Origin of the sequence: Streptococcus chenjunshii (assembly GCF_003086355.1) — a bacterium.
Classification (GTDB): domain Bacteria; phylum Bacillota; class Bacilli; order Lactobacillales; family Streptococcaceae; genus Streptococcus; species Streptococcus chenjunshii.
On sequence record NZ_CP031733.1, the window covers coordinates 573,726 to 689,068 of the forward strand.

Sequence of the window (115,343 nt, forward strand, 5' to 3'; positions counted from 1 at the left end):
ATACGAAGTTTAAAAACTACAGTAACTTTCAAAGCGGTTATTATAATCTGCAGAAAAGTATGGATTTAGATGAGATTTCACAAATTTTGCAGGAGAGCGGAACTGCTGAGCCGCAGGAACCGGCACTTGGTAAAATTTTAGTGACAGAGGGCTATACTATTGATCAGATTGCAACGGCTATAACCAAAAATACCATTGGTGACAAAAAGGCCACACCTTTTAAAAAATCTGATTTTCTAGCTCTTGTTAAAGACGAGAAATTTATCGCACGGATGACTGAAAAATATCCTGAGCTCCTTGCTGGTTTACCAAGTGCAGATAAGGCTGTTTATCGGCTGGAAGGCTACCTGTTCCCAGCGACTTATAATTACTACGACAATACGACATTAGAAGAGCTGGTCGAAGAGATGATTGCTACAAGTCATGCCTATATGTCTGAGTATTATTCGACTATCGAAGAAAAAGGAATGACTGTCAATGAAGTGCTTACCTTAGCTTCTCTTGTTGAAAAAGAGGGGGCTACAGATGAAGACCGCCGAAATATTGCCAGTGTGTTCTATAACCGTTTGGATGCAGATATGCCTTTACAGAGTAATATTGCCGTTCAGTATGCCTTGGGGACTCTGGGAGAGAAAACTTCTCTTAAAGATGATGCTACTATTGACACAAGCGTTGATTCTCCGTATAATGATTATACCAATACTGGTTTGATGCCTGGTCCGGTAGACAGCCCAAGTCTTTCAGCAATTGAAGCGACCATCAGTCCGTCTGATACAAAGTATTTATACTTTGTGGCAGATGTTACCACTGGCGAAGTTTACTTTGCTGAAACTTTAGAAGAGCATGAAGCCAATGTTGAAAAATATATTAACAGTAAATTGGATGATTCATCATCTTCATCAGATAGTTAAAAGCAAACATGGTGTGGAAACGCATCATGTTTGACTTTGGTAAAAACAAAAAATAGAAAAGAGAACAAAAAATGACAGAAAAAACTTATCCTATGACGCTCGCTGAAAAAGAACAGCTTGAACAAGAACTTGAAGAATTAAAATTAGTCCGCCGCCCAGAAGTGGTTGAACGGATTAAAATTGCCCGTTCTTATGGAGACCTTTCGGAAAACAGTGAATATGATGCTGCTAAAGATGAGCAGGCCTTTGTTGAAGGTCAGATTTCAACACTGGAGACAAAAATTCGTTATGCAGAAATTATTGACAGTGACGCCGTTGCTAAAGATGAGGTAGCTATTGGAAAAACTGTTGTTGTGCAGGAAATCGGAACGAATGATAAGGATACCTATGCAATTGTCGGTGCAACTGGTGCTGATGTGTTTTCAGGAAAAATTTCAAATGAGAGCCCGATTGCCCAAGCACTTATTGGAAGAAAGAAAGGCGATCAGGTTACGATTGAAACACCTGCCGGCAGCTATGATGTTGAGATCGTCAGTGTTGAGAAAACCGCTTAACACCAAGATACAAAGGCCATATAAAAAGGGGGAAGTCCGAAATCATCGATTTCGCAGACGCACCCCTGTCAGGATGGCTAGGTGTCTGCAGTTCAAAACTTGGTCATATCTTTTTTTAAGAGGAGGACCTCTAAAACAAATAAAGGCAGAGAAAACAGATGCTTGTCATATTTTCTCTGCCTTTTATTTATAGAATGATAGAGTGGACCCTAAAAAGGACAGTCCTAAAAAAACAGCTGAGCTGTTCTCTATAGGAGAGAGAATCTACTCAGCTGTTTTACTGTCTGAAATTGAATTAATTTCTTCTTTTTTGTTTGCCAGCATTGCGTTTGGGTCTATTGGCAGAGATAGCAGCCTGTTTTTTGCTGCCTGCTGCTGGAGTAACATCTTTGGGACGCTTTGCTGACTTAGCGGCTTTAGGTGGATTCTCTTTGAACTCTTTTTCAACCTGCTGCCGGAGTTTAGGACGAATCAAGTGGGTTGTAATCAGCTGCTGAGCAATACTGAAAATACCGCCGACAAACCAATACAGGGCCACACTTGCCGGGAGGGAAATAGACATCATTACCATCATCAGCGGCATCATGTACATAGTTGTGCGCATTTGAGCTTTTTGCTCTTCAGCAACAGCCTGGAGGGACAGCCAAGACTGCAAAAAGTAAAGTACGGCAATGATAGCAGTCAGCACCAGACTGCGCTCAGCTAAATTAATACCGAGAAAATTGCTATTTGGAACTTCACGCGCAGCAAAATACAGAGCAGAAATGAAAGGCATTTGGATGAGCAGCGGCAGACAGCCGATACCACCCAGCATACTGACGCCGTTTTCGCGCTGAGCAGCCATCAATTCCGATTGAGCGGCTAATTTTTCTTCCTGAGTTTTAGCCTCTTTGATGCGTTCATTAATCGGTTCAAAGATTGGCTTAAGGTAGGCCATTTTTTCTGACTGATAGCTGGCTTTTTTGGATTGGTGAAGATTAAGCGGCAGAATAATTGTCCGGACAATTATCGTAACAAGTATGATGCCTAAACCATAGCCCAGTCCCATATTATTGGCAAAATAATCGATAGCTGCGGTCATGGGGCGACCTAAAAAATCCCAAATAATCCCACTAGGATTGCCGCTGGCATCCCGTCCGACACAGCCTGAAAGCAGCAGAAGCATCGCAGCTCCTGTTCCTGATAGTAAGAGACGTTTTAAATTCTTTTTCACCTTTTTATTCCTTTAAAATTTAATATACCTATCTATTTTACTTTTTTTTCTTTAAATTCTCAATAGTTCTAAAGACGGATTTTTAATTGGCCATTCGAAAATCTGTATAATCCGGAAAATTTCCTACTGACACATCAACGTAACTTACCTTGGCCCATTGGGACGGGCCCTTACGTATTTCCTGAATGAATTTAGCCATTTTTCCTGAATCATCCGACTGAGCTAGAATTTCAACTGTTCCGTCATCATTATTCCAGACACGGCCGTAAATATCTCCTATTTCAAGTGCTAAAGCATAGGTTGAATAGCGAAACCCAACTCCTTGGACACGTCCGGAAACAAGCAAACGTACTTTTTTCATATCAAACCTCCTTATATTAAGATACAAAGGCCGTTAAGAACGCAAAGAGAAAATAGGCGGTAAGTCCGAAATCTTTGATTTCGCAGACGCACCCCTGCCAGGACGACTAGAAGGATGCGGTCGGCTGTTAAGACGACAAAGCCTTCAGACGTCTACGGCTGGCAAGAAGTTGAGCAGAACTTAGTTCATAAGGTTCTCTCACTCTCTAATTTTCAAGTTTGGGCTACCTGTGTACTCTCACAGCGTTTAGACCGTGTTCAATTCACAAGATACAAAGGCCGTGAAAAAATCTGTATCTTAGCCATTTTTTGATATAATATCTATATGACTATTATAACCTCAAAAACGAATAATCTCATCAAAAAAACCAAAAAATTGCTGCAAAAAAAGCATCGCAGCCATTCTTACTTGATTGAAGGCTGGCATTTATTTACAGAGGCAGAGCAAGCAGGAGCTGTCTTTAACAATATTTTTGTGACTAGCGAACTGGCAGATAGGGTCAGAGGTTTTGAGCAGGTCAGGCTGGTGACAGAAGATGTTTTAAAGACTTTAACAGAGTCCCCTTCTCCGCAGGGAATTGTAGCAGAAGTCGCTATGCCGGAGTCTGCTTTTCCTGATTGGACCGCCGGGCGTTTCTTACTTCTGGATGATATTCAGGATCCCGGCAATCTTGGGACTATGGTCCGAACTGCAGCTGCAGCAGGGCTTACAGGCGTTTTTATTTCTGAAAAATCAGCTGATATTTACAATCAAAAAACATTGCGGGCTATGCAGGGCAGCCATTTTTATATCCCTATTTACCGAACAAATCTTCTGGAGGTTTGTTCTCAGCTGCAGCAGCATGCTGTTCCTGTTTTTGCGACATCTCTGGCAAAGTCTGCTCTTGATTACCGCAAACTGCCTAAAACAGATAATTTTGCCTTTATAATGGGCAATGAAGGTCAAGGAATTTCTGAACTGCTGCTGCAAAAGGCTGACCGGCTGGTTCATATCCCGATGCCGGGAGAAACAGAAAGTCTAAATGTCGCTGTTGCTGCCGGGATTATTATTTTCAGCTTAATTTAAGAGAGTATGGTATAATAAAGCCAGAGGTGATTGAATATGAGGAATTATGAGCGAGACCAGGATTTTATGAATCATGTTGGTCATTTGATCAGACATCCGCGTTTTCAAAAACTTGATGGGATTGTCCAGCATCAGCATTCGACCCGACTGGAGCATTCTATCAATGTCAGCTATACCAGTTTTCGGATTGCCAGAAAGTTGGGCTGGGATAAGAAAAGTACAGCCAGAGGAGCTCTGCTGCATGATTTTTTTTATTACGACTGGAGGGTCACCAAATTTAACAAAAGCCATGCATGGGTTCACCCGCGTATCGCTGTGAAAAACGCCCGTAAACTGACCCAGCTGAATAAAAAAGAAGAAGATATTATTCTTAAACATATGTGGGGAGCAACGGTAGCTCCGCCTCGTTACAAAGAAGGCTATATAGTCACGATGGTTGACAAGTATTGGGCCATAAAAGAGGCGACAGTGCCTTTGCGAAAAGTTTGGCAGAAGCGCCGCCGCTTCAGTCGGAAATTCCTAGGCAGTCACAATCATTAGAAATGGAGATTTTAATATGAATGACAGTATCATATATACACAAACAGACACAGGTTTAAACCGTTTTTTTGCTAAAATTTACAGTCTGGTTGGTATGGGAATCGGTTTATCTGCTCTAGTTTCAGCCTTGATGCTCTACATTTTTACAGATAATATGATTACCTTGATGATCAACTATCCTTGGGTTTATTACGGTGCTATTTTTGCAGAATTGATTTTGGTTTTGGTTGCCAGCAGCGCTGCCCAAAAAAATACACCGGCCGCCCTTCCGCTTTTTTTAACTTACTCGGCTTTAAATGGCTTTACACTAAGCTTTATCATTGTAGCTTATACGCAAACAACGGTTTTGCAGGCTTTCTTGTCATCGGCAGCTGTTTTCTTTGTAATGGCTTTGATTGGGGTAACAACTAAAAAAGATTTATCTGGAATGGCTAAAGCTTTATTAGCTGGTCTGATTGGTATTATTGTTGCCAGCTTGATTAATCTTTTCATTGGCAGCGGTACGATGAGTTATATCATCAGTGTTGTGTCGGTTCTGATTTTCTCGGGTCTGATTGCCTATGATAACCAAAGAATCAAGCATGTCTACCAAGCAACAGGCGGCAATGCCGGTGATGGCTGGGCTGTATCTATGGCGCTCAGTCTTTACCTTGATTTTATCAACCTGTTTCTCAATCTGCTGCGTCTGTTTGGCAATCGGAGGTAATAGCCTGCCTTAACAGGAGGGATACAAGACTTTATCCAAATAGCTGGAGCTTTTGCTTCGGTTATTTTTTTGCAGAAAACGTTGCGTGTATTCTATAAACAGTTTATACATGGAAAAAGATGGAAGATCATCTGATACTGTAGTCAAACAGTCAATTATTGTAACGGTCTGGTTGAGTCTGACAATCTATATTAAACATGAGATGTTAAAAATTTTCATCATTCCTTTAATCATTTATGATATAATAGGGCTAATATTTTGTAATGGAGTCAAAAATGAAAACACCTTTTATCAGTAAAGAACATTTAGATAAGATTGTCGCTGAATTTCCTACACCTTTTCATCTTTATGACGAGAAAGGCATCCGTGAAAAAGCGCGTGCCCTAAATAAGGCTTTTTCCTGGAATAAGGGATTCAAAGAGTATTTTGCTGTCAAAGCAACTCCAAACCCAACGATTTTAAAGATTTTGCAGGAGGAAAACTGCGGTGTTGACTGTGCAACTGAAGTCGAGTTGCTGATGAGCCATAAGCTCGGCTTTACAGATATTATGTTTTCTTCAAATAATACACCGGCAGATGAATACCGCTATGCTCGAAAAATTGGCGCGATTATTAATCTGGATGCTTATGAGGATATCGCTTTTCTTAAAGAAAGCGCCGGTCTTCCTGAAACAATTTCCCTGCGCTACAACCCGGGCGGTGTCTTTGCTTTAGGCACTGATATTATGGATCATCCTGAGGAATCAAAATTTGGTATGACTAAGGCACAATTACTGCAAGGTTTTAAAGAATTAAAGGCTGCAGGGGTCAAAGAGTTTGGTCTGCATTCGTTTTTAGCTTCCAATACAGTGACCAACGACTATTACTCAACATTAGCAAGTGAGCTGTTTGAATTAGCTGTCGAAATAAAAAACAAAGTAGGTATTGAGCTGAGTTTTATTAACCTTTCAGGCGGTGTGGGGGTCAATTATTTGCCGGAGCAAAAAGCCAATGATATTGCCTTGATTGGTCAAAAAGTGCATCAGGTTTTTGATACTGTTTTACAGCCAGCCGGTTTGGGGCATCTTAAAATTTTTACAGAGCTTGGTCGCTTTATGCTGGCACCTCACGGGCTTTTGGTGACCAGAGTGCACCATCGTAAAAAGACTTATCGTGATTATGTGGGAGTAGATGCTTCAGCTGTTAATCTGCTGCGTCCGGCTATGTATGGTTCTTATCATCATATTACCAATATGACGAATCCTCAAGGGGAACCGGAAGTTGTGGATGTTGTCGGTTCGCTTTGTGAAAATAATGATAAATTTGCTGTAGGGCGTGAACTTCCGCAGGTTCGAATAGGGGACTTGCTTGTGATTCACGATACTGGAGCTCATGGTTTTTCGATGGGCTACCAGTATAACGGCCGTCTGCGTTCGGCAGAAATTCTTTATCAGGAAGATGGTCAGGCAAAAATGATTCGCCGGGCTGAAAAACCTGAAGATTACTTTGCCACCCTTTACGGCTTTAATTTTGAAGAATAACTGCCTGCATTATAACTTTAAGCTATTTTGCTTTGATTTTGTTACGTTTTTTCTATATTGAAGAGTAGACCTTGGCTTTGAATTTTAAAGAGCATAAGAGGACAATTATTTGTAAAGCACTTTCATTTCTGCTATAATAAGTGGTGTAAAAAATGTAGGAGAGAAAACTGTATGACGACTTTTGTTTGGATTTTATTGATTATTATTGCTTTAGGGGCCGGCTTAGTTGGCGGCGTTTTTATTGCACGAAAGCAAATTGAAAAGGAAATCGGGGAACATCCGCGCCTGACTCCAGATGCTATTCGTGAGATGATGAGCCAAATGGGGCAAAAACCAAATGAAGCTAAGATTCAGCAAACGTATCGAAATATCATCAAACAGTCAAAGGCAGCTCAGGCTAAAGGTAAAAAATAATTTTTTACGGCTGATTTGAAAGGATTATCTTAAATATAAAATTGGGAACAGGCAAGCTGGTTTTATTTTAGAGTAAAGGTTTTGCTGTTTTTATGGCCTCCTCTGTTGACCAATTGTTTAGAGCAATTATATTGTGGGCAGAATTGATTTTACGAAAATAACAGGACCGTTATTTTTAGCCTTTGGTTACAGAGCCCTGTTTATTTATCAAAACTAAGGGAAAAGGTCCGTTGGGCCTTTTTGGTTTTTATGGCGGAAAAGCAGCGGCCTTTGTATCTTGATGAATTGAACACGGCCTAAAATCCTAATGAAAAAGAGACGTGCCATCAGGTGCAGACTTCATAGTTAGCTAGCCGTAGCTGACTGAAGGCTTTGTCGTCTTAACAGCCGACCGCACCCTTCTAGTCATCTTGGCAGAGGGGCGTCTGCGAAATCACAGATTTCCGGACTTACCGTCTTTTCATACGGATTTCTTCACGGCCTTTGTATCTTGTTAGGAATAGTTATGGATAATAGACCGATTGGTTTTTTAGATTCAGGTGTGGGTGGGCTGACAGTAGTTCGGGAGCTGATGCGTCAACTTCCTCATGAAGAAATTGTCTATATCGGCGATTCAGCCCGTACGCCTTACGGCCCGCGTCCTGCTGAACAGATTCGGCAGTATACATGGGAGCTGGTGCAGTTTCTTTTAACGAAAAATGTAAAAATGATTGTTTTTGCCTGTAATACAGCAACGGCAGTTGCTTGGGAAGAGGTTAAAGAGAAACTTGATATTCCGGTATTAGGAGTTATACTGCCGGGATCGAGCGCCGCGATTAAGTCAACTGTTAAGGGGAAAATAGGGGTTATCGGCACTCCGATGACCGTCCAGTCTGACATTTATAAGCATAAAATTAACTTACTGGCACCGCAGATGGAGGTCATCAGTTTAGCCTGCCCTAAGTTTGTTCCGATAGTAGAGTCAAATGAAATTTTTTCCAGTGTTGCTAAAAAAATTGTTTATGAAACGTTGGCTCCTCTGTCCGGTCGAGTGGATACTTTGGTTTTAGGCTGTACTCACTATCCCCTGCTGCGTCCCTTGATTCAAAATGCGATGGGACAGGACGTTAAATTGATTGACAGCGGTGCAGAGTGTGTCCGCGATATCTCGGTTCTTTTGAATTATTTTCAAATTAACCGCAGACGTGAATTAGCAGATGAAAGGCCGGTTCACCGTTTTTTCACAACGGCCGGCCGCGAAAACTTTAAAGACATTGCTGACAACTGGCTGGGGCAAAAAATAGAGGTGGAGCATGTAAAGCTATGAGTGACAGAATTTATGAATATAAAGACGATAAAGACTGGTTTATTGGCCGATGGACAGGAAGTTTTTCCTTTGGCGGTTTCATCCCTTTAAGTGAGGAAATTCTGAGGATTCAGTATAATCTGTCAGGATTTCTTCCGGTCAGGGGAAACAAAGCTTCAGCTGCTGACAATATTCAGCTACTGCGTTTCAGCTCCCCTTTTCGTCTGCTGGCTTTCATTGCCGAGATGATTAATCAGGAATTAGACCGCCACTTGGAAGTTAAGCAGCATCAAGGAGCTGTTTTGCTTATAGAAGAAGGACAGCTTTTAATGGTTCACCTGCCCCAATCCGGTTTAGCTGTGTCTGCCTTTTTTACTGCAGACTCTTTTGGAGATACTGTCCTTATTGCGACACATAATGAAGGTAAAACCAAGGAATTTTCAGATATGTTTGCTAAAATGGGACTTAAGGTAGAAAATCTGAACAATTACCCCGATTTACCGGAGGTTGCTGAAACAGGAACTACTTTTGAAGAGAACGCCCGCTTAAAAGCAGAAACGATTTCCGAACTTACCGGAAAAACGGTTTTGGCAGATGATTCAGGTTTGAAAGTAGATGTTTTAGGAGGACTTCCTGGGGTGTGGTCAGCTCGTTTTTCCGGTTCCGATGCTGATGATGAGTCAAATAATCGTAAGCTTTTGCACGAGCTGGCTATGGTTTTTGAAGAAAAAGACCGCTCCGCACAGTTTCATACGACTTTAGCTGTGGCGGCGCCGGGGAAGGACAGTCTGATAGTAGAAGCTGACTGGCCAGGGTATATTGCCCTGCAGCCTAAAGGAAAAAATGGTTTTGGCTATGATCCTTTATTTTTAGTTGGAGAAACAGGGCGGACGGCCGCAGAGCTGTCAAGTGCAGAGAAAAATCAGGTATCACACAGGGCTTTAGCCGTTAAAAAGCTGATGGAGGTGTTTCCAGAATGGCAAGCAAAACATTCATTGTAATGAGCGACTCTCACGGTGACCGTGAAATTGTTAGAGATATTAAGGAACGCTACTTGGGAAAAGCAGATGCCATTTTCCATAATGGTGATTCTGAACTGCCAAGTTCAGACAGCATTTGGGACGGTATTTATGTCGTAGCCGGAAATTGTGATTATGACAGCGGTTATCCCAATAATCTGGTCCTCCCTTTCTCTAATTTTACAGTTGCTCAGACTCACGGCCATCTCTATCATATTAATTTTACCTGGGATAACTTGATTTATTTCGCACAGGAAGCGGCAGCAGATATCTGTTTGTATGGGCATCTTCATCGGCCTGCTGCCTGGCAGGAAGAAGGTATCGTTTTTATCAATCCCGGCAGTGTTCTACAGCCGCGCGGGGAAATCAATGAAAAGCTGTATGCCAAACTGGTTATTGATGATGATACCATTAAAGTCACTTATTATACGCGTGAGCATCAGCTCTACCCAGCACTTTCAAAGGAATTTATACGATGATTGCTAAAGAATTTGAAGACTTTTTGTTGAATCAGCTGGACAGTTACTTGATACCTGCGGATGAACTGGCTATCTTTATTGATACCCATAATGCAGACCATGTTATGCTTCTGCTGGTTAATAATGGCTATGCCCGCGTACCTGTGATTACCAAAGATAAAAACTATGTTGGGACAATCAGTATAGCTGACATTATGGCTTATCAGGCGGAGCAGCAGCTGACAGAAGCAGAATTAGCTCAGACTGACATTGCTTACATGGTTAATACTCGGATTGATACTATTAGCGACCATTCTGATTTAACAGAAATTATGCATAAATTAGTTGATAATCCGTTTTTGCCTGTTGTTGACAATTCAGATGTTTTTGCCGGCATTATCACGCGCAAATCCATTTTGAAAGCTGTCAACAGTCTTTTACATAACTTTACGGACTTTTATACAATAACGCCTCATGAATGATTTAATCGCAGCTTTTGTAGCCAGCAAATCTCTCTCTTTAAATTCGCAAAAATCTTATTATTACGATTTGCAGCAGTTCAGCCAGACTGTCGGCAGCCGTATTAATAAAGAACGGCTGGCCTTGTATGAACAGTCTTTGTCCGGTCTGAAAGTTTCAGCAAAAAAACGAAAAATTTCTGCGGTCAACCAATTTTTATATTTCCTCTATACTAATCAAAAACTTGAGCATTTTTACAGGCTGCAGGTCAAGGATAAGCTGCCGCCTCGAACGGCAGTGCCCGCCCTGCTGGATTTTGCCTGTTTTTATCAGAGGAGTCAGAATGCCTGCGGACAGCTAATTGCTCTGCTGATTATTGAGACCGGTCTGTCCCCTGCTGAAATTCAAAGGCTGACAGTCAAAAATATCGATACTGCCCTAAAGGTTTTGCGTGTTGATAAAGCCGGTTTTGTTCGGATTATTGAATTTTCTGACAAGCTGCTGCCTTTTTTAGTGGCATTTTCTACCGGTGATAAAACCTATCTCTTTGAACATCAGGGCTCCGTTTATTCCCGCCAGTGGTTTTTTAACCAGCTGAAAGCCTATTTGTCCGAGATTGGCCAGTCGGAATTAACAGCCCAGGCTTTGCGGGAACAGTTTATTCTTGCGCAGAAAGCTAAGGGTAAAACACCGGCTCAGCTCAGCCGCAGTATGGGACTCAAAAGCCCATTGACTTTGGAGAAATATTATAAAGACTGATGGATATAAAACTAAAAGATTTTGAAGGCCCTTTGGATTTACTTTTGCATTTGGTTTCAAAATATGAGATGGATATTTACGATGTACCGATTGTTGAAGTGATTGAGCAGTATTTAGATTATATTGAAACTCTGCAGGCAATGAAGCTGGAGATCGCTGGAGATTATATGGTCATGGCCAGCCAGCTTATGCTGATAAAAAGCCGCAAGCTCCTGCCAAAAGTTGCTGAACCGGCAGTTGAGGAAGAGGATCCGGAGCTGGAGCTGCTGAGCCAGATTGAGGAGTATCGGCGCTTTAAAGCTTTAAGTGATGAATTGGCTCTTCAGCATGAAAAACGGGCTGTCTTTTACAGCAAACCCAAAGAAGAGCTGATTTTTGAGGATGCTGTCCTGAGGCAGGATAAATCTGCAATGGATCTTTTTCTGGCCTTTTCACAAGTCATTTCAGCCAAACAAGAAGAATTAAAAAACAGTCATACCGTAATTGAAAAGGATGACTATCGGATTGAGGATATGATGGCTTTGCTGAACAGCCGTTTAGATAAAGAACCTGCCCTAGCCCTGACTGCTGTCTTTGCTGACTGCGGCAGCCTGCAGGAGGCGATTACACTTTTTTTAGCTGCACTTGAATTAATTAAGCTTCAGCATATTAATGTGGAACAGGAAGCTAATTTTGGCCGGATTATTTTACGAAAAGGAGCCTAGAAAAGGATGACTTATTTATCTCAAATTGAGGCTTTGCTGTTTGTCGCCGGCGAAGATGGGCTGAGCTTGAGAGATTTAGCTGTTCTGCTTGATCTGTCGCCGACTGCGCTGCAGCAGCAGTTAGAAAAATTAGAGCAGAGATACCAAAAAGATGAAAACAGCAGTCTCTGCCTGAAAGAAACGGCAAAGACATATAAACTGGTCACTAAGCCTGCATTTGCAGATGTATTGAGGAAATATGCCAGAGCTCCGATTAATCAAAGTTTGTCCCGTGCAAGCTTAGAAGTTCTGTCTATTATCGCTTATAAGCAGCCTCTGACCCGTATTGAAATTGACGATATCCGCGGGGTGAATTCCAGCGGTGCGCTGAGCAAGCTTCAGGCTTTTGGTTTAATTCAGGAAGTTGGGAAGAAAGAAGTTCTAGGCCGCCCCAACCTTTATGCTACGACAGATTATTTCTTAGATTATATGGGAATCAATCATTTAGAAGAGCTTCCGGATATTTCCGGTATTGAAATTAAAGATGAAGAAACTGCACTTTTTACTCAGGCTTGACTCAGTAACAGAAACAGAAGGACAAGATCATGAGAATTAATAAATATATCGCCCATGCCGGTCTGGCAAGCCGAAGGAAGGCCGAAGAGCTGATTAAAGAGGGGGTAGTGACCCTTAACGGACAGGTTGTAACAGAATTGGCAACCCTTGTTAAATCCGGTGATCAGGTTGCTGTCAAAGGGCAGCCAATCTATAATGAAGAAAAGGTCTATTATCTCCTTAATAAACCGCGGGGGACAATTTCCAGTGTTTCTGATGAAAAAGGCCGCAAAACGGTTGTTGAGCTCTTACCTGAGGTCAAGGAACGCATATACCCCGTCGGCCGCTTGGACTGGGATACGTCCGGTCTGCTGCTGCTGACAAATGATGGTGATTTTACCGATAAAATGATTCATCCGCGCAATAAAATTAATAAAGTCTATTCGGCGCGCTTACAAGGCATTGCTACTAAAGAAAAACTGCGTCCCCTTACGAAGGGACTTGAAATTGACGGACAAAAAACAGCACCTGCACGTTACCGCATTGTGAAAACGGATGCTGAGAAGAAGCGTTCAGTGGTTGAGCTGACCATTCATGAAGGCCGTAACCATCAGGTAAAAAAAATGTTTGAAGCTGTCGGGCTTCCGGTTGAAAAACTTTCAAGAGTGCAGTTTGGCAGTCTTGATTTAAAGGGGGTAAAACCGGGAGAATTCCGCCGTCTCAGCAAAAAAGAGGTCAGCCGACTCTATAATCTGGCTGTTAACAGCAGCCAATGATTAAAACAGCGCTTATTAGCTTAGTCCGTCTGTATCAAACCTATATTTCCCCGCTTTTCCCCGCTTCCTGCCGCTACCGGCCGACCTGCTCAAACTATATGATTGAAGCGATTGAAAAACATGGTTTTAAAGGGGTTCTCATGGGTCTGGCCCGTATTTTACGCTGCCATCCCTTTGTTCAAGGCGGGAAAGACCCGGTTCCGGATCATTTCAGTTTCAGAAGAAACCGCAAGGAGTCATCAAAAGAATAAGCAAATCCCCACAGGACAGCGTCCTGTGGGGATTTTTAAAGCATTTTTAGCGAGGGACACCCCCGGTATAATCTGTCAGTATTTGTTGATAGCAGCTTTATCAAAGAGCTTTTAAATTTTCGACCAGGTTTTTGGAATGAAGAACAGCAGCATAGGGTAAATTTCTAAGCGTCCAGCAATCATGGCAAAGGACAGCAGGACTTTGGAGAAGGGGCTGAAGATGGCAAAGTTATCAGTTGTCCCCAGCATGGGTCCAATATTGTTCATACATGAAGCGGCGGCACTGAAAACGGTCATAAAATTATTATTATCCAGTGATAAAAAGAAGACCAGCCCCAGCAGAAAAATCACATAGAGTGTCAGATATTTTAAGACACCGTGCTGGGTCTCCTTATCAATCGTTTCATGATTGATATGCAGCGACATCATGCGATTAGGATAAAGGGTTGACAGCACTTGGTTTTTGGTAATCTTAGTCAGGATTAAGGATCTCATCACCTTGAAACCGCCGGCTGTAGAGCCTGCCGATCCCCCGACAAACATGAGCAGCAGCAGGATGATTTGAGAAAAAAGCGGCCAGCCGCTGATATCTGTAATACCATAACCTGTAGTAGTAATCGTTGCTGAAACTTGGAAAAAGACATACTCCAGTCCCTGTCTGACATTATCATAAAGCCCTAAGACATTGAAGGCAATCAGTCCTGCAGCAACTAAGACAATTTTGATATAGGTATGCAGTTCCTCATCTTTGAAAAAAACTTTAAACTTTCTTAGCAAAAGAAAATAATAAAGGTTAAAATTGACGCCGAAAGCCAGCATTCCTAAAGAAACCAGATTGGTTATTAAAGAGCTGTCATAGTGGGCAATACTGTCATTATAGACAGCAAAACCACCGGTTCCTGCAGTCCCCATCGCTGTAATCAGGCTGTCGTAGAAAGGGAGACCGGCCAGCCAAAGAATAAGGGTGAAGACGGCAAACATGGCTAAATAGATAATATAAAGAATCTGGGCGGTATCTTTTAATTTGGAAACCATCTTACCAAAGACAGGTCCCGGAACTTCTGCCCTCATGACCTCTAAATGGCTGTTTTTACTGTTCTCCATAATCGCCAGAGCAAAAACCAGTACCCCCATCCCTCCGATTAGGTGGGCAAAACTGCGCCAAAACATAAGAGCGGGCGAGAGGACAGCCGTATCAGCCAGAATGGTTGCTCCGGTTGTGGTGAAACCTGAGCTCGTTTCAAAGAAAGCATCTATAAGATTGGGAATCTGTCCTGTAAAGACAAAAGGGAGAGCTCCGAAAAAGGACCAGAGAACCCAGCACAAGGCAACAATCAGCAGGGCTTCTTTAGTGTATATACGATAGTTTTTCGGCTTGATAAGGACACCCAAGCCGCCCAGCAGGAAAAGCAGTCCCATGGTTGCCAGAATACTGAGAAAAACAGCGCTTTCTTCCCGATAAAGAGCCGCCACAATCAGCGGAACAATCAGCAGAGCAGCTTCGATCAAGAGTAATTTTGAGAGGAGATAGCGAACCATACTTTTATTCATAATCTACCTCGCTAATAAATCATAGATGTGGGTGACATTTTTTAAAAGGGTAACAACAACAATTTTGTCGCCCACCTCAAAAACATCGTCCCCTGTTGGGAAAATCGGCTTGCCCTTGCGGATAATGGCAGCGATTAGCACATCCTTTTTCAGTTTGAGGGAAGCCAATGTTTTACCAGCCATTTTGTTTTTAGCCCGAATTTCAAACTGCAGTGTTTCGATTTGCCCGTTGGCAACATGGTGCATAGCATCAAGATTAGAATCTTGAGCATTGACTCGGCCGCGGATAAAATGCATCATACTGTCGACAGCGATGCTTTTAGGTGTGACGATACTGGAAAACTGGTCTGTATCAATAATTTCTAAAAGACTGGTGCGGTTAACCTTGGTAATATTTTTTTGAATGCCCAATGTTTCTAAAAACATTGAGGCGATAATATTTTCTTCATCAACGCCTGTCAGGGTAGCGACAGCATCAAAGCTGGACACACTTTCTTCCAGCAAAAAACTCTTAACCGTTCCATCTCCCTGCACAACATGCACATTGGGGAATTCCTGACTGAAAAATTCTGCCCGTTCAGAATTGATTTCAATTAACTTAAGATGGAGTTTTGCATGTTTCAGAATATTGAGCAGGTAATAGGTAATCCGCCCCGCACCGATAATCATCATATTTTTAATCGTTTTTGCTTTAACAAAATTATGAAAGAGAACCATTTCGACCCGGTTACCGGTAACAAAAATTCTGTCACCTGTTGTAATCGTAGCTTCGCCGTCAGGGATAATAATTTGTCCCTGACGCTCGATAGCACAGATAACAACATTGCTGAATTTCTGACGAAACTGGCTGAGCGTCATTTTGCAGAGCTTGCTGCCGTCAGTCACTTTGAATTCCATCAGCATGACCCGGCCATTGACAAAATGTTCGACAGACAGGGCGTTGGGAAAATCGATGGAATTAGCGATATAACGCGCTGTCAGCAGCTCAGGATTGACGACCAGAGAAAAACCGAGAAAGTTCTTTTCTTTGAAATAAGGATTGGAGTATTCGGGATTGCGGACTCGGACAATCGTTTCCTTGGCCCCCATCTTTTTAGCGAGAACCGCAGCAATCATATTGACTTCGTCTTTGTCAGTAATAGCAATAAAAATATCACAGTCTTTCACATCAGCCTGCTCCAAAATTTTGAAATTAGCGCCGTTGCCGACAATGCCCATGATGTCATAGTGCTTGGTGATAGTCTTTAAGACTGCCTCTTTTTCTTCAATCAGGATAACGTCGTGTCCTTCTTCAACAAGCGAACGGCAGAGAGCCGTTCCGACCTTTCCTCCGCCAACAACAATTATTCTCATGACAACCTCCAGTTTATATCATCTATCATACTCCTTTTTTCCTTAAAATACTACTGATTTCCTCTAAAATCAGCCTGAGTGCAGTATCTTTTGCTGCCAATCCTGTAAGTAGGGCGATTCAGGGGTTTTCAAGCCGTTTTTTACTATTTTCAAAAAAATGCTAAATTTCAAGTTGAAGTTAGCCACTGAATACAATTTCTCTAGGTGTCTTGTAGTTTAATATTCGTTTGGGGTAATTGTTTATCCACCATTCAATCTGAGTGGCCAGTTTTCTGGTCGCTTTTGTTTTTCCCTTGGGTAGGAAACGTCGAATAAGACGGTTGTGATTCTCATTAGAGCCTCTTTCCCAAGAGCAATAAGGGTGAGCATAGTAGATCTTCTCTTCACTAAAAATCTCGCTTAATCTAGCAAATTCTGCCCCATTATCAGCTGTGATTGACGTGATCTGATATTCCTGTAAAATGCTCGACAAGGCTTCGTTAACGGCTTGTGCTGTCTTACTGGGCAAGTAACGAATGATTTCATACCTGGTTTTTCGATCTGTTAATGTCAGAAAGCAAGGCGCTTTAGCCCGTGTCTGAACGACCGTATCAATCTCATAATGCCCAGCCTCCAGTCGTTGAGTGATCGCTTCAGGCCGCTCCTCAATCGACTTTCCAACAGGCATGAAATTAGGACTGGCTGTTTTCTTAGGGGCTTTGCCTTTTCTTGGATACAGCCTATCTGCCTTAGTCAGCCCCAGGTACCCCTTGTCCATCCAGTAGTAGATGGTGGATTGTGGGACGTTGACTTTACGTTTTGACATCATCTCAGGTGACCACTTCAGCTTGATGTAGTGGACAATGGTTTCCTTGACTTTCTTCGTGAGACTAACAGCTTTACGGCTATTTTTTCGATTAATCTCATACACTTCCTGAGCTCTATCCGCCCTATAAAGCTTCTCAAACTTCCCCTTACGCACCTGTTGGAGGACCAGTCCACATTTCATCTCGTTGTTAATCGTTTGAGGAGCTTTGCCTAAGAGACCTGCAATCTCACGATTAGATTTCCCCTCTTGCTTCCAGCGTTCAATCAAGCGGCGATCAGCTATTGTCAAGTGCTTGCCTGTTGGTGTATAATGGTCTTGCATCTCTATGTCCTTTACTTGTGTTTTCGTCAACTACAAGTGTAACATAGAGGTGTTTTTTTGCATCTAAGTGGCTAACTTCATTTTAGAACTTTTTCAAAAAAATGATGAAAAAAGAACATTTTTGCGTCAAATACGTTGACTTTAAATGTCAAAGTGTTATAATATCATTATAAGTATTCGTTGGTTTAAATCAAACCTGTTATGATTTAAGAAAACGAATCACCACAACCACATTGTTTGCTGAGCTTGACTCCGGGCAGTGTGGTTATTTTTATGTTTAGAAGAAAGCGTGATGGAATAATGAATATAGAAGAACTGAGCCGGCATCATCATCATTCTGACAGTCGGAGGAACCATGCTGTCCTTTTTGAGCCCCAGATTCCGGCTAATACAGGCAATATCGCCCGGACCTGTGCTGCTACAAATACCCCTCTTCACATCATTCGTCCGATGGGCTTTCCGGTTGATGATAAAAAAATGAAACGGGCTGGCTTAGATTATTGGGATAAACTGGATATCACTTTTTATGACAGTTTAGAGGAATTTATGGATAAATGCCAAGGGGCTGTCCATCTCATCAGTAAGTTTGCAGAAAAAAATTATGCCGAAGAAAATTATGATGACCGTCAGCCGCATTATTTTATCTTCGGCCGTGAGGATAAGGGGCTGCCTGAACCTTTTATGAGAGCATATGCTGAACAGGCTCTGCGGATTCCCATGAATGATGAGCATGTCAGGAGCCTCAATCTGTCTAATGCGGTCTGTATGGTCATCTATGAAGCTCTCAGGCAGCAAGGTTTTCCTGATTTAGAGCTCTCCCATACTTACGAGCAAGATAAGCTGAAATAAGCCTTTCCCTTTAGCCGGCAGAGAATACCCTGCCAATATTGCAGAAGCAGAAATGAGAAGGAACAGTACTGCAATCACAGCAAAGCCTATACGATTTTTAGGAAAAGATAAATATTCAAAGAGTATGTCTTCCATTAGCCGCAGAAATCATAATCTGTGGCTGTTTTTTTATTTGAAATATTCATTTAATATAATGTAAAAATTAAGCAGCTGTCAGTTCCCTATTTGAGCTCGAATTTGGCTGTTTTTTAAGCCTTCTGATTGTCATTATCTTTTTTGGATAAGCTGTTTTTTGACTAAATAAGCCTGTTTTGGGGAAGAAACAGCAGGAATATCAAAAAAATGAAACGTTAATGACCTATAACAAAAATGAGAACTGCTGTTAATGAATATAAGTTAGAATATGGAAACAGTCTCAAAATGCTGCACAGCTTAAAAGCAAAAAAAGGTAAAGGCGACTGTGAGCCGCAGCTGGTATTTATAACTCCAAATTTTGCTTCCTTAACAAGGATAGGCTCTGCATCTTAATGAAACTGAACACGACCTGAGCTCTTTGCAAAAAAAGAATGACCAAGCTGGATACTGATTTGACCATGGTCCGGATGGAGACGATTGGGAGCTGATTTAAAATTGTCCCTTAATTTTGTCAGTGTTATATACGAGACGCAGCAGCCTAGCGTCATTTTAGTTGCTTTTTTAAAGCTTTAAAATATCTGCTAAGCTTTGCGGGGGCGAGATGTCGAACGGTATGGTATGGGGTTATGCCCCGCTCCTAGCCGTCCTGATAGAGGTGCGCCGACGAAATCGAAGATTTCTGGCTTACCGTCATTTTTGCTGTGAGTTTTTAACGGTTGTGGTATCTTAGTTAAGGAGGAGACTTTATGAAGAATAGTGCTAGATACTTTTTTAATCTGCTGATCTTGCTGCTTTTCTCGGTTTGTCTGAGTTCGGGTCCGCCTCTGGTCAGTGCATCTGAAGCAACAGAACAGCAGGATTCAGCTGTTTCACTGGGTGTATCAGATACTGTCACTTCGGCAGAAGAAGCGGCGGAACAGCCTGCGTATGAAACCATTCAGGGCGGAACAGCTGAAGCTGCTATGCTGACTTCCCAAGCAGAAGCATTGTCCGGGCAATCTGAAGCAGTTTCAGATGCGATGTCAGGAGGTTTGACGGCCGGTCAGCCTGCCGTTTTACCAACAGTTGCAGCGGCGGAAAATGGATCGCTGGATGCTCCGGAACCTGTCCCATCCCAAATCAGTCAATCGGTGATGATGCCGGCTTACCGCTATGCTAACCAAGGGGATGAGTACTGGTCACGAATAGCAGCTTTGGGCGGCGGACAAATTCCGTATGTCATCATCAATCCCAACAGCGGTCCGGGGACGGAAGCGAACCCTGATTTCAGCCGGCAAATAGCTGAAAATATCAATGCTGGTATTCAAAATATTGCTTATGTTAAGACCGATTATTTCAATCGCAGTCTAGCTGATATCACTGCTGATGTTGATCGCTATGCTGCCTTTTACGGGGCAGAAAATATTGCCGGTATTTTCTTTGATGAAGCGGGTTCCGGAACAAATCCAAACGATTTACAGGTAATGGCAGACTTATATGCCTATGTCAAAAATACTTATCCCAATATGACTGTTATTGCGAACCCCGGCCGCACAATTACTGATGACATCTCTGCTTATGCTGATATCTGGCTGACCAGTGAACTGAGTGCTGCGGATTATATCAACAATTACCCTCAGCCTCAGTCAGATTTTGAAAGGGATCCAGCCAATGCTAATCGGATTTTCCATGTGATTTATGAAGCGGATCCGAGTCAGTATGACCAGCTGATTGAACTGTCGCGGACACGCAATACAGGCTGGCTGATGATCACTGATGACAGACAAGCCAACCCTTACGATGCACTCCCAACTGATTTTGAAAGTCTGATTAGCAGGATTAATACCGCTAACAGGCAGGCTGCCAATCCTGCTGATATCCAGCCGCTGTCCGCTGTAAATGCAGCAACAGTTGCTTCTCTGCCAAATGTTTTGGCTTCTACAGCTGCTTCTGCCTTGCTGCCTGCGGGGGGAGAACCTATTGGAATCAGCCCTCAAAGCAGTTCTGATCCCAAGGCAGATACTGTAGGTACTGCCGTCTCTCAAAAGGCTGGTACTGCAGCGGCTGGCTTCTCAGCATCAGCAGGCCGTTCTGATTCAGTTTTGCCAAAAACCGGTGAAACTGGTGGTTTTTACCTGATTTTATCGGGGGTGGTATCCTTGATTATACAAGGCTTTATTGCCTACCGATTTAGACGTTTTTATCATTAACAGCTTTTTGCTGTCTGCAGAGGCCTTCCTGCCTGTCAGACAGCAAAGGCTTTTTTCTTTGTTTTAACTGGTATCTTAAATGGAGTGTCTGGTTTTTGCAGCTTAGTCTGTATTTTGGCAACTTACCGGTCAGGCTATTATCATTCTGCAGTGAATTTGCTATACTGATGACTGAAAGGAGGTTCCTTTTCTAATGAAAGTCAGTTTAGAAAACATTCCACACGGCGAAACTGAAGTGATTATCCGTTATACACAGATGACAGATAAATTGCGGTCGCTCATCAATCTTATAGCCAGCCAGGACGAAAAGCTTTTAGGCCAAACGGAAGAAGGGCAGCGTTTTGTCTTGGTTTCAGAGATTCTTTATTTTGAAAGTGTGGACGGCAGGGTTTATGCTTATACAGCAGGAGAGGTGCTGCAGGTGGCACAGAATTTGAAGGAACTGGCTAATCTTTATCCAGACAGTTTCTTTCGCTGTTCAAAGTCAATGCTGATTAACATTTTACGGATCGCTCATTTTAAAAGTCAGGCTTACGGCCGAATTGAGGCAGGATTGGATAATGGCGAAAATATTATTATTTCACGGAAATATGCCGGTGCTTTGAGGCAGATTTTAGCAGAAGGAGTTCAGGATGAAGACGAGGTGGCAGAGAATTTTTAGCAAAGAGGTTGCTATCGAATACAAAACAGGCACTTACAGCATGTGCGCTTTAGTTTTTATGGCGTTTTACCAATGTTTTCAAAAGTCTTACAGTGTCAGTGTGTTTTATTTATTGGAATTGGTCTTTGTTGCTTATTTTTTAGCTTATCTTCAGGTTTATCTTTTTCATAATTTTGATGAAGCGGAAAAACTGTCCGGATGGGAATTAAGCGGTATATTTATCTCCAGCTGTCTGTACGGACTTTGCGGACAGTTTCTGGGGTGGTTTGACCGCCATTGGGGAATAAGCATATTTTTTGCACTATTTATGGCTGTTTGCTATTTATCGGTTTTTGTGGCCAATAAGAAAAAGCGCTATATTGACAGCCAGCACCTCAATCAGCTGTTAGAGACTTACAAAGAAAGGAAGAGAGAATGACAGGAAGATATGCCATGGAAATCGACGGGCTGTATAAATATTATGGTAAATATAAGGGAGTCAGCGATGTCTCGTTCAAGGTTAAAAAAGGAGAAATTTTTGGTTTTTTGGGCGCAAATGGCTCCGGGAAATCAACAACCATCAGATGTCTTTTGGGATTAATCCACCCCGGCAAAGGAAAGATTCGGCTTTTGGACGGGCGCTACCCTAAGCTGAAAGATGCTTTGCAGCACATTGGCTATATGCCGTCAGAAAGCATGTTTTATCCTCAGATGCGGGTAAAAGAGACGATTGCCTTTGCTGCTAAATCCTACAGGAAGGACTGCAGTGCTGAGAGCAGCAGGCTTTGCCGTATTTTAGATCTGCCGTTGGATAAAAAAATTGCGGAACTGTCACTGGGAAACCGTAAAAAGGTTGGCATCGTTTGTGCTTTGCAGCACCAGCCGGAGCTCTTGATTTTAGATGAGCCGACATCAGGATTGGATCCGCTGATGCAGGAGCGTTTCTGGATGCTGATTAAAGAAGCCTGTCATGCTGGGGCCAGCTGTTTTTTATCTTCTCATATTTTGGAGGATATTAGGACCTATTGTGACCGTATGGCTATTATCAAGGACGGCGATATCTTAAAAGTCGGGACGCTGTCAGATCTTATAGGCAGTCAGCCTAAGAAAATCACTTTTTGGAAGGACGGTCAGCTAGAATTCCGTTCCTATGCTGGTTCTGGAGGCGATTTATTAGCCTATTTGCAGGACCTTCAGGCTGATGATTTCCTTGTGGAAGAACCGTCTTTAGCTGACTTATTTAGACATTATTATCAGGAGGAGAAAAATGGTTTTACTGATGCATGAGTGGAAAGCGGCCCGCACTGCAATGCTGATATGGGCTTTGAGCATCGGGCTGCTCTGTTTTATCACGATTAGTTTATTTCCAAGTATGGAAAACAGTGCGGCCTCAATGGCTGAATCTTTAGGCAATATGGGAAATCTTTCGGCCAGCATGGGGATGGACAAATTAAATATTGCCAACTTTAACGGCTATTATGCTGTTGAAAATGCTTTGATTTTTTCAGTTGGGAGTACGATGTTTGCAGCCTATTTAGGGATTATTTCCCTAGCTAAGGAAGAAGAAGGACACACTGCTGAATTTCTGTATACACTTCCCTATCATAGGGGAACTGTCTGGCTGACTAAATATCTTAGTATTATTTGCCTCCTGCTTGTTTTCAACGGTCTTGTTATTTTCTTTGAAATAGCAGGAGTCAAGCTGGCTGACCTTGATTTAGACTTTAGCTCTTACTGGCTGTATCATTTTCGTACTTTTCTGATGCAGAATGAAGTAGCCGCTTTTTGTTTTTTCCTGTCGGCTGTTTGCCGTAAAAAACAAGTCGGACTGGCTTTGGGGCTTGCTCTTTTGCTGTATGCTATGGATATGATCTGCCGTATTGTAGAGGATACTGCCTTTCTCAAATATGTGACACCTTATTATTATGCGAATGCAGTCACCGTTTTCAGTCAGGAAAAAATGAACAGCCTTTATCTTTTAATCGCCTGCGGTATTCTTATCTGCAGTCTTTTGCTTAGCTATACTGTTTTGAATAAACGTGATTTATCATGAGGGCAGTGAACTAAGGTGCGGGACAGTACTGATTTTTGTCCCGCTCTTATTTTTTAGGCTTTTACTGTTGCCAACTGCTCTTAAATTTGGTATGCTATAAGTGTCTTCAGGGCAGGGTGCAATTCCCGACCGGCGGTGACTTTTTGTCTGCTGCTCCTGTTTGAAGGCTGCAGATGATATTCTGCGGCGTTCACGGTTGAGCGCAGAGTACAGACGAAGAGAAGTCCGCGAGCGCAAGCTGATGTGGTGTGATTCCACAACCGACAGTAAAGTCTGGATGGGAGAAGACGAAGGGCTTTTTGTTTTGCCTGCGGCAAAAGAATACTCTTTGGGACTTCTTTCAATTGTTTAATTGGAGGAATTTTTTTATGACAAAAACACGGCAAATGGCTTATATCGCCATTCTTTCAGCTCTTTCATTTTTATTGATGTATATCCAGTTTCCCTTAATTCCGGCAGCTGGTTTTCTGCAGGTTGATTTTTCGATTCTGCCCGTTTTGCTCGGTTTGGTTATTTTCGATTTAGGCAGTGCCTATGCTGTTTTAACTATTCGGACACTTCTAAAGCTCCTGCTGAATAATGGCGGGGTCTCAACGTTAATCGGACTGCCTATGAATTTTGTGGCGCTGGGAATTTTCGTTTTAGCTCTCGCCTTAATCTGGAATAAGGAGAGGACCCGCCGCAATTATATTGCAGCCTCAATTGCGGGCACACTAGGTCTAACCGCAGCAATGCTTATCCTTAATTATGTTTATGCGGTTCCGCTCTATGCTCAGTTTGCTCATTTCGATATAAAAGCCCTTTTAGGTTTGGGAAATTATCTGTTTGCTATGGTTGTTCCTTTTAATTTGCTTGAAGGCTTGATTTTTGCAGCTGCTTTCTTACTTCTGTTTACCTGCTTGGAACCTGTCTTAAAGAAATTATAAAACTTTGTGGTATAATAAAGGCTATGAAAAACAAACAGACCTATTTTGCCCTTGCTTCTTCCGCCTTGCTCATGTTTATGATACTGGGTTATCTGGTCAAATTTTACCCTGGGACTTTGGCAGGTTTTGATTCCAGTATTCAGTCGGGGCTGAGGGGGGAACTGCCAGATTTTATGACAGCCTGTTTCAGAACGGTGACTGTTCTCGGCAATGCGCCTGTTCTTATTTCCGGTGTTTTCTTATGTGTCCTCTTTTTTGCTCTTATAAAAAAATGGCGGGCTGAGGCGTATTTTTTGGCAGGCAATCTGTTGCTGATCATCCTCTTTTCAACAGCCTTTAAATACTTATATCAGCGCCCTAGGCCTGATTTAGTTTATCTGATTGAGAGGCCATTAGGACCGTCCTTTCCCAGCTGGCATGCGGCATCAACCTTTATCATTTTTACAGCTCTGATGATTATTGCTGCACAAAGGCTGAGGAACCCTTGGCTGAAGTACGGTGCAGAACTGCTTTTAATGTTTCTGCTGGTCAGTGTGGGTTTATCCCGCATTTATCTGGGCGTTCATTACCCTTCCGATATCATAGGCGGCTGGCTGCTTGGGGCTGCCCTGATTGCCTTTCTTTACCCGTTTTATGAACGGAAACGCTTTATCTGGCGTTTTCAAAGCAAACAAAACTAACAGAGTCTAAGTTCTGCAGTTTGAAAGAGCCGTGAAAAAACCGGCTCTTTTTTTAATAGAAATGGTATAATAAATTTATGAATAAACGTTATTATACTTTAAATGCCTATTATCGGCAGCTGTTTGGCGAAAAAATATTTAAAGTTCCAATCGATGCCGGTTTTGACTGCCCCAACCGTGATGGAACAGTAGCCCATGGCGGCTGCACCTTTTGCACTGTTTCAGGATCAGGCGATGCCATTGTGGCGCCGGATGCTCCTATTCGTGAACAGTTTTACCGCGAAATTGACTTTATGCATGGCAAGTGGCCGGAAGTCAGGAAATATCTGGTCTATTTTCAAAATTTCACAAACACTCATGAGAGGGTAGAAATTATTCGTCAGCGTTATGAACAGGCTATTAATGAGCCGGGAGTGATTGGCGTCAATATCGGAACCAGACCGGATTGTCTGCCGGATGAAACAATTGATTACTTAGCAGAACTGTCCGAACGGATGCATGTGACTGTTGAGCTTGGTCTGCAGACGACCTATGAGAAAACCTCCCAGCTTATCAACCGAGCCCATTCTTATGAACTGTATGTCGAGACGGTCAAACGGCTGCGGCAGTATCCCAAAATTGAAATTGTGTCGCATTTGATTAATGGCCTGCCCGGCGAAACAGCAGAAATGATGGTCGAAAATGTCAGGCGCTGCGTAACAGACAATGATATTCAGGGAATTAAACTCCATCTGCTCCATTTGATGACCAATACACGTATGCAGCGGGATTATCACGAAGGACGTCTAAAACTTCTCAGTCAGGAAGAATATGTTGATATTATCTGCGATCAGCTGGAAATTATTCCTGAACACATTGTGATTCACCGTCTCACTGGAGATGCTCCGCGGCATATGCTGATCGGTCCGATGTGGAGTTTGAATAAATGGGAAGTTCTCAACAGCATTGATAGAGAAATGGAAGCCAGAGATTCCTATCAGGGCTGCCGTTTAAAAAAACAGGCCCTCGCCTGATTTTCTTAGAAAATTATCCTGAACTGGTACTAAGAGGAAGGAGAATGATGGTAAAAAGACCGCTTGATTTATCCCACGATTTTTTGGCAGAAGTGCTGGATAGCAGCAGTACTGCACTTGATGCCACTATGGGCAACGGCTATGATACAGTCTTTTTAGCTCGTTTAGCTAAACAGGTCTATGCTTTTGATATTCAAGAACAGGCGGCTTTGCAGACACAGAACCGCCTGCAGGAATTAGGTCTGACCAATGTTCAGATCATTTTAGACGGACATGAGCATGTTGACCGCTACGTTGGAGAAATTAAGGCTGCTGTTTTTAATCTGGGTTATCTGCCAAAAGCTGATAAATCCGTCATTACCAAACCGGAAACCACACTGCAGGCTCTGCAGAAAGTTTTGGACTGCCTGCTTATCGGCGGCCGAGTTGCCATCATGGTTTACCATGGACATACTGGCGGCAAGGAAGAAAAAGATGCCGTTCTGGCTTTTGCAGAAAACTTACCGCAAACCCAATTTTCCGTCATGCTTTATCAGCCCCTAAATCAAAAGAATACTCCCCCTTTTTTAATCATGATAGAAAAGCTAAAACAAGATACAAAGGCCGTATAAAAATCCGTATGAAAATGACGGTAAGTCCGAAATCTGTGATTTCGCAGACGCACCTCTGTCAGGACGGCTAGAAAGGTGCGGTCGGCTGTGAAGACGACAAAGCTTTCAGACGTCTACGGCTGACGGTAAGTCCGAAATCTGTGATTTCGCAGACAGCACCCCAGTCCGTCCAAGCATTTGCGCTTCCAAGACTGTTTCTGAAAAAGGTCAGGATATTAACCTCAAAACAGATTAAAGACAGAGAAAAGCATAACCCAAAAGTTTGTTTTCTCTGTCTTTCTATTATTTTAAAATTCCTTGATTTCCGGTTTAATAAAGAAACGCTGCTTGTCGATAGGAAGAATCGTTACAGGGTTTTCATAAAAGGTTTCGAGAGTCTGAGGAGTAATGATTTCTTCTTTTTTTCCTTGAGCAACGATTTCTCCTCTGCGCAGTAAGAGAATATGATCCATGCTTTGGGTGATTTCTTCTGCATGGTGGGTTACGTAGATCAGTGTTGGAGCCTGTGGCAGATCTGCAATCCGCTCAATCTGTGCCAGAAGTTTTTCGCGGGCAAAAAGATCAAGTCCGCTGGTGGCTTCGTCTAAAATGATAATTTCCGGTTCTTCCATAAGGCTGCGGGCAATGAGGAGAAGCTGTTTTTCTCCTTGCGATAGACTGGCATAGCTCCTCCCCAGCAAGTGGCCGCCGCCAATTGCCGCCAGCATTTCTCTGGCTTCGTTCAGTTCTTTCTCCCCATAAGCTTTATAAAGGATACTGGATTTATATTTACCAGTCAGTACGATTTTTTCTGCCAGCATCTGTTTGGGAAGGCGTTCAGCGATAAAAGAGCCGACCGTCCCAATTTTTTGACGGATTTCTGCGATATCTCCCTGACCGAAGGGCACTCCCAGAATTTCTGCCTCGCCTTCTGACGGAAAATATTCTGCCATAATAAGTTTGAGCAGTGTTGTCTTTCCAGAGCCGTTCAGTCCCAAAACAGCCCAAGTCTGCCCTTTTTCCACTGTCCAGCTGAGATTTTTTAAAAGCCTCTTATTTTGTCTGCTAAGACTGACATTTGTCAGCGAAATAACCGCCATCCCTGCCTCCTTCAATAAGATACAAAGGCCGTGAAGAACGCAATGGGAAAATAGGAAAACTGACGAAGAAACTTTAGTTTCTAGTAAGTTTTGTACTCACAGAGCAGCCACATTCGTAAGTCAGCATGCGCTTCCTACGACTGCGTCTCTTTTTTCCGAGCTTTCAGGCCGTGTTCAGTTTAAGCCTCTCCATTATAGCATATCCCCAAAATGATGAGCAAGCAGCAAAAAGCGTATCAGTTTAGCGTCATATCAAGCGGAGAAAATGAGACTGCTGCTAAGTTTGCAGAATACAGACCTAATTGTACGGCGGGAAAAGGAGCAGAATGAGCTGGGCCAGCTTTTTATGCCTGAGCTTAAAAATCGGCTCCTTATCGTCAATCTTTAGGAAATGTGCTATAATGGGAATACTATCATTTTTAGGAGAATAACTCATGGAAGACCCTGGCAGTCAGCCTTTACTTTTTCAATTTATTTTATTACTGATTCTAACCCTTTTAAATGCTTTTTTCTCAGCCAGTGAGATGGCTTTAGTTTCCTTGAACCGTTCGCGCGTGGAACAAAAGGCAGAGGAGGGAGATAAAAATTACAGCCGTCTGCTGTCTGTGCTTGATAAACCTAATAACTTTTTATCAACCATTCAGGTAGGCATTACTTTTATCGGTTTACTTTCCGGAGCCAGCCTAGCTGATTCCTTGGGAACGCAGGTGGCCGTTTGGTTTGGCAATTCTGCGACAGCTAAAACAGCAGGAAGTCTCATTGCCCTTGTCTTTTTAACTTATGTTTCTATCGTTTTGGGAGAGCTTTACCCTAAACGTATTGCCATGAATCTTAAAGATAAGCTGGCTGTTTTTTCAGCTCCTGTCATTATTGTACTTGGTAAAATTGTCAGTCCTTTTGTCTGGCTCTTATCTGCTTCGACGAATATCCTAAGTCGGATAACGCCTATGACTTTCGATGATGCTGATGAGAAAATGACACGGGATGAAATCGAATATATGCTGTCAAACAGTGAAGAAACACTTGATGCGGAAGAAATTGAAATGCTGCAGGGGGTCTTTTCGCTTGATGAAATGATGGCTCGTGAAATTATGGTCCCGCGGACAGACGCCTTCATGATCGATATTAATAACGATACTAGAGAAAATATCGAAGAGATTCTGAAGAAAAATTTTTCCCGCATTCCCGTCTATGACGATGATCGCGATAAAATTATCGGAGTGCTCCATACCAAAAGAATATTGGATGTAGGCTTCCGAGATGGTTTTGATAAAATTGTTCTGCGCAAACTCCTGCAGGAACCGCTTTTTGTTCCGGAAACCATTTTTATCGATGATTTACTGAGACAGCTCCGCAATACACAAAACCAAATGGCCGTTTTACTGGATGAATACGGCGGTGTTGCTGGTTTAGTCACACTCGAAGATCTGTTGGAGGAAATTGTCGGTGAAATCGACGATGAGACAGATAAAGTGGAACAGTTCGTCCATGCTATCGGCGATAATACTTATATTGTCCAAGGCACAATGACCTTAAACGACTTTAACGAACACTTTGATGTTGAACTGGAAAGTGACGATGTTGATACCATAGCCGGCTACTATCTGACCGGTGTCGGAACGATTCCCAGTCAGGAAGAAAAAGAAAGCTTTGAAGTGGACAGTAAGGAGAAACATCTGCAGATTATCAATGATAAGGTGAAAGACGGCCGCATTACAAAGCTGAAGGTGCTCATCTCTGATATAGAACAGTATCTTGACGAAGACTAAGCAAATCTTAGTCTTTTTTATATCAAAAATGATATAATAAATTTAGGTAAAACGGTTGCAAAGGAGGGACAGCATGACAGAGATTGATTATGGCCAAGTTATAGGAATGGTTCATTCAACTGAAAGTTTTGGATCTGTAGACGGTCCCGGAATTCGTTTTGTGATTTTCATGCAAGGCTGCAAACTGCGCTGCCAGTACTGCCATAATCCTGATACATGGGCTATGGAGACAAACATGTCTCAAGAAAGAACGGTAGACGATGTTTTGGAGGAAGCACTGCGCTACCGCCATTTTTGGGGAAAGAACGGCGGTATTACTGTTTCAGGCGGTGAAGCGATGCTGCAGATTGACTTTATTACAGCTCTGTTTACTAAAGCTAAAGCGCTGGGCATTCACTGTACTTTGGATACCTGCGGTTTTGCCTACCGTCCGACTCCTGAATATCATAAAATAGTGGATAAACTCTTAGCGGTGACAGATTTAGTGCTTTTGGATATTAAAGAAATTGACCCTGAGCAGCATCTTTTTGTAACCCGCCAGCCTAATAAAAACATTCTGCTTTTTGCTCAATATCTCTCAGATAAAGGAATTCCTGTCTGGATCCGCCATGTTTTAGTGCCGGGTCTGACGGATATTGATGAGCATCTAATTAAGCTGGGAGAATTTGTAGCGACGCTGAAAAATGTCGATAAATTTGAAATTCTGCCTTACCACACTTTGGGAGAATTCAAATGGCATGAACTGGGGATTCCTTATACCCTTGAAGGTGTGAAACCGCCGACTAAAGAGCGGGTGCAAAATGCCAAAAAATTGATGCATACCGAGAGTTACACCGAATACTTAAACCGGGTACACGGCTGAGAGAGGCGTGACAGTTATATTCTGCCCCTATTGGTTAGATGGACTAACCAGTAAGGGCAGCTTTTTTATGTCCAAATGGATTGGTCTGTTTAACTGGTTATAAAGTAAGATTAATATGGCATGGCTAAACATAAGCCGCTTAAAACTGACACTATAAACTGTCAAATCAGAATAATGTCATACTATTCAAGGTACAGCCGTGGCTCCTGTGATTGATGGTAAGACAGACTACAGTCAAACAGCTATCGTGGCGGCCGGTATTCAAAAAGATGGCAAATGTCACTTGTTTTTTTCAGTGTTACTATGCTATACTGATGAAAATTAAAACGAATCACCGAAGTTATTTATAGGGAACAAGGAGCAGGGTATGGCTAAAAAGAAAGGTTTAAGCAGACCGGCTAAGGTGTTTTGGGGACTGCTGGCTGCGGTTCTCATCGCCATCACAGGGATTTGGGGGTACAATCGTTATATGGAAAAGAAAAAAGTTGAACAGCTTTACCAGCACGGTTTTCAGCTGCTGGAAGAACAAACGGCGCTATACATAAAAGAAAATTATTCTGGGATTAGTAAAATTGAATTTTCTCCTATTTTCATTGATGGAGATGGAAAATTTACGATGTTAACTGCGAATGTTGTCCCTGTTGTATATGATGAAGAGGGAAATAGTGTCTTACTTGGTATACCGACAGAGAAAGAGGATCAAGAAAGTTATGGTCTGCTAGAAGGAATCTATGCCTTGGAGTTTGATTTATGGAAAAATGAAGTTGTTTACTTATCTGATTCTGCCACAGGGAAAGAAATTGATGTTTCAAAATATGATCACTTACCTGACCAAGCTAAGCTTGCTGAAAGCAGGAAAATTGATGAAAATATTACTGCATTAATAGAGGATGGTCAACTGCAAGGGGTGGAAAAATCATTAGATGGTAGTCCTCAAGCGAAAATAAACTATAATGTGGAGATTAAGAAAGGAGAGTATTGGAAGTGGCAACCTTAACTGATCAGAATATACAGGCTATCCAAAATAAAGTTAAAAAAACGTTAAGTGATTCATCTATTTTGGACGGTGAAAAACCACTTAAAGCTGGTGGTCTGAAATATGAGGTCATAGATAGTATTGATGGAACAACTCAGGCTATCGCTGTGGCTCCTGTGATTGATGGCAAGACAGACTACAGTCAAACTGCTATCGTAGTGGCCGGCACCCAGCTGATTGGGAAAGAAGGTTTTGGAGAGGAAGCCTGGAATTCCACTAAAAATGTGGTCGAAGCTAGAAGCGGGATAACCCCGCAGGTAGATGATATCTCCGATTTTTATGACAGTACGGCTGCCAAACTGGAAAAAGACCATGGCGGCGGGACCATTTCCAACATGTCCGGCTTCAGCCAGTCCGGCCCAGCGGTTGCCAAAGTGGCCGCAGCGCATCAGGTGCCTAAAATCACCAACTTCATGGACTGGGGTGCCAGCAATTCCCTCTACTCCAAGGATAATCCTAAAGGCATTACCGCTGAGGAGAAGACTTGGCTGGATAAACATGCGACCATCTATATGGACTCGACCAGAGATGTGACCTATCTGGACGGGAAAAGCCACGGGGATATTCCTTATGGCAAGAAATATATTGTTGAAAGAAGGCAATTTTTTATCAGTTAAACAGTTTGCCATTTTATTTATCCTATGCTATACTAACAACAATTAAAACGAATTGATAAACTTGTCTACAGAAAACAAGGAGCAGGCTATGGCTAAAAATAAAGGTTTAAGCAGACCGGCTAAGGTGTTCTGGGGACTGCTGGCTGCAGTCTTCATCGCCATCATAGGAATTTGGGGGTACAATCGTTATATGGAAAAAGAAAAAGTGAATCAGCTTTATAAACATGGTTTCAGACTTTATGAAGAACAAATCGCCACATATATTAAAGAAAATTATTCTGGTATCAGTAAAATCGAGTTTTCTCCTATCTTTGTAGACGGCGACGGGCGTTTTACGATGCGAACAGTGAATGTTGTGCCTGTGGTTTATGATGAGGAAGGAAACAAAGCATATTTAGGGAGAAAAGTTGAAAGTATACACCATGTACCTTATGGGATTGGAGCAGACCTAACTTTACAGTTTGACAGTTTTGGAAATGAAATTATAGAGTTAGTCGGTCAAGAAGGTGTTATTGATGTTTCTAATTATGATGAGCTACCAGATAAAGCCAGAAGAAAAGAAGATGAAGGATTAGATAATAATATGAATACATTAATTAAGTATGAAAAGCTAAAAAATGTAAAAAAATCTTCTCAAGGCAGTCCTAAGGTTTATATAGCCTACAATTTAGAAGTCAAGCAAGGAGAATATTGGAAATGGCATTAACTCATCAAGATATACAGGCAATTCAAAATGTAACAAAAAATCTTTGCAGTGATGAAACGGTGATAAAAGGTGATAACATTCCTGTAGAAACACTTAATTCAAATGGAAAAATAGTTGAAAGTAACGAGTATGAAGTTATAGATAAAATAAATGGAACAACTCAGGCTATCGCTGTGGCTCCTGTGATTGATGGCAAGACAGACTACAGCCAAACAGCAATCGTAGTGGCCGGTACCCAGCTGATTGGCAAAGAAGGTTTTGGAGAGGAAGCCTGGAATTCCACTAAAAATGTGATCGAAGCTAGAAGCGGGCTAACCCCGCAGGTGGATGACATCTCCGATTTTTATGACAGCACGGCTGCCAAACTGGAAAAAGACCATGGCGGCGGGTCCATTTCCAACATGTCCGGCTTCAGCCAGTCCGGCCCCGCGGTCGCCAAGGTAGCTGCCCAACATCAGGTGCCTAAAATCACCAACTTCATGGACTGGGGTGCCAGCAGTTCCCTCTACTCCAAGGATAATCCTAAAGGCATTACTGCTGAGGAGAAGACTTGGCTGGATAAACATGCGACCATCTATATGGACTCGACCAGAGATGTAACCTATCTGGACGGGAAAAGCCACGGGGATATTCCTTATGGCAAGAAATATATTGTTGAAGGCACCGGCGATTGGATTTCCGACCACGATACCGCTTTTCCGCGTATCAAAGGAAATGGTCTTGACATAGACTGGTATGTTAAGCACGGCCAGTTTGTCTCCGGCATGACCAGAGAACAGGTGATTAAGGTGGCCAGAATGAAAGCCAAGCAAGCTAAGGGGCTGGATATCAAAGATCCTGATACTTGGTTTGACAGTACGGATTATCGCACTTATCTGCTGGAATATGTTAAGACATACGGTGACTTTGCGGTTGAACCGACCAAGGCCGAGCTTCTGAGCTCCTACAAGAAGACGGTTAAGGAGTTGAGAAGCCAGCTGAAAACAGCGACAGGGTCGAAGAGAATCAGTCTGCGTGAGGAGCTCCTGCGGGCGGTTGCTCAGAAGGCGAGACTGCATGCAGAAGTTAAGACAGAGGCTGTCCTGCAAAAGCTGGAGGAGAAAAAAGCCAGCTTTCAGGCCGATATCGAGGCGACCCGTCAGGCTATGTATGCCGTGGCAGAAGAGCTGTCGGAGAGTGAAGTGACCGACCTGCTGAGCCCTTACACTATGGAGAACTTATGGGACAGTCAGGCAGAGGAACAGAACAGAGCCGAGCTTGACGCCTATAAGAACAGGATGATGGCTTTTGCGGACAAGCTGGATGCGGCGGCAGATAACTTAATAGCGGCCGATCAGGAAGGGGCCGCTTTGTTTTCGGCTGACAAGTAGGCAAACAGGCGGTCGAGCCGGTGTGTATAAAAACCTTTGTATCTTGTTGGAATTGAACACGCCCTAAGAGCTGTGCCAAAGAGACATAGCTGAGTTTAGAATGGATTTCAAGTTAACTAGCCGTAGCCGTCTTGGCAGAGGTGCGCCAACGCAATCAGAGATTTCTGGCTTACCGTCATTTTTGCTTTGCTCTTTTAACGGGCTTTGTATCTTGTGAATTGAACACGGCCTAAACGCTGTGAGAAAAAGACCGCCCTCCCTTGAATCATTGGTGACTCAGCGGTCGGACGCCTATTTTCTCTTTGCGTTCTTAACGGCCTTTGTATCTTGTTTGAACTGAACACGGGCTAAAATCCTAGTGAAAAAGAGACGCAATCGTAGGAAGCCACAGGCTGACATACGAGTGTGGCTGCTCTGTGAGTATGCCTGCCAGCGTGATGCAAGGATCACTTGTCAGTCCCTATTTTCATACGGATTTTTACACGCCCTTTGTATCTTATAGAGGGGGATTTATGGGAGTAACGGCTGATTTAGACACGCTTGTCCAAGCGGCTAAGGAGACAAGAAAAGCTCAGGAGCGCTTGGTCATTCAGGGAGCGTTAGCGGCAAAAAGCAGGGCTTGGTCGGGAGAACAAGAGGAGCTGCAGACTTGGTTAGAAGGTCAGGCTGAGGAGCTTCAGTCGTTTGCGCAGGGATCGCTAGCCGGAGAGCTGGCGGATTGTTTTACGGGTCAGGCAGCTGACAGTGCGGCGGCTTATTTGGCCGAATGGCCGCAGGCAGACTTTAGCAGTCCGATATGGGCTTAGAAGGAAAGAACAGATAAATCAGTACTGGTTCATACAGGAAACCGGCCACTATCAGAACCTTTCTGATTTATTAAATCTCTTATAAAGCAGCCAGTCTTGGGCTTACCGAAAGACTGGCTCTATTTTTATTAAGTTATAAAAAAGCACACACTGCTTCGGATAAAAATAGGATACAGATGGAGGAGCATTGCCTGATATTAGAAATGAGTCCTTTCAGACAATGTTTCTGTTTTTTACTTATTGTCTTTATTATGAGGAAAAACGCGTGAAAATATCAGATTTTGTACATGAATTAAAACAAAAAACAGCCATCTGTTATCATAACAGATGGCTGTCTGTTTCGTTAGGCTTTTGTTTTCTTTGCGACAGACATATAAACTAAATTGAGGACCAAACCTACAAGTGCAAGAGCGATAGCAACGTAGAAAGCATTGCTGTAGTTCCCTTGATTAGCCGCTGCCATCTGAACAGCAACACGGGGAGCAAAGAAGGCTGCTAAAGAATAGCCGGTAAAGACAATGCCATAGTTAACCCCTTGGTTAGCAGGACCATAATTTTCCATGACAATAGATGGGAAAACCCCCATAACACCGCCGAAACAAATCCCCAATCCGATAATGCCGACAGCAAAACCGCCCTGTCCTGAAAGCACAGTCAAAGCGAAGAGTGAGAGAGCAACGACGGTAAAGATAATCAGAAGAGTTTTGGCCCGGCCAATCTTATCAGAAACCGTTCCCCAGATGAACCGTCCGCTGGAATTGCTGATAGAATAAAGGCTGACATAAAGAGCGGCAGTAGCAGCAGATAAACCAAACATAGACTGACCAATACCAGACGCTTGTGAAGCAATCATCAGACCTGAAAAAGCGCCGACAAAGAACATGCTGATAATGATATAGAAGAGCGGTGTTTTCAGCATCTGCTGCCAAGTTTTGTTAACAGCTGCAGCCGCTGACTGGGCAGGAGGATTCCAGCCTTCCGGCTTATAGCCGGCTGGTGCCGGTTTGATAAAGAAGCTGGCTGTAACAACAACGAGAATATAAACCAAGCCGATAGCTTTAAAAGCAAATTTGGCATCGTGGCTTTGGATCAGGCTGTTAGCAATGGGAGAGACAATGACAGCCGCAAAGCCCATACCGCCGGTAATAATGCCTGAGGCGAGCCCCCGCCTGTCAGGAAAGAGGCGCAGGGTATTGCTGAGGCAGCCCGAATAAGCGAAGCCCTGACCGAGTCCGGCTAACAGTCCATAGGTGAGATAGAGCATGGCCGGACTTGTGACAAAACCTGTGAGAAAGAAGCCTAAGGCAAAGCAGCAGGCTCCGAGTGCAATTGTCCATTTAACGTAGCCCTTGTCTGTTAGATAGCCTCCCAAAATCATAGGAATAGGGCCGATAGCAGAATTAATCGTAAAGGCCAGCATAATCTGTGACATTGACCAACCAGTTTGAGCACTCAAAGGTCCGGCAAAAACACTGAAAGCGTAGACTGCTCCTGTACAAAGCAGGATTGCGGTAGATGCTGAGATAACCAGCCAGCGGTTAAGCGATGGTTTCATAATCTGGTGTCCTTTCTTTAGAATGGTTGAGTGTACCGTATTTCAGCTGCTATTTTAACAATATTTCCGAATGATGTCAACGCTTACAAAAATCTTTCTGTTCTTTATGTTTTCGCTTACAAAATAGACTGAAATATGTTATAGTTAAGGCGAGAAAATGCTATTTTTTAGAAAAGAGGTCCTTTATGAAACTAGTTGGAATTGTCGGGACAAATTCAGCCCGTTCGACTAATCGAAAACTGCTGCAGTTTATGGCCAAACATTTCGCTGAACAGGCAGAAATTGAGGTGCTTGAGATCAAACAGCTGCCTGCCTTTAATGAACCTAAAGATAAACAGGCGCCTGAGGTAGTAGCTGCTTTCAGCCAAAAAATTGCGGATGCTGATGGTGTGATTATTGCGACACCTGAGTACGACCATACGATACCTGCTCCTCTGGCCAGCGCTTTAGAATGGATTGCCTATACCAGCCGGGTGCTGATTAACAAGCCTGTTATGATTGTCGGAGCCTCCTTGGGCTCTTTGGGTTCATCCAGAGCTCAGGCACATTTGCGTCAGATTTTAGACGCTCCGGAACTAAAAGCCCGCATTATGCCCGGTCTGGAATTTCTGCTGGGACATTCAGAACAGGTGTTAGACGGTGACTGCAATCTGACGGATTCAGAAAAAACAGCAGAATTAGAAGAACATTTCGCCGAATTTCAAGAGTTTGTGACCTTAACCAAGCAGCTGGTAAAACCAGCGGATACAGAACGTAAAAGAACGTTTGCTTGGGAAGCTGTAGAATAGAAAGGAAAAAACGATGAAATTAGTTGGAATTGTCGGGACAAACGCTGAAGAGTCTTATAACCGCCGTTTGCTGCAGTTCATGGCTAGGCACTTTGCACATAAAGCGGAAATTGAGGTTCTGGATATTACGGATGTCCCTTTGTTTAATGAAACGGAAGATCAGACCGATTCGGCTGTTATCCAGCATTTTAACAGCAAAATCAGCCAGGCTGATGGGGTCATAATTGCGACACCTGAACACAATCACACCATTCCTTCCAGCTTGAACAGTTTGCTGGAGTGGCTGTCTTTTAACATCCATCCGCTTGATGGTAAGCCGGTCATGATTGTCGGAGCCTCTTACGATATTCAGGGGTCTTCACGGGCTCAGCTCCATTTGCGCCAAGTCCTCGATGCTCCGGGTGTCAATGCAACCGTTATGCCAGGCAGTGAGTTCCTGCTGGGACGGGCTCACCACGCATTTACTGAAGAGGGCGATCTTAAAGATGAAGGGACGATTGATTTTCTTGATTCATGTTTTTTCCGCTTCTTACGCTTTGTTGATGTAGCCAACCAGCTTAATCTGCCTGAGGAAGTCCGCTTTGAGCCGGGAACTTATCAAGTTACTACCGAAGGTCACAATGGGAAACTGCCGATGTCTGTAACCTTGTCGGAAGAAAAAATTGAAGATATTAATATTGACTCTTCAGGAGAATCGTCCGGAATTGCAGATATTGTTTTTACACGGATCCCTAATGAAATTCTTGAAGGACAGACCCTGAATGTTGATGCTGTATCAGGTGCCTCGGTCACTTCCAATGGTGTTTTGGACGGTGTTGCCCGTGCTATTAAATTAGCAGGGGCTAATCCAGATGTTTTGCGCAAGCGTCCTAAAGCACCGTCTGCTCTTGACACGGAAGACCGCGAGTACACCACTGATATCGTTGTTGTCGGCGGAGGCGGTGCCGGTCTTGCAGCAACGGCGACTGTGCTGCAGCAGGGAAAAGATGTTATTTTGCTTGAAAAATTCCCAGCACTGGGCGGCAATACTGTACGCGCTGGCGGACCAGTCAATGCTCCTTGGCCTGAATGGCAAAATACTTTTTCCGCTAATCCGGGTGAGGCCCATAATTTACAGGAACTGCATGATATAGATGAAGCTGAGATTGATCCTGAATTCTTGGATGATTTCCGCGCTTTGAAAGCTGAACTGGAAGCTTATCTTCAAAAGCCTGACTATTTATTTGACTCTAAACTCCTTTACCGCATTCAGACCTATATCGGCGGGAAACGCACAGATCTCAACGGCAATGAAATTCATGGAAATTATGACTTAATTAAAATTCTGACTGAACGGGCTTTGGAGTCTGTTCAGTGGCTGGAAGATGTCGGCGTTGAGTTTGACCGTGACGAGGTGACTATGCCTGTCGGAGCCCTGTGGCGCCGAGGTCACAAGCCTAAGGTTCCTATGGGCTATGCCTTTATTTCTGTCCTTGGTGAATATGTTAAAGAAAAGGGAGCCACTGTCTTGACTGACAGTCCAGTTAAAGAATTAATTATTGAAGACGGTCAGGTCAAAGGTGTCATTGCTTCCGGCCGCAACGGACAAAAGATTACTGTCCGCGCTAAGGCTGTCATCCTTGCTTCCGGCGGTTTTGGTGCCAATACCAAGATGCTGCAGAAATACAATACTTATTGGACTAAGATTGACGATGATATTAAAACATCCAATTCACCTGCCATTACAGGCGACGGAATTGTTCTGGGACAAAGTGCCGGAGCAGATCTTGTCGGCATGGGCTTCACGCAAATGATGCCAGTATCAGACCCTGAAACAGGGGCTCTCTTTTCAGGACTCCAAGTGCCTCCGGCTAACTTTATCATGGTCAACCAGGAAGGTCGGCGTTTTGTGGATGAATACGGCAGCCGTGATAAGCTGTCGCAGGCAGCTATTGACAACGGCGGTCTCTTTTATCTGATTGCTGACGAAAATATAAAAGGAACGGCCTATAACACCAGCGATGAAAAAATAGAAGCGCAGGTCGCAGCAGGGACTCTTTACCGGGCTGACAGCTTAGAGGAGCTGGCAGAGCAGATTGGAGTTGATCCAGCAACCTTTGTTGAGACAATTACTAACTATAATTCTTATGTCGATGCAGGCTACGATCCAGAATTTAATAAGGGCGGGTTTGATTTCAAGGTTGAGCGGGCACCTTTCTATGCGACACCGCGTAAACCGGCAGTGCACCACACAATGGGCGGCTTGAAGATTGACACCCAAACACATGTTATTAATGAAAATAACCAAGCCATTTCTGGTCTTTATGCTGCCGGAGAAGTTGCCGGCGGTCTGCATGCCGGCAACCGCCTTGGCGGCAACTCGCTGACAGATATCTTCACCTTTGGCCGCATCGCCGGTCAGACAGCTATCGCGGAGCACTGCAGCTAAAAGTGGCACCTAATTTGCTGTTCAGAAGCAGAATCTTAAAACCTCTGTAGCTGTTTAGGCCACTCTTGCTGTTCACAGGCAGCTTGACTGCTGCATTAACTGCTGATTTATCCCTGCGATAAAAAACTGGAAAATGATTTTTTGAAAGTGCTAGAATCGAAGCTTCGGTTCTAGCACTTTTTATAAACAAGATACAAAGCCCGCTAAAAGAGCAAAGCAAAAATAGGGGCTGGATGAAGAACTGCAAGGTCCAAGGTCAGGCTGAATCCACAGAGCAGCCACACTCGTCATTCGTTTGCGCTTCATACGCTAACGTCTCTTTTTGAACAATTCATTAGGCAGTTAATACTGGTTACAGAGGCTTTTTTAAGAGGGTTAAATGCAGAGAGATTAAAACCGAAATCTCTGGAGCTTTGAATCAAGACTTAGTTAATATAATAATGATTTCTTGAATAATACAGTATGAATTTATTTGACAAGCCAGAAATAATATAATAAACTATAAGTGGTTATAACCAGAAAGGAGGATGAGATGAAAGGGCCAAAAAATGACCAGCCACTCTACCTGCAGTTAGTTGATATCTTAGAACTTCAAATTAGAGACACGATGTCTCCAAATGACAAACTTCTTTCTGAGCGAGAACTCAGTATAGCTCACGGCGTCAGCCGTATTACTGTTAGACAGGCTCTTAAAGAATTAGAGACAAGAGGCCTTGTTTATAAAAAACAAGGCAAGGGGACTTATGTTTCCGGTATAAGAACTCCGCCTACAGATTTGGCAGCAGCCTACAGTTTTACCGAACATATGAAACAGCTGGGGAAAAAACCTGAGACAGATTTGCTGTCTTTTGAGAAAATGCAGGTAACACCATATTTATCCAATTATTTGAACTTGGAGGAAGGAACTGATGTTTTTGAATTTGAACGATTGAGAAAAGCTGATGGCCAGCCCTTAATGTTCGAACGTACCTATGTTCCCTACAGCGAATTCTCATTCTTAACGGAAAAATTATTGCTGCAAAAGCCGCTTTATGATATTTTTTCTGAAGATTACGGCCAGACTATTCGGCAGGCTGAGGAGGAATTCTATGCCAGTGTTGCCTTAGATTACGAAGCAGAGCTTTTAGGAATCAAAAAAGGAGACCCTGTTTTGCATATGATTCGCAAAACGTTTAATGATAAAAATAGGATTATTGAATTCACCTTCAGCATAGCGCGTTCAGACCAGTTTCGCTATCATATTACCCACTACCCGTCATCTTAACTTCGGAGAAAGCTGAAGCCATAGGTGATAAGCCTGCTCCTTCAGCCGAAACATTTTTTGCTATCTCTTGATTGTACGTTTTCTATCTAAAAATGACATCATGGAGGAAGAACAATGTTTCACTTATCAGCAGAAGAACTCGAAAAACTTGGTGCAGAAATGACAGCCAGAGAAATTAAACAGCAGCCGGAAATATGGAAGGAGGCTTTTGACAATTATCTTTCTAGTAAGGAGAGTATTACAGCATTTTTAAACAGAGTGACTGCATCAGCCGGCGGAAAACAGGTGAAAGTTATCTTTACTGGGGCTGGCAGTTCAGAATATGTAGGAAATAGTATCTTTGCTTATTTACAGACTTATGGGGACAGGAGTGCCTTTCTTTTTTCAAGTATCGCTACGACAGATTTAGTTTCTGCGCCGCATTATTACCTTTTTGAAGAAGATACAGTGCTGCTGGTTTCCTTTGCACGCAGCGGCAACAGTCCAGAAAGTACAGCAGCTGTGGATTTGGCTAACAGGCTTGCAGGGAATTGCTTCCATTTAATCATTACTTGTGCGCCGGAAGGTGCTTTAGCTAGGGAAGCTCAAACAGCAGATAATAGTCTTCTTCTTCTGATGCCGGACCGTTCTAATGATGGCGGTTTTGCAATGACAGGCAGTTTTTCCTGTATGATGCTGACGGCCCTTCTTATCTTTGACAAAGAAACAGCAGATGATGATAAAAGGCACTATGTCAGTGTTATGGCCGCACTAGCAGCAGATGTTATTTCGAGGGAAGAAGAACTGCAGGCTGTTGTGGATCTTGATTTTAACCGCATTAGCTATATCGGTTCAGGCTGTTTAGCTGGTTTGACAAAAGAGGCACGTCTGAAAATTTTGGAATTAACTGCTGGCAAAATTGCTACTGTCTTTGATTCATCAATGGGTTTCAGGCATGGTCCTAAATCATTCGTTGATGAAAAGACTTTGCTTATCGGCTTTGTTAATAATAATCCTTATGTGCGCCAATATGATTTAGATGTTTTAGAAGAAGTTTATTCAGACCAGATCGCAGTTAAAACGTTAGCTGTCGCACAAAAAGGTGAAAGGAACTTCTCGGGAGCTACCTTTACTTTTGCCCCTGCAGAACTCTTGCCGGATGCTTATTTAGCATTCCCGATGATTGTTGTAGCCCAGGTAATCGCTCTCCTGTCCTCGGTCAAAGTGAAAAATTTGCCAGATAGGCCGTCAGCAACTGGCCAGGTTAACCGTGTTGTAAAGGGTGTCACCATTCATGAATTGATCAAATAACTGAACACGGCCTAAAATCCTAGTGAAAAAGATGAAGTCCGTCGCGATGCAGGCTATCGCTTGTCCTTCCCTATTTTCCTACGGATTTCTTAACGGCCTTTGTATCTTACTAGAATTGAACACGGCCTAAACGCTGCGGGAAAAAGAGACGCAATCGTTGGAAGCGTCAGCGACTTACGAGTGTGGCTGCTCTGTGAGTACAAAACTTCCTAGAAACTAAAGTTTCTTCGTCAGTTTTCCTATTTTCCCATTGCGTTTTTCACGGCCTTTGTATCTTATTGAAGGAGACGAGCTATGCCTAAATTAACATCAGGCAAACGCGCCTATCTTGAGAAACTTAGCAGCGGGGGGATAATCTCAGCCTTAGCATTTGATCAGCGGGGCGCTCTTAAACGTATGATGGCTCAATTTCAAACAAAAGAACCTGCAGCCGAACAAATTGAAGAACTAAAAGTATTGGTTTCAGAGGAACTAACACCATATGCATCGTCCATCCTGCTGGATCCGGAATACGGCTTGCCGGCGAGTAAAGTTCGCAAGGCAAATGCTGGTTTGCTTTTAGCTTATGAAAAAACAGGCTATGATACGGCAACTGCTTCCCGCTTACCGGATTGTTTAGCAGAGTGGTCCGTGAAAGGTTTGAAGGCACAAGGTGCAGACGCTGTAAAATTTTTACTTTATTATGATGCTGACGGCGATGAGTATGTCAACCTTCAAAAACAAGCTTATATTGAACGGATAGGCTCAGAATGTCAAGCAGAAGAAATCCCTTTTTTCCTTGAAATTTTGTCTTATGATGAAACCATTGCCGACAGCGAAAGCCCAGCATTTGCTAAACTCAAACCTCATAAAGTGAACGAAGCTATGAACGTTTTTTCTGATAAACGTTTTGGTGTTGATGTGCTCAAAGTAGAAGTTCCGGTTAACATGAAGTATGTTGAAGGGTTTACAAAAGGCGACATTGTTTACACTAAAGAAGAGGCCGCACAAGCTTTCCGGGATCAGGAAGCGGCAAGCAGTTTGCCTTATATTTACTTAAGTGCCGGTGTATCAGCTGAGCTTTTCCAGCAGACACTTGTCTTTGCGGCAGCAGCGGGTGCAAAATTTAGCGGTGTTCTCTGCGGACGTGCTACATGGGCGGGAGCCGTAAAAATTTATATTGAAGAAGGCGAAGAAGCGGCGCGTGAGTGGCTTCGGACAGAAGGTTTTAAAAATATTAACGAACTTAACAAAGTATTAGAAAAAACTGCCAGCCCATGGACTGAAAAAGTTTAGCTAAATCGAGGCAGCAATCCTTAAGTTCATTTTCAATGTACTCATAGTAAAAAAGGGTGGAACAGCAATTGGGAAATTGTCATAACATGACGCTTTCGATTTTGTCCACCGCCTCCACACCGCCGATTAAGGAGGCCGCTGTCACTTGTGCAGCAAGGAATAAGAACTTCCAATCAACCACTGTGCCAAACTCATCTGTTAAAAAAAGTAAAACGAGGCAGGACTTTTGTCACTGCCTCTCTTATTTTTTAATCTGAAGAGGATATTTCAAACTTATAATACTGCCAATGCTTGTATGTTTCAGTGTACTCTAAGACCCGTTCGTTTTCTTTGCTCAGTGTTCTTTTGATTTGCAGGACAGCCGGCTCAGAAGAGGTCAGCTTTAAATATTTTGCTGGCTCGTCAGGCGAGGGGAAGATAATCTCATTTGTTTCTGTGAAATTTTCTTCTGATAGGTGTATGCCGAAATCATGACGAAAGCGGCGATAGATTGAATCATATTTTTCGAGAGGACTGTCCGGATTTAAAATGTAATCGTGGGGCAGATAGGATTGGTGGTATACATAGGGCGTAGAATTATTATACCGGACGCGAATAATCTTGTAGTAAAATTCACTTTTATGCAGCTGTAACTTGTCAAGATAATAAGGCTTATTTCCTTTTTCCATAGACAGCACAGTAACAGAATCGTTGGAAGTAGGGAAGAATTCAATATCAGAGAATTTAACAAGTTTTTCTTTTCGAGAACGTGATACAAAGGTCCCAACACCTTGCTGCCGGTCCAAAAACCCTTCGTTTTCCAGCTCTTTTAAGGCACGGATTACAGTAATAGAGCTCACATTATAACTGTCAACGAGTTCTGCTTCAGTGTAAAATTTATCACCGTATTTAAATTTTCCCGCAATAATTTGCTGGCGCAAGTCATTTTGGATATATTTGTATTTAGGTTCTTTTTTCTTAGCCATATTCTTTTAAATCCTTATCTATCAATGTTTTTTATTTTACTAAACCTGTTTGGAAAACACAAATAGAAATTTTAATTTTTTTGAAAAAATAACTTGATATAACCACTAAATAATGTTATTATACAGATAGATAGAAAACGATTATAACAAGAGGTGGGGAGATGACAGGCTTTGAGATAAAAGAAGAGTTTTGTCTTGATGGAAAACCATTTAAAATCCTGTCAGGAGCGATTCATTATTTTAGAATACACCCTGACGGCTGGTATCATTCTTTGTATAATTTAAAAGCGTTAGGCTTTAACACTGTTGAAACCTACATACCCTGGAATTTACACGAATCAAGTGAAGGTCAGTTTGATTTTGAAGGCATTCTGGATATTGAACGGTTTCTGCAGATCGCACAAAACTTAGGTTTGTATGCTATTATCCGGCCATCGCCTTATATTTGTGCAGAGTGGGAGTTTGGCGGTTTACCAGCTTGGCTGCTGGAAAAAAATCTCAGACTGCGTTCTTATGACTCTGAATTTTTAAATTTGGTCAGCCGTTACTATGATGTGCTTTTGCCAAAGCTGGCCAAGCATCAGCTTGAGCAAGGCGGTAATATTCTGATGTTCCAAATTGAAAATGAGTATGGCTCTTACGGTGAAGATAAAGCCTATCTTCGTGCTTTGAAGCGTTTGATGGAAGCCAAAGGACTGACAGCGCCTTATTTTACTTCGGACGGTCCATGGCAGGCAACACTAAGAGCCGGAAGCCTCATTGAGGATGATATTCTTGTCACTGGGAATTTCGGCTCAAAAGCAAGAGAAAATTTTGCCAATATGCAAGCTTTTTTTGACCAGTATCATAAAAACTGGCCGCTTATGTGTATGGAATTTTGGGACGGGTGGTTCGGCCGCTGGAAAGAACCGCTTATCAAACGTGATCCGGAGGAGACGGTGAATGCTGTTATGGAAGTGATCAAAAGCGGCAGCATTAACCTTTACATGTTTCACGGCGGAACAAATTTTGCTTTTATGAATGGCTGTTCAGTCCGAGGGCAAACGGATTTGCCTCAGATAACGTCTTATGATTATGATGCCATACTTGATGAGGCAGGCAATCCGACCCGGAAATTTTATCTGCTTCAAGAACGTCTGAAACAGGATTTTCCAGAACTTCATTATGCGGAGCCTCTGGTAAAAACAAGTATGGCAGCCCAAAATATTCCTTTAAACGCCAAAGTCAACCTTTTTAATACACTGGACAGTATAAGCGAGTACCGAGAAGCCTTTTATCCTAAAAATATGGAGGCTCTGGGACAGGGAACAGGTTTTATCCTCTATCAGACCTATCTAAAAAAGGATAAAAAGGACTCTGAAAGGATTCGTATGATAGATGCGAGAGACCGTGCTCAAGTTTTCCTTAATGGGAAAGCTATAGCAACACAGTATCAGGATGAAATTGGCGGAGATATTTTCCTGCCGCTCGAAGAGGACAACAATCAGCTATGCATTCTCGTGGAAAACATGGGACGGGTCAATTATGGATCAAAATTGGCGGCACCAACACAAAAAAAAGGAATCGGCAGAGGTGTAATTGCTGATTTACATTTTATAGGTCATTGGAAGATGTATCCCTTAGCATTCAGCGATATTTCCAGTATTGATTACAGTGCTGGGTGGCAAGAGCAGCAGCCAAGCTTTTACCGCTTTAACTTTGACTGCCAAAAACTTGAAGATACTTATCTTGATATGTCAGGGTTTGGCAAAGGTACTGCTTTTATTAACGGGTACTGTCTCGGACGATTTTGGAATGTCGGTCCGTCCTTATCGCTCTATCTGCCTAAAGGCTTTTTGAAGCAAGGGACTAATACCGTAACGGTTTTTGAAACGGAAGGAATCTATCAAGACAGTCTGAACTTGACTAATAAACCCATTTTTAAAGAAATAGAACACGGCCCAAAATCCTAATGAAAAAGATGGAATTCGTCGCAATGTAGGGATATACAGACCCCCTAGCCGTAGCCGTCTGAAGGCTTTGTCGTCTTCACAGCCGACCGCACCCTTCTAGTCGTCTTGGCAGAGGTGCGCAGACGAAATCAGAGATTTCTGGCTTACCGTCAGCCGTAGCCGTCTGAAGGCTTTGTCGTCTTCACAGCCGACCGCACCCTTCTAGTCGTCTTGGCAGAGGTGCGCAGACGAAATCAGAGATTTCTGGCTTACCGTCAGCCGTAGCCGTCTGAAGGCTTTGCCGTCTTCACAGCCGACCGCACCCTTCTAGTCGTCTTGGCAGAGGTGCGCAGACGAAATCAGAGATTTCTGGCTTACCGTCATTTTCATACGGATTTCTTAACGGCCTTTGTATCTTGGTGGAATTGAACACGGCCTAAACGCTGTGAGAAAAAGATCGCCTCCCTTGAGTCTTTAGTGACTCAGCGGTCGGACGCCTATTTTCTCTTTGCGTTCTTAACGGCCTTTGTATCTTATGATAGGAGGAAAAAAATGACAATTGTTGCTGCACGTATTGATGGACGTTTGATTCATGGGCAGGTTGCCAATCTTTGGACAACAAAATTAAATATCAGCCGTATCATGGTAGTTGATGATGAAGTGGTTAACAGTGATTTAGAAAAAACAGCACTAAAATTGGCAACACCGGCAGGAGTGAAGCTATCTGTATTAACAGTTGAAAAAGCTGCCAATAATATTTTAGCTGGCCGGTATGGCTCTCAGCGTCTGATGATTGTTGCGCGTAAACCAAACTATTTCCTGCAGTTAATTGAAAAAGGTGTTTCCATTCCGGAGCTGAATGTCGGAAATATGTCACAGACGCCGGAAACGCGCTCAGTTACACGTTCGATTAATGTTATAGATGCAGATATTGCAGACTTCGATGCTATTAAGTCTAAAGGAACGAAGCTCATCGCTCAGATGGTTCCGGGAGATTCACCAGCAGATTTTATGTCTTTGCTGGATAAAGCAAGATAATTTTCATCAATATATATTTCAAACTGTTAGGAGGGAAACATCATGATTCAATGGTGGCAAATTCTATTACTGACTCTGTATTCAGCTTATCAAATTTGTGATGAGCTGACGATTAATACATCTGCAGGTTCCCCTGTCTTTGCCGGCTTTATCGCCGGTATTATCATGGGTGATATTGAAACCGGCCTTTGGATTGGAGGCAGTTTACAGCTTATGGTGCTTGGTGTCGGTACTTTCGGCGGTGCTTCCCGTATCGATGCGACATCCGGTGCAGTGCTTGCGACAGCTTTCTCCGTTGCTCAAGGCATTAAACCGGAGCTTGCCATTTCCACAATTGCGGTGCCTGTAGCAGCTTTAATGGTTTATACCGATATTCTTGGTCGCTTTTCTACAACTTATTTTGCTCATCGTATCGATAAACATGTTGAAAATTTCAACTATGCGGCTATTGAGCGCAACTATCTTTATGGTGCTGTTCCTTGGTCTTTGTCTCGGGCCCTGCCGGTATTTCTTGCCTTGACTCTTGGCGGCAGTGCGGTTGACGCGATTGTACAAGGTATTTCCAACGTTCAGTGGTTAGCTGATGGTTTGACCCTTGCGGGTAAAATGCTTCCCGGGCTTGGTTTTGCTATCTTACTTCATTACTTGCCTGTTAAACGCAATATCCACTATCTGGCGCTCGGATTTGCTATTACAGCAATGATGACAACTGTTTTTAGCGGGCTGTCTTCACTTGGCAGTGCAGTTTCAGGCGTTGTAAAAGATTTTGATGCCAGCTCATTTAGCAATGGTCTTCCAATGATAGGGATCGCCATCATAGGTGCAGCTTTGGCAACTATTCATTACAAGAATGGTCAAAATGTAACTGTCGTTGAAACAAAAACAGAAGTTTCAGAAAGCGGGGAAATTGAAGATGACGAAATCTAATTACAAATTAACTAAAGCAGATTTTAAACAAATCAATAAACGCAGTTTGTTTACTTTTCAATTAGGCTGGAACTATGAACGTATGCAGGGATCAAGCTACCTCTATATCATTCTGCCCCAGCTTCGTAAAATGTATGGGGACGGTACAGCTGAATTGAAAGAAATGATGAAAACACATACACAGTTTTTCAATACCTCGAACTTCTTTCATACGATCATTACGGGGATCGACCTTGCACTTGAAGAGAATGAAGGTGTAGCAGCCAAAGATGCCGTTAATGGGGTCAAAGCTGGTTTGATGGGACCGTTTGCACCGATTGGAGATTCTGTCTTTGCTTCGCTCGTTCCAGCGATTATGGGCTCTATTGCCGCTTCTCTTGCAATGAACGGCAATCCTTTAGGGGTCTTTCTTTGGGTAGGTGTAACGTGTCTAATCAATGTTTTCCGCTGGAAACAGTTGGAGATTGCTTACCGCGAGGGGACAAAGCTCGTTACAACCATGCGTGATAAATTGACTGCCCTCGTTGAAGCCGCTTCGGTTATGGGAGTTTTTATGGTCGGGGCACTTATTGCGACAATGATTAATTTCCAGTTTACTGCAGCACCTTCTATTGGTGACAAAACTATTGATATTCAAGGGCTCTTTGATCAAATTTTCCCGCGACTTGTTCCGGCACTTTTTACAGGCACAGTCTTTTGGCTGCTCGGCCGTAAAGGCATGACATCAACAAAAGCTATCTTAATCATCATTGTTTTTGCTCTTGCGATGGCATACTTTGGCATTCTTGGTGTTTAGTAGGTAAATGTTTATGGCAAAAGAATTAATTTTAGTTAGTCATGGTTCTTTTTGTGAAGAATTAAAAAAAAGCGTTGAAATGATTATGGGGCCCCAAGAGACTATCCACGCTGTGGGACTGTATGAGTGGGAAGGAACAGAAGCATTTAGGGAAAAATTCCTAAATATCATTAAGGATTTAGACGATTATATTGTTTTGGCCGATTTGATGGGAGGTACACCTTGCAATGCAGTGTCCCGTCTATTGATGGAAGGTTACCAGTTTGAGCTCTATGCGGGTATGAATATGCCGATGGTTATTGGATTTTTGAATGGCCAGCTGATTGGCGAATCCGTAGATCTTGTCAATTTTGCCAAAGAAAATATTCTGCATGTCAATGATCTGCTCTTATCTTTTGAAAAGGAAGAAGACTGAATCTTTCTAATCCTTTGCTCAAAAAAGTAACCCAAACGGTTGCTTTTTTGGTATGTCATTTATAAAATGGTAATAGTATGTGGTAACAAAACAGGAGGACTTTATTGTGGCAAAATATATTAAGGCAGACGTATTTTATTATCCCGATGAAACAAAAGACGGCGGCTATTTAGAGATTAATAACGGCCGTTTTGGACAGTGGCAAAGCAGTCTGCCTAAAGATGGAGAGGTGATCGATTATTCAGGATATCAGGTTGCTCCGGGGCTTGTTGATACTCATATCCATGGATATGCCGGACACGATGTCATGGATAACTCGGCTGAAGGCATCAAAGTGATGAGTCAGGGACTCTTATCAACAGGGGTAACATCATTTCTGCCAACAACTCTGACATCCACATTCGAACGGCTGAAAGATGTTTCTGAAACAATAGCTTCTGTAGCGGATGAAACAACCGGTGCCAAGATCCGCGGTATCTATTTTGAGGGCCCTTATTTTACAGAAAAATACAAGGGGGCTCAAAACCCATCTTATATGAAAGACCCCAGTCTCGAAGAATTTACGGCATGGCAGAAAGCAGCCGGCGGGCTTATTAAGAAAATCGCTATAGCCCCGGAACGCAAAGGTGCTGCGGAGTTTGCCTCAAACTTGACTGCTCAGGGTGTGACAGTAGCTCTCGGCCATTCCAATGCAACTTATAAAGAAGCCAAAACAGCCGTGGATGCCGGTGCTTCAGTCTGGGTGCATGCCTATAATGGAATGCGAGGGCTTAATCATCGTGAACCTGGTATGGTAGGTGCCGTTTATAACATTCCAAATACTTATGCGGAGTTAATTTGTGATGGACATCATGTGTCACCTGTGGCCTGCCATATTTTGATGCAGCAAAAGAATTATGACCATGTCGCTTTGATTACAGACTGCATGAGCGCTGGCGGCTGTGCAGACGGTGACTATATGCTTGGTGAATTTCCTGTGACTGTAGCTAAAGGGACAGCGCGCCTGAAGGACAGCGGCAGTCTGGCCGGTTCGATTCTAAAACTGAAAGATGGCTTGAAAAATGTCGTCGACTGGGGACTTGCCACAGCAGAAGAAGCTGTAAAGATGGCCAGTTTTGTTCCTGCTGTATCAGTAGGGATTGATGATGTTTGCGGTCAGATTAAGGAAGGCCGTGCAGCTGACTTTATTGTTTTAGATCAGGAACTGAACCTAGAGGCGACTTATTTGGATGGTGAAAAAGTTTATCAAGCTTAGGTTTATTGTCTCCGCAAAATATGTGACAGTACAGCCAACTGAGCTTGGCAAAGCAGACAGCGAACTCAGGCAGTACATGCTGTATCAAATTTGAGAGCAGGAGCTTTTAGCAAAGCGTAAAACGTATCTGCTTTCCAGTATAGTATATAAAAAGCTCAAAACCAACGGTTCAAACTAATTGGTTTTGAGCTTTTTAAACAGGTCAAGGCCTTGGACAGTGAGCTGCTCATTTTAAAAAGAACAGTTTTTTATTCAATGCGTACTGATTTTCTCAGGTTTGACTCGCCTGTAAAGAGAGTAAGCACCATCTAAATTGTGGACCCTGAAGCCGTTTTGTTTCAGGATGCGTTCTGCAATATAAGAACGCTGCCCGCTGTGGCAGCTGACAATATAGTCCTTGCTTTTATCCAGAGAAGCCATCTGGGACCGCAAATCATTGAGCGGAAGATTACAGCTGCCTGTGATGTGGCCTTGCTTGAATTCCTCCTTAGTGCGGACATCCAGCAGAATTTCACCTCCAGCTAAGGCTTTATCTAAATCATACCACTGAATAGGAGTACTTTGCCCTTCAATGATATTGCTGGCTGCATAGCCGGCTATATGGACAGGGTCTTTGGCTGATCCGAAAGGGGGAGCGTAGCTGAACTCCAGTTCAGGTAAATCGAAGACAGTCAGTTTAGCTTTGATTGCGGTAGCCAAAACATCGATTCGTTTATCAACTCCCTTCTCTCCCACAGCCTGCGCTCCGTAAATAGCTCCTGTCCGGCTGTCAAAAATTAATTTTAAGTTTAAATCAGCAGCATCAGGATAGTAGCCCGCATGGTCTTTTCCGGCGATATGCAGAACAGCCGTATGGGGGAAGTACCGGCGAGCCAATCCTTCATTTAAACCAGTCGAAGTAGCGGTTTTATCAAAGATACGGACAATAGCAGTGCCGAGACTTCCCTTATTTTTACGGGGCAAACCCGCAATAATATCTGCCACCTGCCGCCCCTGCCGGTTGGCGGGGCCAGCTAGTGAAATCAGACTGTCTTTCTTGGTGAGTTCCTGTTTGACCAGAATAGCATCGCCTACAGCATAAATATCGGGGTTGCTGGTTTGATAATTCTCATTAACGATGATACCAGACCGTTCTCCCAGCTGGAGTCCAGCTGCCTGAGCCAATTCTGATTCCGGCTGAACTCCAACAGCCAGAATGGTTAAGTCAGATTTCAGCTGTCTGCCGTCTTCAAGAATAAGCGTTTTACCCTTGTCTTTAAAGAGCTGCACCGCCTGGTTAGTGTAAACAGTGATGCCCTGCCTGTGCAGTTCTTCCTCTGCTAAAGCAGCCATTTCTTCATCAAAAGGCGGCAGGATATGATTTGCTTTTTCAATAAGCGTCACGTCCATTCCTTTTTTAGTCAGATTTTCGGCCATTTCCAGTCCAATAAAGCCAGCGCCGACTACGGCTGCTTTACCCCCAGCTGTATGCTGCAGTTTTTCCATAATGCGGTCTAAATCTGGGATACTGCGGAGAGTAAAAACATTTTCTGCCTCAGCCAAGCCCGGTATTTTAGGGATAAAAGGTTTAGCACCTGGTGATAAAATAAGTTTATCATAGCTTTCCTTATAAATTTTGCCCTGATTAACGGCAGTTACTTCTTTTTTGGACGGGTCAATGGCCAGTACTTCAGTCTCTGTCCGGATATCTAAAGCGAATCGCTTGTTTAGCGTTTCAGGAGTCTGAACCAATAAATCGGATCGCTCGGCAATTTCACCGGATACATGAAAAGGCAGGCCGCAGTTAGCGAAAGAAACATAGGGACCCTTGTCAAAAACAATAATCTGAGCCTCTTCCATCAGTCTTCTGAGGCGGGCTGCAGCCGACATTCCGCCGGAAACCCCGCCAATAATGATAATTTTAGTCATCTTATTTTCCTCCTGTTATCCGCCCCTGCCAAGATGCCATACCGCCGCGGATATTAACGGCCTTGTAGCCTTTTTTACTTAAAATTCCTGCAGCTCTCTGGCTGCGGCCGCCGGACTGACAGATAAGATAGATAGGCTGATCTTTGCTGCCCTGATAATCGGCAATCCTTTCCAGCGGCCAGTTTCGGGCTTTTACGATATGCCCGCTCTGGTATTCTTGGGGAGATCGGACATCTAAAAGTGTTATTTTTTGCGATTTCAGCAATTTTTCCAAGTCAGCAGCAGTGATGCTGGCTGAAGACGTTTTTTTGAAGAGATGCATGAGATTGCTCCTTTCCTAAAATACCCCTATAGGTATATAACATGTTAACATACAGGCAAAAGGCTGTCAAACAACAAACTTTAAAATAGTTTTAATTTGCTCTCTATACCCCATCGGTGTATAATAATTTTGGTAGAATTGAACACGGCCTAAAATCCTAGTGAAAAAGATGAAGTTTACACGATGGATATAGGGATATTGCAGAACAACCCTAGCCGTAGACGTCTGAAAGCTTTGTCGCCTTAACAGTCGACCGCAGCTTTCTAGTCGTCTTGGCAGAGGTGCGTCAGCGAAATCACAGATTTCGGACTTACCATCATTTTTGCTTTGCTCTTTTCACGGCCTTTGTATCTTATTAAAGGAGAAGACTATGCAGACTGAAAAAAAAGATATTATGAACCGCTTAAAGCGGGCCGAAGGACAGCTTCGGGGCATTCAGAAAATGATTGAGCAAGATCAGGAGTGCATTGATATTGTAACCCAGCTGACAGCAGTCCGATCGAGTATCAACCGAACAATGGGCTTAGTCATTGCCAATAAAATGACTGACATTATGAAACATCCTGCCGCAGATACCAAAATTCAAGAAAAAAATATTCAGCAGGCCATTGATTTGATAGTCAAAAAATAAGCGTCAGCACTGGTAAGATACTGTTAGCCAATGTCATATGGAACTGGTAATTGTCATCTGCTTCGAATTAAGGCATAATATCTCAGGAAAGAGTAATTGAGTCAAAAAGAATTATAAAAAACAGAATGTTGACAAAACTTATTTAGGCTGGTGAAGTGACTAAAATTAAACTTAAAGCATAAACGTTAGAAGCTTTAGAAACTCTGAGCAGTATTGCTGCGGCAAACTTCCTAAGAGTTTTTTTATTTTTCTTAAAATTGAAAAAGATTGAAGAAATCGCCCAACGTGAACTTTTTCTTCAATCTGAAGTCTGAAAATGCTGAAGCATCATCCTTTAAGTTTGTTTTGAGGGAAAGCTAGAGGCATTGTTTTTTATCGTTTTTGTAATTAAAAAAACAATATGGTTATTTACCATGTGCTTAGCTTAGTCTCTTAGTAGTAAGGACAAGAAAGGTGCTGATGATATTTCTTTCTTGAGAACAACTTTATCAGTACAGCGACTGTTATGAAAAGGTGAGGGACATAAAGTAGTTATCATAAAAAGCTTTATTTCTACAAATATTGTGGTATAATATAAACAAAACATGAGTTTAAAATTATAATTTTTCAATTAATTAACTAAAAACTCATAATCGTAGCTTTTGCTAACTGCTTGTGAATTGAAAGCTGTATCTAGGAGGTTTATTGAAAAGAATGGTTAAAACATCAAAGCATCGTCTGTATTTCCTCATCCCATTTGTATGGTTTGTGGCACTGTTTTCCTTAAGTAGTCCTGTTCAGGCATCAGATGTCAGTGCTAATGTCACATCCTTAACGGTATCACCTGCTGAGATTGCTGATGGAGGAAAAACGACAGTAAGGTTTACGTTTGATGAGCATGTTCAAAAGATTAAATCAGGAGACACTATTAAAGTGACTTGGCAGAATTCAGGCACAGTTTACGGCTCTGGTTTCAGTCAGACAGTCAGGTTAACAATTCAAGGGACTTACATAGGAGACTTAGTTATTAGTGATGGTCAAGCGCTTGTCACTTTTACTGATGGCGTTAATGACTTGCAAAATATCACTGGCTGGGGAGAATTTGAGATTCAAGGACGCAATTTGACACAAACCAGTGGTGAACACACAGGTTCTTTTGTAATTAATAGCGGTGGGCAGTCAACAAGCCTTACAGTTAAGAAAGGTGCTGCAGGGACAAGTAGCGTTTTCTACTATAAAACAGGCGATATGCAGACCGACGATACAGAACATGTGCGCTGGTTTTTGAATATAAATAATGATCGGGTCTATGTTGATGGTGATGTACGGATAGAAGATGAGATTCAGTCAGGCCAAACCTTAGATATAGATAGCTTTTATATCACAGTCACTGGTTTTCGAAATGAGGTCTATGCTGGTTCGGATGCTTTAGCGAGATTTGCCGCTGACTTTGCCGGCTCGGTTATTTCAGCAGATGCAAAGACTGGTAAAATAACGGTTCTAATACCAGGCGGCTGGGTATCTTTAAACAGTATCAGCATCATGTATTTGACAAAAATAGATAATCCTGATCAAAAAGCATTTGAAAATTATAGTAAAGCATGGTATCAAGAAAATGGGAAAGAAGCTGTTAATGGTCAGGAGTTTAACTACACAGTGGCTAATGTTGCTGCTGATGGCGGAGCCGATGGCGATAAAACGACAACGACTACTGTGACAGAAAGTTCTACAACTAGCCAGCCTACTAGTACAACAGTGACAGAGAGCCCTACGACCAGTCAGAGTACTACAACAGTGACAGAAAGTTCTACAACTAGTCAGCCTACTAGTACAACAGTGACGGAGAGCTCTACAACCAGTCAGAGTACTACAACAGTGACAGAGAGCCCTACAACCAGTCAGAGTACTACAACAGTGACAGAAAGTTCTTCGGCTAGTCAACCAAACACGCCACAAAAGTCAGTCGATTCTAAAGGTAAGAAAGCAGCCAATAAGCTTCCAACTACAGGCGATAAGAGTGACAAATTAATGACAGCTGTTGGTTTAGTTACTGTTTGGATTGCTATTTTGGGAGTCGTACTTTACCCTAAGTTAAGGAACGCAGTACGCTAAGACAGTATGAGGTTAGAAGTGCCCTACTGACCTTAGTTTATTGTTTTTGCAAAATGATCTGATTTTATGTATATAGGCCAATAAATGAAGCTGGGACAAAAGTGCTCAGCTTCATTTATTTATGTTGTTATAAATGAAGTGGTTGAGTAACTGATAAGTCAGCTTGACAAGCTTTCTGACGTTAAGCTACACTTGACTGATCTCCAAGCTCCTAAGCTATGTGGAGCTGAAAGTAAATTAAGACTTGGTGAAAAATCGAGAACAGTGACATGACCGATTGCTGTCTCACTCTCATGTTACTAATAAGACCTGCTGTCATTGGGAATACTGGAGGAGTAGCTACTGTAAAAGTAGAAAGTTGATAGATGAGGCTTTCATCCTTTTAATTTAATGGCTTTTATTATAAAAGCTGACAAAAAAGAAAAAGCCTTTTCTACCAAGGCTTTTAATACGTCTGTTTTTGCCACCACCGAGAATCGAACTCGGAACGGAGCATTACCATTGCTCTATTATACCATTTAACTATAGCGGCTACTTTTCTATAGTATCATGAAAGAAAATTTATAGCAAGAAAAATGTTATATTTTTAGCTATTTTCTATCTCTTTTTTCAGAAAATTAGTTGGAAACTTTCTGATTGTGCAGACCGACCGCCCAGAGAATAGCAGTTTGTCTGTAACTTTTTACTCAGCTGCCTAGAGAAATACACAGAAAGATGTTATAATTATCGAAAAGGTTTTCAGCAGTGCCGTGGTTTTCATTTCGTCAGAAATGAAAACGGCCTAAAATCCTAGTGAAAAAGAGACGCAATCGTAGGAAGCCGCAGGCTGACGTACGAGTGTGGCTGCTTCTGTGAGTATGCCTGCCAGTGTGATGCAGGCAGAGCTAAACAGCCCTAGCCCTAGCCGTCTTGGCAGAGGTGCGCCAACGAAATCAGAGATTTCTGGCTTACCGTCAGCCGTAGCCGTCTGAAGGCTTTGTCGTCTTAGCAGTCGACCGCACCCTTCTAGCCGTCCTGGCAGAGGTGCGCCAACGAAATCAGAGATTTCTGGCTTACCGTCATTTTCATACGGATTTTTATACGGCCTTTGTATCTTGGTGGAATTGAACACGGCCTAAAATCCTAGTGAAAAAGATGAAGTCCGTCGCAATGCAGGTCATCGCTCGTCCTTCCCTATTTTCATACGGATTTTTATACGGCCTTTGTATCTTGGTGGAATTGAACGCGGCCTAAGCTCTTTGCAAAAAAGACAACCCTCCCTTGAGTCTTTAGTGACTCGACGGTCAGGTTCCTATTTTTGCTGTGAGCTTTTAACGGCCTTTGTATCTTGGTGGAGGTGTTTTATGTCAGAACATGAAGAAGTTAAAGGACAAAAGGATCCTTTTCAGGAGGCTATTCGGATCAGCATGGAGCTGAACAATACTTACCACAGTCCGGAAGAGGTAAGGGCGATCATGAGTCGGCTTTTGGGAATAGAGATAGATGACAGCTTCCGTCTTTTCCCGCCTTTTTATACGGATTACGGTAAAAATATCAGTCTGGGCAAAGATATTTTTATTAATTCAGGCTGCCATTTTCAGGATCAAGGTGGCATAGAAATCGGTGATGGCTGTTTTATCGGCCATAATGTTGTGCTGGCAACTATTGATCACGATCTTAGGCCTTCAATGAAGCGTAAAAACCATTATGCGCCAATCAAGCTGGGGAAGCATGTCTGGATTGGCTCTAATGCGACAGTTCTCAGCGGTGTTACTATAGGTGACTGGGCAGTTGTCGCTGCAGGTGCAGTCGTTAGTAAAGATGTACCGGCTTATACTGTTGTCGGCGGTGTTCCTGCCAAGGTGATTAAGCAGATTGACCCCGACAGCTGAGGTTAAGAAAGCTATTTTGCTGTTGAAATGATATAATATATGCCATCAATGATGTAAAGGGGTTATAACAGTGACTTACGAACAGGAATTTTTACAGGATTTTGAAGCTTGGATTGATTCACAGATTGCGGTGAACGAGATGGCTATGGCCGCCAGCCGAAAGCTTGTCGAAGAAGATCAGGATGAACGGGCGGCTGATGCTTATATTCGTTATGAAAGCAAAAGGGATGCTTATCAGTTTATCCGCGGTAAGTTTGATAATTACCGTTCCGGTAAGGGCTTTCACGAAGCGCCGGAGGGTTTAGTTAAAAAGAACACCTACTGAAGGCGTGTGTCAGCGCTCTGAGGAGACGAGGACTGATTTTACGGAATGCCCTATGTTAAAGAAACATGGGCTGAGCCGGACTAGATTGCTTTCTGCGGGAAATTCTGTTACAATAAAAAGCATTCAGAGGTATTTTGAGTTTGTCTGTTTACAGAAAGCGGTGGGGCTGAGAAATCCGCACAGATGTCAGAAGAGTTGCTGATGGTTAAAATGAGAGAGATAAAAGCAGCGGGTTTGAAGCCCGAATGTGGGTGGTACCGCGGAAATCACAATGAGATTCGTCCCTGTCAATACAGACAGGGACTGTTTTTTGTTTTGATACAGAAGAGGTTCTCTGCTGGGCGGCAGCTGCTGACAGGCATTAAGACAGCAAAAACTTAGGATAGGTTTTAGCTGAGAAAAAGAACATTCCCAGTTTTGCGGCTGTTTGCGAGCCCCTCTTGCAGATGTGGCAGCGGTTCTGTATTAAAAAATCATAATTAGCAGGAAAAGGGGCATAAGCGTGAAACAAGTGTTAGAAACAGAAAAGTTTTATTATGGCTTTCCAATCTTTATTATCGGTTATAAAGATGAGCGATTCGGTTATAATATCACAACAGCCAGCTCTTCCTACAGCTTGGGAGATATGGTTGTTGTCGGTTTGTTTAAAGGAAATAATGCTGCCCATCAGATTCGCAAGTATCGTTCTTTTACTGTCAATATTCCGGAAAAAGAAGAAGCCTCGGTCATGGAGCAAGCTGGATTTATGACAACTCAGGATAAGCTGTCGCTTTTGTCAGTCAAATACAGCCAAGCTGCAACAATAGACGCTCCTTTGCTGGCTGCCTGCCGGGTTAATATAGAATGTCAGGTTGAAGATATTCAGGACTGGAAACACTATGTTAATTTTACTGCACGGATTACAAAACGCTGGGCTGACGAAAGCTTGCTGAATGAAGATGCCCATTTTAAAAGCGCAGGCTTCCATCCTATGATTTATATGGGGGATGGTGAAAAACGGATATACCGTTATTTAGATGAAAAGTGTTAGGACGGATTAGGGTATGGTTATGAAATAGCAGAAGAAGGAGCATAATGAAGATTATAGGGACATTTGAGAACAACCAATTGCCGGTTATAGAAACTGACCGACTCTGCCTGCGGCAGCGGACAGCTGCTGATGCTGGCGATATTTTTGCCTATGCCAGCCTGCCGGAAGTCACATGGCCGGCTGGCTTTCCGCCGGTACAAACGGTGGAAGAAGAAGTTTTCTACCTTGAGGAAATTTATCCGCAAAATCTCCAAAAAGAAGACCTCCCTTCAGGCTACGGCATTACTATCAAAGGCCAAAATAAAGTAATAGGTTCACTAGATTTCAACCACCGCCATGCAGATGATGTGCTGGAGATAGGCTACACCCTTCATTCCGATTACTGGGGACGGGGTTATATGCCCGAAGCTGTGCGTGCACTGTTGGAAGTAGGTTTCACCCTGCTTAAACTTCACAAGATTGAACTAGTCTGCTATGATTACAACAAGCAGAGCCGCCGTATCGCCGAAAAACTAGGCTTCACCTTAGAAGCCAGAATCCGCGGCCGCAAGGACGCCCAAGGCAGACGCTGCGCCAGCCTCACCTACGGATTGCTGAAAAGTGAGTGGGAGGAGAGAAAATGAGCTTATTCAAACTAACTAATGGAAAACTTGGAAGTTTAATAGAAAAAACTTTTAAGTTAGAAAAGGAACTGCAACAATTGTTTGAAAGTAATTTGGAAGAATTATCAGGATTGGAATTTGTAACTACTGAATTTTCTATTCAAAATCAACGTTTAGACACTCTAGCTTTTGATGAGGAAAGCAATTCTTTCGTTATTATAGAATACAAGAGGTCGACGAATTATAGTGTTCTTGACCAAGGGGTTTCCTATCTTAACACCTTATTGAAATATAAGGCTGATTTTATTTTAGAATATCAGGAAAAGACGGGTAAATTACTAAGGAAGAATGCAGTTGATTGGTCACAAAGTAAAGTCGTTTTTGTTTCACCAAACTTCACTTCATTTCAAAAACAAGCTGTTGACTTTAAGGATTTAAATATTGAACTTTGGGAAGTCAAACGCTTTGAAAATAATTTGTTGCTAATCAATGGAATCAATAAATCAAAAAATGCACCCAGTATCAAAACATCAGTTTCTGAAGATAACTCAGAGTTAGCACTAGTAACTAAAGAATTAAAAACTTATTCTGAGGAAGACTTATTAGCAAATAAATCTGATGATATGGTTGAATTGTATGAAGCTTATAAACAAGCTATATTTCAACTGATTCCAGATGGTAATTTAGTTGCAACTAAGTTATATATGGCTTTTAAACAAAATAAACGGAATATTGTTGATATTGAGATACAAAATAAACAGTTAAAACTATTCCTTAATGCAAAATTTGGAGAAATTGAAGATCCCAAACAGCTTGCCCGTAATGTTTCAACAATTGGGCACTATGGCAACGGTGATTATGAGATAAAGATCACTGATACCCAACACCTTGAATATATTATGAGTTTATTGAAGCAGGTGTTATAAGAAGCAAGTGTTTTTTCATATTGTATTTGAAGTGATTTATTCTAATGGATACTGTGGTTAGATAGAAATTCAGCACTATGTCTTGTTGATTGGATAAAAAAGAGATGGAGAATTTTAGTTACCATATGTACCGAAAGGTAGTGATTGTATGAATAATAAAGCAAAAATATTAGATGCTTGGATAACAGTGGAGCAACTAAGTGAAGGAGATATCAACAGGAAAAAGAAAGAATATCGGCAATTTTTAGGTAATCAGTATTTGCAAGAATTACAAGAATTTGCAGTACAATATCAAGAAAAATTAAAACCAAAGGAACGAAAATATTCTGGTTTGGTTCTTTATTTTGGTATTTTTCCATTTCAAGAAACACTTGAACAATTGAGGCATCAATACCGACTGAAGCCTACTGATGAAGAATTAACAGTATCAGATAAATTTACATTTGCTTTGTACTTTGATCATCAATTTAATTTTATTCAAGAACGTTTTTTTTATACGATGAGTGGCCACATTCGTCAGAAAGGTATATTACCAGATGACTTTCGACGAATAGAAGTTGATCTTGCAGATTTAATTGAGAAACAAATTCAGGATAAAGGCTTTAATATAGCTTTTACAATGTTGCTGCAAAAATACGGTTTTTCATCACAAGACTGTCGGTTTTCTTTTATTAAAAATTTAGCAAATGCGGATAAGCTTATGCACTCACACTTTTTTAAAGATTTGAAATATGCTAAGCAGGTAACAACACCAAATTTGGAGCGTTACCTACAAGGATTTTCAGGCTCGACCGTTGAGCTGGATAGTAATAAAAAGTCGAGTCATCAAGTATTTTCAGATATACTAGCTCCGCAAAATTATCCGATGGGACGCTTTCCAGGCAACAAAAAGCATCCACTTTCTATGATGCAACAAATAGCTGTCAATCTTTCTTTAAATGATAAAAATGATATTCAAAGTGTTAATGGACCCCCAGGAACTGGGAAAACCACTTTATTGAAAGATATTTTTGCAGATTTGATTGTTCAGCAAGCAAACACGATATGTCATTTAGGCGAACAAACTTTAAAGGCAAGCGTGCTTTATAGTAGTGATAAGAATAAAGTGGCGCCTCTGCCATTATCTATTGCAAGTAAAGGAATTGTTGTTGCTAGTTCAAATAACGGAGCAGTACAAAATATTGTTAAGGAATTACCTCAGTATAAACTCGATGAGAAGAGCGATTTTTTAGAGGATTTAATAGCGGTCGACTATTTCAATGGTGTTGCAAATGACACTAAAGATTCTATGGTGAACTGGGGGATGTTGTCAGCTGAAGGAGGAAATTCGAAAAATCTTGAGCAATTAGAATTTACTTTACATAAAATGCTTGAAGAATTAAATTCTGAAGAGTTTATACCTAATCCTAAGGTATATCAAGAATTTAAACATCAATATAGTCAGTTGAATCAAAAACGACAAAATGTTCAGGCAATTGCAAATGAAGTTGCTTCTTTGCCAAATTTGGTGAAGAAGCAACAGGCGTTAAAAAAGGAACTAGAAGAAAGAAGTTTGTCTTATCAAGAACAGCTAGACAGATATCAAAATGAACTCCAAATATTAACTTTAGAAAAAGAACGACTTGAGACACAATTAGTGATACGATATGAGGAGCAACAAAAACTGTTTCAAGAACAGCTATTAGCCCAACAGGCAGTATCTTTACTGAAGTTACAAAGTCCACCATTATTTTGGTTGAAAAAATTATTTTTTCCAACTCAAGTGGCGGATTATTTAAACGAATTACAGGATATTAGTGAGCATTTACAGCAATTGGTGCGAGAGTCTTCGAGTGTAAAACATACAATTGCTATTTTAAAAGAAAAGCAAGTAGCTAATGAGAAACAAATAATTTTGTTAGAAAAGCAATATGCCCAGTCAGAAGCAAGCTATCAAGAATGGTTAAAGCAGATAAATAAAAAATATCATGAATGTAGTGAAGAAATAGTTGCTGTACAAAGAAAAGTTAAGTTGAGTGGTATTAAGGTACCTGATTTTTCATTATCACATGAGGAATTGCAGAAGTCACAATTCTGGTTTGATGATTCTTATCGCTACGAACAAAGCCAATTGTTTATTAAAGCCTTAGCAGTTCGGAAACAATTTTTATATGATAATAAGGAGAATGTTAAAGCAGGAATTTCGATTTGGACAGAGCAATGGAAGTATTTGACAAAAGAAAATGCTCAAGAGTTGTTCCAAATTGCTTGGGATTGGGTTAACTTTACGATTCCAATCATCAGTACTACATTCGCCAGCTTTGGTCGGATGTTTAAAAATTTATCAGTAAATAGTATTGGACATTTATTCATAGATGAAGCCGGTCAGGCTCTTCCTCAAGCCAGTGTTGGAGCCATTATGAGAAGCAAGCGTATCTTTGTAGTAGGCGATCCTTCTCAAATTCAACCTGTCCTTACTTTGGACTCTCAGGTTCTAGGTCTGATTGCCCGTCATTACAGCCTTACTGAGCGTTACATATCTCCTCAAGCTTCTACGCAATCTTTAGTTGATGCAACCAGCCAATATGGTTTTACTAAACTAAATGGGACCTGGATAGGTATTCCACTTTGGGTACACAGGCGTTCAAAAGATCCTATGTTCAAGATTTCGAACACTATATCTTATGATGGCTTAATGGTACAAGGAAAGACTGAAGAAGAATCTAAAGGAAAGGGAGGATGGAAAGATGTTTCAGGCTCAGCTATTGATAAATATGTTGTAGAGCAAGCAAAAGTCTTAAAAACAGAATTAGTAAAGAGACAAAAAATATCTCCTACTATTTTTGATGATATCTTTGTTATTACACCTTTCAAAAATGTCGCTCAACAATTAGCTAAAGAGTTACGTCGTATAGGGTTTACTAAATACAATGATAATAAGCCAACCAATGTTGGTACTGTTCATACATTCCAAGGGAAAGAGGCTAAAATTGTTTATTTTGTTTTAGGAGCCGATAATCAAAGCCGTGGTGCTGCAAATTGGTTTGCTTCACAAGCGAATATTATGAATGTAGCGGCAACTCGTGCTAAAGAAGAGTTTTATATTATCGGTAACAAAACTCTTTATAAAAGTTTAAATAGCTCGATTATTACAGATACTATTAATATTTTGGATAATTATGAGAATAAAGACTTTAATAATTAAGAAAGGATTCTTTATGTCAACACAACTTTCACCTAAATACAATCCGGCCGAGGTTGAGGCTGGGCGTTATCAAACTTGGTTGGACCAAGATGTTTTTAAGCCGTCGCGCGATAAGAAGGCCAAGCCTTATTCTATCGTGATTCCTCCGCCCAATGTGACGGGTAAACTCCACTTGGGGCACGCTTGGGACACGGCGCTTCAGGATATTATCATCCGTCAGAAGCGCATGCAGGGCTTTGACACGCTTTGGCTGCCGGGGATGGACCATGCAGGGATTGCCACTCAGGCCAAGGTTGAGGAGCGTCTGCGCGGGCAAGGGATCTCCCGCTACGATCTGGGCCGTGAGAAATTTTTGGATAAAGTCTGGGAATGGAAGGACGAGTATGCGGCCACCATCAAGGAGCAGTGGGGGAAACTGGGTCTTTCTCTTGATTATGCGCGTGAGCGCTTCACCCTTGATGAAGGGCTGTCAAAAGCTGTCCGCAAGGTCTTCGTTGAGCTTTATAAAAAAGGCTGGATTTACCGCGGTGAATTTATCATTAACTGGGACCCGGCTGCCAGAACAGCCCTGTCAGATATTGAGGTTATCCATAAGGACGTAGAAGGTGCCTTCTACCATATGAACTACATGCTTGAAGACGGTTCGCGCGCTTTAGAAGTTGCGACCACTCGTCCTGAAACCATGTTTGGCGATGTGGCTGTCGCTGTTAATCCGGAGGATCCGCGTTATAAGGATTTAATCGGCAGAAATGTCATCTTGCCGATTGTCGATAAAGCAATCCCTATCGTGGCAGATGAGCACGCTGATCCTGAGTTTGGCACGGGTGTAGTAAAAATCACACCGGCTCATGACCCCAATGACTTTGAAGTCGGCCAGCGCCATAACCTGCCACAGGTCAATGTTATGAATGACGATGGCACCATGAATGAGTTGGCTGGTGAATTTGCCGGTATGGATCGTTTTGAGGCCCGCAAGGCAACGGTGGCTAAACTGGAAGAAATCGGTGCCCTTGTCAAGATTGAAAAACATGTCCATTCTGTCGGCCATTCAGAGCGTACAGGTGTTCCGGTCGAGCCGCGTCTGTCTGCCCAATGGTTTGTTAAGATGGATCAGCTGGCCAAGCATGCTATTGCCAATCAGGAAACCGATGACAGAGTTGATTTTTACCCAAAACGTTTCAATGACACCTTCCTGCAATGGATGGAAAATGTTCATGACTGGGTGATTTCCCGCCAGCTCTGGTGGGGACATCAAATTCCTGCTTGGTACAATGCCGATGGAGATATTTATGTCGGCGAGGAAGCTCCTCAGGGAGATGGCTGGACACAGGACGAAGATGTTCTTGATACCTGGTTTTCGTCTGCCCTTTGGCCGTTTTCAACCATGGGCTGGCCTGATACAGAGTCAGAAGATTTCAAGCGTTACTTCCCAACGTCAACCCTTGTCACAGGCTATGATATCATCTTTTTCTGGGTATCGCGTATGATTTTTCAATCTTTGGAATTTACCGGCCGCAGACCTTTCAAAAATGTCTTGCTTCACGGTCTTATCCGCGATGAACAGGGCCGCAAAATGTCCAAATCGCTTGGCAACGGAATTGATCCCATGGATGTTATCGATCAGTACGGTGCAGATGCCCTGCGCTGGTTCCTCTCTAACGGTTCTGCTCCGGGGCAGGATGTCCGCTTCTCCTATGAAAAAATGGATGCTAGCTGGAACTTCATTAACAAGATTTGGAATATCTCCCGTTACATTCTCATGAATAATGACGGGCTGACTCTCAGCGAAGCTGCTGCCAATGCGGAGAAAGCCGCTGCCGGCACAGCCGGTAATGTGACAGACCGCTGGATTCTCCACAGCCTAAATAAGACAATTGAAAAAGTGACTGAAAACTTTGACAAATTTGAATTTGGCGTCGCAGGCCATATCCTCTATAATTTTATCTGGGATGAGTTTGCCGATTGGTATGTGGAACTGACTAAAGAAGTGCTTTACAGTGACAATGAAGATGAAAAAGTCATCACACGCTCTGTTCTGCTTTATACTTTGGATAAGATCCTGCGCCTGCTTCACCCTATCATGCCTTTTGTGACCGAAGAAATTTTTGGCCAATACGCTGAAGGCTCAATCGTAACAGCCGCTTATCCAACTGTTGATCCAGCTTTTGACAATGATGCTGCGCATTCTGGAGTCGAAAGCCTGAAAGCCCTCATTCGTGCGGTGCGAAATAGCAGGGCAGAGGTCAATGCTGCCCCAAGCAAACCTATTACCATCCTTATCAAAACAAGCGACAGTAAACTGGAACGTTTCTTCAAAGAGAACATCAGCTATATCAAGCGCTTCACCAATCCGGAACATCTGGAAATCTCCAGCCGTATCGAGGCACCGGAACTGGCAATGTCCAGTGTTATTACGGGTGCTGAAATCTTCCTGCCGCTGGCTGACCTCCTCAATGTTGATGAGGAACTGTCCCGACTCAGGAAAGAATTAAGCAAATGGCAGAAAGAGCTGGATATTGTCGGCAAAAAACTGGGCAACGAAAAATTTGTTGCCAAGGCCAAACCGGAAGTTGTCGAGAAAGAACGGCAAAAACAAGCCGACTACCAAGCCAAATACGACGCGACCCAAGAACGCATTGAAGAGATGGAAAAGCTGGTGGGGTAAATTATGTTTTTGAAAGAAAACTTTCAGCTTCACTTAAGGAAAGCTCTGTATACTATAAATATCCTAGCGATAGGAATCCAAAAACTTCCTAGTGCTTTTGTCTTTCAGGGCACTAGGCTCCGAAGGTTCTCCGGACCTTTGGAGTTTTCATCAATCTCCTAACCAAGTCCGGCTCACAGCTGGGCTTGGTTTTTGTATAAACAGAAAAATATTGCAGCTTATTTTCATATATGAGAATAGAACTGAAAGGCTGCATCTTTTGGTATAATAAATACAATTAATTTTTTGCCGCATCATTAAAAGATAGCTTGCAGCTTATTTCACAATAAAATGTATCCGCTTACAAAATAATAGGAATGTATGGTATAATCAAGCTATTAGTACTGCCAAACATAAATAACAGGTATAAAACATGAAAAATATAATATTAGCGCACTATGACCGTGAGTCAGGAGAAAAACAGTCTTTAGAAGAGCACTCCTTCAATGTGGCTCAAAAAGCAAAGAAAGAAGCACAAGTTAGTGGATTGAAACCTATCCGCTTTAACCAGAAACTCTCCACCCTCTCGTCGCACCCTTCGCGGGTGCGTGGATTGAAATTAATGAGATTAAATCTGGTTTAACAATTTCATGACAAAAGAGATGAATAGGGTTCATTTATTTCGTTTTTGGATTAGAAAGGAACCGCAGCAATGAGCAAGAACTTAGAGGCTATGAGTCTGGAAGAGCTTTGGAAGCTTTTTCCTATCTTTTTGGTGGCGCATAAGGAAGACTGGAAGCTATGGTACGAAGAGGAAAAAGATGCTATTTTATCTTTGTTGCCAAGCGATTTAGCTGTTAGAATCAACCATATTGGCAGTACGGCTGTTCCTAGGATTTGGGCTAAGGATATCGTGGATATCATGCTGGAAGTGAAAGACTGCTGTGCTCTTAAGCGGGTAAAAGAACTTCTGCTAGCTAATGGCTGGCGCTGTATGAATGAGAGTGAAGGGCGCATAGTACTTAATAAAGGCTACACAGAAGCTGGTTTTGCAGAACGTGTTTTTCATCTGCATTTACGCCTGTACGGTGACTGTGATGAACTGTATTTTCGTGACTATTTATGCAGGCACCCAGAGATTGCCAAAGATTATGAGCGTTTAAAACTGTCGCTTTGGAAAAACTTTGAACATAACCGTGATGGTTACACAGAGGCAAAAACTGACTTTATCAGACAGTATACTGAGTTAGGGAAAAGTGAATCTGCCAGGATAAATTGATGCCTGAGGAATCTTTGATTTTACTGATTTCAGCAGATTTGCGTTTGAATAGAGGTGCATATGATGGTTATTCATCAATATCATTCTTACTGGAATCACAATACTGCCTATTTTTCTTGGATTAGCAGGCACCTGTCTGATACAAAGCAGCGGGTCTTAGATGTGGGCTGCGGTGATGGGAGTTTAGCCTTGTATCTAGCAAAGCAAGGGCATACGGTAGTTGGCCTTGATTCTTTTGCGCCTTGTATTCTGCGAGCGGAAGAAAGCGCCAAGGAGCAGAAAAATCTGCGCTTTTACCACAGTTATTTTGAAAATTTTGTAGCTGACGAAAGATTTGATGCTGTGGTATTTGTTGCTTCTCTGCATCATATGGATATGTCGGCAGCTATTCAAAAGGCGATTAGTTTGCTCAAGCCGAACGGTCAGCTTTTAATTGTTGGGCTGGCCAAACCAGCAACTATTATGGATTGGCTGATCGAAGCAGGCAGAGTTATTCCCGTCAAACTGAGCCGTTTCAAACATCATATGCTTAGCAGCGAAGCTATAGGCCTTCCAGTTCTCTATGACTACCCGAGTATGAAGGCGGTTCGGCAGCTGCTAAAGGCGGAACTGAAAGGAGCCAAATTAAAACAAGGCCTCTATTGCCGTTATCTGCTTAGCTGGCGAAAAAACAGAGACTGATGTAACTGTGAATATAAAAAGCTTGTGAAAAAGGTAATTGTGGTTATGAGACGGGGTAAACAGTCCGAAAGCCAGAATTTAGGAAGTAAGGAGCTTTATAATTTGGAGTTCTGTCCGCTCCTAGTCGTCTTGGCAGGGGCGCGTCTGCGAAATCACAGATTTCGGACTTACCGCCAGCCGTGGACGTCTGAAGGCTTTGCCGTCTTAGCAGCCGACCGCACCCTTCTAGTCGTCTTGGCAGGGGTGCGTCTGCGAAATCACAGATTTCGGACTTACCGCCATTTTCCTACGGATTTTTACACGGCCTTTGTATCTTGTTGGAATTGAACACGGCCTAAAATCCTAGTGAAAAAGATGGCTGTCATCGTGATGCTTAGGCATCACTTGCCATCCCCTATTTTCCTACGGATTTTTACACGGCCTTTGTATCTTGTGAATTGAACACGACTTAAATGCTGAGGGGAAAAGAGACACAATCGTTGGAAGCGTTGGCGACTTACGAGTGTGGCTGCTCTGTGAGTATAAAACTTCCTAGAAACTAAAGTTTCTTCGTCAGTCTCCCTATTTTCCCATTGCGTTCTTAACGGCCTTTGTATTTTGATAAAAGGAGGGGAGGCTGTATGTCATTTATGATTCGCCCCATGCTCCCAGAAGAGTATCCGCTTTTAGAGGAGTTTCTTTATCAGGCTATTTTTGTGCCGGAAGGTTTTCCGGCACCCGACAGGAAGATTATTCGACTGCCGGAGCTGCAGCTCTATATCAAAGATTTTGGCAAAGCACCGCATGATCAGGCAATGGTAGCAGAAGCAGAGGGGCAGGTTGTAGGTGCTGCTTGGGTACGGATAATGGCCGATTATGGTCATATTGATGATGAGACACCGTCACTGTCGGTTTCGCTGCTGCCTGCTTATCGCGGTAAGGGCATAGGAAAGGTCTTACTGGAGACTTTTCTGGCCAGTCTCAAAAAAGGAGGCTGCTGCAAAGTGTCCTTGTCTGTTCAAAAAGCTAATCCAGCCGTTCATCTTTACCGTCAGCTGGGGTTTCATGTTTTTAAGCAAAATCAGGAGGATTTTGTCATGGTTTGCCGGCTGTAACGGCTGTTTTCAGAGTCTGCCTGCAATTTAGTCTGTATAGGAGAGACAGCAGATGAATCTGCCGCTTCGGTTAAATAAGACATAGGAGGAATAGGAATGACCTTATCTTTATTGGCCTTTCTTAATATTGTACTTTTTATGCTTCATGAATTTGAAGAGATTATCAGAGTTTGTCCTTGGATTGACAAGAAAGGTGATGACCCCAAATTTGCTAAGGAAATGTTTATTGCGGGAAAGGCACATTACCTTTCTTCGGAAACTTTAGCAGCTTTAATTTTAGAAGAGTTTTTTCTGGCTAGTCTGCTTTTATTTGCGGGGATTGTTCTTCGTCTGCCGGAATTAGTTTTGGCAATCACATTAGATCATACTTTGCATTTATTTGCACATATCGCTCAGGCTGTTGCTTTTCGTACTTGGGTGCCTGGCAGTATCACGGCTGTTTTAACCATGCCTGTAATTCTAATGACTATTGCTGTCTTTATTTTTTCTCAATCCCTTAATTGGACTCTTTTGTTTCTTTTGACAATCAGTATTTTTGCAGCTCTGCTGCTTAATTTGCGTTTCCTCCACAGCCAAGCTGCAAATGTTGAACAGTGGCTGCGTTCCGGATGAAGTTCAAAAGTGCGCTGCTTTTTGGCCGCATTCACCTAAAAGGAGCTGCCTTTCTAGTAACGGAACGATTTTTCTGCTGGAGGAGTTTATGACCTTTGCTTATCGAAACGCGAATTTAACTGTTTTTGCTCTTTATTTTTTCTGCTTTTTCTGCCGCTTATTAGATTACTTTATTCTGCGGACAGATCAGACTTTTTGGAATGAGGCCTTTATTCATAAACTGGCTGGCATTGCTGTCCTTGCACTTGCCCTTAAGTATTGCCAGTTAAGCTGGCAGGGCATAGGATTTGCTAAGACAGGCATTCTCAGGAATAGTTGCTGTGGTCTGTGTTTTGCTGCCTTGGTCTTTATTTTTGCCTACAGTATAGAGATTTGGCTTTTACTTAGTCAGGGGAGATTTTCAGGTCTTGACATTTATGTCAGCGGTTTCGGTTTTGATAAAAACCTAGGTAAAGAAAGCGGCATTCTCTTTTTTCTTATCTGTATGATTGGCAATATCACAATGTTATCATGGAAGAAGGCATTTTTCGCGGTCTCTTTCAAAAACTGTTTGAAAGACGGTACAGTTTTATCACTGCTGCTGTTTTCTCCGCTCTTCTTTTTGGTTTGTGGCATATTGTTGGCCCAATACGAAATTTTTTTGATGGTGAGGTCAATGCAGCGGGGATGATAGTTAATGCGGCACTGCTGGCAGCTGTTTCCGCTCTTGTCGGTTTTAGATATTCTTTGATGGCTAAGCTGACTGACAGTCTCTATATGGGGATGGCCGATCATTTTTTTAATAATACTATCATCAATATGCTTCATGTATGGTCAGTAGGCGGCAGCGATGAACTTTTGTTTATCAGGATTGGAGCCGCTCAGATTTTGTCTTTTAGTCTTGTTTTAATCTGCTATCTGGCTAATAAACATAGAAAAACAAGCTAAATAAAGAATGTACTAAAGGATTCAGTTCTGCGTCATTGCTAAGAACTGTTTTTTTTTTGCATTTTAATATCGGGCAGCTTCAGTCACAACAAATATTAAAGGAAGCTGATGTTAGTCTGAACCTGTATAAAGAAAGGTTGTAATACTATATCTGAAAGGAATCTCTGATATGAAAAATGCAATTAAAAATTTCATCAGTTTGTTTTTAATCCTTGTTTTTCTCATTTTATTTTTAAAAAACTCTGTTCTAATAATGTTTTCCGGTTCTGGTTTAGGTTTGATGATTGCTAAAGAGCTGATGCAGACACACGGCGGAGAGATTTACTTGCAGTTTCCGCCTGCTCCTCCCTACAGAACACAGTTTATTTTAACCTTTCCGCTTTCGGACTGATCAGCAGCTGCCTCATACAAAGTTAGTGCAGATACTGCTGTTTTTTAGCATTGTAAAAAGAAAAGTGGGACAACAATCGGGAAATCGTCATAAAGTGACGCTTTCGATTTGCCCTCCCGCCTTCCTAATCAACTGCTGCGCAAACGGAACTGTTAAAAAAAGTAAAACGAGGCAGGACTTTTGTCCAAGGCCGCTGAAAAGTCATCTCAGTGAAAATACCAACAAACAAACTGATAGAAAATCAATAAAAACAAATTAAAAAACGAACGATATAAACTTAGTCCCGTTTGACTAGTATAAATCATTCGTTTTTTACCGGCTTGGTTTTTCTTTCGCAGACTTTTTCAGTGATCTTCTTTTGTCCCAGCTTCTTTTTAGAATACTGATCTGTTCTGAGAAAATTTATTTGGCGCGGATAAGACCAGAACGTAGCAGCAGCAGCCCTGTATAAAGAGCAATAAAAACAACTAAAATTTTAAGCTTATCGATATCCAGACTGGTCAAGAAAAACGCTGCGATTAAAACACCGATAACACCGCCAATGGTAATACCTAAGACTCCGGGCCAGTGTACTCTGCCAGATTCAATAAATTGTTTGGAGCCAGCAATCATAATCATGGCTGCATTGAGCATCATAACCGGAAGGGCGACAGCTGGGCTGATTCCCATCAGCGAGAAGAAAATCAGCTCGGGCGCATAATTTCCCAGTCCCATGCTCATCAGCATGCCGATGATAAAGTCAAAAACAACGCCGATAAGCAATTTGATGCCTGAGAGTCCGCGAATATTATTGGCGATATCTGCCCCGGGGTTGGTCAGCATGCGATAAACCATGAAAAACGCTGCGATAATCAGCAGAATGCCTAAAATCAGCTGTACTTTCTGGGTGTTCCAGTTCTTGGTCAGCCGGGCTCCAAAAAAAGCCCCCGAAAAGGCCGCAGCAGCCATACAGATTAAAGTGGTCAGCTCCACCTGAACAATGGTGATAAAACACAGGGCCTCAACCAAAACAGGAATGACATGAGCTGTAGTCATAGTCGCTGGGATTTGCCGATCGTCTTTAACCAGCTGCGTAGCCTTAAAAAGAGTCGTTGTCGTAGCAAAGGTTCCAATTCCCAGTGTGTCCAGTAAATCAGTAACAAGACCGATTCCAAAGCCGGTAAAAAATTTATCGGTTAAGCGGACACGATGTCTGCGGGCATTCCGGAGAATCAGGTAAACCACCCAAATAATTAAACTGACCAGCAGCAGCTGAATCATGCGAAGAATAAATTGATTTGCCATAGACCTATTATAGTAGATTAGAGCCATTAAGTAAATATACAGAGCCTTTTTCCACCTGATTATTTCCCTGTTAAAGCAGCCTTCTTTCCTTTTTGGTATAATAAAAAGAAAAAGGAAAGAAGCCATCATGTCTTTAGAGTCAGAATTTTTCAGGAAAAAACGCCTTATCGTTAAAAATCTCCTGCCTTTTGGCTTTGTCAAGGAAGGCAGGAGCTATCGCTATCGGAAACGCTTTATGGATGACAGTTTTGAAGCACAGATAGTCATAGATGCTGAAGGGGATATCCATGGCCGTGTACTTGATACAGATACGGATGATGATTATCCAGCCTTGCGGGCAGACCAGCAGGCAGGCTCTTTTGCCAGCCGGGTTCGGGCTGCTTATACGGAAATCTTAGAAGATTTGGCGTCTCATTGCTATGAAGATTTACCCTTTGTGACAGAACAGGCTAACCGACTGGCTCACTATATTGAAAATAAGTATGGCGATTCATACGATCACCCGTTTGCTAAGTATCCTGATTTCACCGCCTACCGCAATCCTTTGAACCGAAAATGGTACGGTCTGATTATGACTGTTACCCGCAATAAGCTGGATTTGGGCAGAGAACAGCGGCAGCAGGCAGAGCTGGACGAGGAAATCGAAATCATCAATTTGAAAACGGAAGCTGCTGATATGAAGGATCTGTTGACTCTTTCGGGAATCTATCCTTCTTATCATATGAATAAAAAATCTTGGGTTTCCATTGTTTTCGATGAACAGGTATCCGACAGCCTGCTTTTTACCTTAATAGATAAAAGCCGAGAGCTAACAGGCCGAGGAAATCTAGGCCGTTCTGACGGACCCGATTTTTGGCTGATTCCTGCCAACCCTAAATACTACGATATTGATGCTGAACTGGCGGCCCATAAAGTGATTCATTGGACTCAAAAAGCATCGATAAAAAAAGGTGACTATGTTGGTATTTACATCACAGCACCTGTACGCTCTCTTCGCTATCTCTGCCGGGTTTTAGAGGCTGACATCCCTAACGACAGCCATCCTGACCGCCCTGAACTCAAGAAACTTATGCGAATTGAACTGCTGACCCGTTTTCCGGACAGTCTTTTTGCCAGTCCGGTCTTGAAAGAATACGGTGTCACTAATATTCGCGGGGCACGGCGGATGACTAAAGAGCTGGTGGATAAGGTGAAAAAGACCCTTAGCGATTAGAAGAATGGGCAGTTCCGTCTAGGAAGCTTTTCCGATTTTTCAGCGCAGTGAATACGATGCTGCCGTATCTTTTCAGGTGAAGTAGGGCAATTAAAAAAGCAAATGTCAGTCAACCTTTTTGCAAAAGCCGGCTAAATATGCCAAAAGGCTTTTCTTTTGCCTGTCAGAAGTGTATAATAACTCTATCTTGTTTTTTAGCAGCAAGACAGATAATAAGACATTTGTCTTTATTGATTTAATTGACAATGATTGCTTACAGTAGAGCGATAACACGGCCTAAAAACCTAGTGAAAAAGATGCCTGCCAGCGTGATGCTTGCATCACTTGTCAGTCCCTATTTTCATACGGATTTCTTAACGGCCTTTGTATCTTGTTGGAATTGAACACGGCCTAAACGCTGTGTAAAAAAGATAGCCCTCCCTTGAGTCTTTAGTGACTCGGCGGTCAGGCTCCTATTTTTACTTTGCGTTCTTCACGGCCTTTGTATCTTAGTGGAGGAGTGTATGAAAAAAAGTTTTATTCATCAGCAGGAGGAGATTTCTTTTGTTAAAAATACGTTTACGCAATATTTGATTGACAAACTTGATGTAGTTGAGGTGCAGGGGCCTATATTAAGCCGGGTCGGCGATGGAATGCAGGATAATTTGTCCGGTATTGAAAATCCTGTCTCCGTTCATGTGCTTAAGATTCCGGATGCTACTTTTGAAGTTGTACATTCTCTGGCTAAGTGGAAACGCCATACTTTAGCACGTTTTGGTTTTAATGAAGGAGAAGGACTTGTTGTTAACATGAAGGCACTTCGTCCCGATGAAGAGTCTTTGGATTCTATCCACTCTGTTTATGTTGATCAGTGGGACTGGGAAAAGGTGATTCCGGATGGCCGCAGGAACTTAGCCTATCTGAAAGAGACTGTCGAGACTATTTATAAAGTTATCCGTCTGACAGAATTGGCTGTCGAAGCCCGTTATGATATTGATTCCGTCCTGCCTAAGAAAATTACTTTTATTCACTCTGAAGAGCTGGTTGAGCGTTATCCGGATTTGACGCCAAAAGAGCGGGAAAATGAGATCACTAAAGAGTACGGCGCTGTTTTTTTAATCGGTATTGGCGGTATTTTAGCGGATGGGCAGCCTCATGACGGACGTGCTCCGGACTATGACGACTGGACCAGTGAGACTGAACATGGCTACAAGGGGCTCAATGGGGATATTTTAGTTTGGAATGAAGAACTGGGCTCTGCTTTTGAGCTTTCTTCAATGGGTATCCGTGTGGATGAAGATGCGCTTAAACGTCAGGTTGTGATTACAGGAGATGAGGATCGGTTGGAGCTCGACTGGCATAAAACACTTCTGCGCGGGTTCTTCCCATTGACGATTGGCGGCGGTATCGGACAGTCGCGTATGGCTATGTTTCTGCTGCGCAAAAAACATATCGGTGAGGTGCAGACTTCTGTCTGGCCGCAGGAAGTCCGCGATACTTATGACAATATTTTGTGAGCATTGAGCTGTTTTATATAAATGACAGGCAGAGGCAAGCACGGCCTCTTTCTTTATTTAGAAAAAAGGGGTATTTTTTGTTATAATAATAACATTATGAGAATTATTGCCGGTGAATTTGGCGGGCGTCCATTAAAGACGCTTGCGGGAAAAACAACACGTCCGACTTCTGATAAGGTGCGGGGGGCTGTGTTTAATATGATTGGTCCCTACTTTGCAGGCGGCCGGGTGCTGGATCTTTTTTCCGGTTCAGGCGGTCTTGCTATTGAGGCAGTATCCCGCGGAATGACAGAAGCCGTTATGGTAGAGAAAGACCGCAGGGCACAAGCTGTTATTGCTGCTAATATTAGGATGACACAAAAAGCAGAACGGTTCACATTGCTAAAGCTGCCGGCTTTACAGGCTTTAAAGCAGCTTAGCGGGCATTTTGATCTTGTTTTTCTTGATCCGCCCTACGCTAAAGAGACCATAGTCAAAACTATCGCTGCTTTGGAAGCAAAAGAGCTCTTGGCAGAAGGAGCAGTTCTGGTCTGTGAGACTGAGAAAACAGTAGAACTGCCGGAAACAATCGGAAAAATTGAAATGCAGAAGCAAAAAAGATACGGAATCAGTAAGGTAACAGTATATGTCAAGTAAAATTGGACTATTTGCAGGGTCTTTTGACCCAGTTACAAACGGTCATCTGGCCATTGTCAAAAGTGCCAGCCGACTTTTTGATCAACTTTATGTCGGCCTTTTCTATAATAAGGATAAAGCCGGCTTTTTTACAGTGCCGGAACGCAGGCGCATGCTCGAAGAAGCGCTGATAGATTTTAAGAATGTCAAGGTGATTACTGCCCATGATTCTTTGGCTGTTGATATAGCTGAACAGATAGGCGTGACACACTTGGTACGGGGCTTAAGAAACGGCAGTGATTTGGAATATGAAAGTGAGCTGGCTTTTTTTAACAGGCATTTGTCTGAGACTATCGATACAGTCTTTTTCCTGACTCCTGCCGAAGTGACTTATATCAGCTCCAGCCGTATCCGTGAATTAATCCATTTTCGCTCAGATATTTCAGCCTTTGTTCCGGGAAGCGTTGTGAAAGAGGTGGAGAAAAAAAGTGAAGATTTTACAAGTCTTTAGTTACAATTTAAAATTATTCAGAGACTGGTCCAAACGCTTTAAATGGTGGCTTATCGGTGCCATTGCTGCGTTTTTGCTGCTGTTTAGTCTTTTTGTGCCGCTCCCTTACTATTTGGAAATGCCGGGAGGTGCCTATGATATCCGCTCTGTTTTGACGGTTGATGACCGCAAGGATGATGAAGCGGGTTCTTATAATTTTGTAGCAGTCAGTATGAGTCAGGCAACTTTGGCCCAGCTTATCTATGGCTGGCTGACACCTTTTACGGAAATTACCAGCATGCAGGAAACAACTGGCGGCTATAGCAACGATGACTATATCAGAATGAATCAGTTTTATATGGAGACCTCACAGAATAATGCTGTCTACCAAGCTTTGACATTGGCGGGTGAGGAGGTCAGTCTGGACTACATGGGGGTTTATGTGCTCAATGTTAATGAGGATTCCACCTTTAAGGGAATCCTTCAGCTGGCTGACACTGTCACCGGCGTTAATGGCCGGACTTTTGAAAGTTCAGCGGACTTAATTGATTATGTCAGCAGCCTTAGCCTTGGCGAACAGGTGACGGTCCAGTATATATCTGATGATGAAGTTAAGGAAGCAACAGGAACTATTATTAAACTGTCAAACGGCAAAAATGGTATCGGTATCGGCCTTGTGGATCATACAGAGGTTAGGACCGACAAAGATATTGTCTTTTCGACAGACGGAGTCGGCGGGCCGAGTGCCGGTCTGATGTTTACGCTTGATATTTACGATCAGCTGACCGATGAAGACCTTCGCAAAGGCCGTGTTATTGCGGGAACTGGGACGATAGAACAGGACGGATCGGTCGGTGATATCGGCGGAGCTGCTTTGAAAGTGGTAGCCGCCGATCAAGCCGGAGCTGAAATCTTCTTTGTTCCTGATAATCCTGTGGAAGAAGCTGTTTTAAAGGCTGACCCAGAGGCTAAGACCAACTATGAGCAAGCTGTTGCTGCAGCTAAGGAAATAGGAACAAAGATGAAAATTGTTCCTGTCACCAACGTTCAGGAAGCAATCGATTATTTAAAACAGTAAAATGCATTGGCAAAATGGAGAGCGGATAAACATTGTGATTTCAAAGCCATCAATGTTAATCTGCTCTCTTATTTGTATCAAACCGTTAAGTTTCAATTAAGTCCCGCTGGTTAAATTAATAGTAGGAATACATTTTAACTGATCTGGGAGGCAAGATGTCAAAACGGCAAAAATGGTTCATCGTATTGTTTAATATTATCCTGCTGGCTATTTTTTTGGATGTCAGCATGCTGATTTTTTTAAGGATAGTTGACAGTCAGGGGATTTTCCAAACTGATGAAAGGAAATGGCTGACTTTTTTAGCTTGGCTTTTATGCTATGCTTTTGTATGGATGTGTCAGGGGCTGGCTTATCTGCTGCATGCTTATTTAAAAAAACTGAGAAAAAGGACTGAAAATGCTTAGTTGACCTGAGTGGACTGGATACCGGTCAGAAAGGATTTCTTTCATTTGCATAGCCTTTTTAAATTCGCTTCTTGAAAAGGAAGTGTTATAATAGCATTATGATTGAAAAGCTTAAAATTTTGCATATCAATGATTTGCATTCGCATTTTGAAGCCTTTCCTAAAATTAAACGTTTTTTTACAGAAAAATCTGAGTCCGTCAGTCAGGTCATCAAACTCGATATTGGAGACAATGTTGATAAAAGTCATCCAATGACTGAAGTCAGTTCAGGTCAAAGCAATGTTGCCTTAATGAATGAACTTGGAGTCGATTTTGCTACAATTGGCAATAATGAAGGAATCGGTCTGTCAAAAGCGGAACTCAACCGGCTGTATGAAAAAGCAGAGTTTAAGGTTATTTTAGGGAATCTGACCGATGCTAATGGGCGTCCGGACTGGGCCAGTCCCTATGAGATAGTCACGACAGCAGCTGGCACCAAGCTTGCTTTTTTAGCCTATACCTTCCCCTATTACTGGACTTATGAACCCAATGGCTGGAATGTTGCTGAACCGCTTGCCTGTCTGCAGCGGGACTTGCTGCTGCCGGAGGTACAGTCAGCTGATTTTCGCATTCTGCTGAGCCATTTAGGGATACGTCTGGATGAAAAAATCGCCCGGACTATGCCGGAGATTGATTTAATCGTCGGGGCTCATACTCATCATGTTTTTGAAGAAGGAGCCAGCTTAAAGGGGACTTATCTGGCTGCTGCCGGCAGGTACGGTGAGCATGTTGGTGAAATTGATTTGACATTTACCGACCACCGTCTTTCTGATATCACTATTTTGGCGCATGAGACCCGCCACTTGCCCAGCTTAGCAGCTGATAAAAAATGGCTTGCAGAATATACTGAGGCTGGACGCCGCTGTCTGCGCCAGCAAAAGCTAGCTGATTTTCCCCGCGATTTAAGTCTGTCAGAATCCGCAGATTTACTGATGACAGCTATGCAGACGTATGCAAAGAGCGATTTTGTCCTGATTAATACCGGATTGATTGTCAGCCCTTTTTCTGCTTGTTTTACCAAAGACTCTCTGCATCATTCGCTGCCCCATCAAATGCGCCTGATCAAGTTTAAGCTGACATTGCAGGAAATGACGGAAATTTGTCAGGAAATTTTTGCCAAAGAAGCCTTACTGGCCGGTCAGGAAATTCGCGGAATGGGTTTTCGCGGGAAGCGGTTTGGCCGTTTAATGACGAAAGGTTTTACTTACAAAAACGGCAAAATAGTGTATAATAAAGAAGCTGCTATAGAAAATGATGAGCTGACTCTTGTTTTAGTAGATCAGTATTATTTTGCCTCTTATTTTGAAAAATTAAAAGAACAAAAGGCAGAGTTTCTTTTTCCTGATTTATTAAGAGAAGTGCTTGAAAAATATCTTATCAGACAATTAAAAAGATAAAAAAGAGTTGTAAAAACAGAACAAAGCTGTATGAAAATCCGTGCTTCAATTTTAGTCCGAACTTGGGAATTGGAGAGTGTGGGGACCTTATAATATAGGGGTCTGTCTCTTTCCTTACTTTACCGGCCGCCTTTTCATACGGATTTGACACAGCCTTTGTATCTTGGGGAGAGTGGGTATGAGAAAAGAAATTTCTCCTGAAATGTATAATTATAATAAGTTTCCCGGTCCGCAGTTCATGGTCTTTGCTGACCGTGTTAAAAGCGATGATGCCGAATTTCTTCTTTTAGAAAATGAAAAAAATGCCTTTGATCCTAAGGTATTCAGTCAGCGTTTTTCAGAAATTTTATTAAAATATGATTATATTGTCGGTGACTGGGGGAATGAACAGCTGCGTTTGAAAGGATTTTATAAGGACAGCAAACCGCAGAAAAAAGGCACTCCGATTTCGCGTTTGCCTGATTATATTAAAGAATACTGTAATTTTGGCTGTGCTTATTTTATTCTCGAAAATCCCCAGCCTAAGACAGCTGCAGATGAAAGAAGCCACAGAGTTTCCAGCAGGTCTGAAGCCGAATCAGCGGAACACAGAGTTAAATCTAAAGGCAGGCATAAGATGCCTTCTAAAAGGCCATTCAGCCAAAAACGCAGGCATTCCCAAAGACTGTCCGATCAAACAGGAGAAGAAACACCGGCTAAACGGCATTTTGTTATTAGAAAAAAGGAAGACTAGATTATGAAACCATCAATTTATGGCTTAACGCGTGCTGAACTGTCAGCATGGGTCGCTGAACAGGGTGAAAAGCCTTTTCGGGCCGAACAGATTTGGGACTGGCTTTACCGTAAACGTGTTCAGTCCTTCGATGCCATGTCTAATCTGCCGCAGGCTTTTACAGCTTTATTGGCCGAACATTTTTGTATTAACCCTTTGAAACAGCGTATTGTGCAGGAATCTGCTGATGGCACAGTCAAATATCTGTTCGAGCTGCCCGATGGGATGCTGATTGAAACCGTCCTGATGCGTCAGCATTACGGCTTATCTGTCTGTGTGACAACACAGGTGGGCTGCAATATTGGCTGTACTTTTTGTGCCAGCGGTCTTATTAAAAAACAGCGGGATCTTACCAGCGGTGAAATCACTGCGCAAATTATGCTGGTTCAAAAATATTTTGACCAGAGAGAACAAAATGAGCGAGTCAGCCATGTAGTTGTTATGGGAATCGGTGAACCATTTGATAATTATGATAATGTTCTTAATTTTTTGCGTATTATCAACGATGACCGCGGTTTAGCCATTGGAGCGCGTCATATTACTGTTTCGACTTCGGGTCTGGCTCATAAAATTCGAGATTTTGCCAATGAAGGTGTTCAAGTTAATTTAGCTGTATCTCTCCATGCACCTAATAATGAACTGCGCTCCAGTATTATGAGAATTAATCGCTCTTTTCCTCTTGAAAAGCTTTTGGGAGCGATTGAGTATTATATTGATACGACTAATCGCCGGGTAACATTTGAATATATTATGCTCAATCGTGTTAATGACTGGCCGGAAAATGCACAGGAATTAGCCGACTTAACAAAGAAAATCCGCAAGCTCTCCTATGTCAATCTGATTCCTTACAACTCTGTATCCGAACATGATCAGTACAGCAGAAGTCCTCAGGATCGAGTAGCCGCTTTTTATGATGTATTAAAGAAAAATGGTGTTAACTGTGTTGTGCGCCAAGAACACGGCGCCGATATTGATGCGGCCTGCGGTCAGCTGCGTTCCAATACGATGAAGCGCGACCAAGAAGAATTGGCAAAGAAAGCGTAAATCAATGATACCTTTTTTCAGCCAAAAGGGAAGGCCCAGTTCTTTAGGCAGAACGGCAGGCTGGTGTTTTTTAGCTCTTTACCTGCTGGCTCTTGCTCTTATGTGCTTTACCCCTCAGCATGGTCTGACAACTTTTGAAACGCCTGGCATTCAGCGCTTTGGCCGAGTAGTTGTTTTGCTGGTACCCTTTAATTCTCTCATTCATTTTACTCATTTGCCTGACTGGCAAGCTGCAGTCTGGGTTATAGGGCAAAATATCGTTAACATTTTTTTGCTCTTTCCCCTAGTATTTATCTGTTTATTCCTTTTTCCCCGTTTAAGAAAAGGCAGACATGTATTGTTAGCAAGCTTTTTAATCAGTCTGGGGATCGAGTGCACCCAGATTCTCGCAGATTTGCTTTATGATGCCAACCGTGTTTTTGAATTAGATGATTTATGGACCAACACACTGGGCGGTGTATTGGCTTGGATCGCTTACCGGCATGTGCAGAAGCATTTTTTGCATAAAAGAAAGTAAGAAATCTCTTTTGTGATGTATTCATCATGGAGGAGATTTTCGCGTGGTGGTGGCAGTTTTCGAGTACAGGCACAGTCAAAAAATAAAAACAGATAACTCTGCTGTCTAAAACGCTGTAGACAACTCAGTTTTTCAGCTGCTTTTGTTACAGCCTTTGTGTCTTGTGGAATTGAACACGGCCTAAACGCTGCGGGAAAAAGAAACATGTGCAAACCTAGTGCTGACTTAAGTTTTAGCCAGCCGTAGATGACTGAAGGCTTTGTCGTCTTGACAGCCGACCGCACCCTTCTAGTCATCCTGGCAGGGGTGCGCCTACGAAATCAAAGATTTCTGGCTTACCGCCTATTTTCCTTTTGCGTTTTTAACGGCCTTTGTATCTTGTGGAATTGAACACGGCCTAAACGCTGCGGGAAAAAGATAGTCTGTCTTAGAGCCTTGCTGGCTCGTCATCCAGCCTTCTATTTTCCTTTTGCGTTTTTAACGGCCTTTGTATCTTGTGGAAGGATGTTTTATGTCCATTGTTAAAAATTTGTGGTGGTTTTTTAGATTAGAAAAGCGGCGCTATTTGCTTGGGATTTCTGCGCTGAGTTTAGTTGCAGTTCTCAATCTTATTCCTCCGAGAATATTGGGGAATGTTATTGATGCGATTACTCAAAAGGACTTAACCCATACAGAGCTGCTTTGGAATCTTCTATGGCTGATTATGGTTGCTCTGTCTATGTATTGGCTGCGCTATCTTTGGCGCATGTATATTATAGGCACATCCTACCGTTTGGGCCAGATTATTCGTTATCGACTGTTTGAGCATTTTACAAAAATGTCCCCGTCTTTTTACCAAAAATATCGGACCGGTGACCTGATGGCCCACGCTACTAATGATATTAATTCATTGACGCGTCTGGCCGGAGGAGGCGTTATGTCGGCTGTCGATGCTTCTATTACAGCTTTGGTCACTCTGATTACTATGTTTTTTACCATTTCTTGGCAGATGACTTTGATTGCCGTGCTGCCGCTGCCTTTGATGGCATTTGCAACCAGCCGTTTAGGTCGTAAAACCCATGAAAGCTTTAAACAGTCTCAAGCGGCTTTTTCCGAGCTTAATAATCAAGTGCAGGAAAGTGTTTCAGGAATTAAAGTGACAAAATCTTTTGGTTATCAGGAGCAAGAATTGGCTGCTTTTCAGAAAACCAATGAAATGACTTTTGAAAAAAACATGGTTACTATGAAGTACGATGTCATGTTCGACCCGCTGGTGCTGCTCTTTATTGGAAGTTCCTATGTTTTAACTCTGCTTATGGGCGCCTTTTTGGTTTCAGCTAATCAGATTACAGTCGGTAATTTGGTCACCTTTATAACCTATCTTGATATGCTGGTCTGGCCTTTAATGGCCATTGGTTTTCTTTTCAATATGGTACAGCGCGGTGCTGTTTCGTATGAGCGGATTAATGCTCTGCTCGAACAGGAGTCGGATATCAAAGACCCCGACCAGCCTCTGTCTGATATTGAAAACGGACCTTTGGTTTATGCTATTGACAGTTTTCAGTATGAGAACGAACCAGCCTTATCTGATATTCACTTCACCTTGGAAAAAGGTCAAACGTTAGGATTAGTCGGACAAACCGGATCCGGGAAGACAACGCTGATTAAACTGCTCCTGCGGGAGTATGATGTGACGGAGGGCAGCATCAGTCTTAATGGGCAAGATATTCGCCAATACCGTTTAGCCGATTTGCGCAGTTTGATAGGCTATGTCCCTCAGGATCAATTTCTGTTTGCAGATTCTATTTTGGAAAATGTTCGTTTCGGAAATGCCCGCTTAAGTTCTCAGGAAGTTGAAGAAGCAACACGTCTGTCTCAAGTGTATGATGATATTATTGCTATGCCTGAAGGCTTTGCAACAGTTGTCGGTGAGAAGGGTGTTTCCCTGTCAGGCGGTCAGAAACAGCGGATTGCTATGAGCCGGGCAATGATTTTAAATCCGGAGATTCTGATTTTAGACGATTCTCTTTCCGCTGTCGATGCTAAAACGGAGCACACAATCATTGAAAATCTTAAACAAACACGCCAGAATAAATCAACGATTATTACAGCCCACCGCTTATCTGCGGTTGTTCATGCTGATTTGATTTTGGTCATGCAGGATGGCCGTGTTATTGAGCGCGGCAGTCACGATGAACTGATACAGGCCGGCGGCTGGTACGCAGCCACCTATGCAGCTCAGCAATTAGAAAAGGAGGAGGAAGAGCGGTATGAATAACAGCAATCAATGGCGCGTATTTAAACGCTTAATGTCCTACCTCAAACCTTATAAACTGCTGACAGCAGTCGCACTGACTCTGCTTTTGCTGACGACGGTTGTCCGCAGCTTGATCCCGCTGCTAGCCTCCTATTTTATTGACCACTTTTTGACTGATTTCAACCAAACAGCGGTTATGATGTTGATCGGCTATTATCTTATGTATGTCCTGCAGACCATCATTCAGTATCTGGGGAATTTCTTTTTTGCGCGTGTGTCTTACAGTATTGTCCGTGATATTCGTTACGATGCCTTTGCTAATATGGAAAAATTAGGCATGTCCTACTTTGACCGGACGCCGGCAGGGTCAATTGTGTCACGTCTGACTAATGATACAGAAAGTATCAGTGAAATGTTTTCCGGTATCTTATCCAGCTTTATTTCAGCTATTTTTATTTTTACGGTTACCCTTTATACAATGCTGATGCTGGATGCCAAACTGACAGGCTTAGTAGCCCTTTTTCTGCCCTTCATTTTTCTTTTAGTTAATCTTTACCGCAAAAAGTCTGTCAAAGTGATTGAGAAAACACGCAGCTTACTGAGCGATATTAATACAAAACTGTCTGAAAGTATTGAAGGGATTCAGATTATTCAGGCTTTTAGCCAAGAAGACCGTCTTAAGGACGAATTTGAAGCTATAAACAAGGAGCATGTCCTCTATGCCAACCGTTCTATGGCCTTAGACAGCCTCTTTTTACGTCCGGCTATGTCGCTTTTAAAACTTTTAGCTTATGCAGTTTTAATGGCTTATTTCGGTTTCCAGGGAATGGGTGCAGGGATTACAGCCGGGCTGATGTACGCTTTTATTCAATATGTCAACCGCTTATTTGATCCCCTGATTGAAGTGACACAGAACTTTTCGACTTTGCAGACTTCCATGGTTTCTGCCGGCCGAGTTTTTGACCTGATTGATGAAGCCGGATATGAGCCGCTCCAAGCTGACAGCCAGGCTGAGATAACAGAAGGCAGCATTGAATTTAAAGATGTCAGCTTTTCTTATGACGGAAAAAACCGGACCTTGAATCATATTTCCTTCAAGGTTCAAAAGGGTCAGACCATTGCTTTTGTCGGACCGACAGGTTCTGGGAAATCTTCTATTATCAATGTCTTCATGCGCTTTTATGAATTTCAGTCCGGACAGGTCCTGCTGGATGGCAGAGACATTCGGACATATAGCCAAAAAGAGCTGCGCAGCAAGGTGGGGCTGGTACTTCAAGATCCCTTCCTTTACCACGGCACCATTAAGTCCAACATCAAAATGTATCAGGATATTTCTGATGCTGAGGTGGAAGCTGCAGCGGAATTTGTGGATGCTGCCCCATTTATTCAAAAATTGCCGCAGCAGTATGATACACCGGTCAGTGAACGCGGCTCCAGCTTTTCAACCGGTCAGCGTCAGCTGTTAGCCTTTGCAAGAACAGTGGCCAGTCAGCCTAAGATTTTGATCATGGATGAGGCAACCGCTAATATTGATTCGGAGACAGAACAGATTGTCCAGAATTCACTGGAAAAAATGCGGCAGGGACGGACGACCATTGCGATTGCCCACCGTTTATCCACTATTCAGGATGCGGACTGTATTTACGTTCTTGATAAAGGGCAGATTATCGAATCGGGTACTCATGAGGAACTGCTAGCTCAAAAAGGGACCTATCAAAAGATGTATCAACTGCAGGCCGGTATGCTGGATTCAGCAAGCTAAAAAACGTTCTAGCACGTCTAATTGATTTTATTTCTTACATAAAAAGTGTTCAGCCACCTGTGAAAGCACAGGTGGCTGATTGCGTGTCAAACGAAAACTGTCAGCATTTGAGCTTTTATTAAGAAGTCTGTTCCTTTTCATCAGCTGCATTATCGGTTGTTTTTTCTGAAAGCTTCTTGCTATCTTTGTCCTCCCTTTCATCAGAAGAGGCCGGTTCTGCTTCCTGTTTTGGCTGGGATGCTTCCGGATTTTCTTCCGCTTTGGCATCTGTTGCCGCAGTCTTTTCCCTGTTTTGTTCTTCATAGGGGACCGGATTTGCTGCATCAGCCTGTGAGGCGGTGTCGGCTGATTCTGCCTGAACTGTTTCTAAGACGTTTTGAAGGTCCTTTGTGTCTGAGGCTTCAGTATCTTCTAGGATTTCAAGCTCATTTGCTGTTTTTGGAGAAGCCTCTGCCTGTTCCCCTGCCTCAGCCGTTGAAGGAGCTGCTGCATTTCCGCTGATATCGCCGCCCTCTGCTGACTTAAAGTAATCAGCAATCACTTTTGGTATATTGTGCTCATTCAAATCCAATTCTTCTTGTGGGATACGGTTATGACTGACATTTAAGTAACGAATAGAGCGGTTGGTCTGACTGAGTACTAATGTACTGAGGAGATTGTGAGAAGCATCAATATCATCTAAAATCCTAAAGCGATTGATTCCTTCCAGATTTTGCAATTGATTGTGAGTAAGATTCAGAGTAGTCAGACTGGTTTGCTCTCCCAATAATCCCAAATCACTGATTTGGTTATTGGCAACTGATAAATTTTTCAAAGAAAGAGCCTCTTCCAATCCTGCCAGTGAACGAAGTTTATTATGTTCCGCGTTCAAATTTTTTAGAGAAGGAAGCTGTTTGATAAAAGTCAAATCCGCCAATTCGTTATGATTGACTGTTAATTCTTCCAGTGACTGGGCTTTTAATGTATTAAGGTTGATTTCAGGGTTGTGCGACACAAAGAGGCGTTTTAAATCTTTCTTACCACTGAGAGGGGATAAATTGGTGATTTGATTGTGCTCTAAACTGACGGCCTGAAGTTTGGATAGTCCTCTTAAAGCGCTAAGATCAGTGATATGATTATAGTCAAGATTGAGCGATTCTAAGTGATTCAGGCTTGCCAAAACACTGATGTCGCTTATATGATTGCCGGCTGCTGATACCGATTTTAACTGCGGGTAATTTCTTAAGAATGAGAGGTCTGAGACATTATTTTGTGAAATATCTATTCCCTCTAAAGTCGGTATATTTTTCAAAAAATCATAATTGCTGATACCGGTTTTTGTCAACCACAAGTGCTTCAGCTTCTTAAACTGATAGAGCGGATAAATGTCTTTAATAGGGGTAAAACCAATGCCTAAGATCTCAATATTAGGCATCAAATCTAGGCCTTTTCGTTCAAGAGGATTTGGCCGCTCACCAATATTAAGTGACTTGACAGTTTTTAACCATTCTTTCATTTTGTCAGGATCGGTCTCTTGTCCGGGGAAGTCTGTGTCTGCTTGAGCGTGTAAGATATCCTCAATAATATCATCATCAAAGCCTAAGGTTTTCAGCGTCGCCATACCAATCGTTTGGTGAGCATGCGGATTATCCTGAGCATGAGGAACTTCGATAGGCGCATTAAGTGAAATTTTATCCACAGCAATGGCGTGTTCATGGTCGCCATGAGGATAAATAAAGACTTTTCCATTATCCCTATCTGCTACACGAATGCTTGATAATGGCAGATTAAGACTTTTTGCCAGATAAGCCCGCTTCGCTTCCAAATCCGATTCTTGATTAGGTTTCGTCTGAGGCGGGAGTTCTGGCTTTTTGGACTCGCTGCTTGGCTGATTTGGTTTAGGACTTTTCTCAATTAGGCCTTCCCATTTCGTTCCTTTAAGACTGCCATAGGTAACAATGTGAATATGACCTTGATGCTCAACCAGCAGTCCTATCTCTGTTCGCCCGACAATGCCGTTTCCATCAAATATAAAACCATCACTTGTTGGGTAATCGATGCCTGACCGCCCTCCCATAGGTTGAGAGGGAAGAGGTGGTATTGGCTGTCCAATTGAACCATCGGATACCAGTGGATTGGTTAAAGGAAATAAGTAGTCAGTCTGCCTTCCTTGCGGAGGAGACAGGATGGGTGCCACAGTCTGTCTCAATGTTTGATGCGGTGCTGGTCTAGCCTGAAAATAACCCGTCAGGCTGCTTTTTAGGATATAGTGGTAGTGGTCTTCATGCCTTACGATATAGCCATTGGCGTCTTCAACAACAATATCGCTGGGGCTAAAGACATAATGATCATGAGCTCCGTTCTGAAAAGAAGAAGTCCGGCTTGCAGCCTCGTGGCTTGTTGCTTGTTTGTAATTTTTGGGGATTAAATAAGCCCATTTGCTGCCCACCAAATCTGAGTAGAAGAAAAAGTGGCTGTGCCCGTTATGCTCAACTATTATTCCAGAGTCTGTTTTAGCTGTAATTTGACTCTCGTCTGTCAAAAGAAAACCATCGTTCGTCGGCTTGTCAATCCCCTCAATTTGCCTTTTTTTCTTATTTTTTCGCTTCTTGTTTTTCTTATTTTTTTTGACGTGATGCTCTTCAATCTTGAGATACTTAGTCAGTTTTCGAGCTTCTTTAATACTGATCACATTTGCTTTATGCTTTTTATCAGTAGGATAATAGTAAAAGTCCTCATCAATTTTGACAATATAGCCTTTTTCCAGTTTAGTGACAATGTCCTTTTTTTCCAATTGGTAATCGGATGGTGCTAATGTTTTCGAAAGAAACTTGGCATTATAAGGGATAGCTTTTTTCTCCACATGATAATGGTTTCCATGAACCATTACATAGCCGTCTTCCTGAATTTCGGCAACCACTGTAATCTCTTCAGCTTGCTTCAGCTTCTGTTTAGCTGCTTTGTCTTGGGACAAGGGCTCCTGTTTGGATTCATGATTTGTCTGGCAAGCTCCTAAAATCAAATGGGCCGTTAAAAATAAGCTGACCAGTGCTAAGCGTTTTTTTGACCTTTCCATAAAAAACCTCCTCAAATACTTAACCGGTTAATCATTAACCGGTTAAGTATATCACAAAATTATTTCAATGACAAGCAATTAATATAAAAAGAAGAACAAGAGGAGAACACAGTGTGGCTTTTTAATTGCCGATTTTTTTCTAAAACGCTTGACATTATTTTTTTAATCATAGAATAGAAACAGTTGGTTAGAGATTGACTGCTTTTTCAAAACTGGATTTGATAGAAGCAAGGAAAATTGATACACTAAAATAAAAAATAGCCTATTTCATAGAGAATTTATACCTTAATTGATTATAGCTTGCTGCAGTATTTCAAATAACAAATTATTAAGAAAATCAGTTTTCATCAGCAAAAAGCAGGCATTTCCCTGCCTCATTTACAAAAAATGACAAATGTCATCTGTTGCAATGACATTAAGGGCTAACGCTTCTATCAGAATTAGGATACAATAACATTAAAGCAGAGCAAGAACTGAATGAAAGCTGCTGCAGAAATCCGATTTGTTACTTTGTTTTGATATGGCCTTTCTGTCTTGAAGGAGGAATTATATGAATCCGGTTATTAAGGTATCACATCTGTTTAAAAATTTTAAAAACAAAAAGGTGCTCAAGGATATTTCGTTTACGGTTCAGCAGGGAGAATGTTTAGCGCTTATCGGTCCGAACGGCTCCGGAAAGACTGTTCTGCTGACCTGTCTTTTAGGGGATTACCTTCCGACTGAAGGCCGTATTTCCATATTAGGACAGTCTGCTCAAGCACAGAAGCTAAAGGAAAAAGTAGCCGTTTTATTTCAGGATAATCTGACGGAACAAAAACTGAAGGTGTCTGAATTGTTGAATTTCCAAAAAACAATTTACAGCGACCCCCTGTCCGATACGATTATTTCTGATTTGCTGGACTTCACGGACCAGCAGAAAAACCAGTTCGCTGATAAACTTTCGGGCGGACAGCGGCGCTTACTGGCTTTTGTACAGGTACTTGTGGGCCAGCCTGATATTATTTTTTTGGATGAACCGACAGCCGGTATGGATACGAACACTCGACAGCGGTTTTGGGTTATTGTAGACGACTTAAAAAAGGCCGGCAAAACAATTATTTATTCCAGCCATTATATCGAAGAAGTGGAGCATACGGCAGACCGTATTTTAGTACTGCATGAAGGAAAGTTGCTGCGTGACACAACGCCCCATTTGATGCGAACGGAAGAAAAAGAAAAAGTCTTTACCTTACCTGCCGCTTACCGTCCTTTTGTTGAAGATCAAGCTGTTTGGAATTTGACAGAAAAAACAGGGGTTATTTCTTTTACAACTAAACAGCCTCAAATGATCTGGAATCACTTGCAGCAGGCAGGCTGCTTAATCGATGATATTGAAATGACAAATCGTACCTTGCTTGACAGTATTTTTGAGAATGAAATAAAGGAAAGAGAGTCGGTCTAATCTTAAAATCTAGGGTTTGTGTCTAAAAGTTCTTTCTGGAGTGCAGGACTATCTAGTAAATTTTGCTTTGCTCTTTTGACGGCCTTTGTATCTTGATGGAACTGAACACGGCCTAAGAGCTGTGCAAAAAAGATAGCCTTCCCTTGAGTCATTAGCGACTCATCGGTCAGTCTCCTATTTTTGCTTTGCTCTTTTGACGGCCTTTGTATCTTGATGGAACTGAACACGGCCTAAGAGCTGTGCAAAAAAGATAGCCCTCCCTTGAGTCATTAGTGACTCATCGGTCAGTCTCCTATTTTTGCTTTGCTCTTTTGACGGCCTTTGTATCTTGATGGGAGAAGTGATATGAACACATTTAAAGCCATTTTGTATCAGGAATATCTGATTAATAAACGTTCTTTATCTAATCTGTTCGCGGGAATCGGCATGCCTGTTGCTTTCTTTTTGCTCTTTAGCACTATCTGGGGAAGTGATGACAGTATGTCTAAGGAAATGGCCGCTTTATCGACTCAGCGCTATATGCTGCAAATGGCCGCTTTTTCAAGCCTGAGCTTTGCTTTTTATTCCCTGCCTTTTGCCTTTCAGGAAGACAAGGCAGGCCACCGTTTCAAAAATATTCAGCACAGCCCGGTTCCTATGTGGCAATATTATCTCAGTAAAATTTTAGCAGTACTAGTCCATTTTGTTTTAGCTATTGTGGTCGTTTTTGCAGTCGGTCATTTTGCCAAGGGTGTCAGCATGTCTGTGACAGACTGGCTGGCTTCGGCTGGGCTGCTGTTTATGGGGGCAGTTTGTTTTATGCCTTTCGGTGCTCTTTTTGTACAGATCTCATCGGCTCAGACTCTGGCCTTTGTTGCTAATATTTTTTATCTGGGGTTAGCAGTACTTGGCGGTCTTTGGATGCCGATTTCGACTTTTCCGGATTTGATGCAAAAACTGGCTAAAGTGACTCCGACATACCATCTCAACAATCTTCTGATTTCTTATTTTGACGGCCGTTTTTCTTTTCAGTCTCAGCTGATACTGCTGGTTTATGCGGCAGCAGTCTTTCTGCTTGCTCTAGCAATCGGAAAGCTTCGTGAGGTGAATTGATGTTTCATGGTTATCGAAAAAATGATATTCTTTTTTATGCTGCCCTTATATTTCTTGTTTATCCGCTTGGCGGTGTTTTCTGGTTTAACTACCCCTTGTGGACGGTGCCTTTTACCTTTGTTTTTGCTCTTTCTTATATCGCATTGATCCATATCAAGGATGTCTATCGAAAGACAATTGCGGCTCTTTGGTTTTGTACTATGGCTTATATTGCCTTAATGACCTGTTTTTTAGTTGAACCATCAATGATGTGGTATTTCTTTTTTCAAAGCAATCTTTTAATTTGGCGTTTTCGTGACAGCATTAAAAGTTACCGGAGTATGACCTTTCTGTTTGAAATTTTTGGAGTCAGTCTCTATTGTTTCCTTCAAGTTTCAAACTCTATCGGCCGGATTGTGATTATAGTGATTCCAGCTTTTATCCTTATTTTGCACTATTCCCAGAATCGTATCCGCTTTGAAAGCGATCTTCAAACCGAAGTTTACAGACAAAATCAGTATATTAATCTGTTGACTGCCGAAAACGAACGCAGCCGCATTGGACGTGATTTGCATGATACACTGGGACATACCTTTGCCATGATGACACTCAAGACAGAGCTGGCGCTGAGACAATTAGAACAGACTAAGCTGGAAGCAGTCCGCAAGGAGCTGACTGAACTTCATCAAATCAGTAAAGATTCAATGAAAGAGGTCCGCAGTCTGGTAGACAATCTAAAATACCGTACAGTAGAAGAAGAGCTGAGTGTTATTACTGAAATGTTTAGTTTTTCAGATATTGATTTGACAATAGACCAGAGGCTGAATCTGCAAACACTGACTCCCATTATCCAGTCCAGCATTACAATGATTTTGCGCGAACTGACAACTAATGTTATCAAACATGCTGAGAGAGCCCGGCACTGCCAGATTAAACTCAGAAAACATCAGGACGCTATTGTGGTTGAAGTCAGTGATGATGGCTGCGGTTTTGACCGTTTAACGGGACAGGAACTTCGTTCCATTAGGGAGCGTCTGCAGTTTGTAAAAGGTGAAGCAAAGATTGTTTCAAGTCAAAATCCGACCGTTATCAGAGTCAGCTTTGAAGAGTCAAACACGAAGCTGTAAACAGGTACAGGGCAGCAGTTTATCTAATGGCTGCATATCTTGTCTGACGTTCTCGTTTTGACGTTGGCATAAGGTATTTTGGTTTAAAAACGGTTTAGAGAGAGGAATGTTATGAAAAGTGAGCAGCAAAAGGCTTATGGAGAAGCGGCACAAAGTATCGCACCTTATGGTTTTGCAATGGCTTTTTTTACACTGCTTTATTCCCTATTTTTTGGTTTCGCTTGGGGGCTGATCGGATGGTTTATGTTTGGCTTAGTGGCTGTCTGCAGTGTTTATATTGCTTGCATTAGTTTAAAAAATATGAAGCACGCAAATCGTTTTGAAGTTTATGAAAGTCTGGAAGGCCAGAGGATTAAAAAGCAGATGGGACTCTTAAGTGCTGTGACTTATACAGGTGTGTGGCTATGTGTACTGGTATTAGCATTTCTTGATTTGAGGCCATTTATTTTTCCGGCAGTAACCTTGATAATTGGTTTGCATTTTATTCCGCAGGCAAAAATTATGAACAGAGTGATTGATTATTTTGTGGCCCCATTCCCAATTTTATCAGCTTTGTTAGCTATATATCTGGGTATTGTATCCGATATGCACTGGTATGTGCTATGGTCTGTTTCTGGTATCGGCGGAGCGGGTGCCACATTGGTTTATGGTTTTTATCTGTTATCTGTTTACAGAAAAACAGCAGAAAAATTTGGTGTTCCTTATAAATAGAGGAAAATGATTTAAGATGAGGGAGAAGCTGAGATGAAATTATTAGTTGCTGAGGATCAGTTCATGCTGCGTGATGCTTTATGTCAGCTGCTTCTTATGGAAGAAGATGTTGACTGTGTCTTTCAGGCGGCAGATGGATTAGAAGCGATAGCTGTTTTGGAAAGAGAAACTGTAGATGCAGCAATTTTAGATATAGAGATGCCCCGGAAAAGCGGTTTAGATGTCTTAGAATGGGCGCGTGCCAACAGTAATACTAAAATTATTATTGTCACAACCTTTAAGCGGATTGGTTATTTTCAGCGAGCCATCAAAGCAGGTGTCGATGCCTATGTCCTCAAAGACCGATCCATTTCTCAGCTAATGAAAACCATTCATACTGTTTTAGAAGGACATAAGGAATATTCCCCTGAGCTGATAGAGAATATTATTTCAGCCAACAATCCGCTCAGTGCTCAGGAACAAAAAATTCTGAGTCTGATTGCCAAGGGTAAAACCAGCAAGGAAATTTCCCAATTGCTCTACCTTTCAGACGGGACGATCCGCAACTACACCTCGGCTATTTTTAATAAACTAGGTGTCAGCAACCGGGTTGAAGCTGTTAAAATGGCTCAAGAAAAGGAATGGATATAGATTAAGAGCAGAACTCCCAGACCATAAGTGTCCTCTCTGCATTTCAATGGCTGGATTAGAGTAGGACTATCCTCCGAATGATGTTATTCGCATTTCCTCACAGTTGGTCAGGCAGGCGTGAAAATTAAGACGCATTCTGACTAAGGGGATCTCACCATAAAATCTGCTTCAATAAAGCAAATTAAACTGGGACACTTTTGTTTTAGATTTTTTAATGCCTGCAGATTTGCAGTTGCGGCTTTAATGCCAAAGGTTTGAAATTTTACAGTCTCTCCGTACAGTTGGCGGATTTACATATCTTTTCAGAGGTATTATAATAAAAACTATGGAGAAAAAGACAATTCATTATAAACTGGAGTTAACACCGGAAATCGTCAGAAAGCTGGAACTGGCTGATAAAATAGAAGCAGAATGGAATACAGACGGACTGTTTATCAAAAAACGAACTGCAAAACAGCGTTCAATGCTGCCTAATTGGGTTTTGGCGGTTTTTAGTCTGGGAGCTGTCCTTATCTTTTTAGCGCTGACTGTTCTGCTGAAAGTTAAGCAGGTGCCTTTGAGCGGCGACTTTTCGATTTCGGGTTTCTTGCTTGTGGGCGGCGGTTTTTTAGCAACTGGTTTTTTTACAATTAATTTTATTTTTAATCGTCGGGCATTCTTAGCGGGTTTGAAAAACCGTATTTTTTGGCGGATGCTGCCGGTTGTTGTCCTTGCCTTCACGACAATTTTGTTTGTGGTTTTATTGGGGTTTGCCTGGCTGCTGGGACAGCTTTTTAAGGGAGTTTCGTTTGATCAGCTGACATCAGCCCTGCTTGTGGGGATTATGATTTATACGGTTACGCTTCTCTGGTCACAGCTGGCTGAGCAAATCAGAGCAACTTGGCTGACTACGGTATTCACGGTCATTATGATGACTGGTGTTTTGCTGTCTATGGCGACGAACAGTTCCAGACAGTGGTGGCAGATTAATTTGAGTTTTTTGGGGACTAAAGCCGCAGAAAACGGCTGGCAGTTCAATATGACTTTGATACTGTCTGCTCTTGTTTTAGTGTCTTTGGTGGATTACCTTTTTGTTGCCCTAGGCCATCATTATGGGAAAGACTGGAAAATGACTGTGCTGAGACTTTTGCTGACCTTTTTGGCTCTTGATTTAGGAGCTGTTGGCTACTTTCCTAATGACGGGGAGTGGCATCATCTGCATACACAGTTTGCCGGCTACTTAATTTATATTGTCATTCTTTTAATTGTCAGTGTCCCTTGGCTGGTACCGCAGGTCACCAAAGATTTTATCACCACTTCCTATCTTATTGGTGCTGTCTTAGTGGCTTTAGAAATCGCTTTTCAGTTTATAGGCTACCTGTCCTTAACTGCTTTTGAAATGTCCGCTTTTTTACTGGCTTTTAACTGGCTTCTCCTGCTGTTTAGCCATCTGGAAAAACTCATTCTCCCTGAGCGGCAGAAACTGCAGCTGAAACTGACAGCAGAGTAATCAGCAGTTCAAGAAGGAATCTTTTGTAATTTTTAGAATATTTGCAAAAAACAGTTGACATTTCTGAAAATAAGTGTATAATAATTAGCAATCAGAAAAGTAGTAAAGAAATGTTTTCAGGAAGTCCGTGGATGCTGTGAACGGGCAGCGGATCTTTATGAAATTGGGCTGATGGCATAAGTTGAAGATAATATATGTTCTTCAGGCAGGCACTCCTTACCGTGCAGCTCCTTGATGGAGGAGATTGAGATTGCGAAAGTTTTGTCATTTCGTAAATTGAGGTGGTACCGCGTTGGACTGACTGGAAGACGCCCTCACACAGATTTTTTTCTGTGTGAGGGTTTTTGTTTTATTATGGCTTAAAGCCGGTTTTTCTCAAAGAAAAAAACAAGAAAGAGGGTGGGACAAAAACCGGTAAATCGTTATAAGATGATGATTTCGATTTTCTTGTCCCGCCTTCGCACAGTTGATTAGGAAGGTCGCTGTCCCTTGCGTGATAAGAGATAAGAATTTCCGATCAAAACGCTTATGTCTAAAAAAGTGAAATGAGGCAGGATTTTGTCCCAGCCTCTGACAAGGCTTCTATCTTCCATTTATTTAAAGGCCGCTCAAGGCTTGCACCAAAATTAGTGTGAGCAGATGTTAGAATTTTAGCAGCACCTGTCTTATTTCAGATTTTATTTGCTGCAGTAATGCAGCAAGTATCCGATATGAGACAGCACAGTGATGAAAAAGAGGTTTCTATGCAGAAGATTTTAAATGCGGATGTTCTCACTCCCATTTTAGCTTATATGCGTCTGAAAGGAGAACATAAAGTTATTCTCGAGAGCATCCCCCGAGAGAAAGCAAACGCCCGCTTTTCTATCGTGGCTTACAATCCAGTATATGAGGTCAGATATGAGGGTGGAAAACTTTATTTGGATGACCGTGTTATAGATCAAGATCCATTTGATTTCTTGAGTCAGCTCAGCATTCGAGAAACACCTGCTAACTTGCCTTTCACGGGGGGAGCTGTCGGCTTTGTAGGCTATGACATGATTTCACTTTATGAGGATATCGGTGTCGTGCCCAAAGACCATATCAATACTCCTGATATGCATTTCTTTGTTTATGAATCGTACTTGGTTTTCGATCATAAAAAAGAAGTGATTCATGTGGTGGAGGACAATATTTATTCTAAGCGCAGCCATGACAGTATGCGTCAAGCTTTAGGAAAAACAATTTCGGATTTGCAAAAACAGGCAGTCAATGAATTTTCACCGCAAGAGCTGCATAAACTGCAGTTTAAAGCTCATCTTGAGAAAAAAACGTTTGAGCATATGGTAGAAAAAGCCAAAGAACTAATCCGTCAAGGGGATATGTTTCAATGCGTGCTAAGTCAGCGCTTTTCCAGCGCTTTTCATGGCGATCCGTTAGACTATTACAGAAATTTACGGGTGACCAATCCCTCCAACTATCTTTATTTTTATGATTTTGGCTCTTATCAGATTATTGGTGCCAGTCCAGAAAGTCTAGTTTCAGTTAAAGATGGTCTTGTAACAACCAATCCAATTGCCGGGACAAGGCCTCGCGGTCAAGATGACGAAGAAGACCGGAAACTGAGTGAAGATTTGCTGGCTGATGTTAAGGAAACAGCGGAGCATCGTATGCTGGTAGATCTTGGCCGCAATGATTTGGGGCGAATCTCTCACATTGGTTCTGTCCGCCTCAGTAAATATATGGATGTTGAATATTTCCGGTATGTTATGCACTTGACCAGTGTCGTCAAAGGCAGGCTTCTTTCTGAACTGACAGCCATTGATGCCCTCAAATCAACCTTACCGGCTGGTACTGTATCAGGAGCACCTAAAATTCGTGCCATGCAGCGGATTTATGAACTGGAAAAGGAGAAGCGCGGTGTCTATGCTGGCGCAATTGGCTATTTATCAGCCAGTGGCGATATGGATTTTGCGATTGCTATCCGCACCATGATTATCAAAGATTATAAGGCCTATGTGCAGGCGGGAGCGGGCATTGTCTATGACAGCATTCCTGAAAAAGAATTTTACGAAACCTTAAACAAAGCCAAGGCGATGACAAAACTGGGAGATGAGCAATGATTTTACTGATCGATAATTACGATTCCTTTACTTACAACCTAGCTCAGTATATCGGCAATCTGACCGCTGTTAAGGTCTTGCGCAATGATGCTGAAGAGTTGTATGATGCGGCGCAGGAAGCAGACGCCCTAATTATTTCGCCAGGCCCTGGCTGGCCCTGCGATGCAGGGAAAACAGAAGATTTGATCAAGGATTTTGCCGGACAAAAACCGCTGCTGGGTATATGCTTGGGACACCAGGCCATTATTGAGAGTTTTGGCGGCAGACTGCGTTTAGCAGAACAGGTTATGCACGGCAAACAAAGTTCGCTTCGTATTGAAAAAAAGGAACCGATTTTTTCAGATATCAGTGAACCGGTGACTGTTATGCGGTATCATTCTATTGCGGCAGACTACATTCCGGCAGACTTTACAGTGACTGCCTACAGTGAGGATGACCGAGAAGTGATGGCGGTTCAGCACAGAAAACTGCCCATTTATGGCTTGCAGTTTCACCCGGAAAGTATTGGGACACCCGCTGGTTTAAAAATGATTGAAAATTTTGTAAAACTGATATAAGGGCAACTGAATTTTTAGACTATTAACTAAAGGAAAAACAAAAAACTGCGCTGCAGAGTATAGATGTACAGATGGCTAATTGAACGGGATACGCCCTAAAATCCTAGTGAAAAAGCTGCCTGCCATCGTGATGCAAGCATCACTTGTCAGTCCCTATTTTCATACGGATTTTTAAACGGCCTTTGTATCTTGATGGAACTGAACACGGCCTAAGCTCTTTGCAAAAAAAGAGACGCAATCGAGGAAGCCTTAAGCGACTTACGAGTGCGACTGCTCTGTGAGCATAAAACTTTCTAGAGTTTAGCGACTCTTTGTCAGTTTTCCTATTTTTGCTGTGAGTTTTTCACGGCTTTTGTATCTTAAGTAAGGAGAGTGTGTTAATGAAAGAGGTTTTTGAACAGCTGGCTGCGAGGGAAGATTTGAATGAAGTACAGATGCAGCAAGTTTTTGAAGATATTTTGGAAGGAAGTGTTTCACAGGCGCAGATTGCTGCTTTCCTGCTGGGGCTGAAAATTAAAGGAGAGACTGCTTCGGAAATCACAGGGATAGTCAAGGCGCTAAAAACACATACAAGGCAACTGCCGCAGACCTTTGATGATGCCATGTGCAACTGTGGAACCGGAGGCGATCAGTCATATAGCTTTAACATCTCGACAACAGTTTCCTTTATTTTGGCTGCCGCAGGCATTCGTGTAGCTAAAGCTGGGAATCGATCAATCTCTTCGAAAGCAGGCTCGGCCGATGTTCTCGAAGCTTTGGGGATAAATGTTGCTGCCGAACCTCATGTTTTGGCAAAAGCTTTAAATCAGGTAGGACTGGCCTTTATCTTTGCCCAGACTATGCATCCGGCAATGCGCTATATCGGCCCGGCCCGTCAGGAGCTCGGTATTCCAACAATTATGAACTTGGTTGGCCCCTTGGCCAATCCGCTTGACTTAGAGACACAGCTTATGGGTCTGTACCGTCCAGAACTGCAGGAGACCGCAGCTCTGGTTATGCATAAATTGGGCCGCAGACGGGCTGTTGTTATCACAGGCCCTGATAATATGGATGAAGCCGCGCTTTATGGAATCAACACTTATACTTTGCTTGACAAAGGGAGGATCAGTCAAGGGACTTTCAACTATCAAGATTTACAGATGGAAAAGGTGGAGCTTCAGGCTATAAAGGGCGGGGATGCTGAAGAAAATGCCCGAATTCTGCTGAGCGTTTTACAAAATGAAGCCAGTCCCTATCTTGAAACCAGTGTTCTTAATGCCGGTTTAGCCTTTTATGCTAATGGGAAAGCAGTTTCTATTAAGGATGGTGTCTTGCTTGCACGTCAGCTTATTGCTGAGGGACAGGCGTTGGCAAAACTTCGCCAGCTTCAGGAGGTGCAGGTATGAAGAAAGAATTTCTGACGAACATTTTAGCACAGAAAAAACAAGAGGTGAGCCAGCTTGCTATGGAAGAGCTTCAGCCCATGCGCAGGACTTACAGTGTTTATGATTATTTTAAGACACATGGGGATCGGCTGCAGGTTATTGCTGAGGTGAAAAAAGCCAGTCCCAGTATGGGAGATATTAATGTAAAAGTGGATGTTCTGTCTCAGGCTAAAAGCTATGAAAGAGCAGGTGCCGCTATGATTTCTGTTTTGACAGATGAATCTTTCTTTAAAGGCAGGATTGATGATTTGGCTATTATTTCAGACCAGGTGGCGATTCCGACATTAGCTAAAGATTTTATCATCGATGAAAAGCAAATTATTCGTGCCCGCAATGCTGGTGCAACAGCTATTTTACTGATTGTAGCCGCCCTGAGCCAAAAGCGTCTTAAGGAACTTTATGATTTTGCTTACGGAATCGGACTTGAAGTCTTGGTAGAGACTCATAATCTCGCTGAACTGGAAGCCGCCCACCAGCTCGAGGCGCGAATCATAGGTGTTAATAACCGCAACCTGCTTACTTTTGAAACAGATATCAATACCAGCCTGTCTTTATCAGCCCATTTTAAAGCTGACAGTGTTTATATTTCTGAATCAGCTATTTTTACCAAAGAGGATGCAGCTGTTTTGGCCCCTTATTTTAACGGAATCTTGGTTGGAACAGCGCTGATGCAGGCAGATAATATAGCAGAAAAGATGGGGGACTTAAAGATTGACAAAAGTTAAGATTTGCGGCTTGTCTACGTCAGAAGGTGTTATCAGTGCCGTAGAAGCCGGCGCCGATTATGTTGGTTTTGTTTTTGCACCCAGCCGCCGTCAGGTTAGTTTGGAACAGGCACATTATTTGGCACAATTAGTTCCCGAAATCGTTAAAAAGGTCGGAGTTTTTGTCAGTCCGAGCTGCGAACTTTTAGAAAAGTTTATCAAGGCAGTTCCGCTTGATATGGTGCAGATTCACGGCAATTTCTCTGAAACAGCTGTTAAAAGGATTTCCGTTCCTGTAATTCGGGCTCTGCAGGTCAAAGATAATGTGCTGCTGCCTGACGGACAGGCAGATTACCTACTATTAGACGCTCCTGTCGCCGGTTCCGGTCAGACATTCGATTGGGAAAAACTGCAGGATAAAACAATCAGCCGTCCCTTTTTCATCGCAGGAGGTCTTAACAGTGAAAATGTGAGGGAAGCGATTCATCTGTTCCATCCCTATGCTGTAGATGTTTCCAGCGGTGTCGAGAGTCAGGGACATAAAGATACCGAAAAAATCAAATTATTTATAGAAAGGGTGAAAACATGACTTACAAGCAACCGAATACAAAAGGGTTTTACGGAAATTTTGGCGGCCAGTTTGTCCCAGAAACATTGATGACAGCAGTTATTGAACTGGATCAGGCTTACCGAGAGGCTAAAGAAGATCCTTCCTTCCAGAAAGAGCTGACCGCTCTTTTAAAGGATTATGTTGGCCGGGAAACGCCGCTCTATTATGCAGGGCGCTTAACGCAGCATATCGGCGGGGCTAACATTTACCTTAAACGTGAAGACCTTAATCATACCGGCGCCCATAAGATTAACAATGCTCTAGGGCAGGTCCTTCTTGCTAAGCGCATGGGCAAAAAGAAAATTATTGCTGAAACCGGTGCGGGTCAGCATGGTGTTGCAACGGCTACAGCGGCAGCACTTTTTGATATGAAATGCACCATTTATATGGGAGAGGAAGATGTCAAACGCCAGGCACTGAATGTTTTCCGTATGGAGCTGCTTGGAGCCGAAGTACATGCTGTCAAAGACGGATCGCGTGTTCTTAAAGACGCTGTCAATGCTGCCCTGCGCAGTTGGGTGACCAATATTGACGATACTCATTATATCATGGGCTCTGCTCTTGGACCGGCGCCCTTTCCCGAAATTGTCCGTGATTTGCAGTCCGTGATTGGCAGTGAGGCTAAAAAGCAGTTTGCTGCTGTGTCCGGCGGTCAACTGCCAGATGCAGTTTTAGCCTGTGTCGGAGGAGGTTCCAATGCTATCGGGCTCTTCTACCCTTTTGTTAATGATACTTCTGTAGCTATGTATGGTGCAGAGGCAGCTGGATTAGGGCTGGACACAGACCGGCATGCTGCCACTTTTGCTAAAGGCCGCCCCGGTATTCTGCATGGGGCTCTGATGGATGTCCTGCAAGACGAACATGGACAGATTATGGAGGCTTTCTCTATTTCAGCAGGTCTTGACTATCCGGGTGTCGGCCCCGAACATTCTTATTTCAAAGCAATAGGACGGGCAAGTTATGCTGCAGTGACAGATGAAGAAGCCTTAGAGGCCTTTCAGCTCCTGTCCCGCTTAGAGGGGATTATCCCGGCTCTGGAATCCAGTCATGCGATTGCCTTAACTCAAAAAGTGGCTAAAGAGCTCGGTCCTGATAAATCTATCATTGTCTGTCTGTCAGGCCGAGGCGATAAAGATGTATCGCAAGTTCAAAAACGATTGGGACAAGCTGCATCAGAAGGAGAAAAAGCATGACAAAAACACTGACAAAACATTTTAAAAAAATACAAGCAGCAGGTCAGAGGCTCTTTGTTCCTTATATCATGGCGGGAGATCACGAACAAGGACTCGGAGGTCTCTCTGCAACTGTTCATTTTTTGGCTGCAAATGGTGCTTCAGCTATTGAAGTTGGGATTCCTTGGTCTGATCCAGTCGCCGACGGGCCGGTTATTGAAGCAGCTGGGCAGCGCAGTTTAGCCAAAGGGGTCAGTTTAACCGCTGTTGTTGAGAAGCTTCAGGAGGAAACAAGCCCTGTTCCTCTTGTTATTATGACCTATTTCAATCCGGTCTTTCAATACGGTGTTAAAAAATTTATTGATAATCTAGCTTCAACAGATGTTAAAGGGCTTATTATTCCCGATTTACCGCATGAACACGAGGATTTTGTCCGCCCTTTTTTGGAAGATACCGATATTGCTCTGATTCCCCTTGTTTCTTTAACAACGGGACTGGAGCGTCAAAAGAAATTGATTAAGGATGCAGAAGGCTTTATCTATGCGGTTGCTGTTAACGGTGTTACTGGAACTGGTCAGAAATATCAGGACAATCTGGATAATCATTTAAGCAGACTTTCTGCTATAGCTGACATCCCAGTACTCACAGGATTCGGTGTTTCGGAATTAGCGGATGTTGAACGGTTTAATCGAGTATCTGATGGTGTTATTGTCGGAAGTAAAATTGTCAGGGATCTTCATCTGGGGCAAGAAGCAGACCTGAGCTCTTTCATCCGGCAGGCGGTCTACGGCAGCAATCACTAACAGCAGGGGTGTGTGAGATGGCAAGACCGTTCATAAGATTGCTTTAAGCTAGAAAATCAGTTCCCATGCTGTTAACAGCAGATAAGCAGTTGCTAAAAAAGGAACAAAGGGGATAGCTTTGTTCTGTTTACAGAAAAAAAGCATAAAGAAGATTCCCGATAGGCTGCTTAATTGGATAATCCATAAGATTTTTTGGCTGTCTACTGCCAGAGCCAGCGCAGCTAAGTACAGAAAATCGCCGCTTCCCATCTTCATATTGATGAAGCTGCCCGCAATTCCCAAAAGAAAGAGGCTGACAGCCCAGATATTCCACTCGCCGAAATATAAAAGAGGCAGAACAAAACATCCCCAAATGAGTAAAGGATAGGACTGTTCCCTGATATCGTAAATACTGAGTACACAGCTGAAAATAAGCAACAGCAGCTGTTCTGCGGTCAGCAGTCCTGCACTCCATAAAATAAAGGCTAATCCGCAGGCTCCCTCGAAAAAACAGTACCAAAATGAAATTCTGCTTTTGCAGAAACGACAGCGAAAACGGTTGACAATCTGTGAAACAAGAGGGACTAAATCTCTGGGTGACAGAGTTTGGCCGCAGCTGTCGCAGCGACTCCTGGGAACAATAATTGATTCATTGGGAAAACGCTTGATAACTACCCCTAAAAAAGAGGCGATGCTGGCACCTAAAAAGAAATATAAAAAAGTCTTCATATCTCCTTATTCGTAATTAAAGATAAACAAAATGCTTGTTTTTTATTTGCTGACGTTCTAAAATAGAAGTATAGGAAATAATAATCATTCTAAATAAGCGAGGTAATTGTTATGACTCAAACAGCGATTCAAAGTCTTTATACATCCATCACACACAGTATTTCAAATCAAGAAGCTTCCAGCAATGAGAAAACAAAAGCAGTGCTGAATCAGGCTGTAGCGGATTTATCTACGGCTGCTTCGATTGTACATCAAGTTCATTGGTATATGCGGGGACCGGGCTTTTACTACCTGCATCCAAAAATGGATGAGCTCATGGACAGCCTCAATGACCATCTTGACGAAATGAGTGAACGCTTGATTACCATTGGCGGCGCTCCTTATTCGACATTGCAGGAATTTGCTGACTACTCTAAACTGGAAGAAAATCAAGGCAGTTTTGATCAAACGATGGATGACCATCTGGCGAAACTGGTTGAGGTATATACTTACCTTTCTAACCTTTATCAAGTGGGTCTTGATATCACTGATGAAGAAGGTGATGCACCGACTAATGATCTCTTTACAGCAGCGCAGGCAGATGCTGATAAAACCATCTGGATGCTTCAGGCTGAGCGCGGACAGGCCTCAAAAAAATAATTAATACCGCTAAATAACTGAAGTTAATCTCCCCTTGTAGTATACTAGTACTAGGAATACTTATAAAAGAGGGGAGGTTTTAATTGTGAAAGAAAAATTATTTATTATAGGGGATGTCCACGGAGAATATGCTATGCTTGAAGAACTGCTCCGTCATTGGAATCCGGCAGACGAACAGCTGGTCTTTCTGGGAGATTTAGGTGACCGAGGGCCGGATCCTAAGAACTGTTTTTTAAAAGTCTATGAATTGGTTCAGACAGCAGGAGCTGTCTGTGTCAGTGGCAATCATGAGGACATGCTGCTGAATTGGTTGGCTGATCCCAAGAAAGAAATCGGTCTTTATCTTTTAAATGGCGGCCGCACTACTATAGAGAGTTTCTTTTATCAGGGCATTTTAGCAGAAAAATCCCCTCAGGAAATAGCTCAGTTGTTTGAAAAGGATTACTCTGACTTACTGCTGTTTTTAAAAAATTTACCTTTGTACTATGAAAGCGACTTCTGTCTCTGTGTACATGCGGGTGTCAATCTTGATTTAGCGGACTGGCGTCAAAGTTCCAGATATGATTTCATCTGGTCACGCGAAGAATTTTTTGCTAAAGATGCTGCTTTAGATAAGCTTACTATCTTTGGCCACACACCGCTTCCTTATCTTCATCAAAATACCGGCCAGACGCATTTATGGTATCATAACAATAAACTCAACATTGATGGCGGAGCTGCTTACGGCGGCTCACTGCACGGGGTGGTTATTTCTGACGGCAGGCTGCAAGCTGACTACCAAATTTTCAGCAAAAATTATCACCTCTCTTAGCTGTAAGCCGGATAATATGAGAAAAGTCTGATTTTTTAGCGGATAAACCTTTATCCACCTTGAAAACAGGCTTTTTTTTTGCTAAAATTTTGATATGAAAACACTTTATGATGTGCAGCAGCTGTTAAAAAATTTTGACATCTATGTTTATATCGGCAAACGTCTATATGACATTGAGGTTATGAAAATCGAATTAGAGAAGCTCTATGATAATGGCTTGATTGAAAAAGACGATTACCTGCAGGCGGAACTGATTCTGCGGCGTGAACACAGATTAGAGTTAGAAAAAGAAAAGGAAAGAAAAAATGAGTCAAAAACTTTTGGGTATTGATCTTGGCGGAACAACCATCAAATTTGGGATTTTAACTCTGGACGGGGAAATTCAGGAAAAATGGGCGATTGACACAAATATTCTGGAAGACGGCAGGCATATTGTTCCGGATATCGTCGCTTCACTTAAACACCGTTTGGCACTTTATGGTCTAAGCAAGTCTGATTTTATCGGAATTGGTATGGGGTCGCCGGGAGCCGTTGATCGAGACAGCAAAACGGTTACCGGAGCTTTTAATCTTAACTGGGCCAAAACACAGGAAATTGGTTCCATTATCGAGAAAGAGTTAGGTATTCCTTTTGCCATTGACAATGATGCCAATGTTGCTGCCTTGGGAGAACGCTGGGTCGGAGCCGGGGCTAATAATCCGGATGTTGTTTTTGTGACGCTTGGCACAGGCGTAGGCGGCGGCGTTATCGCTGATGGCAGCCTGATCCATGGGGTTGCCGGAGCTGGCGGAGAAATCGGTCATATCATCGTCGAAGCAGAGAACGGTTTTCCCTGTACCTGCGGCAATGAAGGGTGCTTGGAAACAGTAGCTTCAGCAACGGGTGTGGTGCGTCTGGCACGCTATATGGCAGAAAGCTATGAGGGTGATTCTGCTGTTAAGGCGGCGATTGACAATGGTGATGAGGTGACCAGCAAGGATATCTTTACAGCCGCAGAAGAAGGGGACAGCTTTGCTGATTCAGTTGTCGAAAAAGTTGGTTTTTATTTAGGACTGGCTGCGGCCAATATTGCCAATATTTTAAATCCGGACTCCATTGTCATTGGCGGTGGTGTTTCAGCGGCTGGTGAATTTTTACGCTATCGGATTGAAACCTATTTTCTTAAATTTGCTTTTCCGCAAGTGAAAAAATCAACTAAAATTAAAATTGCTGAATTAGGCAACGATGCTGGTATTATTGGTGCGGCCAGCCTAGCCAGCCAGTTTGCTTGATAAAAGAAATCCGGCCTAAGCTCTTTGCAAAAAAGAGACGCAATCGTAGGAAGCCTTAAGCGACTTACAAGTGCGACTGCTCTGTGAGCATAAAACTTCCTAGAAACTAAAGTTTCTGCGTCAGTTTTCCTATTTTTGCTGTGAGCTTTTAACGGCCTTTGTATCTTAATGGAACTGAACACGGCCTAAACGCTGCGAGAAAAAGACAGCCCTCCCTGGAGTCTTTAGTGACTCGGCGGTCAGGCTCCTATTTTCTCTTTGCGTTCTTAACGGCCTTTGTATCTTGATGAATTGAACACGGCCTAAACGCTGTGAGAAAAAAGACAGCCCTCCCTTGAGTCTTTAGTGACTCGGCGGTCAGGCTCCTATTTTCTCTTTGCGTTCTTAACGGCCTTTGTATCTTGATGAATTGAACACGGCCTAAACGCTGTGAGAAAAAAGACAGCCCTCCCTTGAGTCTTTAGTGACTCGGCGGTCAGGCTCCTATTTTCTCTTTGCGTTCTTAACGGCCTTTGTATCTTGATGAATTGAACACGGCCTAAACGCTGTGAGAAAAAGACAGCCTTCCCTTGAGTCTTTAGTGACTCGGCGGTTAGGCTCCTATTTTCTCTTTGCGTTCTTAACGGCCTTTGTATCTTGTGTAAAGGAGTTTGGATGGAATCTTGGATTTTTGTAATTGTTGTTCTGTTGCTTTTTTTGGGTTGGATGGCTTGGAATTATTTTCGAGTTCGCAGGGCAGCTAAATTTGTGGGCAATGCTGAGTTTGAAGCATTAATACATGGTGCTCAGCTGGTTGATATTCGTGAGCCTGCCGCTTTTCGCAGCAAACATATTTTAGGGGCCCGCAATCTGCCGGCGGCGCAGCTTGAGGCATCACTTTCGGCACTCCGTAAAGACAAGCCGGTTTTGATTTACGATGCCAGCAGAAGCTCTGCTCTGCCGCGCGTTCTGACAAAACTCAAAAAAGCAGGTTACACTGATCTTTATGTTCTGCAGGATGGATTTGACTATTGGACTGGAAAAACTAAGGAAAACTAATCCTTATCATAGATAACGGAAATGAGCGCTGAAAAAATGAAGTTGGAAAATCATATTGATAAGGATGCCCTAAAAACCAAAAATATAGATAAACAAATTTTCCAAATTGATTTGGAATTGAGTCAGACAGCAGACCCTGATGAAAGAAAAAAATTGGAAGCTCTGCGGGCTATTTATGTCAAACGCTTCCGAGAAAATAAGCGGCGGCAGTTTATGAAAAGGCTTCTGCTGGCTCCGCTTATTTTTCTGGCTTTGATAGCTCTGTATCTCTTTCTGAGTTTTAACAGGGATACAGCTGACAGCCAAAAAAGCTGGGCACAGTCAGGCAGTACAGTTTCCGAGGCTGTTTCTTCAAATTCGTCATCATCAGCTGCATCCGCTTCTTCCAAGGCTCAGGCATCTGACCGGCTGCCCGCTGAACTTATTGGGACGTGGACGACAGGTGATTATGGCGGTGTTATTCTGACTATCAGTAAAGACGGTATCATCACTAAAACGCAGGATAACTATGTTATGTCAGAAGAGATTATCCGTTATGAAGAACTGGCTCCTAATGTCTACCGCTTTTATCCGGCTAGCGGAAGTGAGCTGGCATCTTCTTTGATATTCAGCGGAATTGGGGGAACCGGCACTGCTGGACATCCGTTAAGATACGCCACAGGAATTTATATCAATGGCGATACGGTTTATCCGCAATTATGGAGTACAATAGAGGAGGATTTCACCTACACGGTGAAGACTGATATTAAAATGACCCGAGGTCAAAAAAAGACAGCTTCATCTTATGTTGATACAACTGATTTAGAGAAGGAGCAGGTCCAGTACTGGGTTCTCTCTGTTTTTGCTTCGCAGAACCGATTGTCGAATGCCCAAAAAAATGATTACTTTGTTAATGTGAAGCTCTATAACGATCAGCTGGTTTATGCGAGTGTCCGTAAAAAGAGTGCGGCGGACGAGAGAATTGCTCTCTACCGTGTTAATGCTGACGGCTACCTTGAACAGGGCACACTTGAAGCGACTGACTGGGCCGTCGTAAGTACAACTTACAGTGAATAATAACTGAAAACTAATTTGAAATGATTCAAGTTAGTTTTTTTATTAAGATACAAAGGCCGTTAAGAACGCAAAGAGAAAATAGGAGCCTGACCGCCGAGTCACTAAAGACTCCAGGGAGGGCTGTCTTTTTCTCGCAGCGTTTAGGCCGTGTTCAGTTCCATTAAGATACAAAGGCCGTTAAAAGCTCACAGCAAAAATAGGAAAACTGACGCAGAAACTTTAGTTTCTAGGAAGTTTTATGCTCACAGAGCAGTCGCACTCGTAAGTCGCTGATACTTCCAACTGTTTGTATCTCTTTTTCCGAGCTTTTAGGCCGTCTTCAGTCCATTCATCAACCGGTTCGACTACATTTGAAAACATTTACAATCAGCTTTCTTCTGTTTTTTGAGCGATTTTATGGTATAATTCATAAGTTAAGAATAAAAGGAAGGGCCTGTACAGCCTAGATGCCGTTTCAAAAAGGACATTTCTAAATTTTGTTTTGATTCAGCCTTTAGGTTTGTGCATCTTATAAGATGACGAAAATAAGAGACGATATACGCAATGTTGCTATTATTGCACACGTTGACCATGGAAAAACAACACTTGTTGATGAATTATTAAAGCAATCCCACACGCTTGACGAGCGTAAGGAACTGCAAGAGCGGGCCATGGACTCTAACGATTTGGAAAAGGAACGCGGGATTACCATTTTAGCCAAAAATACGGCTGTTGCTTACAATGGTGTGCGTATCAATATTATGGATACTCCCGGGCATGCTGACTTTGGCGGCGAAGTTGAGCGAATCATGAAAATGGTGGACGGAGTTGTTCTTGTTGTTGATGCTTATGAAGGCACAATGCCGCAAACGCGCTTTGTGTTAAAGAAGGCTTTAGAGCAGAATTTAACGCCTATTGTTGTTGTTAATAAAATTGACAAACCATCTGCGCGTCCGGAAGAAGTTGTTGATGAAGTTCTTGAGCTGTTCATTGAACTGGGAGCAGATGATGACCAATTGGAATTCCCTGTTGTCTATGCTTCAGCTATCAATGGGACATCATCCCTTTCAGATGATCCCGCCGATCAGGAACATACGATGGTCCCTGTTTTTGATACCATTATTGAGCGTATCCCTGCTCCGGCTGATAATTCTGAGGAGCCGCTGCAGTTTCAAGTATCCCTGCTTGATTATAACGATTTTGTCGGCCGTATCGGTATCGGCCGTATCTTCCGGGGAACTGTAAAAGTTGGTGACCAAGTCACGCTGTCAAAACTGGATGGAACAAGGAAGAACTTCCGTGTGACAAAACTTTTTGGTTTCTTTGGTCTGGAACGCCGTGAGATTCAGGAAGCTAAAGCCGGCGATTTAATTGCCGTTTCAGGTATGGAGGACATTTTTGTCGGTGAAACCATTACGCCGTCAGATGCGGTTGAACCTCTGCCGGTTCTGCATATCGATGAGCCGACCCTTCAAATGACATTCTTGGCTAATAATTCTCCTTTTGCTGGCCGTGAAGGGAAGTTTGTGACTTCACGCAAGGTTGAAGAACGTCTTTTGGCTGAGCTTCAGACAGATGTTTCTCTTCGTGTTGAAGCAACCGACTCACCTGATAAATGGATTGTTTCCGGCCGGGGAGAACTCCATCTGTCTATCCTCATTGAAACAATGCGGCGTGAAGGGTATGAGCTTCAGGTCTCCCGTCCGGAAGTGATTATCAAAGAGATTGACGGTGTAAAAATGGAGCCTTTTGAGCGTGTGCAGATTGATACACCGGAAGAATATCAGGGTGCAGTTATCCAGTCGCTTTCAGAGCGCAAAGGAGAAATGCTGGATATGCAGTCAACAGGTAATGGACAGACACGGCTGATTTTCCTTGCTCCGGCCCGCGGGCTGATCGGCTACCCGACTGAATTTCTGTCTATGACACGCGGCTACGGCATTATGAACCATACTTTTGATCAGTACTTGCCGGTTATTAAGGCTGAAATAGGCGGCCGCCACCGCGGCGCTCTGGTCTCAATTGATGCTGGCAAGGCAACAACTTATGCGATTATGTCTGTTGAAGAACGGGGAACAATCTTTGTTAATCCTGGGACTGAAGTCTATGAAGGAATGATTGTCGGAGAAAATTCACGAGACAATGATTTAACGGTCAACATCACCAAGGCTAAACAAATGACTAATGTCCGCTCTGCTACAAAAGATCAGACGGCTGTAATAAAGACACCGCGTATTTTAACGCTGGAAGAATCCCTTGAATTTCTCAATGATGATGAATATATGGAAGTGACGCCTCAGTCTATTCGATTGCGCAAACAGATTTTGGACAAAAATCAGCGGGCCAAGGCTGCCAAAAAGAAAAAAGCAGCAGAAGAGTAGGACTGACATTAAGAATCAGGGTAAGAAGATTGGGAGGCGCCGATGTTTTATTTGATTATTGCTATCTTAGTTGTTTTGTACTATTTTTTTATGGCCCCCAAAACCATAAGGAACACGCTGAATATGATCGGTCTGGCTGCTTCAGTTGTTCTGCTGCTTACATTGGCTGTCATGAGTTTCATCAAGATTATTCAGTTTCCGCCGGAGATTTTTGTGACGATCGGAATGGTGCTGTTAGCTTATTTTGCTTTTAAAGATATATGGAATCTGGCACCGAAAAAACCTAAAAAATAGAATTTAAGGTATCGAAAAAAGCACCTTTGACCTTTTTCGGCTTGTAAAACGGCCTTTATCAGCCGAACCGGCTGCCGGCTTGTTTCAGACTCCTGAAACAAGCCTTTTTAGTTAGAGAAGCTAAGGCTGTAAAAACTGCCAGAACAGAGGGTGATTGCTGTATAGTTGGAGCTTAAGACAGACACTCTGGCAGCAAAAATATAAAAGAATGATTGTTTAAAACGATTGATAGTTCTGCTGCTGCGGCAGTCTTTCTTAAAATCTTGAAAATCCCCTTAAATAAGGTTAAAATAATAGAGATAAAATAATGGAATTGGATAAACTATGAAAAAGATAAGACAGTTTGCGAACAAAAAAGTACTGGTGCTTGGTCTGGCACGTTCCGGTGAAGCGGCTGCGCGTTTACTTGCTGAATTAGGGGCGATTGTCACAGTTAACGACGGGAAGCCTTTTGATGAGAATCCAGCTGCTCAGACACTGCTGGAAGAAGGCATTAAAGTTATCTGCGGGAGCCATCCGCTTGAACTGCTAGATGAAAATTTTGAATTGATGGTTAAAAATCCTGGGATCCGCTATGACAATCCGATGGTGGTACGGGCTCTCGATAAGAACATGCCTGTAATTACAGAAGTTGAACTGGCTTATCTTGTGTCAGAAGCACCAATTATTGGAATAACAGGTTCAAACGGTAAAACGACAACCACAACAATGATTGCCGATGTATTAAATAAGGGCGGCGTTAACGGGCTTCTGTCTGGGAATATCGGTTTTCCTGCAAGTGAAGTTGTACGGACCGCAGAAGAAAATGATACGCTGGTTATGGAACTTTCCAGCTTTCAGTTAATGGGGACAAAGGCATTTCATCCTCATATTGCTGTTATTACGAATTTGCTGCCTACACATATTGATTATCATGGGTCTTTTGCAGACTATGCGGCTGCCAAATGGCGTATTCAAAAACAGATGGGGCCTTCTGATTTCTTGGTTCTCAATTTTAATCAGGAACTGGCAAAGGAATTTGCACAAAAAACGCAGGCGAGTGTAGTGCCTTTTTCGACTAAGGAAAAAGTTGATGGTGCTTACTTGGAAGAAGGAATGCTTTGCTTTAGAGGAGAGGCGGTTATGCCTGCCGATGCTGTCGGTGTCCCGGGGGAACATAACATTGAGAATGCTTTAGCTGCAATCGCTGCTGCTAAACTATCTGGCATTGATGATAAAGCTATTCAGGAAAGCCTCAGCAGCTTTCATGGGGTGAAGCACCGCCTGCAGTTCTTAGGCGATGTTAATGGTGTTAAGTTCTACAATGACAGTAAGTCAACTAATATTTTAGCGACACAGAAAGCACTTTCCGGTTTTGACAATGCAAAGGTTATTCTCATTGCGGGCGGACTGGACCGCGGTAATGAGTTTGATGAGCTGGTGCCGGATATCACAGGATTGAAAAAGATGATTATTTTGGGAGAATCTGCGCCACGTCTTAAACGTGCAGCAACTAAAGCCGGTGTTTCCTGGCTTGATGCTAAAGATGTCAAAGAAGCTGCGGACTTAGCCTTTGCTGCTGCTCAGCCAGATGACTTAATTCTCCTCAGTCCAGCAAATGCCAGCTGGGATATGTATAAAAACTTTGAAGTACGCGGCGATGAATTTATTTCTGCCTACACAGCACTGAAGGAGAAGGCTCATGACTAAAAAAATAGTTTTTACGGGCGGCGGAACAGTGGGTCATGTGACTTTAAACCTTCTTCTTATTCCCAGATTTTTGGAGGATGGCTGGGAGATTCACTATATCGGTGATAAAAAAGGGACAGAGTATGAGCAGATTAAACAGGCCGGTTTAGCTATCCATTTTCATGCTATTGCGACAGGAAAGCTGCGCCGCTATTTCTCTTGGCAGAATGTGGCAGATATCTTTAAAGTGATTTTTGGTATTCTGCAGTCTCTGTTCATCTTAGCTAAAATTCGTCCGCAAGCCCTTTTTTCTAAAGGCGGTTTTGTGTCGGTTCCGCCTGTTATTGCTGCCAGAGTTCTGAGGGTTCCTGTTTTTATTCATGAGTCAGACTTATCGATGGGCCTGGCTAATAAAATTGCCTATAAATTTGCAACGACAATGTATACCACCTTTGAGCAGGCTGTATCCTTAGACAAGGTAAAACATGTGGGGGCTGTTACCAAGGTTAACAAACAAGAAGAATCAGCTGACAGACTGACGGATGTTCGGCTGCAGTTTGATTCTCGGCTCAAGACCCTTCTTTTCATTGGCGGATCTGCTGGAGCTAAAGTATTTAATGATTTTATCAGTCAGACGCCGGAACTGACTGATAACTATAATATCATCAATATTTCCGGCGACAGAAATCTCAACACACTGACAAAAAATCTTTATCGGATAGACTATGTGACCGACCTTTATCAGCCTTTGCTGTCTTTATCAGATGTAGTTGTGACACGCGGAGGTTCTAATACGCTCTTTGAACTATTGGCTCTGCAAAAGCTGCATTTAATTGTTCCGCTTGGTAAAGAAGCCAGCCGCGGGGATCAGCTGGAAAATGCGGCTTATTTTGAAAAAAAAGGTTATGCTAGGCAATTAGCTGAGAATGATTTGAATTTTTCTAATTTAAAAACTGAAGTGGATGTGCTGCTTGCTGAGAAGGCAGCTTATCAAGAAAAAATGGCAGCTTCCGGAGAAATCAAATCACCAGAAGCTTTCTACAGCTTGCTCATGCAAGATATCAATGCCAAAACAAAAGGAAAATAAATGGCCAAACAGAAGAAAGAAAGAAAAGATGATACAGTTCTGACCGAATGGCAGAAACGAAACATCGAATTCCTAAAAAGGAAAAAGAAAGAGGAAGAAGAGAAAAAAAAGCTAAAGCAGGAACTTCAGGAAGAAAAAAGAGCCCAGATTAGAAAACAATTAAACGCAGGTTCAGATGAGGAAAATGCTAAAGAACCGGCAGCTGATGAGCAAAAAAAGAAGAAACCTGCTAAAAAACGCCAAATAAAAAAGCAGGCTAAGCAGAAGCGCAAAAAGCATTTAACTAAGAAACAGAGAGCTTGGCGTAAAGCCAGCCCGGTGATGGTTGTTTCTCTAATGGTTCTCTTATTCTCCTTGTTTTTAATTTCTCCGTACAGCAAAAGGAAAATCCTCAATGTTGAAGGCTTGACCCATGCTCTTGAAGAAGATGTTCTGGCTCAGTCAAAAATTTCGGACTCAGACTATTTCTTTTCTCTCATCTTTCAGCCTGCTCCCTATGAACAGGCAATCAAGCAGGCAAATATGTGGGTAAAAAAAGCTGCTATAAGCTACAGTTTCCCTAATATCTTCACTATTAAAATTAAGGAGTATGATGTTGTCGGTTATATGCAGACAGATGCCGGCTATCAGCCGATTTTGGAAAACGGTAAACATGCTGCTGCTGTCAACATTACAGAATTGCCTGATAATTATCTTATCATCAATTTAGAAAATAAAGATGACATTCAGACTTTGGTGAAAACTTTTGCATCTATGGACAAGGACTTGATCAGCAACATTAAGAGCGTTGACCCTGCAGCTACCTCGGCCACAGCAGATTTGCTTTCCCTGACGATGTATGACGGTAATATTGTTAAAGTACCGCTGTCGGAAATTAAGACAAAACTCCCTTATTACAGTAAGATTAAAAGCACACTCAGCGAACCTAGCATTATTGATATGGAAGTCGGACTTTTTGCAACGACAGCGGCTATTGAAGAGGCAGCTGAAACCGCGAAAGAAGAACAAAGTGAACCTGTTCCTGAGGATGGTGAAAGCACTGCCGACGAAAATCCTGAAACTCAAGAAGAGTCTGCAGAGGAAGCTGCCGATGATACACAGGAAACTCCGGCTGAATCTGTTCCGGAAGCTGAAGCAGAGCAGTAAAAAGATTAAGTTTATATAACAAAAAACGTAAAATATGAACATTTTACGTTTTTTTATGATATAATATTTTCTGAATAATTCTGTTTTTTAAACAGGTTTTAGTATGGAAAAAGTTTGGAAAGATAGTGAGGTCGAGTGAATGGCTAGAAATGGCTTTTTTACAGGATTAGATATAGGGACTAGCTCGATTAAAGTTCTTGTTGCGGAGTTTACAGCCGGTGAGATGAATGTTATCGGTGTCAGTAATGTTCCCAGCACAGGCGTAAGAGATGGTATCATTGTTGATATTGAGTCTGCTGCAGAAGCGATCAAAACGGCTGTGGAGCAGGCAGAAGAAAAAGCTGGCATGACTATTGATAAGATTAATGTTGGTTTGCCAGCTAATCTTTTGCAGATTGAACCAACACAGGGTATGATTCCTGTTCCCAGTGATTCCAAAGAGATCAGGGATGAGGATGTTGAGACAGTCATCAAGTCGGCCTTAACGAAAAATGTCAGTCCGGAGCGCGAAGTGATTTCGCTTGTGCCGGAAGAGTTCATTGTTGACGGTTTTCAGGGCATTCGTGATCCGAGAGGAATGATGGGAATCCGTCTGGAAATGCGCGGGCTTATTTATACTGGACCGAGCACTATCCTGCATAATTTGCGCAAGACTGTTGAGAGAGCCGGAATCAATG

Annotated in this window: 110 protein-coding genes, 1 tRNA gene and 1 riboswitch (2 of these 112 cut by a window edge); of the genes, 97 read left to right on the forward strand and 14 right to left on the reverse strand. The window is 42.6% G+C overall.

Going from position 1 to position 115,343, the window contains the following annotated elements:
* A protein-coding gene (mltG, locus tag DDV21_RS02945; RefSeq protein ID WP_116878055.1) for an endolytic transglycosylase MltG crosses the window boundary here: on the forward strand, positions 1-911 show its 3' portion. 715 nt of this gene lie to the left of the window's left edge; 911 of the gene's 1,626 nt are visible here — the last part of the coding sequence; its start codon lies off the left edge, out of view; the stop codon is at positions 909-911.
* Between the two features lie 71 nt (positions 912-982).
* On the forward strand, positions 983-1,465 hold the full coding sequence (gene greA / locus DDV21_RS02950) for a transcription elongation factor GreA (protein WP_116878054.1): 483 nt from the start codon (positions 983-985) through the stop codon (positions 1,463-1,465).
* A gap of 295 nt (positions 1,466-1,760) precedes the next feature.
* Here greA and yidC read toward each other — a convergent pair whose 3' ends face one another.
* Together yidC and DDV21_RS02960 are read right to left on the reverse strand one after the other, a co-directional pair.
* Positions 1,761-2,678 (reverse strand): membrane protein insertase YidC, encoded by a 918-nt coding sequence (gene yidC / locus DDV21_RS02955; RefSeq protein ID WP_116878053.1) that lies wholly within the window; start codon positions 2,676-2,678, stop codon positions 1,761-1,763.
* A gap of 82 nt (positions 2,679-2,760) precedes the next feature.
* Entirely contained in the window at positions 2,761-3,039 is a 279-nt protein-coding gene (locus DDV21_RS02960) for an acylphosphatase (RefSeq protein WP_116878052.1), read from the reverse strand.
* A gap of 324 nt (positions 3,040-3,363) precedes the next feature.
* On the opposite strand from DDV21_RS02960, the gene DDV21_RS02970 reads away from it, so the two are divergent.
* From DDV21_RS02970 to yidD, 14 genes are all read left to right on the forward strand, one after another.
* Positions 3,364-4,104, forward strand: coding sequence for a TrmH family RNA methyltransferase (locus tag DDV21_RS02970; RefSeq protein WP_116878050.1), 741 nt, complete (start codon positions 3,364-3,366; stop codon positions 4,102-4,104).
* Positions 4,105-4,140: 36 nt separating this feature from the next.
* Positions 4,141-4,644, forward strand: a complete 504-nt coding sequence (locus DDV21_RS02975; protein WP_116878049.1) for an HD domain-containing protein — start codon at positions 4,141-4,143, stop codon at positions 4,642-4,644.
* Positions 4,645-4,660: 16 nt separating this feature from the next.
* A complete protein-coding gene (locus tag DDV21_RS02980; protein ID WP_116878048.1) occupies positions 4,661-5,350 on the forward strand; it encodes a Bax inhibitor-1/YccA family protein in 690 nt (229 codons plus the stop codon).
* Between the two features lie 275 nt (positions 5,351-5,625).
* Positions 5,626-6,870 carry a diaminopimelate decarboxylase gene (locus DDV21_RS02990; RefSeq protein ID WP_116878046.1) on the forward strand — a complete coding sequence of 415 codons (1,245 nt, stop codon included), beginning with the start codon at positions 5,626-5,628 and terminating at the stop codon, positions 6,868-6,870.
* Between the two features lie 171 nt (positions 6,871-7,041).
* Complete coding sequence (locus tag DDV21_RS02995) at positions 7,042-7,284, forward strand: YneF family protein (RefSeq protein WP_067059892.1); 243 nt, start codon at positions 7,042-7,044, stop codon at positions 7,282-7,284.
* Between the two features lie 505 nt (positions 7,285-7,789).
* Complete coding sequence (gene racE, locus DDV21_RS03000) at positions 7,790-8,590, forward strand: glutamate racemase (RefSeq protein ID WP_116878045.1); 801 nt, start codon at positions 7,790-7,792, stop codon at positions 8,588-8,590.
* Positions 8,587-9,570: a nucleoside-triphosphate diphosphatase gene (locus DDV21_RS03005; RefSeq protein WP_116878044.1), complete on the forward strand. Its 984-nt coding sequence runs from the start codon at positions 8,587-8,589 to the stop codon at positions 9,568-9,570. Before racE ends, DDV21_RS03005 begins: the two co-directional genes overlap by 4 nt.
* Positions 9,546-10,067, forward strand: coding sequence for a metallophosphoesterase (locus DDV21_RS03010; RefSeq protein WP_116878043.1), 522 nt, complete (start codon positions 9,546-9,548; stop codon positions 10,065-10,067). The genes DDV21_RS03005 and DDV21_RS03010 overlap by 25 nt, the downstream gene beginning before the upstream one ends.
* A complete protein-coding gene (gene cbpB, locus DDV21_RS03015; protein WP_116878042.1) occupies positions 10,064-10,528 on the forward strand; it encodes a cyclic-di-AMP-binding protein CbpB in 465 nt (154 codons plus the stop codon). The genes DDV21_RS03010 and cbpB overlap by 4 nt, the downstream gene beginning before the upstream one ends.
* A complete protein-coding gene (gene xerD / locus DDV21_RS03020) occupies positions 10,521-11,264 on the forward strand; it encodes a site-specific tyrosine recombinase XerD (RefSeq protein ID WP_116878041.1) in 744 nt (247 codons plus the stop codon). Before cbpB ends, xerD begins: the two co-directional genes overlap by 8 nt.
* On the forward strand, positions 11,264-11,968 hold the full coding sequence (locus tag DDV21_RS03025) for a segregation/condensation protein A (RefSeq protein WP_116878040.1): 705 nt from the start codon (positions 11,264-11,266) through the stop codon (positions 11,966-11,968). Before xerD ends, DDV21_RS03025 begins: the two co-directional genes overlap by 1 nt.
* Positions 11,969-11,974: 6 nt before the next feature.
* A complete protein-coding gene (gene scpB / locus DDV21_RS03030; protein ID WP_116878039.1) occupies positions 11,975-12,523 on the forward strand; it encodes an SMC-Scp complex subunit ScpB in 549 nt (182 codons plus the stop codon).
* Positions 12,524-12,552: 29 nt separating this feature from the next.
* Entirely contained in the window at positions 12,553-13,278 is a 726-nt protein-coding gene (locus tag DDV21_RS03035) for a pseudouridine synthase (RefSeq protein ID WP_116878038.1), read from the forward strand.
* Positions 13,275-13,529 (forward strand): membrane protein insertion efficiency factor YidD, encoded by a 255-nt coding sequence (gene yidD, locus DDV21_RS03040; RefSeq protein ID WP_374936034.1) that lies wholly within the window; start codon positions 13,275-13,277, stop codon positions 13,527-13,529. The genes DDV21_RS03035 and yidD overlap by 4 nt, the downstream gene beginning before the upstream one ends.
* A gap of 111 nt (positions 13,530-13,640) precedes the next feature.
* On the opposite strand, the gene DDV21_RS03045 is transcribed toward yidD, so the two are convergent.
* The 3 genes from DDV21_RS03045 to DDV21_RS03055 form a co-directional block, all read right to left on the reverse strand.
* Positions 13,641-15,080 (reverse strand): TrkH family potassium uptake protein, encoded by a 1,440-nt coding sequence (locus tag DDV21_RS03045; RefSeq protein ID WP_116878037.1) that lies wholly within the window; start codon positions 15,078-15,080, stop codon positions 13,641-13,643.
* Between the two features lie 3 nt (positions 15,081-15,083).
* Complete coding sequence (gene trkA, locus DDV21_RS03050) at positions 15,084-16,433, reverse strand: Trk system potassium transporter TrkA (RefSeq protein ID WP_116878036.1); 1,350 nt, start codon at positions 16,431-16,433, stop codon at positions 15,084-15,086.
* Between the two features lie 178 nt (positions 16,434-16,611).
* Positions 16,612-17,562 carry an IS30 family transposase gene (locus DDV21_RS03055; RefSeq protein WP_117287765.1) on the reverse strand — a complete coding sequence of 317 codons (951 nt, stop codon included), beginning with the start codon at positions 17,560-17,562 and terminating at the stop codon, positions 16,612-16,614.
* 300 nt (positions 17,563-17,862) lie between these two features.
* On the opposite strand from DDV21_RS03055, the gene DDV21_RS03060 reads away from it, so the two are divergent.
* The 10 genes from DDV21_RS03060 to mnmM all read left to right on the forward strand — a co-directional run bounded on the left by DDV21_RS03060 (position 17,863) and on the right by mnmM (position 26,658).
* Entirely contained in the window at positions 17,863-18,411 is a 549-nt protein-coding gene (locus DDV21_RS03060; protein WP_116878980.1) for a tRNA (cytidine(34)-2'-O)-methyltransferase, read from the forward strand.
* A gap of 881 nt (positions 18,412-19,292) precedes the next feature.
* Positions 19,293-20,735, forward strand: coding sequence for a spherulation-specific family 4 protein (locus tag DDV21_RS03065; RefSeq protein ID WP_116878981.1), 1,443 nt, complete (start codon positions 19,293-19,295; stop codon positions 20,733-20,735).
* A 193-nt stretch (positions 20,736-20,928) separates the two neighbouring features.
* Positions 20,929-21,396, forward strand: a complete 468-nt coding sequence (locus DDV21_RS03070) for a LytTR family DNA-binding domain-containing protein (RefSeq protein WP_116878982.1) — start codon at positions 20,929-20,931, stop codon at positions 21,394-21,396.
* The gene (locus DDV21_RS03075) at positions 21,368-21,814 is read left to right on the forward strand and encodes a DUF3021 domain-containing protein (protein WP_116878983.1); all 447 of its coding nucleotides are present in this window, start codon (positions 21,368-21,370) and stop codon (positions 21,812-21,814) included. The genes DDV21_RS03070 and DDV21_RS03075 overlap by 29 nt, the downstream gene beginning before the upstream one ends.
* Positions 21,811-22,662, forward strand: coding sequence for an ABC transporter ATP-binding protein (locus tag DDV21_RS03080; protein ID WP_116878984.1), 852 nt, complete (start codon positions 21,811-21,813; stop codon positions 22,660-22,662). Before DDV21_RS03075 ends, DDV21_RS03080 begins: the two co-directional genes overlap by 4 nt.
* On the forward strand, positions 22,643-23,428 hold the full coding sequence (locus DDV21_RS03085; protein ID WP_116878985.1) for an ABC transporter permease subunit: 786 nt from the start codon (positions 22,643-22,645) through the stop codon (positions 23,426-23,428). The genes DDV21_RS03080 and DDV21_RS03085 overlap by 20 nt, the downstream gene beginning before the upstream one ends.
* A 98-nt stretch (positions 23,429-23,526) precedes the next feature.
* Positions 23,527-23,721, forward strand: a riboswitch (FMN riboswitch).
* A 75-nt stretch (positions 23,722-23,796) separates the two neighbouring features.
* Positions 23,797-24,354, forward strand: coding sequence for an ECF transporter S component (locus DDV21_RS03090; RefSeq protein ID WP_116878986.1), 558 nt, complete (start codon positions 23,797-23,799; stop codon positions 24,352-24,354).
* Between the two features lie 23 nt (positions 24,355-24,377).
* Complete coding sequence (locus DDV21_RS03095) at positions 24,378-25,034, forward strand: phosphatase PAP2 family protein (protein ID WP_116878987.1); 657 nt, start codon at positions 24,378-24,380, stop codon at positions 25,032-25,034.
* Positions 25,035-25,111: 77 nt separating this feature from the next.
* A complete protein-coding gene (gene mnmL, locus DDV21_RS03100) occupies positions 25,112-26,047 on the forward strand; it encodes a tRNA modification radical SAM protein MnmL/YtqA (protein WP_116878988.1) in 936 nt (311 codons plus the stop codon).
* Between the two features lie 47 nt (positions 26,048-26,094).
* Positions 26,095-26,658 carry a tRNA 5-(aminomethyl)-2-thiouridylate-methyltransferase MnmM gene (gene mnmM, locus DDV21_RS03105; RefSeq protein ID WP_116878989.1) on the forward strand — a complete coding sequence of 188 codons (564 nt, stop codon included), beginning with the start codon at positions 26,095-26,097 and terminating at the stop codon, positions 26,656-26,658.
* Positions 26,659-26,945: 287 nt separating this feature from the next.
* Here mnmM and DDV21_RS03110 read toward each other — a convergent pair whose 3' ends face one another.
* Entirely contained in the window at positions 26,946-27,737 is a 792-nt protein-coding gene (locus DDV21_RS03110; protein WP_116878990.1) for an ABC transporter ATP-binding protein, read from the reverse strand.
* Between the two features lie 434 nt (positions 27,738-28,171).
* Here DDV21_RS03110 and DDV21_RS03115 point away from each other — a divergent pair, with 434 nt between their 5' ends.
* The 7 genes from DDV21_RS03115 (at position 28,172) to DDV21_RS03145 (ending at position 34,903) form a co-directional block, all read left to right on the forward strand.
* On the forward strand, positions 28,172-29,506 hold the full coding sequence (locus DDV21_RS03115; RefSeq protein WP_116878991.1) for a hemolysin family protein: 1,335 nt from the start codon (positions 28,172-28,174) through the stop codon (positions 29,504-29,506).
* Between the two features lie 73 nt (positions 29,507-29,579).
* Positions 29,580-30,368, forward strand: coding sequence for a pyruvate formate-lyase-activating protein (gene pflA, locus DDV21_RS03120; protein ID WP_116878992.1), 789 nt, complete (start codon positions 29,580-29,582; stop codon positions 30,366-30,368).
* Positions 30,369-30,735: 367 nt separating this feature from the next.
* On the forward strand, positions 30,736-31,365 hold the full coding sequence (locus tag DDV21_RS03125) for a hypothetical protein (protein ID WP_241964694.1): 630 nt from the start codon (positions 30,736-30,738) through the stop codon (positions 31,363-31,365).
* Positions 31,353-32,021 carry a hypothetical protein gene (locus DDV21_RS03130; RefSeq protein ID WP_116878993.1) on the forward strand — a complete coding sequence of 223 codons (669 nt, stop codon included), beginning with the start codon at positions 31,353-31,355 and terminating at the stop codon, positions 32,019-32,021. The genes DDV21_RS03125 and DDV21_RS03130 overlap by 13 nt, the downstream gene beginning before the upstream one ends.
* Before the next feature lie 88 nt (positions 32,022-32,109).
* On the forward strand, positions 32,110-32,727 hold the full coding sequence (locus DDV21_RS03135) for a hypothetical protein (RefSeq protein WP_241964695.1): 618 nt from the start codon (positions 32,110-32,112) through the stop codon (positions 32,725-32,727).
* A complete protein-coding gene (locus DDV21_RS03140; RefSeq protein ID WP_117287766.1) occupies positions 32,718-34,097 on the forward strand; it encodes a hypothetical protein in 1,380 nt (459 codons plus the stop codon). The genes DDV21_RS03135 and DDV21_RS03140 overlap by 10 nt, the downstream gene beginning before the upstream one ends.
* Positions 34,098-34,609: 512 nt before the next feature.
* Entirely contained in the window at positions 34,610-34,903 is a 294-nt protein-coding gene (locus tag DDV21_RS03145) for a hypothetical protein (protein ID WP_116877941.1), read from the forward strand.
* Between the two features lie 343 nt (positions 34,904-35,246).
* On the opposite strand, the gene DDV21_RS03150 is transcribed toward DDV21_RS03145, so the two are convergent.
* On the reverse strand, positions 35,247-36,458 hold the full coding sequence (locus DDV21_RS03150; RefSeq protein WP_116877940.1) for an L-lactate MFS transporter: 1,212 nt from the start codon (positions 36,456-36,458) through the stop codon (positions 35,247-35,249).
* A gap of 185 nt (positions 36,459-36,643) precedes the next feature.
* On the opposite strand from DDV21_RS03150, the gene DDV21_RS03155 reads away from it, so the two are divergent.
* The 5 genes from DDV21_RS03155 to lacD all read left to right on the forward strand — a co-directional run bounded on the left by DDV21_RS03155 (position 36,644) and on the right by lacD (position 43,503).
* Positions 36,644-37,246 (forward strand): NADPH-dependent FMN reductase, encoded by a 603-nt coding sequence (locus DDV21_RS03155; protein WP_116877939.1) that lies wholly within the window; start codon positions 36,644-36,646, stop codon positions 37,244-37,246.
* 13 nt (positions 37,247-37,259) lie between these two features.
* Positions 37,260-39,674, forward strand: coding sequence for a flavocytochrome c (locus DDV21_RS03160; protein WP_116877938.1), 2,415 nt, complete (start codon positions 37,260-37,262; stop codon positions 39,672-39,674).
* Between the two features lie 532 nt (positions 39,675-40,206).
* Positions 40,207-40,938: a GntR family transcriptional regulator gene (locus DDV21_RS03165; RefSeq protein WP_116877936.1), complete on the forward strand. Its 732-nt coding sequence runs from the start codon at positions 40,207-40,209 to the stop codon at positions 40,936-40,938.
* Positions 40,939-41,052: 114 nt separating this feature from the next.
* On the forward strand, positions 41,053-42,228 hold the full coding sequence (locus DDV21_RS03170) for an SIS domain-containing protein (RefSeq protein ID WP_116877935.1): 1,176 nt from the start codon (positions 41,053-41,055) through the stop codon (positions 42,226-42,228).
* 294 nt (positions 42,229-42,522) lie between these two features.
* Entirely contained in the window at positions 42,523-43,503 is a 981-nt protein-coding gene (gene lacD, locus DDV21_RS03175; RefSeq protein ID WP_116877934.1) for a tagatose-bisphosphate aldolase, read from the forward strand.
* A 248-nt stretch (positions 43,504-43,751) separates the two neighbouring features.
* On the opposite strand, the gene DDV21_RS03180 is transcribed toward lacD, so the two are convergent.
* Complete coding sequence (locus tag DDV21_RS03180; protein ID WP_116877933.1) at positions 43,752-44,468, reverse strand: GntR family transcriptional regulator; 717 nt, start codon at positions 44,466-44,468, stop codon at positions 43,752-43,754.
* Between the two features lie 161 nt (positions 44,469-44,629).
* On the opposite strand from DDV21_RS03180, the gene DDV21_RS03185 reads away from it, so the two are divergent.
* The 6 genes from DDV21_RS03185 (at position 44,630) to nagA (ending at position 50,830) form a co-directional block, all read left to right on the forward strand.
* Positions 44,630-46,420, forward strand: a complete 1,791-nt coding sequence (locus DDV21_RS03185) for a glycoside hydrolase family 35 protein (RefSeq protein WP_116877932.1) — start codon at positions 44,630-44,632, stop codon at positions 46,418-46,420.
* 531 nt (positions 46,421-46,951) lie between these two features.
* Positions 46,952-47,437 (forward strand): PTS sugar transporter subunit IIB, encoded by a 486-nt coding sequence (locus DDV21_RS03190; protein WP_116877931.1) that lies wholly within the window; start codon positions 46,952-46,954, stop codon positions 47,435-47,437.
* Between the two features lie 42 nt (positions 47,438-47,479).
* Positions 47,480-48,364: a PTS mannose/fructose/sorbose/N-acetylgalactosamine transporter subunit IIC gene (locus tag DDV21_RS03195; protein ID WP_116877930.1), complete on the forward strand. Its 885-nt coding sequence runs from the start codon at positions 47,480-47,482 to the stop codon at positions 48,362-48,364.
* On the forward strand, positions 48,351-49,160 hold the full coding sequence (locus tag DDV21_RS03200) for a PTS system mannose/fructose/sorbose family transporter subunit IID (RefSeq protein WP_116877929.1): 810 nt from the start codon (positions 48,351-48,353) through the stop codon (positions 49,158-49,160). Before DDV21_RS03195 ends, DDV21_RS03200 begins: the two co-directional genes overlap by 14 nt.
* A 13-nt stretch (positions 49,161-49,173) precedes the next feature.
* The gene (locus tag DDV21_RS03205; protein WP_116877928.1) at positions 49,174-49,575 is read left to right on the forward strand and encodes a PTS sugar transporter subunit IIA; all 402 of its coding nucleotides are present in this window, start codon (positions 49,174-49,176) and stop codon (positions 49,573-49,575) included.
* A 106-nt stretch (positions 49,576-49,681) separates the two neighbouring features.
* Positions 49,682-50,830 carry an N-acetylglucosamine-6-phosphate deacetylase gene (gene nagA / locus DDV21_RS03210; RefSeq protein ID WP_116877927.1) on the forward strand — a complete coding sequence of 383 codons (1,149 nt, stop codon included), beginning with the start codon at positions 49,682-49,684 and terminating at the stop codon, positions 50,828-50,830.
* A gap of 252 nt (positions 50,831-51,082) precedes the next feature.
* Here nagA and DDV21_RS03215 read toward each other — a convergent pair whose 3' ends face one another.
* Both DDV21_RS03215 and DDV21_RS03220 read right to left on the reverse strand, forming a co-directional pair.
* The gene (locus DDV21_RS03215) at positions 51,083-52,738 is read right to left on the reverse strand and encodes an FAD-dependent oxidoreductase (RefSeq protein ID WP_116877926.1); all 1,656 of its coding nucleotides are present in this window, start codon (positions 52,736-52,738) and stop codon (positions 51,083-51,085) included.
* 1 nt (position 52,739) lies between these two features.
* The gene (locus DDV21_RS03220) at positions 52,740-53,060 is read right to left on the reverse strand and encodes a rhodanese-like domain-containing protein (protein WP_116877925.1); all 321 of its coding nucleotides are present in this window, start codon (positions 53,058-53,060) and stop codon (positions 52,740-52,742) included.
* A 370-nt stretch (positions 53,061-53,430) separates the two neighbouring features.
* On the opposite strand from DDV21_RS03220, the gene DDV21_RS03225 reads away from it, so the two are divergent.
* Both DDV21_RS03225 and DDV21_RS03230 read left to right on the forward strand, forming a co-directional pair.
* Positions 53,431-53,691, forward strand: coding sequence for a metal-sensitive transcriptional regulator (locus DDV21_RS03225; protein ID WP_116877924.1), 261 nt, complete (start codon positions 53,431-53,433; stop codon positions 53,689-53,691).
* Positions 53,692-54,384: 693 nt separating this feature from the next.
* On the forward strand, positions 54,385-55,782 hold the full coding sequence (locus tag DDV21_RS03230) for an LPXTG cell wall anchor domain-containing protein (protein WP_116877923.1): 1,398 nt from the start codon (positions 54,385-54,387) through the stop codon (positions 55,780-55,782).
* A 461-nt stretch (positions 55,783-56,243) separates the two neighbouring features.
* Here the strand turns inward: DDV21_RS03230 and DDV21_RS03235 are convergent.
* Positions 56,244-56,314, reverse strand: a tRNA-Thr gene (locus tag DDV21_RS03235).
* 811 nt (positions 56,315-57,125) lie between these two features.
* Between DDV21_RS03235 and DDV21_RS03245 the strand changes: the two genes are divergently transcribed.
* From DDV21_RS03245 to DDV21_RS03310, 14 genes are all read left to right on the forward strand, one after another.
* A complete protein-coding gene (locus tag DDV21_RS03245; protein WP_116877921.1) occupies positions 57,126-57,653 on the forward strand; it encodes a DapH/DapD/GlmU-related protein in 528 nt (175 codons plus the stop codon).
* 70 nt (positions 57,654-57,723) lie between these two features.
* Complete coding sequence (locus DDV21_RS03250) at positions 57,724-57,978, forward strand: DUF1912 family protein (RefSeq protein WP_116877920.1); 255 nt, start codon at positions 57,724-57,726, stop codon at positions 57,976-57,978.
* Between the two features lie 502 nt (positions 57,979-58,480).
* On the forward strand, positions 58,481-59,008 hold the full coding sequence (locus tag DDV21_RS03260) for a flavin reductase family protein (protein WP_116877918.1): 528 nt from the start codon (positions 58,481-58,483) through the stop codon (positions 59,006-59,008).
* Positions 59,009-59,052: 44 nt separating this feature from the next.
* On the forward strand, positions 59,053-59,631 hold the full coding sequence (locus DDV21_RS03265) for a GNAT family N-acetyltransferase (RefSeq protein WP_181963485.1): 579 nt from the start codon (positions 59,053-59,055) through the stop codon (positions 59,629-59,631).
* Positions 59,628-60,536, forward strand: coding sequence for a DUF5655 domain-containing protein (locus DDV21_RS03270; protein WP_116877916.1), 909 nt, complete (start codon positions 59,628-59,630; stop codon positions 60,534-60,536). Before DDV21_RS03265 ends, DDV21_RS03270 begins: the two co-directional genes overlap by 4 nt.
* Before the next feature lie 148 nt (positions 60,537-60,684).
* Entirely contained in the window at positions 60,685-63,720 is a 3,036-nt protein-coding gene (locus DDV21_RS03275) for a DEAD/DEAH box helicase (RefSeq protein WP_116877915.1), read from the forward strand.
* A gap of 13 nt (positions 63,721-63,733) precedes the next feature.
* Positions 63,734-66,385, forward strand: coding sequence for a valine--tRNA ligase (locus DDV21_RS03280; RefSeq protein ID WP_116877914.1), 2,652 nt, complete (start codon positions 63,734-63,736; stop codon positions 66,383-66,385).
* A 412-nt stretch (positions 66,386-66,797) separates the two neighbouring features.
* Entirely contained in the window at positions 66,798-67,007 is a 210-nt protein-coding gene (locus DDV21_RS11730) for a hypothetical protein (protein ID WP_117288062.1), read from the forward strand.
* A 69-nt stretch (positions 67,008-67,076) separates the two neighbouring features.
* Positions 67,077-67,643 (forward strand): GrpB family protein, encoded by a 567-nt coding sequence (locus DDV21_RS03285; protein ID WP_116877913.1) that lies wholly within the window; start codon positions 67,077-67,079, stop codon positions 67,641-67,643.
* Between the two features lie 60 nt (positions 67,644-67,703).
* Entirely contained in the window at positions 67,704-68,324 is a 621-nt protein-coding gene (locus tag DDV21_RS03290) for a class I SAM-dependent methyltransferase (RefSeq protein ID WP_116877912.1), read from the forward strand.
* A gap of 620 nt (positions 68,325-68,944) precedes the next feature.
* Positions 68,945-69,418 carry a GNAT family N-acetyltransferase gene (locus tag DDV21_RS03295; protein ID WP_116877911.1) on the forward strand — a complete coding sequence of 158 codons (474 nt, stop codon included), beginning with the start codon at positions 68,945-68,947 and terminating at the stop codon, positions 69,416-69,418.
* A 96-nt stretch (positions 69,419-69,514) separates the two neighbouring features.
* The gene (locus DDV21_RS03300) at positions 69,515-70,030 is read left to right on the forward strand and encodes an HXXEE domain-containing protein (protein WP_116877910.1); all 516 of its coding nucleotides are present in this window, start codon (positions 69,515-69,517) and stop codon (positions 70,028-70,030) included.
* A gap of 510 nt (positions 70,031-70,540) precedes the next feature.
* Positions 70,541-70,957, forward strand: coding sequence for a CPBP family intramembrane glutamic endopeptidase (locus tag DDV21_RS11875; protein ID WP_241964696.1), 417 nt, complete (start codon positions 70,541-70,543; stop codon positions 70,955-70,957).
* A gap of 169 nt (positions 70,958-71,126) precedes the next feature.
* On the forward strand, positions 71,127-71,348 hold the full coding sequence (locus DDV21_RS03310; protein ID WP_116877909.1) for an ATP-binding protein: 222 nt from the start codon (positions 71,127-71,129) through the stop codon (positions 71,346-71,348).
* Between the two features lie 402 nt (positions 71,349-71,750).
* On the opposite strand, the gene DDV21_RS03315 is transcribed toward DDV21_RS03310, so the two are convergent.
* A complete protein-coding gene (locus DDV21_RS03315; RefSeq protein ID WP_116877946.1) occupies positions 71,751-72,632 on the reverse strand; it encodes a sulfite exporter TauE/SafE family protein in 882 nt (293 codons plus the stop codon).
* A gap of 127 nt (positions 72,633-72,759) precedes the next feature.
* Here DDV21_RS03315 and DDV21_RS03320 point away from each other — a divergent pair, with 127 nt between their 5' ends.
* The 12 genes from DDV21_RS03320 to DDV21_RS03375 all read left to right on the forward strand — a co-directional run bounded on the left by DDV21_RS03320 (position 72,760) and on the right by DDV21_RS03375 (position 85,695).
* Entirely contained in the window at positions 72,760-73,845 is a 1,086-nt protein-coding gene (locus DDV21_RS03320) for an MmcQ/YjbR family DNA-binding protein (protein WP_116877908.1), read from the forward strand.
* A 503-nt stretch (positions 73,846-74,348) separates the two neighbouring features.
* Positions 74,349-75,341: an aspartate--ammonia ligase gene (gene asnA, locus DDV21_RS03325; RefSeq protein ID WP_116877907.1), complete on the forward strand. Its 993-nt coding sequence runs from the start codon at positions 74,349-74,351 to the stop codon at positions 75,339-75,341.
* 96 nt (positions 75,342-75,437) lie between these two features.
* A complete protein-coding gene (rsmD, locus tag DDV21_RS03330; RefSeq protein WP_116877945.1) occupies positions 75,438-75,977 on the forward strand; it encodes a 16S rRNA (guanine(966)-N(2))-methyltransferase RsmD in 540 nt (179 codons plus the stop codon).
* Positions 75,967-76,467: a pantetheine-phosphate adenylyltransferase gene (gene coaD / locus DDV21_RS03335; protein WP_116877906.1), complete on the forward strand. Its 501-nt coding sequence runs from the start codon at positions 75,967-75,969 to the stop codon at positions 76,465-76,467. The genes rsmD and coaD overlap by 11 nt, the downstream gene beginning before the upstream one ends.
* Positions 76,445-77,524 (forward strand): SepM family pheromone-processing serine protease, encoded by a 1,080-nt coding sequence (locus DDV21_RS03340; protein ID WP_374936032.1) that lies wholly within the window; start codon positions 76,445-76,447, stop codon positions 77,522-77,524. The genes coaD and DDV21_RS03340 overlap by 23 nt, the downstream gene beginning before the upstream one ends.
* Before the next feature lie 155 nt (positions 77,525-77,679).
* Positions 77,680-77,928 carry a DUF3923 family protein gene (locus DDV21_RS03345; protein WP_116877905.1) on the forward strand — a complete coding sequence of 83 codons (249 nt, stop codon included), beginning with the start codon at positions 77,680-77,682 and terminating at the stop codon, positions 77,926-77,928.
* Between the two features lie 98 nt (positions 77,929-78,026).
* Complete coding sequence (locus DDV21_RS03350; RefSeq protein WP_116877904.1) at positions 78,027-79,364, forward strand: bifunctional metallophosphatase/5'-nucleotidase; 1,338 nt, start codon at positions 78,027-78,029, stop codon at positions 79,362-79,364.
* Between the two features lie 178 nt (positions 79,365-79,542).
* Positions 79,543-80,097: a YutD family protein gene (locus DDV21_RS03355; RefSeq protein ID WP_116877903.1), complete on the forward strand. Its 555-nt coding sequence runs from the start codon at positions 79,543-79,545 to the stop codon at positions 80,095-80,097.
* A 3-nt stretch (positions 80,098-80,100) separates the two neighbouring features.
* Positions 80,101-81,180, forward strand: a complete 1,080-nt coding sequence (gene rlmN, locus DDV21_RS03360) for a dual-specificity RNA methyltransferase RlmN (RefSeq protein WP_116877902.1) — start codon at positions 80,101-80,103, stop codon at positions 81,178-81,180.
* Between the two features lie 4 nt (positions 81,181-81,184).
* On the forward strand, positions 81,185-81,697 hold the full coding sequence (locus DDV21_RS03365) for a VanZ family protein (protein WP_116877901.1): 513 nt from the start codon (positions 81,185-81,187) through the stop codon (positions 81,695-81,697).
* Positions 81,698-82,208: 511 nt separating this feature from the next.
* Positions 82,209-83,954 (forward strand): ABC transporter ATP-binding protein, encoded by a 1,746-nt coding sequence (locus tag DDV21_RS03370; RefSeq protein WP_116877900.1) that lies wholly within the window; start codon positions 82,209-82,211, stop codon positions 83,952-83,954.
* Positions 83,947-85,695: an ABC transporter ATP-binding protein gene (locus tag DDV21_RS03375; RefSeq protein WP_116877899.1), complete on the forward strand. Its 1,749-nt coding sequence runs from the start codon at positions 83,947-83,949 to the stop codon at positions 85,693-85,695. The genes DDV21_RS03370 and DDV21_RS03375 overlap by 8 nt, the downstream gene beginning before the upstream one ends.
* Positions 85,696-85,813: 118 nt before the next feature.
* Here the strand turns inward: DDV21_RS03375 and DDV21_RS03380 are convergent, their stop codons facing one another.
* Positions 85,814-88,750, reverse strand: a complete 2,937-nt coding sequence (locus DDV21_RS03380; RefSeq protein WP_116877898.1) for a pneumococcal-type histidine triad protein — start codon at positions 88,748-88,750, stop codon at positions 85,814-85,816.
* 550 nt (positions 88,751-89,300) lie between these two features.
* Here DDV21_RS03380 and DDV21_RS03385 point away from each other — a divergent pair.
* The 13 genes from DDV21_RS03385 to trpA all read left to right on the forward strand — a co-directional run bounded on the left by DDV21_RS03385 (position 89,301) and on the right by trpA (position 102,588).
* A complete protein-coding gene (locus DDV21_RS03385; protein ID WP_116877897.1) occupies positions 89,301-90,191 on the forward strand; it encodes an ABC transporter ATP-binding protein in 891 nt (296 codons plus the stop codon).
* Between the two features lie 345 nt (positions 90,192-90,536).
* On the forward strand, positions 90,537-91,283 hold the full coding sequence (locus tag DDV21_RS03390) for an ABC transporter permease (RefSeq protein ID WP_116877896.1): 747 nt from the start codon (positions 90,537-90,539) through the stop codon (positions 91,281-91,283).
* Positions 91,283-92,389, forward strand: coding sequence for a sensor histidine kinase (locus DDV21_RS03395; protein ID WP_116877895.1), 1,107 nt, complete (start codon positions 91,283-91,285; stop codon positions 92,387-92,389). The genes DDV21_RS03390 and DDV21_RS03395 overlap by 1 nt, the downstream gene beginning before the upstream one ends.
* A gap of 111 nt (positions 92,390-92,500) precedes the next feature.
* Positions 92,501-93,100 (forward strand): hypothetical protein, encoded by a 600-nt coding sequence (locus DDV21_RS03400; protein WP_116877894.1) that lies wholly within the window; start codon positions 92,501-92,503, stop codon positions 93,098-93,100.
* Between the two features lie 33 nt (positions 93,101-93,133).
* A complete protein-coding gene (locus DDV21_RS03405) occupies positions 93,134-93,730 on the forward strand; it encodes a response regulator transcription factor (protein WP_116877893.1) in 597 nt (198 codons plus the stop codon).
* Positions 93,731-94,055: 325 nt separating this feature from the next.
* Positions 94,056-95,219 carry a permease gene (locus DDV21_RS03410; protein ID WP_116877892.1) on the forward strand — a complete coding sequence of 388 codons (1,164 nt, stop codon included), beginning with the start codon at positions 94,056-94,058 and terminating at the stop codon, positions 95,217-95,219.
* Positions 95,220-95,962: 743 nt separating this feature from the next.
* Positions 95,963-97,318 (forward strand): anthranilate synthase component I, encoded by a 1,356-nt coding sequence (trpE, locus tag DDV21_RS03415; RefSeq protein ID WP_116877891.1) that lies wholly within the window; start codon positions 95,963-95,965, stop codon positions 97,316-97,318.
* Positions 97,315-97,875 (forward strand): aminodeoxychorismate/anthranilate synthase component II, encoded by a 561-nt coding sequence (locus DDV21_RS03420; RefSeq protein ID WP_116877890.1) that lies wholly within the window; start codon positions 97,315-97,317, stop codon positions 97,873-97,875. Before trpE ends, DDV21_RS03420 begins: the two co-directional genes overlap by 4 nt.
* A 380-nt stretch (positions 97,876-98,255) precedes the next feature.
* Positions 98,256-99,260 (forward strand): anthranilate phosphoribosyltransferase, encoded by a 1,005-nt coding sequence (gene trpD, locus DDV21_RS03425; RefSeq protein WP_116877889.1) that lies wholly within the window; start codon positions 98,256-98,258, stop codon positions 99,258-99,260.
* Positions 99,257-100,024 carry an indole-3-glycerol phosphate synthase TrpC gene (trpC, locus tag DDV21_RS03430; protein WP_116877888.1) on the forward strand — a complete coding sequence of 256 codons (768 nt, stop codon included), beginning with the start codon at positions 99,257-99,259 and terminating at the stop codon, positions 100,022-100,024. The genes trpD and trpC overlap by 4 nt, the downstream gene beginning before the upstream one ends.
* Positions 100,011-100,592, forward strand: coding sequence for a phosphoribosylanthranilate isomerase (locus tag DDV21_RS03435; RefSeq protein WP_116877887.1), 582 nt, complete (start codon positions 100,011-100,013; stop codon positions 100,590-100,592). Before trpC ends, DDV21_RS03435 begins: the two co-directional genes overlap by 14 nt.
* A complete protein-coding gene (gene trpB, locus DDV21_RS03440) occupies positions 100,589-101,806 on the forward strand; it encodes a tryptophan synthase subunit beta (protein ID WP_116877886.1) in 1,218 nt (405 codons plus the stop codon). The genes DDV21_RS03435 and trpB overlap by 4 nt, the downstream gene beginning before the upstream one ends.
* On the forward strand, positions 101,803-102,588 hold the full coding sequence (trpA, locus tag DDV21_RS03445) for a tryptophan synthase subunit alpha (protein WP_116877885.1): 786 nt from the start codon (positions 101,803-101,805) through the stop codon (positions 102,586-102,588). Before trpB ends, trpA begins: the two co-directional genes overlap by 4 nt.
* A gap of 48 nt (positions 102,589-102,636) precedes the next feature.
* Here trpA and DDV21_RS03450 read toward each other — a convergent pair whose 3' ends face one another.
* Entirely contained in the window at positions 102,637-103,296 is a 660-nt protein-coding gene (locus DDV21_RS03450) for a prepilin peptidase (RefSeq protein WP_116877884.1), read from the reverse strand.
* Positions 103,297-103,407: 111 nt separating this feature from the next.
* Between DDV21_RS03450 and DDV21_RS03455 the strand changes: the two genes are divergently transcribed.
* The 12 genes from DDV21_RS03455 to ftsA form a co-directional block, all read left to right on the forward strand.
* Positions 103,408-103,935: a Dps family protein gene (locus tag DDV21_RS03455; RefSeq protein ID WP_116877883.1), complete on the forward strand. Its 528-nt coding sequence runs from the start codon at positions 103,408-103,410 to the stop codon at positions 103,933-103,935.
* A gap of 85 nt (positions 103,936-104,020) precedes the next feature.
* Positions 104,021-104,746 (forward strand): metallophosphoesterase family protein, encoded by a 726-nt coding sequence (locus DDV21_RS03460; RefSeq protein ID WP_116877882.1) that lies wholly within the window; start codon positions 104,021-104,023, stop codon positions 104,744-104,746.
* A 94-nt stretch (positions 104,747-104,840) separates the two neighbouring features.
* The gene (locus tag DDV21_RS03465; RefSeq protein WP_116877881.1) at positions 104,841-105,077 is read left to right on the forward strand and encodes a YqgQ family protein; all 237 of its coding nucleotides are present in this window, start codon (positions 104,841-104,843) and stop codon (positions 105,075-105,077) included.
* On the forward strand, positions 105,052-106,017 hold the full coding sequence (locus DDV21_RS03470) for an ROK family glucokinase (protein WP_116877880.1): 966 nt from the start codon (positions 105,052-105,054) through the stop codon (positions 106,015-106,017). The genes DDV21_RS03465 and DDV21_RS03470 overlap by 26 nt, the downstream gene beginning before the upstream one ends.
* A 654-nt stretch (positions 106,018-106,671) precedes the next feature.
* Positions 106,672-107,055 carry a rhodanese-like domain-containing protein gene (locus DDV21_RS03475; RefSeq protein ID WP_116877879.1) on the forward strand — a complete coding sequence of 128 codons (384 nt, stop codon included), beginning with the start codon at positions 106,672-106,674 and terminating at the stop codon, positions 107,053-107,055.
* A 21-nt stretch (positions 107,056-107,076) separates the two neighbouring features.
* Complete coding sequence (locus tag DDV21_RS03480) at positions 107,077-108,111, forward strand: hypothetical protein (protein ID WP_116877878.1); 1,035 nt, start codon at positions 107,077-107,079, stop codon at positions 108,109-108,111.
* A 515-nt stretch (positions 108,112-108,626) separates the two neighbouring features.
* A complete protein-coding gene (gene typA / locus DDV21_RS03485) occupies positions 108,627-110,471 on the forward strand; it encodes a translational GTPase TypA (RefSeq protein ID WP_116877877.1) in 1,845 nt (614 codons plus the stop codon).
* A 42-nt stretch (positions 110,472-110,513) separates the two neighbouring features.
* On the forward strand, positions 110,514-110,765 hold the full coding sequence (locus DDV21_RS03490) for a DUF3165 family protein (protein ID WP_116877876.1): 252 nt from the start codon (positions 110,514-110,516) through the stop codon (positions 110,763-110,765).
* Between the two features lie 324 nt (positions 110,766-111,089).
* Positions 111,090-112,454, forward strand: a complete 1,365-nt coding sequence (murD, locus tag DDV21_RS03495; RefSeq protein WP_116877875.1) for a UDP-N-acetylmuramoyl-L-alanine--D-glutamate ligase — start codon at positions 111,090-111,092, stop codon at positions 112,452-112,454.
* Positions 112,447-113,520 carry a UDP-N-acetylglucosamine--N-acetylmuramyl-(pentapeptide) pyrophosphoryl-undecaprenol N-acetylglucosamine transferase gene (locus tag DDV21_RS03500; protein ID WP_116877874.1) on the forward strand — a complete coding sequence of 358 codons (1,074 nt, stop codon included), beginning with the start codon at positions 112,447-112,449 and terminating at the stop codon, positions 113,518-113,520. The genes murD and DDV21_RS03500 overlap by 8 nt, the downstream gene beginning before the upstream one ends.
* Positions 113,521-114,666: a cell division protein FtsQ/DivIB gene (locus tag DDV21_RS03505; protein WP_116877873.1), complete on the forward strand. Its 1,146-nt coding sequence runs from the start codon at positions 113,521-113,523 to the stop codon at positions 114,664-114,666.
* 139 nt (positions 114,667-114,805) lie between these two features.
* Positions 114,806-115,343: the 5' end (the start) of a cell division protein FtsA gene (gene ftsA / locus DDV21_RS03510; protein WP_116877872.1), read on the forward strand. 821 nt of this gene lie beyond the right edge of the window; only the first 538 of its 1,359 coding nucleotides appear in the window; its start codon is at positions 114,806-114,808; the stop codon falls past the right edge of the window.

Bases quoted from the DNA above. Each gene is read 5' to 3' on its own strand.
- DDV21_RS03480 (WP_116877878.1), top strand. From the start codon at position 107,077: ATGAGCGCTGAAAAAATGAAGTTGGAAAATCATATTGATAAGGATGCC.
- cbpB (WP_116878042.1), top strand. From the start codon at position 10,064: ATGATTGCTAAAGAATTTGAAGACTTTTTGTTGAATCAGCTGGACAGT.
- lacD (WP_116877934.1), top strand. From the start codon at position 42,523: ATGCCTAAATTAACATCAGGCAAACGCGCCTATCTTGAGAAACTTAGC.
- DDV21_RS03115 (WP_116878991.1), top strand. From the start codon at position 28,172: ATGGAAGACCCTGGCAGTCAGCCTTTACTTTTTCAATTTATTTTATTA.
- DDV21_RS03390 (WP_116877896.1), top strand. From the start codon at position 90,537: ATGAACACATTTAAAGCCATTTTGTATCAGGAATATCTGATTAATAAA.
- DDV21_RS03290 (WP_116877912.1), top strand. From the start codon at position 67,704: ATGATGGTTATTCATCAATATCATTCTTACTGGAATCACAATACTGCC.
- trpC (WP_116877888.1), top strand. From the start codon at position 99,257: ATGAAGAAAGAATTTCTGACGAACATTTTAGCACAGAAAAAACAAGAG.
- DDV21_RS03350 (WP_116877904.1), top strand. From the start codon at position 78,027: ATGATTGAAAAGCTTAAAATTTTGCATATCAATGATTTGCATTCGCAT.
- DDV21_RS03345 (WP_116877905.1), top strand. From the start codon at position 77,680: ATGTCAAAACGGCAAAAATGGTTCATCGTATTGTTTAATATTATCCTG.
- DDV21_RS03225 (WP_116877924.1), top strand. From the start codon at position 53,431: ATGCAGACTGAAAAAAAAGATATTATGAACCGCTTAAAGCGGGCCGAA.
- DDV21_RS11730 (WP_117288062.1), top strand. From the start codon at position 66,798: ATGAAAAATATAATATTAGCGCACTATGACCGTGAGTCAGGAGAAAAA.
- typA (WP_116877877.1), top strand. From the start codon at position 108,627: ATGACGAAAATAAGAGACGATATACGCAATGTTGCTATTATTGCACAC.
- rsmD (WP_116877945.1), top strand. From the start codon at position 75,438: ATGAGAATTATTGCCGGTGAATTTGGCGGGCGTCCATTAAAGACGCTT.
- scpB (WP_116878039.1), top strand. From the start codon at position 11,975: ATGACTTATTTATCTCAAATTGAGGCTTTGCTGTTTGTCGCCGGCGAA.
- mnmL (WP_116878988.1), top strand. From the start codon at position 25,112: ATGAATAAACGTTATTATACTTTAAATGCCTATTATCGGCAGCTGTTT.
- DDV21_RS02975 (WP_116878049.1), top strand. From the start codon at position 4,141: ATGAGGAATTATGAGCGAGACCAGGATTTTATGAATCATGTTGGTCAT.
- DDV21_RS03185 (WP_116877932.1), top strand. From the start codon at position 44,630: ATGACAGGCTTTGAGATAAAAGAAGAGTTTTGTCTTGATGGAAAACCA.
- DDV21_RS03220 (WP_116877925.1), bottom strand. From the start codon at position 53,060: ATGCATCTCTTCAAAAAAACGTCTTCAGCCAGCATCACTGCTGCTGAC.
- DDV21_RS02995 (WP_067059892.1), top strand. From the start codon at position 7,042: ATGACGACTTTTGTTTGGATTTTATTGATTATTATTGCTTTAGGGGCC.
- trpA (WP_116877885.1), top strand. From the start codon at position 101,803: ATGACAAAAACACTGACAAAACATTTTAAAAAAATACAAGCAGCAGGT.
- DDV21_RS03270 (WP_116877916.1), top strand. From the start codon at position 59,628: ATGAGCTTATTCAAACTAACTAATGGAAAACTTGGAAGTTTAATAGAA.
- racE (WP_116878045.1), top strand. From the start codon at position 7,790: ATGGATAATAGACCGATTGGTTTTTTAGATTCAGGTGTGGGTGGGCTG.
- DDV21_RS03200 (WP_116877929.1), top strand. From the start codon at position 48,351: ATGACGAAATCTAATTACAAATTAACTAAAGCAGATTTTAAACAAATC.
- DDV21_RS03145 (WP_116877941.1), top strand. From the start codon at position 34,610: ATGGGAGTAACGGCTGATTTAGACACGCTTGTCCAAGCGGCTAAGGAG.
- murD (WP_116877875.1), top strand. From the start codon at position 111,090: ATGAAAAAGATAAGACAGTTTGCGAACAAAAAAGTACTGGTGCTTGGT.
- DDV21_RS03380 (WP_116877898.1), bottom strand. From the start codon at position 88,750: ATGGAAAGGTCAAAAAAACGCTTAGCACTGGTCAGCTTATTTTTAACG.
- mnmM (WP_116878989.1), top strand. From the start codon at position 26,095: ATGGTAAAAAGACCGCTTGATTTATCCCACGATTTTTTGGCAGAAGTG.
- DDV21_RS03265 (WP_181963485.1), top strand. From the start codon at position 59,053: ATGAAGATTATAGGGACATTTGAGAACAACCAATTGCCGGTTATAGAA.
- DDV21_RS03505 (WP_116877873.1), top strand. From the start codon at position 113,521: ATGGCCAAACAGAAGAAAGAAAGAAAAGATGATACAGTTCTGACCGAA.
- DDV21_RS03205 (WP_116877928.1), top strand. From the start codon at position 49,174: ATGGCAAAAGAATTAATTTTAGTTAGTCATGGTTCTTTTTGTGAAGAA.
- DDV21_RS03135 (WP_241964695.1), top strand. From the start codon at position 32,110: ATGGCTAAAAATAAAGGTTTAAGCAGACCGGCTAAGGTGTTCTGGGGA.
- greA (WP_116878054.1), top strand. From the start codon at position 983: ATGACAGAAAAAACTTATCCTATGACGCTCGCTGAAAAAGAACAGCTT.
- DDV21_RS03375 (WP_116877899.1), top strand. From the start codon at position 83,947: ATGAATAACAGCAATCAATGGCGCGTATTTAAACGCTTAATGTCCTAC.
- DDV21_RS03155 (WP_116877939.1), top strand. From the start codon at position 36,644: ATGAAACTAGTTGGAATTGTCGGGACAAATTCAGCCCGTTCGACTAAT.
- DDV21_RS03300 (WP_116877910.1), top strand. From the start codon at position 69,515: ATGACCTTATCTTTATTGGCCTTTCTTAATATTGTACTTTTTATGCTT.
- pflA (WP_116878992.1), top strand. From the start codon at position 29,580: ATGACAGAGATTGATTATGGCCAAGTTATAGGAATGGTTCATTCAACT.
- DDV21_RS03280 (WP_116877914.1), top strand. From the start codon at position 63,734: ATGTCAACACAACTTTCACCTAAATACAATCCGGCCGAGGTTGAGGCT.
- asnA (WP_116877907.1), top strand. From the start codon at position 74,349: ATGAAAAAAAGTTTTATTCATCAGCAGGAGGAGATTTCTTTTGTTAAA.
- coaD (WP_116877906.1), top strand. From the start codon at position 75,967: ATGTCAAGTAAAATTGGACTATTTGCAGGGTCTTTTGACCCAGTTACA.
- DDV21_RS03080 (WP_116878984.1), top strand. From the start codon at position 21,811: ATGACAGGAAGATATGCCATGGAAATCGACGGGCTGTATAAATATTAT.
- DDV21_RS03095 (WP_116878987.1), top strand. From the start codon at position 24,378: ATGAAAAACAAACAGACCTATTTTGCCCTTGCTTCTTCCGCCTTGCTC.
- DDV21_RS03385 (WP_116877897.1), top strand. From the start codon at position 89,301: ATGAATCCGGTTATTAAGGTATCACATCTGTTTAAAAATTTTAAAAAC.
- DDV21_RS03085 (WP_116878985.1), top strand. From the start codon at position 22,643: ATGGTTTTACTGATGCATGAGTGGAAAGCGGCCCGCACTGCAATGCTG.
- DDV21_RS03035 (WP_116878038.1), top strand. From the start codon at position 12,553: ATGAGAATTAATAAATATATCGCCCATGCCGGTCTGGCAAGCCGAAGG.
- DDV21_RS03170 (WP_116877935.1), top strand. From the start codon at position 41,053: ATGTTTCACTTATCAGCAGAAGAACTCGAAAAACTTGGTGCAGAAATG.
- DDV21_RS03165 (WP_116877936.1), top strand. From the start codon at position 40,207: ATGAAAGGGCCAAAAAATGACCAGCCACTCTACCTGCAGTTAGTTGAT.
- DDV21_RS03295 (WP_116877911.1), top strand. From the start codon at position 68,945: ATGTCATTTATGATTCGCCCCATGCTCCCAGAAGAGTATCCGCTTTTA.
- yidD (WP_374936034.1), top strand. From the start codon at position 13,275: ATGATTAAAACAGCGCTTATTAGCTTAGTCCGTCTGTATCAAACCTAT.
- trpD (WP_116877889.1), top strand. From the start codon at position 98,256: ATGAAAGAGGTTTTTGAACAGCTGGCTGCGAGGGAAGATTTGAATGAA.
- DDV21_RS03005 (WP_116878044.1), top strand. From the start codon at position 8,587: ATGAGTGACAGAATTTATGAATATAAAGACGATAAAGACTGGTTTATT.
- DDV21_RS03025 (WP_116878040.1), top strand. From the start codon at position 11,264: ATGGATATAAAACTAAAAGATTTTGAAGGCCCTTTGGATTTACTTTTG.
- DDV21_RS03160 (WP_116877938.1), top strand. From the start codon at position 37,260: ATGAAATTAGTTGGAATTGTCGGGACAAACGCTGAAGAGTCTTATAAC.
- DDV21_RS03070 (WP_116878982.1), top strand. From the start codon at position 20,929: ATGAAAGTCAGTTTAGAAAACATTCCACACGGCGAAACTGAAGTGATT.
- DDV21_RS03500 (WP_116877874.1), top strand. From the start codon at position 112,447: ATGACTAAAAAAATAGTTTTTACGGGCGGCGGAACAGTGGGTCATGTG.
- DDV21_RS02960 (WP_116878052.1), bottom strand. From the start codon at position 3,039: ATGAAAAAAGTACGTTTGCTTGTTTCCGGACGTGTCCAAGGAGTTGGG.
- trpB (WP_116877886.1), top strand. From the start codon at position 100,589: ATGACTTACAAGCAACCGAATACAAAAGGGTTTTACGGAAATTTTGGC.
- DDV21_RS03450 (WP_116877884.1), bottom strand. From the start codon at position 103,296: ATGAAGACTTTTTTATATTTCTTTTTAGGTGCCAGCATCGCCTCTTTT.
- DDV21_RS03285 (WP_116877913.1), top strand. From the start codon at position 67,077: ATGAGCAAGAACTTAGAGGCTATGAGTCTGGAAGAGCTTTGGAAGCTT.
- DDV21_RS02970 (WP_116878050.1), top strand. From the start codon at position 3,364: ATGACTATTATAACCTCAAAAACGAATAATCTCATCAAAAAAACCAAA.
- DDV21_RS03310 (WP_116877909.1), top strand. From the start codon at position 71,127: ATGAAAAATGCAATTAAAAATTTCATCAGTTTGTTTTTAATCCTTGTT.
- DDV21_RS03140 (WP_117287766.1), top strand. From the start codon at position 32,718: ATGGCATTAACTCATCAAGATATACAGGCAATTCAAAATGTAACAAAA.
- DDV21_RS03475 (WP_116877879.1), top strand. From the start codon at position 106,672: ATGGAATCTTGGATTTTTGTAATTGTTGTTCTGTTGCTTTTTTTGGGT.
- DDV21_RS02990 (WP_116878046.1), top strand. From the start codon at position 5,626: ATGAAAACACCTTTTATCAGTAAAGAACATTTAGATAAGATTGTCGCT.
- DDV21_RS03465 (WP_116877881.1), top strand. From the start codon at position 104,841: ATGAAAACACTTTATGATGTGCAGCAGCTGTTAAAAAATTTTGACATC.
- DDV21_RS03395 (WP_116877895.1), top strand. From the start codon at position 91,283: ATGTTTCATGGTTATCGAAAAAATGATATTCTTTTTTATGCTGCCCTT.
- rlmN (WP_116877902.1), top strand. From the start codon at position 80,101: ATGAAACCATCAATTTATGGCTTAACGCGTGCTGAACTGTCAGCATGG.
- DDV21_RS03055 (WP_117287765.1), bottom strand. From the start codon at position 17,562: ATGCAAGACCATTATACACCAACAGGCAAGCACTTGACAATAGCTGAT.
- DDV21_RS02980 (WP_116878048.1), top strand. From the start codon at position 4,661: ATGAATGACAGTATCATATATACACAAACAGACACAGGTTTAAACCGT.
- DDV21_RS03195 (WP_116877930.1), top strand. From the start codon at position 47,480: ATGATTCAATGGTGGCAAATTCTATTACTGACTCTGTATTCAGCTTAT.
- trpE (WP_116877891.1), top strand. From the start codon at position 95,963: ATGCAGAAGATTTTAAATGCGGATGTTCTCACTCCCATTTTAGCTTAT.
- DDV21_RS03230 (WP_116877923.1), top strand. From the start codon at position 54,385: ATGGTTAAAACATCAAAGCATCGTCTGTATTTCCTCATCCCATTTGTA.
- DDV21_RS03355 (WP_116877903.1), top strand. From the start codon at position 79,543: ATGAGAAAAGAAATTTCTCCTGAAATGTATAATTATAATAAGTTTCCC.
- DDV21_RS03420 (WP_116877890.1), top strand. From the start codon at position 97,315: ATGATTTTACTGATCGATAATTACGATTCCTTTACTTACAACCTAGCT.
- DDV21_RS03110 (WP_116878990.1), bottom strand. From the start codon at position 27,737: ATGGCGGTTATTTCGCTGACAAATGTCAGTCTTAGCAGACAAAATAAG.
- DDV21_RS03190 (WP_116877931.1), top strand. From the start codon at position 46,952: ATGACAATTGTTGCTGCACGTATTGATGGACGTTTGATTCATGGGCAG.
- DDV21_RS03405 (WP_116877893.1), top strand. From the start codon at position 93,134: ATGAAATTATTAGTTGCTGAGGATCAGTTCATGCTGCGTGATGCTTTA.
- DDV21_RS03060 (WP_116878980.1), top strand. From the start codon at position 17,863: ATGAATATAGAAGAACTGAGCCGGCATCATCATCATTCTGACAGTCGG.
- DDV21_RS03065 (WP_116878981.1), top strand. From the start codon at position 19,293: ATGAAGAATAGTGCTAGATACTTTTTTAATCTGCTGATCTTGCTGCTT.
- DDV21_RS03490 (WP_116877876.1), top strand. From the start codon at position 110,514: ATGTTTTATTTGATTATTGCTATCTTAGTTGTTTTGTACTATTTTTTT.
- DDV21_RS03150 (WP_116877940.1), bottom strand. From the start codon at position 36,458: ATGAAACCATCGCTTAACCGCTGGCTGGTTATCTCAGCATCTACCGCA.
- DDV21_RS03470 (WP_116877880.1), top strand. From the start codon at position 105,052: ATGAGTCAAAAACTTTTGGGTATTGATCTTGGCGGAACAACCATCAAA.
- DDV21_RS03125 (WP_241964694.1), top strand. From the start codon at position 30,736: ATGGCTAAAAAGAAAGGTTTAAGCAGACCGGCTAAGGTGTTTTGGGGA.
- DDV21_RS03245 (WP_116877921.1), top strand. From the start codon at position 57,126: ATGTCAGAACATGAAGAAGTTAAAGGACAAAAGGATCCTTTTCAGGAG.
- DDV21_RS03010 (WP_116878043.1), top strand. From the start codon at position 9,546: ATGGCAAGCAAAACATTCATTGTAATGAGCGACTCTCACGGTGACCGT.
- DDV21_RS03455 (WP_116877883.1), top strand. From the start codon at position 103,408: ATGACTCAAACAGCGATTCAAAGTCTTTATACATCCATCACACACAGT.
- DDV21_RS03370 (WP_116877900.1), top strand. From the start codon at position 82,209: ATGTCCATTGTTAAAAATTTGTGGTGGTTTTTTAGATTAGAAAAGCGG.
- DDV21_RS03180 (WP_116877933.1), bottom strand. From the start codon at position 44,468: ATGGCTAAGAAAAAAGAACCTAAATACAAATATATCCAAAATGACTTG.
- trkA (WP_116878036.1), bottom strand. From the start codon at position 16,433: ATGAGAATAATTGTTGTTGGCGGAGGAAAGGTCGGAACGGCTCTCTGC.
- DDV21_RS03320 (WP_116877908.1), top strand. From the start codon at position 72,760: ATGTCTTTAGAGTCAGAATTTTTCAGGAAAAAACGCCTTATCGTTAAA.
- DDV21_RS03090 (WP_116878986.1), top strand. From the start codon at position 23,797: ATGACAAAAACACGGCAAATGGCTTATATCGCCATTCTTTCAGCTCTT.
- DDV21_RS03315 (WP_116877946.1), bottom strand. From the start codon at position 72,632: ATGGCAAATCAATTTATTCTTCGCATGATTCAGCTGCTGCTGGTCAGT.
- DDV21_RS03215 (WP_116877926.1), bottom strand. From the start codon at position 52,738: ATGACTAAAATTATCATTATTGGCGGGGTTTCCGGCGGAATGTCGGCT.
- DDV21_RS03365 (WP_116877901.1), top strand. From the start codon at position 81,185: ATGATACCTTTTTTCAGCCAAAAGGGAAGGCCCAGTTCTTTAGGCAGA.
- DDV21_RS03400 (WP_116877894.1), top strand. From the start codon at position 92,501: ATGAAAAGTGAGCAGCAAAAGGCTTATGGAGAAGCGGCACAAAGTATC.
- DDV21_RS03275 (WP_116877915.1), top strand. From the start codon at position 60,685: ATGAATAATAAAGCAAAAATATTAGATGCTTGGATAACAGTGGAGCAA.
- DDV21_RS03075 (WP_116878983.1), top strand. From the start codon at position 21,368: ATGAAGACGAGGTGGCAGAGAATTTTTAGCAAAGAGGTTGCTATCGAA.
- xerD (WP_116878041.1), top strand. From the start codon at position 10,521: ATGAATGATTTAATCGCAGCTTTTGTAGCCAGCAAATCTCTCTCTTTA.
- DDV21_RS11875 (WP_241964696.1), top strand. From the start codon at position 70,541: ATGGAAGAAGGCATTTTTCGCGGTCTCTTTCAAAAACTGTTTGAAAGA.
- DDV21_RS03410 (WP_116877892.1), top strand. From the start codon at position 94,056: ATGGAGAAAAAGACAATTCATTATAAACTGGAGTTAACACCGGAAATC.
- DDV21_RS03045 (WP_116878037.1), bottom strand. From the start codon at position 15,080: ATGAATAAAAGTATGGTTCGCTATCTCCTCTCAAAATTACTCTTGATC.